Annotated in this window: 106 protein-coding genes, 3 tRNA genes and 1 pseudogene (1 of these 110 running past the window's edge); 50 read left to right on the top strand and 60 right to left on the bottom strand. The window is 66.0% G+C overall.

Features of this window, described 5'->3' with window-relative positions:
* The 4 genes from JCQ34_RS00550 to JCQ34_RS00535 form a co-directional block, all read right to left on the bottom strand.
* A protein-coding gene (locus tag JCQ34_RS00550) for a beta-galactosidase (protein WP_286400794.1) crosses the window boundary here: on the bottom strand, positions 1-1,845 show its 5' portion. It extends 495 nt beyond the left edge of the window; only the first 1,845 of its 2,340 coding nucleotides appear in the window; the start codon lies at positions 1,843-1,845; its stop codon lies off the left edge, out of view.
* 13 nt (positions 1,846-1,858) lie between these two features.
* Positions 1,859-3,178, bottom strand: a complete 1,320-nt coding sequence (locus JCQ34_RS00545; RefSeq protein ID WP_286400792.1) for a cellulase-like family protein — start codon at positions 3,176-3,178, stop codon at positions 1,859-1,861.
* On the bottom strand, positions 3,175-6,492 hold the full coding sequence (locus tag JCQ34_RS00540) for a DUF5107 domain-containing protein (RefSeq protein WP_286400790.1): 3,318 nt from the start codon (positions 6,490-6,492) through the stop codon (positions 3,175-3,177). Before JCQ34_RS00540 ends, JCQ34_RS00545 begins: the two co-directional genes overlap by 4 nt.
* Positions 6,493-6,581: 89 nt before the next feature.
* Positions 6,582-6,983, bottom strand: coding sequence for a CBU_0592 family membrane protein (locus JCQ34_RS00535; RefSeq protein ID WP_286400788.1), 402 nt, complete (start codon positions 6,981-6,983; stop codon positions 6,582-6,584).
* Positions 6,984-7,206: 223 nt separating this feature from the next.
* On the opposite strand from JCQ34_RS00535, the gene JCQ34_RS00530 reads away from it, so the two are divergent.
* The 3 genes from JCQ34_RS00530 to JCQ34_RS00520 all read left to right on the top strand — a co-directional run bounded on the left by JCQ34_RS00530 (position 7,207) and on the right by JCQ34_RS00520 (position 10,555).
* Complete coding sequence (locus JCQ34_RS00530) at positions 7,207-7,656, top strand: helix-turn-helix transcriptional regulator (RefSeq protein WP_286400786.1); 450 nt, start codon at positions 7,207-7,209, stop codon at positions 7,654-7,656.
* Positions 7,653-8,072: a VOC family protein gene (locus tag JCQ34_RS00525; RefSeq protein WP_224024085.1), complete on the top strand. Its 420-nt coding sequence runs from the start codon at positions 7,653-7,655 to the stop codon at positions 8,070-8,072. The genes JCQ34_RS00530 and JCQ34_RS00525 overlap by 4 nt, the downstream gene beginning before the upstream one ends.
* A gap of 95 nt (positions 8,073-8,167) precedes the next feature.
* Positions 8,168-10,555, top strand: a complete 2,388-nt coding sequence (locus JCQ34_RS00520) for an excinuclease ABC subunit UvrA (protein ID WP_286400781.1) — start codon at positions 8,168-8,170, stop codon at positions 10,553-10,555.
* On the opposite strand, the gene JCQ34_RS00515 is transcribed toward JCQ34_RS00520, so the two are convergent.
* Positions 10,552-11,514, bottom strand: a complete 963-nt coding sequence (locus JCQ34_RS00515) for an alpha/beta hydrolase (RefSeq protein WP_286400779.1) — start codon at positions 11,512-11,514, stop codon at positions 10,552-10,554. The two genes, JCQ34_RS00520 and JCQ34_RS00515, sit on opposite strands and share 4 nt — an antisense overlap.
* Before the next feature lie 61 nt (positions 11,515-11,575).
* Here JCQ34_RS00515 and JCQ34_RS00510 point away from each other — a divergent pair, with 61 nt between their 5' ends.
* On the top strand, positions 11,576-12,148 hold the full coding sequence (locus JCQ34_RS00510; protein WP_286400777.1) for an MOSC domain-containing protein: 573 nt from the start codon (positions 11,576-11,578) through the stop codon (positions 12,146-12,148).
* A 141-nt stretch (positions 12,149-12,289) separates the two neighbouring features.
* Positions 12,290-13,273 carry a trypsin-like serine peptidase gene (locus JCQ34_RS00505; RefSeq protein ID WP_286400775.1) on the top strand — a complete coding sequence of 328 codons (984 nt, stop codon included), beginning with the start codon at positions 12,290-12,292 and terminating at the stop codon, positions 13,271-13,273.
* 91 nt (positions 13,274-13,364) lie between these two features.
* Here JCQ34_RS00505 and JCQ34_RS00500 read toward each other — a convergent pair whose 3' ends face one another.
* The 18 genes from JCQ34_RS00500 to JCQ34_RS00415 all read right to left on the bottom strand — a co-directional run bounded on the left by JCQ34_RS00500 (position 13,365) and on the right by JCQ34_RS00415 (position 31,542).
* Positions 13,365-14,882, bottom strand: a complete 1,518-nt coding sequence (locus JCQ34_RS00500; RefSeq protein ID WP_286400773.1) for an aldehyde dehydrogenase family protein — start codon at positions 14,880-14,882, stop codon at positions 13,365-13,367.
* Positions 14,879-15,649: an HD domain-containing protein gene (locus tag JCQ34_RS00495; protein ID WP_286400771.1), complete on the bottom strand. Its 771-nt coding sequence runs from the start codon at positions 15,647-15,649 to the stop codon at positions 14,879-14,881. Before JCQ34_RS00495 ends, JCQ34_RS00500 begins: the two co-directional genes overlap by 4 nt.
* Positions 15,650-15,679: 30 nt before the next feature.
* Positions 15,680-16,981, bottom strand: a complete 1,302-nt coding sequence (locus JCQ34_RS00490) for an NAD(P)/FAD-dependent oxidoreductase (RefSeq protein WP_286400769.1) — start codon at positions 16,979-16,981, stop codon at positions 15,680-15,682.
* A gap of 2 nt (positions 16,982-16,983) precedes the next feature.
* Positions 16,984-17,304 carry a 2Fe-2S iron-sulfur cluster-binding protein gene (locus tag JCQ34_RS00485; protein WP_286400767.1) on the bottom strand — a complete coding sequence of 107 codons (321 nt, stop codon included), beginning with the start codon at positions 17,302-17,304 and terminating at the stop codon, positions 16,984-16,986.
* A 50-nt stretch (positions 17,305-17,354) separates the two neighbouring features.
* On the bottom strand, positions 17,355-18,104 hold the full coding sequence (locus JCQ34_RS00480) for an SDR family NAD(P)-dependent oxidoreductase (protein WP_286400765.1): 750 nt from the start codon (positions 18,102-18,104) through the stop codon (positions 17,355-17,357).
* Between the two features lie 37 nt (positions 18,105-18,141).
* The gene (locus JCQ34_RS00475; RefSeq protein WP_286400763.1) at positions 18,142-20,010 is read right to left on the bottom strand and encodes a PEP-utilizing enzyme; all 1,869 of its coding nucleotides are present in this window, start codon (positions 20,008-20,010) and stop codon (positions 18,142-18,144) included.
* Positions 20,011-20,071: 61 nt separating this feature from the next.
* Complete coding sequence (locus JCQ34_RS00470) at positions 20,072-21,145, bottom strand: PEP/pyruvate-binding domain-containing protein (protein ID WP_286400761.1); 1,074 nt, start codon at positions 21,143-21,145, stop codon at positions 20,072-20,074.
* A gap of 5 nt (positions 21,146-21,150) precedes the next feature.
* Positions 21,151-22,428 carry a cytochrome P450 gene (locus tag JCQ34_RS00465; protein WP_286400759.1) on the bottom strand — a complete coding sequence of 426 codons (1,278 nt, stop codon included), beginning with the start codon at positions 22,426-22,428 and terminating at the stop codon, positions 21,151-21,153.
* 125 nt (positions 22,429-22,553) lie between these two features.
* Positions 22,554-23,348 (bottom strand): IclR family transcriptional regulator, encoded by a 795-nt coding sequence (locus JCQ34_RS00460; protein WP_286400758.1) that lies wholly within the window; start codon positions 23,346-23,348, stop codon positions 22,554-22,556.
* A 96-nt stretch (positions 23,349-23,444) separates the two neighbouring features.
* Entirely contained in the window at positions 23,445-24,134 is a 690-nt protein-coding gene (locus JCQ34_RS00455) for an HD domain-containing protein (protein WP_286400756.1), read from the bottom strand.
* A gap of 191 nt (positions 24,135-24,325) precedes the next feature.
* Entirely contained in the window at positions 24,326-25,306 is a 981-nt protein-coding gene (locus JCQ34_RS00450; protein WP_286400755.1) for a cyclase family protein, read from the bottom strand.
* Positions 25,303-25,560: a hypothetical protein gene (locus tag JCQ34_RS00445; protein ID WP_286400753.1), complete on the bottom strand. Its 258-nt coding sequence runs from the start codon at positions 25,558-25,560 to the stop codon at positions 25,303-25,305. Before JCQ34_RS00445 ends, JCQ34_RS00450 begins: the two co-directional genes overlap by 4 nt.
* Before the next feature lie 9 nt (positions 25,561-25,569).
* Entirely contained in the window at positions 25,570-26,907 is a 1,338-nt protein-coding gene (locus tag JCQ34_RS00440; RefSeq protein ID WP_286400751.1) for a TRAP transporter large permease subunit, read from the bottom strand.
* 79 nt (positions 26,908-26,986) lie between these two features.
* Positions 26,987-27,766 carry a DUF1932 domain-containing protein gene (locus JCQ34_RS00435; RefSeq protein WP_286400749.1) on the bottom strand — a complete coding sequence of 260 codons (780 nt, stop codon included), beginning with the start codon at positions 27,764-27,766 and terminating at the stop codon, positions 26,987-26,989.
* A gap of 37 nt (positions 27,767-27,803) precedes the next feature.
* On the bottom strand, positions 27,804-28,433 hold the full coding sequence (locus JCQ34_RS00430; protein WP_286400747.1) for a methyltransferase: 630 nt from the start codon (positions 28,431-28,433) through the stop codon (positions 27,804-27,806).
* Between the two features lie 31 nt (positions 28,434-28,464).
* Positions 28,465-29,472, bottom strand: coding sequence for a tripartite tricarboxylate transporter substrate binding protein (locus tag JCQ34_RS00425; protein WP_286400746.1), 1,008 nt, complete (start codon positions 29,470-29,472; stop codon positions 28,465-28,467).
* Between the two features lie 61 nt (positions 29,473-29,533).
* Positions 29,534-31,036, bottom strand: coding sequence for a tripartite tricarboxylate transporter permease (locus tag JCQ34_RS00420; RefSeq protein ID WP_286400744.1), 1,503 nt, complete (start codon positions 31,034-31,036; stop codon positions 29,534-29,536).
* Positions 31,037-31,038: 2 nt separating this feature from the next.
* Entirely contained in the window at positions 31,039-31,542 is a 504-nt protein-coding gene (locus JCQ34_RS00415; RefSeq protein WP_286400743.1) for a tripartite tricarboxylate transporter TctB family protein, read from the bottom strand.
* Positions 31,543-31,662: 120 nt separating this feature from the next.
* Between JCQ34_RS00415 and JCQ34_RS00410 the strand changes: the two genes are divergently transcribed.
* Entirely contained in the window at positions 31,663-32,463 is an 801-nt protein-coding gene (locus JCQ34_RS00410) for an IclR family transcriptional regulator (protein WP_286400741.1), read from the top strand.
* A gap of 130 nt (positions 32,464-32,593) precedes the next feature.
* Here JCQ34_RS00410 and JCQ34_RS00405 read toward each other — a convergent pair whose 3' ends face one another.
* Positions 32,594-33,466 carry an NAD(P)-dependent oxidoreductase gene (locus JCQ34_RS00405; RefSeq protein WP_286400739.1) on the bottom strand — a complete coding sequence of 291 codons (873 nt, stop codon included), beginning with the start codon at positions 33,464-33,466 and terminating at the stop codon, positions 32,594-32,596.
* Positions 33,467-33,585: 119 nt separating this feature from the next.
* Here JCQ34_RS00405 and JCQ34_RS00400 point away from each other — a divergent pair, with 119 nt between their 5' ends.
* Entirely contained in the window at positions 33,586-33,837 is a 252-nt protein-coding gene (locus JCQ34_RS00400) for a DUF3072 domain-containing protein (protein ID WP_286400736.1), read from the top strand.
* A 126-nt stretch (positions 33,838-33,963) separates the two neighbouring features.
* On the opposite strand, the gene JCQ34_RS00395 is transcribed toward JCQ34_RS00400, so the two are convergent.
* Positions 33,964-34,167: a hypothetical protein gene (locus tag JCQ34_RS00395; protein ID WP_286400735.1), complete on the bottom strand. Its 204-nt coding sequence runs from the start codon at positions 34,165-34,167 to the stop codon at positions 33,964-33,966.
* A gap of 301 nt (positions 34,168-34,468) precedes the next feature.
* Between JCQ34_RS00395 and JCQ34_RS00390 the strand changes: the two genes are divergently transcribed.
* Together JCQ34_RS00390 and JCQ34_RS00385 are read left to right on the top strand one after the other, a co-directional pair.
* A complete protein-coding gene (locus JCQ34_RS00390; RefSeq protein ID WP_434738920.1) occupies positions 34,469-35,812 on the top strand; it encodes a glycosyltransferase family 87 protein in 1,344 nt (447 codons plus the stop codon).
* Between the two features lie 28 nt (positions 35,813-35,840).
* Positions 35,841-37,097: a glycosyltransferase 87 family protein gene (locus tag JCQ34_RS00385; protein ID WP_286400734.1), complete on the top strand. Its 1,257-nt coding sequence runs from the start codon at positions 35,841-35,843 to the stop codon at positions 37,095-37,097.
* Here the strand turns inward: JCQ34_RS00385 and mptB are convergent.
* On the bottom strand, positions 37,094-38,725 hold the full coding sequence (gene mptB / locus JCQ34_RS00380; RefSeq protein WP_286400732.1) for a polyprenol phosphomannose-dependent alpha 1,6 mannosyltransferase MptB: 1,632 nt from the start codon (positions 38,723-38,725) through the stop codon (positions 37,094-37,096). The two genes, JCQ34_RS00385 and mptB, sit on opposite strands and share 4 nt — an antisense overlap.
* Positions 38,726-38,875: 150 nt before the next feature.
* Positions 38,876-39,277 (bottom strand): MerR family transcriptional regulator, encoded by a 402-nt coding sequence (locus tag JCQ34_RS00375; protein WP_286404704.1) that lies wholly within the window; start codon positions 39,275-39,277, stop codon positions 38,876-38,878.
* A 185-nt stretch (positions 39,278-39,462) separates the two neighbouring features.
* Here JCQ34_RS00375 and JCQ34_RS00370 point away from each other — a divergent pair, with 185 nt between their 5' ends.
* Complete coding sequence (locus JCQ34_RS00370) at positions 39,463-40,962, top strand: SulP family inorganic anion transporter (RefSeq protein ID WP_286400731.1); 1,500 nt, start codon at positions 39,463-39,465, stop codon at positions 40,960-40,962.
* A 63-nt stretch (positions 40,963-41,025) separates the two neighbouring features.
* Here the strand turns inward: JCQ34_RS00370 and JCQ34_RS00365 are convergent, their stop codons facing one another.
* The 5 genes from JCQ34_RS00365 to JCQ34_RS00345 all read right to left on the bottom strand — a co-directional run bounded on the left by JCQ34_RS00365 (position 41,026) and on the right by JCQ34_RS00345 (position 45,800).
* Entirely contained in the window at positions 41,026-42,147 is a 1,122-nt protein-coding gene (locus JCQ34_RS00365) for an NAD(P)/FAD-dependent oxidoreductase (RefSeq protein WP_286400730.1), read from the bottom strand.
* 73 nt (positions 42,148-42,220) lie between these two features.
* Complete coding sequence (locus tag JCQ34_RS00360; protein WP_286400728.1) at positions 42,221-43,264, bottom strand: Gfo/Idh/MocA family protein; 1,044 nt, start codon at positions 43,262-43,264, stop codon at positions 42,221-42,223.
* Complete coding sequence (locus tag JCQ34_RS00355) at positions 43,264-44,043, bottom strand: amino acid ABC transporter ATP-binding protein (protein ID WP_286400726.1); 780 nt, start codon at positions 44,041-44,043, stop codon at positions 43,264-43,266. The genes JCQ34_RS00360 and JCQ34_RS00355 overlap by 1 nt, the downstream gene beginning before the upstream one ends.
* Positions 44,040-44,828 (bottom strand): amino acid ABC transporter permease, encoded by a 789-nt coding sequence (locus JCQ34_RS00350; protein ID WP_286400725.1) that lies wholly within the window; start codon positions 44,826-44,828, stop codon positions 44,040-44,042. The genes JCQ34_RS00355 and JCQ34_RS00350 overlap by 4 nt, the downstream gene beginning before the upstream one ends.
* 102 nt (positions 44,829-44,930) lie before the next feature.
* A complete protein-coding gene (locus JCQ34_RS00345) occupies positions 44,931-45,800 on the bottom strand; it encodes an ABC transporter substrate-binding protein (protein ID WP_286400723.1) in 870 nt (289 codons plus the stop codon).
* Positions 45,801-45,973: 173 nt separating this feature from the next.
* Between JCQ34_RS00345 and JCQ34_RS00340 the strand changes: the two genes are divergently transcribed.
* Positions 45,974-47,080 (top strand): LacI family DNA-binding transcriptional regulator, encoded by a 1,107-nt coding sequence (locus JCQ34_RS00340; RefSeq protein ID WP_286400721.1) that lies wholly within the window; start codon positions 45,974-45,976, stop codon positions 47,078-47,080.
* Here the strand turns inward: JCQ34_RS00340 and JCQ34_RS00335 are convergent.
* Both JCQ34_RS00335 and JCQ34_RS00330 read right to left on the bottom strand, forming a co-directional pair.
* Positions 47,073-48,260: a mandelate racemase/muconate lactonizing enzyme family protein gene (locus JCQ34_RS00335; protein ID WP_286400719.1), complete on the bottom strand. Its 1,188-nt coding sequence runs from the start codon at positions 48,258-48,260 to the stop codon at positions 47,073-47,075. The two genes, JCQ34_RS00340 and JCQ34_RS00335, sit on opposite strands and share 8 nt — an antisense overlap.
* Before the next feature lie 52 nt (positions 48,261-48,312).
* Positions 48,313-49,356, bottom strand: a complete 1,044-nt coding sequence (locus JCQ34_RS00330; protein ID WP_286400717.1) for a LacI family DNA-binding transcriptional regulator — start codon at positions 49,354-49,356, stop codon at positions 48,313-48,315.
* 237 nt (positions 49,357-49,593) lie between these two features.
* Between JCQ34_RS00330 and JCQ34_RS00325 the strand changes: the two genes are divergently transcribed.
* From JCQ34_RS00325 to JCQ34_RS00295, 7 genes are read left to right on the top strand one after another with little or no spacing between them, the layout of a single operon-like run.
* Positions 49,594-50,922, top strand: a complete 1,329-nt coding sequence (locus tag JCQ34_RS00325; protein ID WP_286400715.1) for an extracellular solute-binding protein — start codon at positions 49,594-49,596, stop codon at positions 50,920-50,922.
* Positions 50,919-51,854, top strand: coding sequence for a carbohydrate ABC transporter permease (locus JCQ34_RS00320; protein ID WP_286400713.1), 936 nt, complete (start codon positions 50,919-50,921; stop codon positions 51,852-51,854). Before JCQ34_RS00325 ends, JCQ34_RS00320 begins: the two co-directional genes overlap by 4 nt.
* A 1-nt stretch (position 51,855) precedes the next feature.
* The gene (locus JCQ34_RS00315; RefSeq protein WP_286400711.1) at positions 51,856-52,761 is read left to right on the top strand and encodes a carbohydrate ABC transporter permease; all 906 of its coding nucleotides are present in this window, start codon (positions 51,856-51,858) and stop codon (positions 52,759-52,761) included.
* A 29-nt stretch (positions 52,762-52,790) separates the two neighbouring features.
* Entirely contained in the window at positions 52,791-53,981 is a 1,191-nt protein-coding gene (locus tag JCQ34_RS00310) for a Gfo/Idh/MocA family protein (protein ID WP_286400709.1), read from the top strand.
* A 34-nt stretch (positions 53,982-54,015) separates the two neighbouring features.
* Entirely contained in the window at positions 54,016-55,020 is a 1,005-nt protein-coding gene (locus JCQ34_RS00305) for a sugar phosphate isomerase/epimerase family protein (protein WP_286400707.1), read from the top strand.
* Positions 55,021-55,068: 48 nt separating this feature from the next.
* Positions 55,069-55,767, top strand: coding sequence for a ThuA domain-containing protein (locus JCQ34_RS00300; RefSeq protein ID WP_286400705.1), 699 nt, complete (start codon positions 55,069-55,071; stop codon positions 55,765-55,767).
* Positions 55,752-56,867, top strand: coding sequence for a Gfo/Idh/MocA family protein (locus tag JCQ34_RS00295; RefSeq protein ID WP_286400703.1), 1,116 nt, complete (start codon positions 55,752-55,754; stop codon positions 56,865-56,867). The genes JCQ34_RS00300 and JCQ34_RS00295 overlap by 16 nt, the downstream gene beginning before the upstream one ends.
* Before the next feature lie 39 nt (positions 56,868-56,906).
* Here JCQ34_RS00295 and JCQ34_RS00290 read toward each other — a convergent pair whose 3' ends face one another.
* Positions 56,907-58,058: a GGDEF domain-containing protein gene (locus JCQ34_RS00290; RefSeq protein ID WP_286400701.1), complete on the bottom strand. Its 1,152-nt coding sequence runs from the start codon at positions 58,056-58,058 to the stop codon at positions 56,907-56,909.
* Positions 58,059-58,204: 146 nt separating this feature from the next.
* On the opposite strand from JCQ34_RS00290, the gene JCQ34_RS00285 reads away from it, so the two are divergent.
* The 12 genes from JCQ34_RS00285 to JCQ34_RS00230 all read left to right on the top strand — a co-directional run bounded on the left by JCQ34_RS00285 (position 58,205) and on the right by JCQ34_RS00230 (position 70,336).
* Positions 58,205-58,441: a zinc-ribbon domain-containing protein gene (locus JCQ34_RS00285; protein ID WP_286400699.1), complete on the top strand. Its 237-nt coding sequence runs from the start codon at positions 58,205-58,207 to the stop codon at positions 58,439-58,441.
* A gap of 127 nt (positions 58,442-58,568) precedes the next feature.
* Entirely contained in the window at positions 58,569-59,930 is a 1,362-nt protein-coding gene (locus JCQ34_RS00280; RefSeq protein WP_286400696.1) for a hemolysin family protein, read from the top strand.
* A complete protein-coding gene (locus tag JCQ34_RS00275) occupies positions 59,923-60,963 on the top strand; it encodes a hemolysin family protein (RefSeq protein WP_286400694.1) in 1,041 nt (346 codons plus the stop codon). The genes JCQ34_RS00280 and JCQ34_RS00275 overlap by 8 nt, the downstream gene beginning before the upstream one ends.
* Positions 60,964-61,267: 304 nt before the next feature.
* The gene (gene rsgA / locus JCQ34_RS00270) at positions 61,268-62,428 is read left to right on the top strand and encodes a ribosome small subunit-dependent GTPase A (RefSeq protein ID WP_434738919.1); all 1,161 of its coding nucleotides are present in this window, start codon (positions 61,268-61,270) and stop codon (positions 62,426-62,428) included.
* Positions 62,429-62,472: 44 nt separating this feature from the next.
* Positions 62,473-63,189: an alpha/beta fold hydrolase gene (locus JCQ34_RS00265; RefSeq protein WP_286400692.1), complete on the top strand. Its 717-nt coding sequence runs from the start codon at positions 62,473-62,475 to the stop codon at positions 63,187-63,189.
* 42 nt (positions 63,190-63,231) lie between these two features.
* A complete protein-coding gene (locus JCQ34_RS00260; RefSeq protein WP_286400691.1) occupies positions 63,232-64,335 on the top strand; it encodes an agmatine deiminase family protein in 1,104 nt (367 codons plus the stop codon).
* Positions 64,332-66,098, top strand: coding sequence for an amidase (locus JCQ34_RS00255; RefSeq protein ID WP_286400689.1), 1,767 nt, complete (start codon positions 64,332-64,334; stop codon positions 66,096-66,098). The genes JCQ34_RS00260 and JCQ34_RS00255 overlap by 4 nt, the downstream gene beginning before the upstream one ends.
* A 32-nt stretch (positions 66,099-66,130) precedes the next feature.
* Entirely contained in the window at positions 66,131-67,036 is a 906-nt protein-coding gene (locus JCQ34_RS00250) for a pentapeptide repeat-containing protein (RefSeq protein WP_286400687.1), read from the top strand.
* Between the two features lie 43 nt (positions 67,037-67,079).
* On the top strand, positions 67,080-68,330 hold the full coding sequence (locus JCQ34_RS00245; RefSeq protein WP_286404699.1) for a D-arabinono-1,4-lactone oxidase: 1,251 nt from the start codon (positions 67,080-67,082) through the stop codon (positions 68,328-68,330).
* A gap of 33 nt (positions 68,331-68,363) precedes the next feature.
* Positions 68,364-68,705, top strand: coding sequence for a hypothetical protein (locus JCQ34_RS00240; RefSeq protein WP_286400685.1), 342 nt, complete (start codon positions 68,364-68,366; stop codon positions 68,703-68,705).
* Between the two features lie 161 nt (positions 68,706-68,866).
* Positions 68,867-70,003 carry a Vms1/Ankzf1 family peptidyl-tRNA hydrolase gene (locus JCQ34_RS00235; RefSeq protein ID WP_286400683.1) on the top strand — a complete coding sequence of 379 codons (1,137 nt, stop codon included), beginning with the start codon at positions 68,867-68,869 and terminating at the stop codon, positions 70,001-70,003.
* Between the two features lie 45 nt (positions 70,004-70,048).
* A complete protein-coding gene (locus JCQ34_RS00230; protein WP_286400682.1) occupies positions 70,049-70,336 on the top strand; it encodes a hypothetical protein in 288 nt (95 codons plus the stop codon).
* Positions 70,337-70,404: 68 nt separating this feature from the next.
* Here the strand turns inward: JCQ34_RS00230 and JCQ34_RS00225 are convergent, their stop codons facing one another.
* On the bottom strand, positions 70,405-70,938 hold the full coding sequence (locus JCQ34_RS00225; protein ID WP_286400680.1) for a MarR family winged helix-turn-helix transcriptional regulator: 534 nt from the start codon (positions 70,936-70,938) through the stop codon (positions 70,405-70,407).
* 275 nt (positions 70,939-71,213) lie between these two features.
* Between JCQ34_RS00225 and JCQ34_RS00220 the strand changes: the two genes are divergently transcribed.
* From JCQ34_RS00220 to JCQ34_RS00210, 3 genes are read left to right on the top strand one after another with little or no spacing between them, the layout of a single operon-like run.
* On the top strand, positions 71,214-72,107 hold the full coding sequence (locus tag JCQ34_RS00220; RefSeq protein ID WP_286400678.1) for a hypothetical protein: 894 nt from the start codon (positions 71,214-71,216) through the stop codon (positions 72,105-72,107).
* Positions 72,107-72,538: a phage holin family protein gene (locus tag JCQ34_RS00215; protein ID WP_286400676.1), complete on the top strand. Its 432-nt coding sequence runs from the start codon at positions 72,107-72,109 to the stop codon at positions 72,536-72,538. Before JCQ34_RS00220 ends, JCQ34_RS00215 begins: the two co-directional genes overlap by 1 nt.
* Positions 72,535-73,197 (top strand): DUF3618 domain-containing protein, encoded by a 663-nt coding sequence (locus JCQ34_RS00210; protein ID WP_286400674.1) that lies wholly within the window; start codon positions 72,535-72,537, stop codon positions 73,195-73,197. Before JCQ34_RS00215 ends, JCQ34_RS00210 begins: the two co-directional genes overlap by 4 nt.
* 98 nt (positions 73,198-73,295) lie before the next feature.
* On the opposite strand, the gene JCQ34_RS00205 is transcribed toward JCQ34_RS00210, so the two are convergent.
* The gene (locus tag JCQ34_RS00205) at positions 73,296-74,081 is read right to left on the bottom strand and encodes a LysR family substrate-binding domain-containing protein (protein ID WP_434738955.1); all 786 of its coding nucleotides are present in this window, start codon (positions 74,079-74,081) and stop codon (positions 73,296-73,298) included.
* On the opposite strand from JCQ34_RS00205, the gene JCQ34_RS00200 reads away from it, so the two are divergent.
* On the top strand, positions 74,080-74,484 hold the full coding sequence (locus JCQ34_RS00200; protein WP_286400672.1) for a DUF5997 family protein: 405 nt from the start codon (positions 74,080-74,082) through the stop codon (positions 74,482-74,484). The two genes, JCQ34_RS00205 and JCQ34_RS00200, sit on opposite strands and share 2 nt — an antisense overlap.
* A gap of 87 nt (positions 74,485-74,571) precedes the next feature.
* Here the strand turns inward: JCQ34_RS00200 and JCQ34_RS00195 are convergent, their stop codons facing one another.
* On the bottom strand, positions 74,572-74,952 hold the full coding sequence (locus tag JCQ34_RS00195) for a VOC family protein (protein WP_286400671.1): 381 nt from the start codon (positions 74,950-74,952) through the stop codon (positions 74,572-74,574).
* Between the two features lie 161 nt (positions 74,953-75,113).
* On the opposite strand from JCQ34_RS00195, the gene JCQ34_RS00190 reads away from it, so the two are divergent.
* Positions 75,114-75,743, top strand: a complete 630-nt coding sequence (locus JCQ34_RS00190; RefSeq protein ID WP_286400669.1) for a hypothetical protein — start codon at positions 75,114-75,116, stop codon at positions 75,741-75,743.
* 54 nt (positions 75,744-75,797) lie between these two features.
* A complete protein-coding gene (locus JCQ34_RS00185) occupies positions 75,798-76,406 on the top strand; it encodes a DUF6919 domain-containing protein (protein WP_286400667.1) in 609 nt (202 codons plus the stop codon).
* A 26-nt stretch (positions 76,407-76,432) separates the two neighbouring features.
* Here the strand turns inward: JCQ34_RS00185 and JCQ34_RS00180 are convergent, their stop codons facing one another.
* A complete protein-coding gene (locus JCQ34_RS00180; RefSeq protein WP_286400666.1) occupies positions 76,433-76,915 on the bottom strand; it encodes a pyridoxamine 5'-phosphate oxidase family protein in 483 nt (160 codons plus the stop codon).
* A 66-nt stretch (positions 76,916-76,981) separates the two neighbouring features.
* The gene (locus JCQ34_RS00175) at positions 76,982-78,427 is read right to left on the bottom strand and encodes a flavin monoamine oxidase family protein (protein WP_286400664.1); all 1,446 of its coding nucleotides are present in this window, start codon (positions 78,425-78,427) and stop codon (positions 76,982-76,984) included.
* An 81-nt stretch (positions 78,428-78,508) separates the two neighbouring features.
* Here JCQ34_RS00175 and JCQ34_RS00170 point away from each other — a divergent pair, with 81 nt between their 5' ends.
* Positions 78,509-79,243, top strand: a complete 735-nt coding sequence (locus JCQ34_RS00170) for a TetR/AcrR family transcriptional regulator (protein ID WP_286400662.1) — start codon at positions 78,509-78,511, stop codon at positions 79,241-79,243.
* Between the two features lie 4 nt (positions 79,244-79,247).
* Here JCQ34_RS00170 and rlmN read toward each other — a convergent pair whose 3' ends face one another.
* Positions 79,248-80,483, bottom strand: coding sequence for a 23S rRNA (adenine(2503)-C(2))-methyltransferase RlmN (gene rlmN / locus JCQ34_RS00165; RefSeq protein ID WP_286400660.1), 1,236 nt, complete (start codon positions 80,481-80,483; stop codon positions 79,248-79,250).
* 149 nt (positions 80,484-80,632) lie between these two features.
* On the opposite strand from rlmN, the gene JCQ34_RS00160 reads away from it, so the two are divergent.
* Both JCQ34_RS00160 and JCQ34_RS00155 read left to right on the top strand, forming a co-directional pair.
* On the top strand, positions 80,633-81,760 hold the full coding sequence (locus JCQ34_RS00160; protein ID WP_286400659.1) for an L-talarate/galactarate dehydratase: 1,128 nt from the start codon (positions 80,633-80,635) through the stop codon (positions 81,758-81,760).
* A 23-nt stretch (positions 81,761-81,783) separates the two neighbouring features.
* Positions 81,784-82,488, top strand: a complete 705-nt coding sequence (locus JCQ34_RS00155) for a FadR/GntR family transcriptional regulator (protein WP_286400657.1) — start codon at positions 81,784-81,786, stop codon at positions 82,486-82,488.
* A 176-nt stretch (positions 82,489-82,664) separates the two neighbouring features.
* Here the strand turns inward: JCQ34_RS00155 and JCQ34_RS00150 are convergent.
* Positions 82,665-82,747, bottom strand: a tRNA-Leu gene (locus tag JCQ34_RS00150).
* A gap of 395 nt (positions 82,748-83,142) precedes the next feature.
* Between JCQ34_RS00150 and JCQ34_RS00145 the strand changes: the two genes are divergently transcribed.
* Genes JCQ34_RS00145 through pknB form a run of 7 tightly spaced genes read left to right on the top strand, consistent with a single transcriptional unit; the run spans position 83,143 to position 92,728 of the window.
* Complete coding sequence (locus JCQ34_RS00145; protein WP_286400655.1) at positions 83,143-83,883, top strand: FhaA domain-containing protein; 741 nt, start codon at positions 83,143-83,145, stop codon at positions 83,881-83,883.
* The gene (locus JCQ34_RS00140; protein WP_286400654.1) at positions 83,880-84,362 is read left to right on the top strand and encodes an FHA domain-containing protein FhaB/FipA; all 483 of its coding nucleotides are present in this window, start codon (positions 83,880-83,882) and stop codon (positions 84,360-84,362) included. The genes JCQ34_RS00145 and JCQ34_RS00140 overlap by 4 nt, the downstream gene beginning before the upstream one ends.
* Positions 84,363-84,364: 2 nt before the next feature.
* Complete coding sequence (locus tag JCQ34_RS00135; RefSeq protein ID WP_376978307.1) at positions 84,365-86,131, top strand: protein phosphatase 2C domain-containing protein; 1,767 nt, start codon at positions 84,365-84,367, stop codon at positions 86,129-86,131.
* Entirely contained in the window at positions 86,128-87,525 is a 1,398-nt protein-coding gene (locus tag JCQ34_RS00130; RefSeq protein WP_286400652.1) for an FtsW/RodA/SpoVE family cell cycle protein, read from the top strand. Before JCQ34_RS00135 ends, JCQ34_RS00130 begins: the two co-directional genes overlap by 4 nt.
* The gene (locus JCQ34_RS00125) at positions 87,522-88,982 is read left to right on the top strand and encodes a peptidoglycan D,D-transpeptidase FtsI family protein (RefSeq protein ID WP_286400651.1); all 1,461 of its coding nucleotides are present in this window, start codon (positions 87,522-87,524) and stop codon (positions 88,980-88,982) included. Before JCQ34_RS00130 ends, JCQ34_RS00125 begins: the two co-directional genes overlap by 4 nt.
* A complete protein-coding gene (locus JCQ34_RS00120) occupies positions 88,979-90,724 on the top strand; it encodes a protein kinase domain-containing protein (protein WP_286400649.1) in 1,746 nt (581 codons plus the stop codon). Before JCQ34_RS00125 ends, JCQ34_RS00120 begins: the two co-directional genes overlap by 4 nt.
* Before the next feature lie 15 nt (positions 90,725-90,739).
* Positions 90,740-92,728, top strand: coding sequence for a Stk1 family PASTA domain-containing Ser/Thr kinase (gene pknB / locus JCQ34_RS00115; RefSeq protein ID WP_286400648.1), 1,989 nt, complete (start codon positions 90,740-90,742; stop codon positions 92,726-92,728).
* A gap of 26 nt (positions 92,729-92,754) precedes the next feature.
* On the opposite strand, the gene JCQ34_RS00110 is transcribed toward pknB, so the two are convergent.
* The 3 genes from JCQ34_RS00110 to JCQ34_RS00100 are packed head-to-tail and all read right to left on the bottom strand — an operon-like array spanning position 92,755 to position 94,360.
* Complete coding sequence (locus tag JCQ34_RS00110) at positions 92,755-93,396, bottom strand: aminodeoxychorismate/anthranilate synthase component II (protein ID WP_286400647.1); 642 nt, start codon at positions 93,394-93,396, stop codon at positions 92,755-92,757.
* Positions 93,393-93,563, bottom strand: a complete 171-nt coding sequence (locus JCQ34_RS00105; protein WP_286400646.1) for a hypothetical protein — start codon at positions 93,561-93,563, stop codon at positions 93,393-93,395. The genes JCQ34_RS00110 and JCQ34_RS00105 overlap by 4 nt, the downstream gene beginning before the upstream one ends.
* 2 nt (positions 93,564-93,565) lie before the next feature.
* The gene (locus JCQ34_RS00100; protein WP_286400645.1) at positions 93,566-94,360 is read right to left on the bottom strand and encodes a class E sortase; all 795 of its coding nucleotides are present in this window, start codon (positions 94,358-94,360) and stop codon (positions 93,566-93,568) included.
* Between the two features lie 192 nt (positions 94,361-94,552).
* On the opposite strand from JCQ34_RS00100, the gene JCQ34_RS00095 reads away from it, so the two are divergent.
* On the top strand, positions 94,553-94,804 hold the full coding sequence (locus tag JCQ34_RS00095; protein ID WP_236800400.1) for a cell division protein CrgA: 252 nt from the start codon (positions 94,553-94,555) through the stop codon (positions 94,802-94,804).
* A gap of 31 nt (positions 94,805-94,835) precedes the next feature.
* Positions 94,836-95,441, top strand: a complete 606-nt coding sequence (locus JCQ34_RS00090) for a DNA-3-methyladenine glycosylase I (RefSeq protein WP_286404691.1) — start codon at positions 94,836-94,838, stop codon at positions 95,439-95,441.
* Between the two features lie 209 nt (positions 95,442-95,650).
* Here the strand turns inward: JCQ34_RS00090 and JCQ34_RS00085 are convergent, their stop codons facing one another.
* The 3 genes from JCQ34_RS00085 to JCQ34_RS00075 all read right to left on the bottom strand — a co-directional run bounded on the left by JCQ34_RS00085 (position 95,651) and on the right by JCQ34_RS00075 (position 98,093).
* Positions 95,651-96,118 carry a carboxymuconolactone decarboxylase family protein gene (locus tag JCQ34_RS00085; protein ID WP_286400642.1) on the bottom strand — a complete coding sequence of 156 codons (468 nt, stop codon included), beginning with the start codon at positions 96,116-96,118 and terminating at the stop codon, positions 95,651-95,653.
* 541 nt (positions 96,119-96,659) lie between these two features.
* Positions 96,660-97,538 (bottom strand): rhomboid family intramembrane serine protease, encoded by an 879-nt coding sequence (locus tag JCQ34_RS00080; RefSeq protein WP_286400640.1) that lies wholly within the window; start codon positions 97,536-97,538, stop codon positions 96,660-96,662.
* A gap of 9 nt (positions 97,539-97,547) precedes the next feature.
* Entirely contained in the window at positions 97,548-98,093 is a 546-nt protein-coding gene (locus tag JCQ34_RS00075; RefSeq protein WP_255173843.1) for a peptidylprolyl isomerase, read from the bottom strand.
* A gap of 155 nt (positions 98,094-98,248) precedes the next feature.
* Here JCQ34_RS00075 and JCQ34_RS00070 point away from each other — a divergent pair, with 155 nt between their 5' ends.
* Positions 98,249-99,190, top strand: coding sequence for a hypothetical protein (locus JCQ34_RS00070; RefSeq protein WP_286400637.1), 942 nt, complete (start codon positions 98,249-98,251; stop codon positions 99,188-99,190).
* Between the two features lie 138 nt (positions 99,191-99,328).
* Positions 99,329-100,204, top strand: a complete 876-nt coding sequence (locus JCQ34_RS00065; RefSeq protein WP_286400635.1) for a glycosyltransferase — start codon at positions 99,329-99,331, stop codon at positions 100,202-100,204.
* 5 nt (positions 100,205-100,209) lie between these two features.
* Here JCQ34_RS00065 and JCQ34_RS00060 read toward each other — a convergent pair whose 3' ends face one another.
* The 12 genes and pseudogenes from JCQ34_RS00060 to dnaA all read right to left on the bottom strand — a co-directional run bounded on the left by JCQ34_RS00060 (position 100,210) and on the right by dnaA (position 113,533).
* Positions 100,210-101,148: a DMT family transporter gene (locus JCQ34_RS00060; RefSeq protein ID WP_286400634.1), complete on the bottom strand. Its 939-nt coding sequence runs from the start codon at positions 101,146-101,148 to the stop codon at positions 100,210-100,212.
* An 83-nt stretch (positions 101,149-101,231) separates the two neighbouring features.
* A tRNA-Ala gene (locus JCQ34_RS00055) sits at positions 101,232-101,307 on the bottom strand.
* Positions 101,308-101,378: 71 nt separating this feature from the next.
* Positions 101,379-101,495: a DLW-39 family protein gene (locus JCQ34_RS00050; protein ID WP_229748488.1), complete on the bottom strand. Its 117-nt coding sequence runs from the start codon at positions 101,493-101,495 to the stop codon at positions 101,379-101,381.
* A gap of 70 nt (positions 101,496-101,565) precedes the next feature.
* Positions 101,566-101,639: transfer RNA gene (locus JCQ34_RS00045), tRNA-Ile, on the bottom strand.
* Positions 101,640-101,736: 97 nt separating this feature from the next.
* Positions 101,737-102,408 (bottom strand): DUF3566 domain-containing protein, encoded by a 672-nt coding sequence (locus JCQ34_RS00040; protein ID WP_286400631.1) that lies wholly within the window; start codon positions 102,406-102,408, stop codon positions 101,737-101,739.
* Entirely contained in the window at positions 102,401-105,079 is a 2,679-nt protein-coding gene (gene gyrA / locus JCQ34_RS00035) for a DNA gyrase subunit A (protein WP_286400629.1), read from the bottom strand. The genes JCQ34_RS00040 and gyrA overlap by 8 nt, the downstream gene beginning before the upstream one ends.
* 55 nt (positions 105,080-105,134) lie before the next feature.
* Entirely contained in the window at positions 105,135-107,222 is a 2,088-nt protein-coding gene (gene gyrB, locus JCQ34_RS00030; RefSeq protein WP_286400627.1) for a DNA topoisomerase (ATP-hydrolyzing) subunit B, read from the bottom strand.
* 379 nt (positions 107,223-107,601) lie between these two features.
* Complete coding sequence (locus JCQ34_RS00025; RefSeq protein WP_286400626.1) at positions 107,602-108,156, bottom strand: DUF721 domain-containing protein; 555 nt, start codon at positions 108,154-108,156, stop codon at positions 107,602-107,604.
* Positions 108,146-109,351 (bottom strand): DNA replication/repair protein RecF, encoded by a 1,206-nt coding sequence (gene recF / locus JCQ34_RS00020; protein ID WP_286400624.1) that lies wholly within the window; start codon positions 109,349-109,351, stop codon positions 108,146-108,148. Before recF ends, JCQ34_RS00025 begins: the two co-directional genes overlap by 11 nt.
* 45 nt (positions 109,352-109,396) lie before the next feature.
* Positions 109,397-110,287: pseudogene (gene gnd, locus JCQ34_RS00015) on the bottom strand (phosphogluconate dehydrogenase (NAD(+)-dependent, decarboxylating)); the annotation flags it as partial.
* Positions 110,288-110,448: 161 nt separating this feature from the next.
* On the bottom strand, positions 110,449-111,573 hold the full coding sequence (gene dnaN, locus JCQ34_RS00010) for a DNA polymerase III subunit beta (protein ID WP_142131986.1): 1,125 nt from the start codon (positions 111,571-111,573) through the stop codon (positions 110,449-110,451).
* 538 nt (positions 111,574-112,111) lie between these two features.
* A complete protein-coding gene (dnaA, locus tag JCQ34_RS00005) occupies positions 112,112-113,533 on the bottom strand; it encodes a chromosomal replication initiator protein DnaA (RefSeq protein WP_018769876.1) in 1,422 nt (473 codons plus the stop codon).
* Positions 113,534-113,633: the final 100 nt, after the last annotated feature.

Here is a 113,633-nt window from a genome sequence, read left to right as displayed (position 1 = left end):
AAAGCGGCAGTCCCCTGCCGAGTACCGCCGGACGCAAGGCGTTCCCGGCGACCTCCCAGCCAGCCGCCCCTCAGCGTCCACCCAGACCGGGTCCGCGGACAGCACCAGTTCCCGGCCCCGCCCCGAATCCAGGACCCAGGCCTCATCCGCCACGGCTGCGGGCAGTATCAGGACCTTGAGGACGCCCTGGCCCGAGGTCGCCGTCAACGCCGCCGGCGCGGAGGCATCAAGGGTGTAGGCACCTCCGCCCAGCGCAGTGGCTGGCCCCTCCAGCACGGTCCCGTCCGGAAAGCACAGGTTCGGCTCGATCCCTGCCTCGGCTGCCAGGACCAGGGTGGGCGCACCGGCGGTATTGAGCACCGTCAGCGGGGTGGCGGTGGCCCAGGCCAGCCGCACGCCCCCGACCTCAAGGCTCACCGGCCACGCGGCGATGGTCCCAGGGGGAATGTCCACGGGGTTTGGGGGGAACGTTGTTGCTCCAGCCTCGAGGCCCAGCCGGAACTGGGCACCGGAGTATACCTGAAGGGGAATATGTGGCTGGTGCCAGGTGATGAAGACGAACCCGGAGTGCCCGTCCGAGCGCAGCGCCCACCGCAACGCCCCGGAATCCTCAACTCCTGACGGCACCCGGTCCGGTAGCGTGGACGGCATGCGCGCCAACCGCTCCCCGAACGCTCCCAGGAACGCATGCTGCCGGCGCAGCAGCCCGAAACCTGGCGCCAGCCTGCCGGACGCACCTATCGGGGCATGGAAGTCGTAGTCGAACACCGGCAGGTCGTTCGGATAACCCGTGGCTTGGGACTCCTGCAGGCCTGCTGCGGGGTTGGCCCCGCCGGCAAACATGTAGTACCCCTGCCAGGCGGAGCCGCTGCCAATCTTGTTGTTCGCCACCGCAGCCACATCCCTGCCCGCAGGCCAGGGTCGGCGCTGGTAGGCCGTGGCCATGCCGCCGGTCAGCTCGCAGGTGGCCGGCGGGTAGAGGTCGGAAACAGATCGTGGCGCCGAAACCCCGCCGCCGGACAAATGCTCGCGCAAGTCGGCGCCGATGCCGGGATCGTCCCACTGGTGGCTGAAGAAATAGTGCTGCCGGAAGGTGGGGTCCCAGGGCGCGTCCGCGTCCACCCAGAAGCCATCGCCGTAGCCGCCGAAAACCGGCAGCACGTCTTCCAGGGGCAATTCGGCTCCGCCCCACGCCGTGGCCGTCCAGATCGGAGCACTGAGCCCCGCCGAACGCGCCAATTTCTTCAGCTCGCTGAGGTGCCGGGGCTGGTCGTAGAGTTCGTTCTCCAGCTGGATGCCGATGACGTTGCTCCCCGGCCCGGTGAGGCCGGCAAGCTGCGCACCTACCAGGTTGTACCAGCGCTCCACCAGCGCCAGGTAGCCGGGATCGTTGGTGCGGTGTTCGACGGCGGCCGCCTGGACCCAGTCCGGATACCCGCCGTTGCGGACCTCCCCGTGGGCCCAGGGTCCGATGCGCAGGACCACGTCCAGGCCGACGGATGCGCACAACCGAACGAAGGCAGCCACATCCAGGTTGCCGTCAAAGCGCGGCTTCCCCTGGACGGGCTCGTGATGGATCCAGAAGACGTAGCAGGCCACCACCGTGATCCCGCCTGCCTTCATCAGCCGGAGCCGGTCCTCCCAGCGGTTGCGCGGAAGCCTGCTGAAGTGGATCTCACCGGACACCGGGATCACCGGACGGCGGTCGTGTTCCAGGTAGTGGCTGGTGAGCCGCCACCGGCGGTGCACGTCTTCTGTGTTGCTCATTGCCGGCAGCCGCAGCTCCGAGGCAAATGGCCGGTGGACGGCGGTCAGCAGCTCAAGGGCTGTTTCTGGGGCACGCATTGGCGGAAGTCCTTCAGTTCGCAGGGGCGGTAAGTATCAGGGTGTTGATGCGGCGCTGCCACTCTTCGTCGGCCCACAACGGGTGGTGGGGCGCGGCGTTGGAGCAGGGCACCATGCCCCAGACGCCATGTTCAAGCGCCGTTCTGATGCCGTGCCCGGCCAGGTCCCGCCCCACCGGGCCCCCCTCGAACGTGCCGAGAAGCGGGGTGTACCCGATCCAGCCCTCGCCTACCACGGCGGGAACGTTCTTCCAGCGGGCCCATGCGGCGATGGAAATGACGCGGGACTCGATCTCGCGCCGCATCACCTCGCGGTACTGCCCGTACTCGTCGTGCAGCCACGTATCCCAGGCGCCGGGGTCGATCCAGTCATAGCCATAGAACATCTGGTCCGTGACCACAGTGGCCCGGTATTTCCACGGGGCCAGTCGTCCGTAGTCGGGGAAGGACGGCGCGTCCTTCCGGAGCAGCGCACGCAGGGCCGGGTTGGGGAAGCCTGCCGTTCCCTCGGACCTGATGTCGATCTGCCGCTGCAGCGCATCCAGCACGCCGTAGCTGTACACGTGGAACTGCGCCGCGCCCAGGCCGTCGGGAACTGTATGCATGGCAAGGTGCGGGGGTTTGCCGTAGCTGGCCGTTATCAACAGGTCGGGGTGCAGCCGCCGCAGCCGCCGCACCTGCTCAATGCCGCCGTCGGCCAGTGCCGGGAGGATGGAGAAGTCCACCTCGTTGTGCAGCTCCACCAGGGCGATGCGGTCCCGGTGTCCTGCGTCGGTGACCGTGCGGATCAGCCGGTCCCACGCAGCGGCAAGGACGCGGTAACGGTCGGCCAGCGGGACGGCATCGATGGCCTCGAACCACTGCGGGGACGCGGCAAACACAGGTGACTGCTGGTACTCCCAGCTGGCCAGGACCACCACCAGGCCGTGCCGTTCGGCGGCGCCGAACAGTTCCAGCAGCCGTTGCCGCAGATTCAGCCGGTAGCCGCCGGGGGCGTCGTACCAGCGCGTGCCGCGGCCGTAGATTCCGCCGTCGGGTGCAGTCCCCAGCCCCTCAATCTCCAGGTCCTCCGCGAGCGCGTCCAGGCCCAGGCCGCCGAACAGCAGCAGCGGTGCGGCGCAGATGCGGATGGCGTTGTAGCCGAGCTCCGCCGCCTTGGCGCAGGCCCCATCGAGGTCCGCGTAGGGACCGCCGTCCTCGGCCCGGGTGTACCAGGAGAAGTCCCAGAGAGTGATGGCCAGGCGGGCGGGAAGGTGCGACGGCGGCGGGCCGGTCAGGCCGCGCGCGGCACCTTCCAGGGTCCCGGACCCGAGGTAACGCGGTTCTTCAGTCACAGGGAGACCTCTTCCTTCGTCTGCAGGCGCCGGCCCAGTAGCCGGCCGTGGCTGGCCAGTTGCCGGAGGGAGGCCGCCGCAGCGCCCCGCGACTCAGCGCTGTCAGTGTCGAACAGCAAGAGCTCCGGCAGCGACGTGGCGAAGTAGTCAGGAGCAGCGGGCGCTGCCTCCAGATCGGCGGCGCCGTCCTCCAGGCTGCCCCAGATCCGGTCCGCTTCCCGCCGGTCGCCCAGGCGCATGCAGGCCACGCCCCGCCAATAGTCGGCAGGCCCAACCGGCTTTGAATCCACCGCCAGCGCATTCCCGCGCCCGCGGGCCGCTGCCCACGCCTCACGGGCAGCAACCCCGTCACCCGCCCGTTCCAGCGCATCGCCCAGCGCCACCAGCCGCTCGGCCATGCTGTCCGCGGGATGCCGCCCTTCGCCCAGGTTGGCCGGCGCTTCGGTACCTTCACGCAACAGGGCGGCTGCCGCCGTCGGCTCCTGCTCCATCAACGTCCGAGCCTGCTGGACGGCGGCGCGGTCATAGGCGGCGAGCACCAGCCCCTCACCGCCCTCGAAGGGCTGGAAGGTGCGCGACGCCAACAGGACCAGGGCGTCGAGGGGCCGTCCGACGTCGGTCAGCAGGTTTGCGTACAGGACGGCAAGATCATCGCGGGCCAGGGCGGCAGGGCCGGCCTGCTCGATGTCCGCGATCCGCTGCTCCGCCGGAAGGCTGCGCAATCCTGCCAGCACGGCCCGTTCAAAAACGAGCCGTGCGTCCCCCGGGCTCAGCTCCAGGGCCCGTGCAATGTAATCGTCGGCAGCAGCAGGATCTCCCCCGGTATTGACCACAGCCAACGCGGCATTCCGCCACACCACCGGGTTGTCACGGCCGTGGGTAAGGGACTTCTCGAGGTGGGTCAGCGCGTCCATGGTCCGTCCGGCGTCCAACAGCCAGCAACCCAGGAGCCCGTGGGCCACGTGGTCGCGGGGATCGGCCTCGAGGGCGCGGAGCAGCGCGTCGTAGTCGTCCAATCCATAAGGAAACGCGTAGGTGGTGTCCGCGCGCCGCGCCTTGGCGCGCTCGGCAGCAGCGGCCGCCGGTTCCAGGAGCTCCTCCAGCCAGCCGGCGCGCAGGTAATGCCGAAGCGGCCCCGGATTGCCGAACGCCGGGTACGCCTCCGACGCTGCTTCAGTTTCGGTCAGTTCCAGGGCGCGCTGCCACTGTCCCGCGCGGGCAAGCCAGCACGCCACGGTCAGCGCGGTTTTGGGATCCACTGCGTCCAGGGTCCCGGCGAGCGCCAGGGCCGCGGGGTCCAGCGGGTCGGAGGCCAGGATGTCCTGGAGCAGTTTGTCGCTCTGGTCACTGTCTCCCAGCCACTCCAGCGCCAGGTACCGGAGGTGCCGCGCTTCGGGGCTGGTGCTCTCCAGCGACTGTGCGGCGTCGGCGTGCTGCAGGGCCAGGGCTGGGTCCTTGGATCGGAGGGCCAGCCGCGCCAGTGCCAGCCGCGCCGGATGCGCCCAGGCCCTGTCCCAGGCAGCCTTCCCAAACCGTTCCCCCGCTTCCGCGGTGAGGCCGAGCCGCTCCAGGACCAGGCCCAGCCGGTAGTGGGCTTCCCCGCTTGGCGGGTTCAGGTTCCGCCGGCTCAGGCGCGCCACGGCATTTTCGAGCAGTTCCCGTGCCCGGCCATAGCGGCCTTCCCGGTATTTGGCCGCGCCGAGGGCAATGCAGGCACGCGAGTCCTGCGGATCCCGGCGGAGCATTTCCTCAAGGTACTGCACGGCTGACCTGCTGGGGTGCCGGTTCTGGGCCAGGTGGGTTGCGGTGACAAACAGCTCGTCCTGGCTTTCCATATTCCGCGGCTGCGCCGGTTCGGTGGCCACCCAGGGCCCGGGTGCGTTGTCCACGGGTTGCCGCGGCGTCCAGGAAATAAGTTCCCGGCCGCTGTCGAGGACCTGGAGCGTAAGGTCTTCTGCCTTTGCCGGTACGTGCAGCTCAACCGTGCCGGTGAACGGGTCGGCGGGTGAGAGGAGGACGTTCCAGGCCCGGACCGTGCCGCCCCGGTGTTTCAGGACAATGGCGGCGTTCTTCCTTCGGCTGGTGCCGGTGACGCCAACGGTGACGGCCCTGCCCGGCTCGTCGAGGGACAGCGCGACGGCGGCGTCCAGGTTCGCCTGGTGGGCCGGGCCCATCTGCCGGATGGGGTACCAGTACTGGCTGAACGTGCGCGTCTCACCCGGGGCAAGGTAGCTGAAGTCTGGCTGGTTGTCCGTGAAGACGCCTGCCATCAGCTCGACGTAAGGACCGTCGTCGTCCGTTAAATGCCCGTCCCAAGCCCGGCCTACGGGGCCGTTACCCCACGTCCATTGCTTCTTGCCCGGCGCGATGGTTCGGTCCGCCCAGTGGACAAACCCGGCCTGGGCGTCATGGTCATAGCCGCCAAAGAAGCTGTCCGCCGTGTCCGTGACCATGTAGGAGGTCGGGACGGGGATATTTGCATAGAAATCGAGCCGGTCCGCGCCGGGGCGCCCGCCGCCCGCAGCCACTGCCGGATAGTCCACTCCGTAATAGGGCCGGTCGGCGCGCGGGAACGACGTGATGGCCCTGCGCGCATGGTCAGCTACAAACCGGACGTCAGTGGGAAAGAACGACTGGTAGTTCTCATGCGAGCGGGCAGCCACATTGGCCCACCACAGAAACGTCTGCGGCTCATCCGTCCGGTTGTGAAGCCGGACATCGACCTCGATCAATGAACTGCCCGGCCTAAGCCGCACGCCATGGGTTCCGCGCATCCGCTGCAGCGGATCCAGGTCAGTGTGCCAGACGGTCACGTCGCCGGTGCCGGAACGTTCGACGGCGGATTCCACCGGCAGGAAGGTGGCGGGCCGGTGGTGCTGCGGCCAGTTGAACTCCACGCCGCCGGAGATCCATGGTCCGGCCAGGCCCACCAAGCCGGGCTTGATCACGTTGTTGCGGTAGAAGAAGTCGTACCCGGCGGTCTTGTCGTAGCCAACGTGGATCCGGCCCGCGATCTCCGGGAGCAGCATCAGGCGGACGTACTCATTCTCCAGGTGGATGGCCTGCCACAGCCTGGGCTGCTTCACCGACTCAATGCTGTCAATGAACGGCATGGGATAGACCTTGCCGCTGGAGCCCTGGTAAACGCGCCGGTCCAGGAAGAGCGGGTACTTGTCCGGTTTGCCAGGGGCGTAGGTGTCGATCCATACCGGTTCGCTCCAGCAGGCCACGCCGCCTGCCGCAAGAATGTCCCGCTGGTCAGCCGGGGCCTCGGGCAGGACGATCCTGCTGGGGTCTTTGGGTTCGCTGGTCACTCCTCAAGGCTAGGGAGTGTGCAAGCGCGTTCCCATGGCACAAACGATCACTTATATGGACGATCGTGCACTCAGGCGCGCCAGCCGGGCTACAGCGCCAGGCGCGGCCCGTCCGCCACAGCCGGCGCGGAACCAACAGCTGAAGAGACCACCGGCAGCGCCTCGGTTAAGGCCTCGACGACGGCCATCTGGCCCGTGGAGTCCGGGACGCCCGGGTACTGGACATGGGCAGCCTCGACCGGCTCGGCGGCCGCCTCCTCCGCACGCATGCGGACCAGCGCCACGGCCGAGATCAGGAACCAGGCCACGTTGGTGACAACGGAGGGCCAGGCGCTGTGCAGGGTGCCGTTGATGATGAAGGCCACGGAACCGAAGAGGTTGGCGGTCTGGAAGCCCTTCCCCGCCTTCAGCCAACCCATGGAAACGGCAAGGTACGCACTGAGAATCGCAACAGCGCCAGCCCATCCGGCGAGTTCCCACAGCAGATTCATGGCGTCCTTTCAAGGGTCCCCGAGCAGTATTCGGGCAAGGTTCAGGAGGGGGTGTAACGGGTTGGTTTTGCCGGATGCCGGGTTACTCGAGCCCTGTTCGGGCGAGGACCTCATGCTGGTCAGCGGCATAATCATATCCCGCGCCCGGACACCGCTTTTACCGGCGAAACGTGATACTCGCCACGTCTGGACAAGGCCCGCCCGCCGTAGCACGATCGAAGCTGTGACCAGCAGCCCTCCTTCCGATCCCTACCTCCGCGAACTCACCCAGCTGAGGCGGGTCAAGGACCGGATGGACCGCGAGTACGCCAAGCCGCTGGACGTCGAATCGCTGGCGAAGGACGTGCACATGTCCGCCGGCCATTTCAGCCGCCGCTTCAAGCTGGCCTACGGCGAATCGCCCTACAGCTACCTCATGACAAGGCGCATCGAGCGGGCCATGGCGCTGCTGCGCAAAGGCGACCTCAGTGTCACGGATGTCTGCTTCGCCGTGGGCTGTTCCTCGCTGGGAACGTTCAGCACCCGCTTCAGCGAGCTGGTGGGCATGCCGCCGAGTGTCTACAAGCAGGAGGCGGAACGCGCAACGGCGGGCATTCCTGCATGCGTCGAAAAGCAGGTCAGCAGACCGGTCAGGAATCGAGAAGCGCCGGCTGTTGGGGCGTTACTAGCATGACTGGCATGGACATCAACATTTCCTCAACCTTCCTCCCCGCCACCGATCCCGACGCCTCACTGGCCTTCTACCGCGACGCGCTCGGCTTCGAAATCCGGAACGACGTGGGCCGCGGCACCATGCGCTGGATCACCGTGGGCCCCGCCGGCCAGAAGGACGTCTCCATCGTCCTGCACCCGCCGGCAGTGGACCCGGGCATCACCGAGGACGAGCGCCGCACCATCACCGAAATGATGGCCAAGGGCACCTATGCCACCATCGTCCTCTCCTCCCCCGACGTGGACGCCGCTTTCGCCAAAGTGGAGGCAACCGGCGCGGACGTTGTGCAGGAACCCATTGACCAGCCGTACGGCATCCGGGACTGCGCCTTCCGCGATCCCGCCGGCAACACGGTCCGTATCAACCAGCAGCCTTAGGCATATAAACAGACACGTATACAACGGACGACGCCGGACAGGCGGCTGCCAGCGCAGCCTCCGCCCGGCGCCGCTCCAGGAAGAGGGGGAACACCTTGAGCACGGAAGCCGACATCGAAACCAGGCAGGCGCTGCACATCGCCGACAGCCACGACCTGATCCGGGTGCAGGGCGCACGGGAAAACAACCTGAAGGACGTCAGCCTTGACCTGCCAAAGCGCCGGCTGACCGCGTTCACGGGTGTTTCCGGTTCCGGCAAGAGCTCGCTGGTGTTCGCCACCATCGCCGCCGAATCACAGCGGATGATCAACGAAACCTACAGCGCCTTTGTCCAGGGGTTCATGCCCAGCCTGGCCCGCCCGGACGTGGACCGGCTGGAAGGGCTGACCACGGCCATCATCGTGGACCAGGAGCGGATGGGTGCCAACCCCCGCTCCACCGTGGGCACCGCCACCGATGCCAACGCCATGCTGCGGATCCTGTTCAGCCGCCTTGGCAAGCCCTACGTGGGCCCGCCCACCGCGTTCTCCTTCAACGTTCCCACCCGCAAGGCCAGCGGCATCATGAGCACCGAAAAGGGCGGCCGGGTGGAAAAGAACGTGGTCCGCCAGGTGACCTATCTGGGCGGCATGTGCCCGCGCTGCGAGGGTATGGGCAACATCAGCGACATCGACCGCGCGGCACTGTACGACGACTCGAAGTCCCTGAATGAAGGCGCCCTCACCGTCCCCGGCTACTCCATGGACGGCTGGTACGGCCGCCTGTTCGAGGGCATGGGCCTGCCCATGGACAAACCGATCGCCAAGTTCACGGCCAAGGAACTGGACACGATGCTGTACGCCGAACCCACCAAGATCAAGGTGGAAGGCGTCAACCTCACGTTCGAGGGTGTCATCCCCAAGATCCAGAAGTCCATGCTCTCCAAGGACGTGGAGGCCATGCAGCCGCACGTGAAGCGGTTCGTGGAGCGGGCCGTCACCTTCGCCACCTGCCCGGACTGCGGCGGGACCCGGCTCACCCCGGAAGTCCTCAACTCGAGGATCAACGGCAAGAACATCGCGGACCTGTGCACCATGCAGATCAGCGACCTGGCGCAGTGGATCCGCGAACTGGATGAGCCCTCGGTCCGGCCGCTGCTCGCCGGGCTGCGGGACCTGCTGGACTCCTTCGCCGAGATCGGCCTTGGCTACCTCTCCCTGGACCGCCCGGCAGGCACCCTCTCCGGCGGCGAGGCGCAGCGGACCAAGATGATCCGCCACCTGGGCTCCTCGCTCACCGACGTCACCTACGTTTTCGATGAGCCGAGCATCGGCCTGCACCCGCACGACATCGAGCGGATGAACACGCTCCTGCTGCAGCTGCGGGACAAAGGCAACACCGTCCTGGTGGTGGAGCACAAACCGGAGATGTTCACCATCGCCGATCACGTCGTCGACCTCGGCCCCAAGGCCGGCACCGGCGGCGGCGAGATCGTCTACGAAGGCGACGTGGACGGTCTGCGTTCCAGCGACACCATCACCGGCCGGCACCTGGACGACCGCGCCCGCCTCAAGGAGTCCTTCCGGAACGCCACGGGCGCCCTGGAGGTCCGTGGCGCGTCCACCAACAACCTGCAGGATGTGGACGTCGATGTGCCGCTCGGCGTGCTGTGCGTGGTAACCGGCGTGGCCGGGTCCGGGAAGAGCTCGCTGATCCACGGCTCGCTGGCCAAGCGGGAGGGCGTGGTGGTGATCGACCAAGGCGCCATCAAAGGCTCCCGGCGCAGCAACCCGGCCACCTACACCGGGCTGCTGGAGCCCATCCGCAAGGCCTTCGCCAAGGCCAACGGAGTGAAGCCTGCCTTGTTCAGCTCCAACTCCGAGGGTGCATGCCCCACCTGCAACGGCGGCGGCGTGATCTTCACCGAGCTCGGCGTCATGGCCACGGTGGAGTCCACCTGCGAGGACTGCGAGGGCCGCCGCTTCCAGCCCGCGGTCCTGGAATACACCCTGGCTGGGCAAAACATCGCCGACGTGCTGGACATGTCCGTGGACGCGGCGCTGGCGTATTTTGCCGATGGCGAGGCGAAGACGCCCGCCGCGCACAAGGTCCTTGACCGGCTGGCGGATGTGGGGCTGGGCTACATCACTCTTGGCCAGCCGCTGACCACCCTGTCCGGCGGCGAGCGCCAGCGGCTCAAGCTGGCCACGCAGATGGCTGAGGCCGGGGACGTCTACATCCTGGACGAACCCACCGTGGGCCTGCACCTGGCCGACGTGGAACAGCTGCTGGGCCTCCTGGACCGGCTGGTGGATTCCGGGAAGTCGGTGATCGTCATCGAGCACCATCAGGCGGTGATGGCGCACGGGGACTGGATCATCGACATCGGACCGGGAGCAGGGCACGACGGCGGCAGGATCGTCTTCGAGGGCACCCCGGCTGACCTGGTGGCCGCCCGGGCCACGCTCACCGGCCAGCACCTGGCAGCGTACGTGGGCGCCTAGAGCCGCCCGAGGAATGACACGGTGGCCGCGGCGATCTGCTGCTGGGCGGATACCCGGCTTACGGCGGGCTCACCATCGCCCGGCTGGTTGCCGTAGTCGCCGAAGAAGGCATGCACTCCGCCCCGGACAGCGGCAAATTCGGTGTCAGCGGGCAGCAGCTGGCGGGAGGCATCGATCTTTGCAGGGGTGCTCAGCCCATCGCTGCTCCCGGAGACGGACAGGACTGACAGACCGGTCCGGCCGTGCAGCGACTCCACCGGGTAGGAGGCGTACAAGACCAGGCCCTTGATTTCAGCATTGTGGAGGGCGAACGAGGATGCAGAGACACCGCCGAGCGAGTGGCCGCCCACGGCCCACGTGGTGATGTCCGGGTTGTCCTGGATGGCACTGCGGGCCTGGTTGCCGTCCAGCAGGCTGAGCCCGAGCGGCTCCTTCAGGATGACCACCCGGTACCCGGCCCCCACCACGGGGGCCAGGATGTCCTGGTAGGCCCGGGCGTCCACGCGTGCGCCGGGGTAGAAGACCAATCCTTTGGTGGTTGTGCTTCCCTCGGGTGACATGGTGATGGCGGTGGCGGTTTCGGTGACAGTGAGGTCCGACGCGGGGCCTGCCTCCGCCGTCGCTCCCGTCTGGTACGGGAAGGGGTTGAGCCAGGCCAGGCCGGCAGCGAGCGCCAGAACGGCAAGCCTGGCCGCCCACGCACCGACGGCGCGGACACGGGAGCGGGGCCGTGGGACATCGCGGCGGAGCCACAGCAGCACCGCCCACGCCAATCCCCCCGCAAGGGCAACGAGCAGGATTCCCGGCAGCAACGGGTGGCCGCCCAGAACGGCAGGATTGCCGGCCAACATCCACAGGGCAACGCCCACCAGTGCTGCGGCACAGACCGCTGATACCCAGAAAATGGCCGTCCGTCTTCGGGGCGGCGCGCTGGTCCGGTTGCTGGGTGAGGTGTCCATGGTTCCTGATCCTTCCATCCGGCGGCAGGATTGCAATGCCGGCCTGGCTTACGCTGGCCGTATGCCCGAAAACTTCCGGTACGACGTCGAGATCCTGCACCTGCTGGTCTCACCCGCGCATGCCTACTTCGGCCGTGCCCGCGACGGAGCCGCCGACGTCCCCACCACTGATGCGGACCAGGCCGAGGTGGTGGCCGGCAAGGGCATCGTGGGCGACCGGTTCTTCGGCAAGGCCGCACACATGGATGCCGCGGTGACCCTGTTCGCCGTCGAATCCCTCGAAGCCATCGCCGCCGAACTGGGCGCGGCGCCGTTCAATCCCCTGTTGACCCGCCGGAACGTGGTGTTGCGAGGAGCCCAGCTCGCCCCGCTGCTGGGGCAGGACTTCGTGCTGGAATCCGGCGGCTCCTCGGTATCCCTGCACGGTGGGCGGCACGCCCAGCCCTGCGCGTGGATGAACGAAATGCTGGCACCAGGGGCGCACCCCGCCATGCGAGGCCGCGGCGGCATCCGCTGCCGCGCCGTCTCAAGCGGATTCCTGCACCGCGGCCCCGCCGTGCTGGTCAGCCCGGTGCCGCTGGACTCCAGCCTGGCCGGCGAGCCAAGCCTGCTCCGGCCGTCACGGCTGCCCTAGTCCTGGTGCGAAAGATTACAGATCCGTTTAGTCATTAACTGATTGAAGAATATTATTTACAAGCTTGTCATACCGGTGATAGGTTCATCCCCAGCGAACCACAACTCAGGTCCGCTTCACCCGAACCTACCGAGGACAGCTATGACATCAACCAGGACTCTGGCCACAAGCCTCATGAGCCTCACTTCAGCAGCACTGTTCGCCCTCTGCTCAGCGGGTCAGGCAACGGCGGCTCCCGCACCGTCGGACACGAAGGACGTTGCCGGCGTCAGCAGCGCGGCCGTCACCGACACCACCGGCGCCGACTACTGGACACCCGAACGCATGCGCTCGGCCATCCCCGCTGACGTTCTGGCGAAGAAGGCTGTGGACCGGCAGAAGTCCAGCCCGGCAGTGCTCCCGGAACAGGCCAAGGGCCAGGAAACCAGGATCCAGGGCTCCGCACCCCAGATCCAGACCAAGGCCAACGCCAGCGAGAGCCCCGTGCCCCACATCGGCAAGGTGTTCTTCACCCTCGGCGGCACGAACTATGTCTGCTCGGCAAACTCGGTGGCGTCCACCAACAGGAACACAGTCTCCACCGCCGGCCACTGCCTCAACGAAGGTCCGGGAGCCTTTGCCACCAAGTTCACATTCGTTCCCGCGTACCTGAATGGCTCCGCGCCCTACGGAAAGTGGACCGCCAAGGCACTTTACGCCCCCACCCAGTGGAGCTCGTCCGGCAGCATGGAGTACGACACGGGCTTTGCCGTGATGAGCCAGCTCAACGGCCGCAACCTGGCCGACGTTGTCGGAGCCTCCGGCGTCAGCTTCAACGCCGCCCGTGGTCTCGCCTACAAGGCATTCGGCTACCCGGCAGCCTCACCGTTCAACGGCGAATCCCTGAAGAGCTGCTCCGGCACCGCCACCAACGATCCCTACAATCCCCAGTTCAACAGCCAGGGAATTCCGTGCAACATGACGGGCGGTTCCTCGGGTGGACCCTGGTTCATCGGCACCAGCTCCAGCGGTTACCAAAACTCGGTCAACAGCTACGGCTACGGCAGCAACTCCACCAAAATGTATGGCCCGTACTGGGGCTCAGTGATCCAGCAGGCATACAACTCCGCATCCTCCGCTCTTTAACGCGGACGCCTTGGAGCGGACCGCGGCGTGACGCTGAGGGTCCGGCCGGTGGCTGACACCGGCCGGACCTTTTGTGTGGAAGTTGTACTGCCTACGCCTTCCGGTGGATGGATTTGTAGCTCAGGTAGGCGTTGAGGCCTTCGATCCCGTACTCGGTGCCCAGCCCGGAGTCGTGCCGGCCGCCGAACGGGGCGGAGTGGTTGGAGGCGAAGAAGTTCAGTCCCACTGACCCCGTGTCCATGCGGTCCGCCACGGCGAGCGCGGCGTCCTCGTCCCGGCCGAACACCAGGCCGCCCAGGCCGAACTCGGTGTTGTTCGCCAGTGCCACTGCCTCTTCGACGCTGCCACCGGCGTCGTTGTATTTGAGGATGGTGATCACCGGCCCGAAGATCTCCTCGCGGGCGATCCGCATGTCAGGGGTGACGCCGGCGAACACCGTGGGTTCAATGAAGTAGCCGTTCTCCAGCCCTCCGGTCAGCGACGCAGGGCGCCCTCCGGTGGTGGCGCGGGCGCCTTCAGCCAGCCCGGACTCGACGTACTCCATGACCGTCCGGTACTGCGCTTCGGTGGCGCAGGGGCCAAACACCGTGTCCGGATCCAGGGGGTCGCCCTGCTTCCCGGCGGCGATGGTGGCCGTGACCATGTCCACCACCTCGTCGTAACGGCTGGCCGGGGCCAGGATGCGGGTGGAGATGTAGCAGGTCTGCCCGGTGTTGCGCATGGAGGACTTGATCAGCACCCGGGACATGGCGTCCAGGTCCGCGTCCGGCAGCACGATGGCGCTGGACTTGCCGCCCAGCTCCAGCGTGACCGGGCGCAGCAGCTCACCGCAGGCCGCGGCGATCTTCCGGCCCACCGGCGTCGATCCAGTGAACGCCACCTTGGCCACACCGGGGTGCTTGACCAGTACGTCGCCCAGGCGGCCGGAGCCGGTGACCAGGTTGACCACGCCGGCCGGGACGCCTGCAGCGGCGATGGCATCGATGATCACCCGGATGGAGAGCGGGGTTGGCGACGCCGGTTTGATCACCACGGTGTTTCCGGCGAGCAGCGCGGGCGCCAGCTTGATCATCACCAGGTTGATGGGAAAGTTCCACGGGGCGATCAGGGCGCAGACGCCCAGGGGATCGCGCCGCACCACGGATTCGCCGCCGCCGCGGGGGAAGGGACGGACGTCCTCCTCTTCCAGGTACCCGGCCAGGGTGGCGAAGTAGCGCAGGATGCCGGCGGCGTTGGCCGCGGCGCCGGAGGATTCGGCCACCGGGGATCCGTTCTCCCGGGAGTTGGTCAGGGAGAGATCGTCGGCGCGTTTCTCCACTTCATCGGCGATCCGGAGCAGGTAGGCGGCCCGTTCGGAGGGTGCCAGCCTTGGCCACCCGCCGCCGAACGCCTTGCGGGCGGAGCCGACGGCGGCGTCCACGTCCTCCGGCGTGCCGTCCGGGACCGAGCCCCAGACTTCGCCGGTGGCGGGGTCGGTGACCGGATTCCTGCCGGTGCCCCGGGAGGGCTGCCAGGCGCCGTCGACGTAGATGGTATCCACGTGGGTGTGCGGCAGGGCCAGGCCGGACCGCGCGGCCAGGGCCGGTGCGTCATGCGTAGCGGAGGTCATCGGATCACCGCCGTCTTCAGCAGCGCGTTGGACCGGCCGAGGTCCGCGGTGGCCATCTCGAAGGCGGCCTCGGTGATGAGTTCGGGGATGATATCGGCGGCCAGCCGGTCCGTGTAGGTGGCGGGATCCATCCCGAACCAGGATGAGGCCAGGGCGATGCCGGCGTGGTCGAACCGCCACAGCCTGTCCGCGTCACGCATCAGCGCGTCCTCCAGGGAGCGGGCCACGGGCCGGGTGTCGTGGCCGTCGATGATTGCGCAGACCTTGTCCACGAACCCGGGAGTGTAGCCCAGACCGGGAAGGACCCGGCGTGCCACGTCGCAGCCCTGCTTCTCATGCTCATAGCGGATGGCGGCCTTGCGCCAGTCCCCCGCGAACCCTTCCGAAAGGATCCGGGACTCATCCACGTGGGCCCAGCCGGTGTCGTGCAGCAGCGTGGCGACCCGCACCAGTTCGGCGTCCGCGTCCGGGTAGGCCCGGCACAGCCGTTCGGCGAAGGCCAGAGAGATGGGCAGGTGGATGTCGTTGCCGCGGGCCCTGGTTTCGTGGACCACTGCCTTCCAGAGCGCATCGAGCGAATCCACGGCCGCGGGGGTGCCGGCAATGGGGGTGGTGTCCACGGGACCCGCGGCGGGGATGGGGCGGACGCTGTAGGCGGCGGCGAAGGCATCGGCCAGGGCGTCGCCCGTGTCCGGTGCGGTGCCGGGGGCGCTCCCGGCGGCAGTGCCGGGCTCCGCCGGGGCAAACTGCGTCTTGGGGGTGCTCATAATGCTCCTTCGGGTTTGCCGGCCTCGCGGCTAGCTGTCCGTGGTGATGGTCTTGAGTTGGGTGCCGGGGTCTGCGGCGGCTTCGGCGGGAATGTTGAGGCCCTTGGCGAGCGCGTTCTTGACGGCCATGAAGTCCAGCGGCGCGTTCACGCAGTCCGCGGCGATGATGCGGCCCTGCCGGTAGTAGAGGACGCTGAATTTTCCGCGTTCCTGGTCGTTCCGGACCACGGTCTGGTCGTAGCCGCTGCACAGCCCGGCGATCTGCAGCTTGAGGTCGGCCTGGTTGGACCAGAACCAGGGGATGCCGGCGTATTCCTCCCGCCGTCCGGTCAGCGAATACGCGGCCACTTTGGCGTGCTCGATGGCGTTGTTGACGCTTTCCAGCCGGATCCGTTCCCCGGGCTCGGAGCCGGGAACGGGGTTGGGCATGTTGGCGACGTCCCCCACAGCCACCGTGGTGCCGTCGGAGGCCAGCGCGAACCGGTCCACCACCACGCCGTTGTCCACGGCCAGGCCCAGCTGTTCCGCCAGCTGGGTGTTGGGAATGACGCCGATGCCGATCAGGACGATCTGTGCCGGCAGGACCGTCCCGTCCTGGAGTTCGACGGCGGCAACGCGCGTGCCGCCGTCGTCTGCGGTGAAGCGCGCCGCACTGGTGTTGAGGCGGATGTCCAGTCCGCGGGACCGGTGGGCCTGCAGGAAGTATTCGGCGGTCTCCTCCCCCACGGCCCGACCCACCAGGCGGGGGCCGAACTCGAGCACGGTGACATTCTTTCCCATCTTCTGCAGGCTGGACGCGGCCTCGAGGCCGATGAATCCGCCGCCGATCACCACCACATCCGTGGCGTCGCCCACCTTGGCCTTCAGCGCCAGGGCGTCGTCGGCGTTGCGGAGGTAGAGCACGCCGTCCAGGCCGCTGCCCTCGATTTCCAGGTTCCGGGCGCGGGCTCCCACGGTGAGGGCCAGCCGCTTGAACGGAAACTCCCGGCCGGAGGAGGCGTGCGCCACTCCGGAGCCGTCCGGTTCCTTGTCGATCCGGACGATATATTCGCCTTTGACCAGGTCCACGTTGTGCTCGGCCCAGTAGTCATTGGACCGGAAGATGAGGGATTCGCTTTCCACGGTGCCCTGCAGGAACTCCTTGGACAGGGCCGGCCGCTGGTACGGGCGGTGGTCCTCGTCCCCCAGGAGGGTGATGTGTTCGTCGAATCCCAGCGCCCGGAGCGATACCGCCAGTTGCACGCCGGACTGGCTGGCGCCGATGATCAGGAGCCCGGTCCGGGTAGGAACCGTGGCCGTTTCGGTTTCCTGCTCCACTGCCTGCGTTCCCATGGCTACACCTGGGTTTCGGGGGTGGTGACGAAGAGTTCGAGCTCTTCCGTCAGGCGGAGCTGGCAGGACAGCCGGGAGTTGTCCTCGCGGTCCACGGCGGTGCCGTAGAGCATCTCGTCCTCCATGTCCTCCATAGGGGGCAACTGCGAGGCACAGTCCTCGCGGACGAAGACGTGGCAGGTGGCGCAGGACAGCGAGCCGCCGCATTCGGCCACGATGCCGGGGACGCCGTTGCGCACCGCGGTTTCCATGACCGAATCGCCTGCGTTGCCTTCGACGTCCCGGACGGTGCCTTCTGCGTCGGTGAAGTGAACCGTTGGCATTGTGGTCCTCCTTGGTTGAAGTTGGTTTCGATGGTGGCGGGGGTGGCCGGTCAGATGAACTGCCGGCCGCCGTCCACCACCATGGTCTGGCCGGTGTAGTAGGAGCTGTCCGGCCCGGCGAGGAACAGGGCGGCGCCCACGATGTCCTCGGGCTGGCTGGCGCGTTTGATGGCCCCGCGGTCCACGCCGTAGTTCTCGGCGTTTTCCATGAGCCCGTAGCTGGCTTCGGTGAGAGTGAACCCCGGGGCGATGGCGTTCACCGTGATCCCACGCCGGCCCAGTTCCTTGGCCATGACCCGGGTGAGGGCCACCACGCCGCCCTTGGAGGCGACGTAGTGCGCCCATTGTTCGGAGCCGCTGAAGATCGTGGCGCTGGAGAGGTTGATGACGCGCCCGCCCTCGGCCAGGTAGGGGCTGGCGGCGCGGGTCACCAGCCAGGGGCCTTTGAGGTTGACGTTCATCACCAGGTCCCATTCGGCCGGATCGATGTCCTCGAAGCGGCTGCGGGTCACCCCCGCGTAGACGGCGGCGTTGTTGAGGACGACGTCGATACGGCCGTTCCCGAACTCCGCGCAGCTTTTCGCGAGCTGCTCCGTGGAGTCCACATCGGTCACGTCGGCGGCGAAGGCTGCGGCGCCGGCGCCGGCGCCGGCCTCGCGGACCAGCTTGGCGGTCTGTTCGGCACCTTCGAGGTTGATGTCGGCCACCGCCACCCGGTATCCGCGGCCGGCAAAGCCGAGCGCGAACGCCCTTCCCAGCCCACCGGCGGCTCCCGTGATGAGGACCGTTCTTTCATTCATGCCCTCAGTGGAATATTCTCCCGAGGGCATGTCCAGATCAGACATGGCTGTGACTGTGGGCGCCGGGGCCGGCAACCACAAGGTCGTCCTCGGCGTCCAGGATCCGGACCGTGCCCTTGGTGCCGTCCACACGCAGCCGCTGCCCGGTCTTGATGGTGGTTGACCCGGAGCCCGTTCCGGTGACGGCCGGCAGGCCGTATTCGCGGCACACGATCGCGGCGTGGCTCATCATGCCGCCGATGTCCGTGACCGTTGCGCTGATCTTGCCGAAGATGGGTCCCCAGGAGGGTGCCGTCACCGTGGCCACCAGGATCTCGCCCTGCTGGACTTCGGAGAGCTGGTCGGCGTCGGTGACCACGCGGGCCAGGCCTTCCACCACGCCGGGTGAGGCGGCCATGCCGCGGAGTCCGCCGCCTTCCACTTCTTCACCGGCTCCCAGCCACTGCTGGACCTGTTCGGTGGTGATGCCCCAGAGCATCCGGGTGAAGGGTTCGGTGATGGAGGCCGGCGGGGTGTTCAGGGCGGGCGCGGGGCGGGCGGTCTTGAGGGCGTCCACGATGCCGCGGCGGCGTTCGATCTCCTCGGGCCAGTAGTCGGGGCCGATGGGCTTGGCCCCGACGCCCCAGCCGGTGACGAGGTCGAAGAGGGCATCGCGGACCTCGTTGCGGCCCAAGTAGAGCAGATCGTCCGGTTGGGTCCAGAAACCTTCGGCGTGCATCATGCGGGAGAGTTCGCGGATCTTGCGCCAGAAGACGCCCATGGTCCAGTGCTCGATGTAGAAGTTGTGGTTCTCCACGTAGGGGTAGGCGGTGGCGGCGAGGCCGCGCTTGGCGTCGAAGACTGCCTGGTTGTCGCCTTCGAGGAGGTCACGGTATTCCTCGATGATGCGGTCGCGTTCGGTGATCAGGGCGTCGACGGGACGCATGATTTCCTGGCCTTCGTCCACGCGCCGGATGTAGTCGGCGATGTAGCCCAGCGGGATTTCCTGGTTCACGTTCCAGTACTTGTCGTGGCCGTAGAAGCCGTTGCCCACGGTGAAGTTGAACCACGGGTGCTTGGCACCTTCGTACTGGGCCAGCCAGCGGTCCCCGCCCGGGGCGGCGGCGATGGCACCCAAAGTAGCTTCGACGTCGTCCGTGTTTCCAAAGTGCGGTTGGAGGCCCAGTTCGACGGCGAGCTTGGCGAGCTGCTTGAGCTCGTCATCGGGGCGGAACAGTTCCATGTCCACGCCCTGGACCATGCTGGCGATGGACTGGTCCGGGATGTTGGGGAAGACCTGCTTGCAGAAGTTGAAGAAGTCCAGGTAGGCGATGTAGCCCAGGTTCAGGAACTCGAAGTGGTATTGCCAGTTCTGGTAGGCCAGCTGGATGAGGCGGTCGTAGCTTTCCAGGAGCTTCTCGGAGCCGTCCTTGCCCTTGCCGGAGGTGATGTCCTCCATGGGGACCATGTCCGGAAGCCTGGGGAAGGAGATGGTTTCCATCTCGTCGATGGTGCCCTTGACCTTGACGTGCCAGTCCTTGAGGAGCTGCTCCCAGTTCTGGAAGTAGTGGCCGACGCGCTGCTCGAACAGTGGCACGCGGGCGGCGATCTGGTCCTCCGGGACGGGAATGGGGGACATGTAGAGGTAGCCCAGGTGGATGCGGAACTCGATGCCGTTGGCGTTGGGGATCATCAGGTGCCGGGCGTTGTACTGGCCCAGGCACTTGACCGCGAATTCGCCGCCGATGGTCTCGAAGGGCTTGAACACGGTGGGCCAGTGCTGGCTGTCGCAGAACCAGAACTTGGCGTCCTCCTGCTCCTTGAGCTTGTCCTGGAAGACCAGGTAGTAGGGGTAGATCTTTTCCCAGCCTTCGGCCCCGGCGGGAACCGGCAGCTCGGAGGGCTTGGGGAACGACTTCATGGACATGGCGGTCCTTTCGGGAGGGCTCGGCGGTGAGCCTTGGTGGGGTGAAGCCTTGGGTTTCGGGTCAGGCGGTCGGCTTGAGCGCGGGGGTGCTCAGTCCGCTGAAGTAGCCGCCGGTGACGACGGGCTGCGGCGCGGTCACCAGCTTGGAGGAGTGGACCGTTTCCGGCCGGGACTGGAGGAGCAGCAGGTTTTCACCGTCGGGGAGGTCGGCGTCGAGGGCCCATTCGATGTCCTGGGGGCACTTGTAGTGCTTCTCGGCCCGCTTGGCCATCTGGGCGACGGCGGTGAGTTCCGCATCGGTGAGGCTGCGGCGGCCCCGGCGTTCGTCGTCGACCTCGCGTTCCACCAGGCGCCTGGCACCGGAGTCGGGGACCAGTTCGGCGTGCTTGTCGCCCAGGTGTTCGGTGACGACGGCGAGGGTCACCTTGTCCAGCACGATGTTGTCCGGGGTGACTTGGCCGGACACCACCATTTCGCCCACGCCGTAGGAGGAATCAATGGTGATCTTGGACCGGTCGCCGTTGGTGGGATCCATGGTGATGGCCACGCCGGAGACCTTGGAGTTGACCATCTTCTGCACCACCACTGCCATGGACAGGCCTTCGTTGGGGATGCTGTTCTTGAGCCGGTAGATGATGGCGCGGGACGTGTAGAGCGAAGCCCAGCACTGGCGGATGTGCTCGGTGACGGCCTTGACGCCGTCCAGCCAGAGGTAGGTGTCCTGCTGCCCGGCGAACGACGCATCCGGCAGGTCCTCCGCGGTGGCGCTGGACCGGACGGCCACCGGAACAGGCGCGTCGAAGCGTCCCATCAGGGATCCGTAGGCCTCGATGGTCAGGCTGCGCAGCTTTTCAGGCACCGGCCGGGAGCAGATGTCCTCGCGGATGGCTGCGGACACCTGGTCCACCTGCCGGGTGTCCTCAGGGTCCAGCCCAGCGAGCAGTTCGTGGATCTTCGCCGTGATGCCGGCTTCGTCCATGAAGGCATCGAACTGCGCGGTGGTGACGACGAAGCCGGGCGGAACGGGCATGCCGGCTGAGGTCATGGTGACCAGGGACGCGCCCTTGCCGCCGAGGTTTTCAAGCTTTGGCTCGATGCCGCCGTCGAAGAACTGAACGTATTTGTTGTTTTGCATGGTGCTTAGGCCTTCCAAGTGACAGGAACGGTCTCGGGAACACGGAAGGACAGGTTTTCGCGGAAGGCGATGTCCTCCGGGGCGTCGAGCTGCAGGCCGGGGGCGAGCCGGGCCACTTCCTCGAGAGCGATTTTTGCCTGCAGCTTGGCGAGCATGTTGCCCAGGCAGTAGTGGATGCCGAACCCGAAGGAGAGGTGCTCGCGGGCGTTGGGCCGGGTGATGTCGAAGTCCTCCCCGGCCTCGAACTTGGTTTCGTCGCGGTTGGCCGAGCCCATCAGGAGCAGCAGCTGCGAGCCTTGCTCGATGGGAACCCCGCCCACCTCGGTGTCCTTCAGGGCCTTGCGGCGCCAGCCGACGATGGAGCCGGCGTAGCGGAGGACCTCGTCGATGGCGGCGGGAATTTTCTTGGGATCGTCCACCAGCTGCTGCCACTGCTCCGGGCGGGCCAGGAGCTCGCGCAGGGCGTTGCAGATGAGGGTGGTGGTGGTCTCGTGTCCGGCAAAGAGCAGGCTGTAGAGGACCGAGGCGATTTCATGGTCCGAGATCTCGGCGCCGTCCTGCTGGGCCTTGACCAGGTCCGCCGTGAGGTTGTCGCCGCCCTCTTCGTGGGCCACCCGGACCAGGCGCAGGCATTCCTGCCAGTACTCCACCAGGTTGTGGGCGTGCGGGATCTGCTGCTCGTCGCTCAGATCGCCCCAGGTCATGGCGGCCCGGGAGTCGGACCAGCGCTTGAACGTGTCCACCTGGGAAACGTCCGCCCCGATCAGGGTGAGGATGGTGATGGTGGGAACGTCGTAGGCCAGGTCCTTGACCAGGTCCCCGCGGCGCTCTTCGCGGGACAGCATCTTTTCGAGCAGGTCCACCACGTTCTGCCGGATGAACGGTTCCAGCGCCTTGTAGCGGCGGGGCGTGAAGGCCTTCTGCACTACGGCGCGGATGCGGGTGTGCTCCGGCGGGCGGCGCGCGGACAGGCCGGAGTAGGCGGTGAAGCCGCCCTCTTCCATGATCTTTTTCGCGGCGGGTCCGCGTTCCCGGACCGGGGCCTGGGCGTTTTCGCTGGAGAACGTTCCCCAGTCCTCGAAGACGGCTTTGATGTCGTCGTACCGGGAGACGACGTACAGGCCGGTGCGCTCATCGAACATCACGGGCTGCTCGGCCCGGAGCTCTGCGTAGGCGGTGAAGGGATCCTTCATCTGGAAGGGTTCGTAGCCGTGGTGCCCGGCGGGGGCTTCGGCGCCGTACCCGAAAGGACAGCGGCCAGCCGTTTCTGTCGACGATGACATGTTGACTCCTGGTGACTTGGCTCCGCCCGGCACCTTGGGGGCGGCGGGGGTTTCTTAGTGACCAGTGTGGTCCACATCACCGGGCGGGAACAGCACCGGGTTCCACTGGACGGAAGCGATCGGGGTCAGCCGCGGGGTGCTTTGTGGACGCCGATCAGCGTCTCCAAGGGGATCCGCGCGGTGGCCTTTTCGATTTGGGCCGAGATGCCCTTGAGGACGGGAAGGTACCGGGTCATGGTGGATGCCTGGGCGGTGGGCAGCACCAGGCCGATGGCGGCGCCGATCCGGCCGGTATGGAACACCGGGACAGCAATGGAGCAGGAGCCAAGCCGCACTTCCTCGAGGGTGGTGGCGTAGCCCTGCGCACGGATGTCCACCAGCTCGGCGGTGAATTTCTGCGGGTCGATGTGGGTGTGGGCGGTGGCGCGCTCCAGGTCCCGGTGCAGGTAGGCGTCGCGCACCCAGTCGTCTTCGAACGCCAGGATGACTTTTCCGACGGCGGTGGCGTGCATGGGCAGGCGGCCGCCCACCCGGGATGCGCGGGGCACGCGCTTGGAGCCGTAGACCCGGTCGATGTACAGGACTTCGTTGCCGGCCCGGATGGCCAGGTGTGCCGTTTCGCCGGTGAGCGAGAACAGGTCCTGGATGTAGGGGTGGGCGGCGTCGCGCAGCTGGCGGCCGGTGTTCTGCGCCAGCTCCCACAGCCGGATCCCCAGCTGGTAGCGGCCGTTCGGTTCCCGCGACAGGAATCCCCAGTCGGTCAGTTCGTTCACCAGGCGGTGCGCGGTGCTGAGCGGCAGCCCGGATTTGTCCGCAATGTCGGTCAGGCTGAGGGCGCCGCGGGAGGTTTCGAATGCTTCCAGGATGGACAGCACTTTGGACGTCACGGTGCGTCCGGGGTCGCGGCTGCCGCCGGCCATGGGGGCCTCCTCGCTCCTGGCGCTGGGCCAAGGTGCCTGCAGCGTCCGGAAAGAGTCTAAGCGCGGGAACGGGTCTTGGCCGCGCCGCTTTCCCGGTCAGCCAAGCAGGCGTTGCCGCTGGGGCCAGAGGGTGACCGATTCCAGGGCTGACAGCGCCCGCGCCATGGCCTGCGCCTCGGCGGTGAACAGGTGGCCGTGCACGCGCTGGGAGCACAGCCGCAGGGCCTGCCCGCGGTCCAGCCCGAACCAGTCCATGACAGTGTCGATGCCGTGCGGGCTGAGGCGCCACGTCTTGTCCGCGTCCTTGACGATGGCGTCCTCGATGGAGAGGGCTTCCCGCCGGGAATCGTGGCCGTCGATGATGTCCAGGATGGCGGGGATCCTGGTGTGGTCGTAACGGCACTCCGCGAGGATGTCCGCGGCCAGGCGCGCCCCCTCCTTTTCGTGCAGCAGCACCAGTTCCGGCCTGCCGCCGCCCGGTGCAATGGCGGCCAGGACGTCACCGGGCGGAACCTGTGACCAGCCGATGTCGTGCAGCATGATGGCGGGAAGGACCACGGCGGCGTCGGCTTCCGGGTGGGCGTCCAGCAGGGCGCGGGCCAGGCCGAAGGCGTACAGCGTGTGGGCGTCGTTGTCCCGGACCTTCAGGTATGGCGCGGCGAGTTCCCAGATCCCTGCGAGCACCGGGTCCAGCGCAATGACCCCTGCCGGATCCGGTTCGATTCCGGAGGCAACAGCGGCGGCGTCGAGGCCCGAGTGGTTGGCGGCGTGCTGCAGCTTCGTCATCCATCCAGCCTGCCCAGAGCACTTGTCCGCAGCAACCCGTGCTTCCGGCCAGCGGAATCGTTCGGGCGGACGACGGCGGCACTCACGGCACGCTTTCGGCCCGCCTGGGGCGGGGAAACCCCGGAAACCCGGGGACCCGCCTCGTCCGCCGACTGAAAACCTGCCCGGCGTGACGCAACCCCGCCTTCAGCTCACACGATGGCGGTGGCGTTGGCCGGGGAGCCGGTGCCGCCGGTGATGTTCAGCGGTTTGATGCTGGTGAACGCGTCCCACCTGCCGGTGCTGCGCATGTGCCGGGCCAGCGGGCCGAGCCGCCACAGCTCGCCCAGGGGCAGGCCGAGCTTGGCCAGGAGCTGCTGGTGCATCATGCCGTGGTCGTTGAACGCGGACTCCCGGTAGGGGCTGTCCGGGACGGCGGGGAGGCATTCGAAGGCAAAGTTGTCTGCGGCGATCACGGCAAACCGGCTGTCCCATGCCCAGGCCACGAACTCCTGCGACTGCGCCACGCCCGTTGCCTTCCGGCTCTCACGAAGCCGCTGCTTCTCCTCCGGCTCCAGCGCGAGGAACCATTCGCACCACCCGGTGTGGAGCAGAAGGATGTCGCCGGGACGCGTCGCCAGGGACTGGGACTCCAAGGCCGCGTGGACCAGGTCCAGGCCCAGGGGTTCCCCGGCTGCGTGGTCGATAGGCTCCCCCATGCCGTTCCGGAACCCGTCGAGGTCCACCAGAATGCCCCGGCCGGCGATGGGGTGTTCGGCCCATTCCTGGATCCCCAGCTCTGGGGTGCCCTCGGCGACCCGGTGGTCCGGGACGCCGTTGTAGAACCCAACGTCGTCGGCGCGGCGGTGCCGGAGCCCGTCAATCTGCGTCGACCCCTGCAGGAAGTACCCGTCCAGATAGTCGTCCCGGTGGGCGGGATGGGAGGAGTAGATGGTGTGCCGGGGTGCCCCGCGTTTGAGCGACATGCCCGGATCAAAGGCATCCGCGGGATAGTCCAGGCCGAACACGGCGCCGGTCCGGATGCAGTCCGTTGCCTCCAGGACGGCACCAGAGGTGATGAAGGACGGCGTGCCCCGCTCCGGTTCCGGGAAGAGGCCCCAGGATGTACCCGTCAGGTTGCCCTCCCTCGCCAGGAGTTCAGCGAAGGTGGGAAATGTTCCGTGTGCAGTCATCGGCTGGTTGCTTCCTGTTTCTGCCCGGCCTCTTTCCGGGGCCGCCTGTAGCTGAGCAGGAAGCCGGCCACCGCGCACACCGATGCGGCAATGCAGATGGGCGGCTTGATGACGTTGTTGAAGAACTCGAGCCAGGCGTTTTGCCCGGCCACAAGGCCCACGGCCTGCCCTGCAACGAACAGGACGCCACCAATGAGCAGGACTGCGAGGGTGAAGGTGAAGACGGCTCCGGTGATCCTGCGGGGTGTGTTCATGGTGGTTCCTTAGATCGGCAGGACGCCGAGGATGATCAGCACGCCGATGACCAGCAGGGGCAGCGCGTAGTGGGTGAGCAGGCGGGCGAAGGTCTTGATGGGGTTGACGTCCGCGATGCCGCAGGCGACATAGAGCGGTGCGCCACCGGGCGGGACCGCCGCTTCGCAGGAGGAGAAGACCAGGACGGCGACGGCGGCCGTGGTGGCCGGAACGCCGGCTGCGACGAGTGCTGCGACGCCGACCGTACCGACGGCGGCCATGGTGGCCGTTGCGGACAGCGGGGCCGCCACGGCGATGACGATCAGCCCGATCAGGATGGCGAGCAGCCAGAGGGGGAGGTTCATGCCGTTCAGCAGTGCCGTCATCTGTTTGGGAAGGCCGGTGGCGGCGAGCGCGTTGGCGCCGGCGAAGGCGAAGAGCACCGTGACGCCGACGATTCCGAAGCGCGGTGCGGAGCCTTGCAGCAGTTCGGCCCAGGCGCGGCCGGTGCGCGGCAGTTGTTTCCGGCCCAGCAGGGCACCCGTGATGAGCAGGACCACAGGGATCCAGACGATCACGCTGACGGACTTGCTGACGTCACCGCCGGTCCAGTCCGAGAGCGCCGACGTAAGGAACCCCGAGGTGATGACCAGCGGGATGGCGACGACGACGAACAGCAGGAGGGTGGCCCAGCCCTGGCCGAGAGCGGCCCTGACGGACATTCGGTGGGCTGCATCAAGGGGTGCCATGCCGCTTTTGCGGATCAGCAGCCAGGTGACGATGAGCCGGTGCAGGAAGCACCACAGGCCGCCGAAAAGCAGGGGAAGGACCAGTGCGTTGATGTTCAGCAGGGGCCCTACCGTGGCAGAGCCGACCAGGACGAACATGGAGGCGCTGAACGGGAAGGTGATGCCCATCCCGGCGTTGCCTGCCACAAGGGTGGCCGCCGCGGGCTTGTCCAGGCGGGACTTCTCCATCCAGGGGATGGTGACCGACCCCACCGTCGCGGCGATCGCAGCCTGGTTGTGGACCACGCCACCCAGGCCTGCGGACGCCACCGTTGAGACCCAGGCGGGACCGCCCTTCACGCCTCCGATCAGGGAGTTGAGCAGGTCGATCAGCCGGTCCAGGACGCCGCCTTTGTCCAGCAGGTAGCCCATGAATACGAAGGCCATGGTGGCGTAGACGATTTCATCTGTCGCAGCCGAGTACAGCGCCGACCAGCCAATTTGCGCCGCGGCCGCGCCGGTGAACGGGAGGATCACCAGGAACCCCATGATCATCGCCTCCCCCACGCTGCGCTTGATCAAAGTGGTCCAAAGCAGGATGACGGCCAGATAGGCGCCGAGTGCCCAGATGCCGATCATCCTGCTGCTCCTGACGTCGGAATGCCGGTTGTTGTGGAAATCATGTGTTGCCTGTTCCTGATTGTGCCCGACCGGGCGGTCAGCGCAAGGCCGGTTCCGTTACCTGCCCGATGCGGGCCAAGGCATTGGCGGAAGCGGTTGTCATCTCTGCAGGGACGCCAAGGTCCGAGAGGTAGCTGGCGGTGTCCTGCATCTCCCTGGACCGGCGCACGGCATGTTTGGCGGTGCCGGTGAGGAACCTGTCGATAACGGCCTGGCCGTCGCCGGCAAGCTGCCCGGCAATCTGGGCGCGGATCCAGTCCTCGAGCCCTGCCGCCTTGCCGGCCGTGACGGCCTCGACCACCACGGAGGCCAGGCCCTTCATCAGGACGCTGCGCAGCAGCTTGTGCGCCATGGCCGCACCAGCGCCGCCGTCGGCGATTTCCACCTGGACGCCCAGGGGTTCCAGCAGGGCGGCGACGGCCTGGGCGCCGGGACCACTGACCATCAGGGGCGTCTTCTCCCCCAGCGCGGAGACCGGGCCAAGGATGGCGACGTCGGCGAAGGCGGCCTGGGTGGGCAGCTGCCCGAGTTCCTGCATGACGCCGGGCGATGAGGAGGTGAAGTCCGCATAGACGCTGCCGGCGGCCAGGACCGGCAGGCACTCCTGGGCAACACTGCGGGCAGCTGCGGCTCCGGTCATCACCAGGACGATATCCGCCCCTTCACAGGCTGCTGCAGCGGTGGCGGCGCGGGTGACGCCGGCGGGGGTGGACGGTGCCACGGGGTCGAACCCGGTGACCGCGTGGCCGGCAGCGGTAAGTGCTGCGGCGTAGGTGGCGCCGGCTTCGCCGAGGCCAATGACGGTGCATGCTGTCATGGAATTGGTGTCTTTCTTGCTTGGAAAGGTGCGGCGGCTAAGAGCGTGCCGCAATGATCGTTTGCCGGCGATTGGTTTCGTCCGCGAAGACGGCCTCCGCTGCTTCGGCGACGGCGGTTGCCTGTTCGCGGGGAACCACCACCACGCCGTCGGAGTCGCCGACGATGATGTCGCCTGGCAGGACAGGAACACCGCCGAAGGCAATGGCGGTGCCCATCCGGAACGGACCGTCCTTGTAGGGACCTGCCGGCGAAGTAGCCCGGGCAAAGACCGGCATGCCGATCTCACCCAGCGCCTCGGCGTCGCGCGCTGCTCCGTCCAGCGCAAAGCCGGCGACGCCGAGGTTGATGGCACGCTCCCCTATCAGCTCGCCCAGCAGGGCGCGGGACTCATCGCCGCCGCCGGCGACCACAATGACGTCCCCGGGCCGCACCTGCTGGAGGGCTGCGTGAATTCCCTTGTTGTCGCCGGGCCTTGTCCACACCGGGAAGGCCGGACCGGCGAGTTTTGCACCGGGCCAGACGGCCTGGATGGCCGAGTCGGCCACGCCGAGCCGGTCCATGGCGTCGCCGATGTTGGCGGCGGGCAGCTTGGCGAGGCGGTCCACCACGTCCCGGTCCGGCCGGGCGAAGTCAGCGTCAACAGTGTCAAGGGATGGGGTTGTCATAGGAGTTCTTTCGGTGGGTGGGGCGGGTGGATCAGTCTTTTTTCTGGACCAGCGGGAGGACCTTCTTGAAGTCGCCTTCCTGGCCTGCCCACATCTGTTCGTAGTCCTTGGCTGTGAGGTAGCTGGTCTGCAGGCCGAGGTCCTTCATCTTCTGCACCACGGCGGGGTCTTCGATGGCCTTCTCGAGGGCGGCTTCGAGCTTCTTGGCAACGTCATCGGGGAGTCCGGCCGGTGCGGAGTAGCCACGGGCGGTGCCCGCTTCGACGTCGTATCCGGATTCCTTGAAGGTGGGCACGTCAGGCAGCGCCGGAGAGCGTTCAGCGCTCATGACACCCAGGACCCGTGCCTTGCCCTGCTTGTTCAGGTCGTTCACGTCGCTGACGTTGGCCACCAGGACGTCCACGTGCTTGCCGAGGAACGCGGTGGTTGCCTGCGATGCCCCTTCGGAGAAGTGGACGGGGGCAAACTCGGAGCCAGTGACCTGCTGGATCTGGGCCAGGGCGAAGTGCTCGCCCGTCTGGATGCCGGTGGTGCTGGCGGTCATGGACTTGGGGTTGGCCTTCTCGGCGTCCAGGAGTTCCTTCAGCGTCTTGTAGGGGCTGTCCGGCTGCACGGCGATGACTGCGGGGTCAAAGACCTGCCGGCCCAACGGCTTGAAGCTGTCCCGGGTGTACTTTGCGCCGCGGGCCGGATCGAGCGGCGAGACGACGACGGACGGTGAGCCGGTGGCCCCGATGGTGTAGCCGTCCGGCTTGGCGCTGGTCAGCGCGGTGTAGCCGATCTGGCCGCCGGCACCGGGCTTGTTGACCACCTCTACGTTGGTACCGAGTTCCTTCTCCAGCACGGGCTGGATCAGCCGGGCGGCCGTGTCCACGGCCCCGCCGGAGGAGAACGCGACAATCAGGTCGATGGACTTGCCCTTCTTGGGAAAGTCGTTGGCACCGGCGGCCGAGTTGGAGGCTCCGGCGTTGGCGCCGCAGCCGGTAAGGGCGATCAGCGACGCCGCTGCGAGGGCAGCAATGATTTTCTTGCGTGACATGGGTCTTCTCCTTTGAAGTGATGCGGATGGAGCGGGGATGGGTGGTGCTTGTTGGGGAGTCTTAGGCCTCGGGGTCCTCGGTGAGGGCCTTGGGCTTGCGGAATTTCAGCAGCGGGCTGCACAGGATCAGCACCCCGATACCGATGAGTACGGCGGAAATGGGCCGGCTGGTGAAGACGGTGAAGTCGCCCTGGGAGATCTCCAGCGATTCGCGCAGCGAGCGCTCCATCAGGGGACCGAGCACCAGGGTGAGGACCATCGGGGCCAGCGGAATGTCGAGATTCCGCAGGGCCAGGCCCAGGAGTCCGAAGCCGATCATGACGTAGACGTCGAAGACGCTGAAGTTGATGGTGTAGGCGCCGATCACCATGAACAGCAGGATCACGGCGGTCAGGATTGGGGTGGGAACGCGCAGGATGGAGGTCCACAGTCCCACCAGCGGAACATTTAGCAGCAGCAGGATGACGTTTCCGATGAAGAGGCTTGCGATGATCGCCCAGGCAATGTCCGAGTGCTCGGTAAAGAGGCTGGGTCCCGGCGTCAGGCCCTGCTGGAGGAACGCCCCCATCAGCACGGCGATGGTGGGTGATGCCGGGATGCCCAGGGTGAACAGCGGAATGAGTGCTGCGTTGGCGTGGGCGTTGTTGGCGGTTTCCGGGCCGGCAACACCTTCCACCGCGCCCTTGCCGAGTTCGTGGCGGAAGCGGGAGAACTTCTTTTCGGCCGCGTAGGACAGCAGGGAGGACACCGATCCGGTCATGCCGGGGATCAGGCCAAGGCCGAAACCGACGCCGGTGCCCCGCGCCATCGATGGTGCGCTCCGCCGCCACTCCGTCCGTGAGGGGAACAGTTGCCGGAATCCGGGGGCGTGGACCACCGGGGTGGGCTCGTTCCGCCGGAAGGAGAGGATCTCTGAGAGCCCGAAGACACCCACGATGACGGCTACGAAGCTCACGCCGTCCAGGAGGTTGTCGATGCCAAAGGTGAACCGGGGAGCGCCAGCCACGGGGTCGATGCCCACCATGGAGATCAGCAGGCCCAGCGCGCCGGAGATCACGGCCTTGACCAGGGATTTTCCCGCCAGGGCCACCAGCAGCGAGATGCCCACCACCATGAGCGCGAAGAACTCGGGCGGACCGACCAGAAGCCCCATCTCCCCGAGCGGCTTGGCCGCTGCCACCAGGCCTATGGTGGCGATGGTGCCGCCGATGAAGGACCCGACGGCGGCCAGCGTCAGCGCTGCCCCCGCCCGGCCGATCTTGGTCATGGCGTAGCCGTCGATGGTGGTGATCGCGGACGACGCTTCACCGGGCGTGTTCAGCAGGACGCTGGTGATGGTGCCGCCGTACTGGGTGCCGTAGAAAATGGCACAGAGCATGATGATCGACCCCGCGGGGTCCAGGTTGAGCGTGATCGGGATCAGGAGGGCCACGCCGGCTACCGGTCCTACCCCGGGCAGGACACCGATGATGGTGCCCAGCAGGCAGCCGAGGAAGGCGAAAATCAGGTTCTGCCAGGTCATGGCGGTGGCGAAACCGCCCAAGAGTTCGTTAATCGTTTCCATGGCTAGAGTCCGATCATGTTCAGCGGGGCGAGCGACGAAACCGGCAGCGCGACGTTCAGTCCGTTATTGAAGGCGTAGAAGGCGCCGACGCTTCCCGCCAGGGCGATGATCAGTGAGGGCACCCATGCCCGGCGTCCCCGGATTTTCAGGTGGTAGAGCAGGAACGCGAACATGCTCAGCTGGAAGCCCAGCAGGTCCATCACGGATGCCAGGATGACCAGGCTGGCCACGACGGAGATGACTACTCCTTTGTCCACACCTTCGCCTTTGGCGCTCGGCCGGCGGAGTTCCTGGAGGAGCCAGACTGCCGACATGGCAACCAGCAGCGCCCCCATCGCGAAGGGGAACAGTCCGGCGCCCGGGCCGAGGGATGTCCAAAGCCCCAGGCTGACCGAACTGACCAGGACATAGATGCCGATGGCGGCGAAGGCGCCAATGCCCGCCAGCACACCGGGAGTCACCCGGGTAGGGCTCCCTGCTTTCGTCGTGACTGACTCCGTTGTCATGAGTTTCCTTTTCACAGCGCGTCATTGCGTTTCATAGGATGAAACTATATTGCGTACTGAGAAATAGTGACAGGAGACACATGGACTGTCAAGCGCAAGGGAATTACATAGAATGAAAGAATGGCAACGACGACTTCCACCACGGCCGGCACGGCAGAAGAGGGACCCAAACCCTCGAACATGCGCTCCCTCTCGCGGGCCATGGAGGTCTTCGCCGAGTTGCAGCGGGCGGAGCGGCCGCAGCGGCTCAGTGACCTGGCGCGGAACTGCGGCATGAGCCTGCCCACCACGCTGAGGATCCTCCGGGTGCTGCAGGATTTCGGAATGGTCAGCCAAAAGGACAAGTCCTACCGGATCGGTCCGGCCGTCCTCCCCGCCGCTAAGAGTTTCCTGGAAAACGACCCCCTGGCGGTTGCGGGGCGACCGGTTCTGCAGCAGCTGGCGACGCAGACGGGAATGTCTGTTTCGCTGCATACCAGGCTGGGGTTTGAGCGCATCCTGGTGGCGCGCGTCCAGGGCGAAGCGCCTATGCAATATGACCTGCCGCTCGGTAAACGCCTGCCGCTGACGCGCGGTGCTGCTGGAAAAATCCTGATCGCCGGTGCCACTGACGCTGAACTCGAACAGGTGGTAGCTGCAGCAATCGCCGCCGGTCACGAGGAGCAGGGATTCACGGTCAAGGAACTCCGGTCACGGTTACCCGAGCCCGGCTGTGACTACGCCTATTCCGCGAATGAGCGCGTGATTGGCGTGCTCTCCGTCGGGGTGGCCCTAACGAACCGGGAGGGCCGCGCCAACGAATCAATGGCCTTGAACTGCCCGGCGGAGGCAACAACCGAAGAAAAGATCAAGGCCAACGTTCCCGAGCTCCGCCGCGCCGCCAGCCGCCTTTCCGAACTGCTCGAGGGTTCGGTCTACTAACAGGACCCTAGGTGTCAGAGGTACGACGGCGCCACACACCGCACGCTTTCGGCCCGCCCGGGGCGGGGAAGCCCCGGAAACCCGGGATGCCGCCGTCGTACGCGGACTGAAAGCGTGCTTCGCGCCACGGTTACCGGCTGGCGTAATACGCGGCGGCCATGTCCTGCTTGGCACGGCCCTGCTCCGATACCCGGTCCAGCCGGGCGGCGAAAGCTTCGGCACCGTCAAGCTTCACGCCCTGCTCCGTTGCCGCATCGACGATGAGGTGGGCATCCTTGCGTGCGGTGTCCACGGCGAAGGAGGCAGGCTCCAGCCCGTCGTCAGTGATGAGGCCCATCTTGGTCCGCAGGTAGGGAAGGTCCAGGCCGCCGCCTTCGATCACGCCAAGGAACTGCTGCGGATCGACGCCCAGGGCTTCGGCGAGCGCAACCACTTCCCCGGCGGCGTTGGAGGCGGCGATGACCCAGCTGTTGACCACGAGCTTAAGGCGGGCCGCCGATCCCTGCGAGGAATCTTCACCGGTCCAGATGGTGCGTGCGCCGATGGCGTCAAGGACCGGTGCCACGCGCTGGCGCACCGCTTCAGGGCCGGCGGCGAGCACCAGCAGCTGGCCGGCTTCGGCAGGAGCCCGTGTACCGGAGACGGGGGCCTCCACCAGGTCCAGGCCAAGCTCGGCAGCCAGGCCAGCCAAGACGGGGACATCGCGCATGCCCACCGTGGTGGACTGGACCCAGGCGGTACCGGGCTTAAGGCCCCGTGCCGCGGAGCGCATGACCTGCTCCACGGCGGCGGCGTCATACAGCATGGTCAGGACCACATCGGCGTCGGCCACTGCTTCAGCGGGGTTGGCGGCCCGCTTTGCGCCGTCCGCAGCCAGCGGTTCGGTTTTCGCCGCATCCCGGTTCCACACTGAGACCTCATGACCGGCACCCAGGAGGTTCCGGGCCATGGCCGCCCCCATGATTCCGGTCCCCAGCACAGCCACTTTCAGTTTCGTATCCATTGAGTCATCCTCCTGGTCCAGGTTTGGCGTTCCCTACCAACTCAACGTCTCCAGTATTCAGGGACTTATGCAACAGGGGTTCCTGTGGATTGTCGGTGCCCACACCTAGACTCGTACCCATGAGCAACCAGGAAACAATCGGCAGCCCGGAACCGGAACCCAATGCAGGCCTCAACAGGGACCCGGAAGACTGGGTGACCGGGGACGAACCCATGACGGCGGCACAGCGCAGCTACCTCGACACGCTGGCACGCGAGGCCGGGGAGGAACTGCCCGCGGACCTGAGCAAAGCTGAGGCGTCAAAGCACATCGACCGGCTGCAGCAGCACAGCAACCGCGTGGCCGGCGACGGGGACGGCGCAGGCAGCTAGGCGCGGGCGGTCAAAAGCGGACGACGGCGGCACAGCCGGCGTCCGTCCAAGGCACGGCGGGGGGTAACTACCACGCCCAGGGCCAGCTGGCGGGAATCCTCGCCAGCGGCGCTTGCCGCGCGGGCCTTACCAGGCCTGGTGCTCGCGGGTGAGTCCGAAGGGAACGGCGTCGCTGAGGTCCACTGTGAACCTGTCCACGCCGTGGCGGGTCACCAGGATGCCGTGGCGCTTGCCGTTCAGCGCGTGGGCCTTTGCGGCTGCGACGGCGGCGTCGAGTTCGCGGTCCATGCTTTGGCGGTCGGACACGGTAAGGGTCAGGGGGAAGTTCATGGTGTTGCCTTATGTCTTTCGGGGCCGGGGGCAGGCGCCGCCCAGCGCTCCCCCTGGCTGCATAGGCGGTGGGCACTTTCGTACCTCGCACTATGGTGCCCGAGCAGATAAGGGCCAGCAACTTTAGATAAATGACGCAGGTCAGCAGCCTGCGCGTCTTGCTTTGTCCTGACAATTACTGGCCGCAGGGCACCGTCAATTAGAGTTGGACAGGAGTGGGAACTGCTTTTCGCGGCTTCCATCTGCCTCCTGACACCCCGCCCCGCGGCCTGACCCGAGCCATTTTGCGCGACCGCTGACTGTGCAACGACCTGACAAGGATTCCGCCATTTCCACCGACGCTCTCTTCGGCAATCTGACCAGGATCCGCAACGTCATCCTCCCCACCCCGGCACGGAGCTGGCTGAATACCGGGCGCGGCCTGCTGGTCGGCTTCATCGTGGTGCACCTGGTCTTCCTGGTCTTCGCCGCCTCGCTCTCCCTGCGCGGCGAGGCGTTCAGCGACACCTTCATCTACCGCGACTGGGCCATGGCTGGCTTCAATGACGCCAACCTCCGCGGCGGCCCCAGCCCCTGGGTCTACCCCATCCTTGCGCTGATCCCCATGGCCATCGCGGGCATGGCGGGACCGGCACCCTTCTTCTTCCTGTGGGTCCTCATGACCACCATCCTCAACGGCTTGGCGTTGCTGAAACTCACCGCCCGTGGCCGCAACACCGGCGCCATCCCCGCGGGCTGGTGGTGGCTCGCCTTCACGTTCCTGATGGGCTGGCTCGGATTCGCCCGGGTGGACGGCCTCACCGCCCCACTGGTCCTGGTGGCCTTGGCCTACGGCGTCAACCGCCCGTTCATCGCCTCGATCCTTCTGGCCATAGGCACCTGGGTGAAGGTCTGGCCGGCGGCCATCATGCTGGCCCTCTTCGCCGTCGTGAAGAACCGCCTGCTGGTGGTGCTGGCAGGGATCTCGGTGACGGCCGGCGTCGTGGCGCTGGCCGCTGTGCTGGGCAGCGTTCCCAAGCTGCTGAACTTCCTCACGCAGCAGGGCGACCGCGGAATGCAGCTCGAGGCCACCTTCACCACCCCCTGGCTCTGGCTTTCCGTCCTGAACGTGGGCGGCTCCCGCATGTACATGAACACGGACATCAACTCGATGCAGGTGGACGGCCCGGGCACCGCCATCATGTCGGTCCTGATGCAGCCACTCCTGGTCCTGGCCGCCGTGCTGGTGGCCGGGCTGACCTTCTGGGCCCTGCACAACGGCAAGCAGCATAAGGTGGCCGGCGGTGTGGACCGCACCGAACTGCTCCTGGCCGGCGCGCTCACCCTGGCCACCGCCTTCGTGGTGTTCAACAAGGTGGGCTCGCCCCAGTTCATGGTGTGGCTGGGCCCCGCCGTTGCCGTCGGCCTTGCGCACAGCTGGCGGGAGTGGCGCGTCCCGGCCCTGATGCTGATCGCCATTGCTGTGGCCACGTATTTCATCTACCCCCTCTTCTACGACGCCCTCAGCCACAACAACCCCTGGATGGCGCTGGTGCTGACCATCCGCAACGTCCTGTTGGTGGTCCTGTTCCTGTGGAGCGTCCGTCGCCTGTACTCGCTCGGCAAGAAGACCGCCGTGCCCTCCCCTGCGCTCAAGGAGACCTAAGATTTCCACGAGGTTCTTTGACCGCCTGGTGACCGTCCGCACCAAACTGCTCCCGGCAAAAGTGGTGGAATGGTTCGCCCGTCCGTCCAGCGTCTGGTGGGGCTTCGCCGTCGTCCATTTCTACTTCCTGGGCTGGATGGCGTCCTTCTTCCTGAACGGCGATACCTTCAGCGACACCGAGCAGTACCGCCAGTGGGCCACCGCCGGGTACAACCCGGCGGACCTGACCGGCAAGATCAGCCCCTGGGTCTACCCGGTGCTGGCGCAGATCCCCATCTTCCTGGCCAACATCGCGGGACCCAGCCTCTACCTGTTGGTCTGGTTCCTGATCATCACAGCGCTCAACGCCGTCGGCCTGCTCTACCTCACCCGCGGGCCCCGGAAGGTGACGGGCATCGCGCCGGCGTGGTGGTGGCTGTTCTTCACGGTCTTCATGGGCTACCTGAGCTTCGCCCGGGTGGAAGGCATCACCGCGCCGATCGTGCTGATCGCCCTGCTCTACGCGGCCGAACGGCCCGTGGTGGCAGGCGTGCTACTCAGCATTGCCACGTGGATCAAAGTGTGGCCGGCAGCCGTGCTGGTGCCCATCGTCATCGCCAGCCACAAGCGCGTCCAGGTGGTGCTGGCAGGTGCTGCCGTCACCGCCGTCGTGGGCCTGGGCACCTGGCTGACCGGCGGCCTGCCGCACATCATGGACTTCCTCCTGAACCAGGGCGAGCGCGGCATGCAGCTCGAAGCAACGTTCTCCACACCCTGGGTCTGGCTGAGCGTGTTCCACATCGCCGGCTCCAGGATGGCGGACAACACGGCCATCAACTCCACCGAGGTCTACGGCCCGGGCGCCAGTACCGCCGCATTCCTGATGCAGCCGCTGCTGATCCTCGCGGCCGTCATCGCAGCCATCCTGCTGGTGCGCGCCATGAGCCGCGGCGCCGAACGTGAGGAACTGTTCCTCGAAGGCTCGCTCATGATGGTCACCGCGTTCATCGTGTTCAACAAGGTGGGCTCGCCGCAGTTCATCATCTGGCTGGCCCCGGTGATCATCGCCGGGCTCACGCACGACTGGGAGCGCTGGAAAGTCCCCGCGGCCCTGCTCATGGGCATCGCCATCACCACGTTCGTGATCTACCCGCTGTTCTACACACCGCTCATCCACGCCCACCCGGTCATGGCGGCCATCCTCACCACCCGCAACGTGCTCCTGGTGGTGCTGCTGTGGTGGTCCGTGAAGCGCACGGCAGAGCTGGGCCGGAAGGCTGCAGCAACGGTTCCGGCGGGGGCCTAAGGGGTTTCGCGGCGTTCGACGGCGGCAGGGGCCTTGGCGTCCGCCGCGGCAGCCTGGCGTGCTGCCCGGCGTTCCAATGCCCACTCCCAGCCGCGCCGGGCCAGGTCCAGCGGCCTGCCTTCGATGAGCAGCTTGCGCGTGTGGACGTCCAGGACCAGCAGGTAGAACGTGAAGGCCAGGGCCGTGAAGAACGCCAGGGATGACGCGCCGATGGGCAGTTCCACGAAGGACCAGACCGAAAGCTGATCCTGGGCGCCGAACACCACGAAGAACGTCACGCCCACGTACAGCGACCGGATCTGCCAGTCGTCCCGGATCCCTGTGACGGCCAGGAACGGCAGGAACCACAGGATGTACCAGGGCTGGATGATGGGCGAGAGCATGACGACGGCGGTGAACGCCAACGCCATCCGGCGCACCGCCCGCGAGTAGTCGCCACGGAACATGAGCAGCAGGACCAGCGCGATGGCCGCCCACTTCATGGCGGTCCGCAGCCAGGTGGCCAGGGTTCCGCCGGGCAGTCCCAGCGCGTTGGCGAGCATCTCCACCTGTTGGCCCAGGAAGCCCGACGGCGAGTAGCCGGTGTAGCCGGGGGTGGGATCCATGATGGCCCAGGTCCACCCGATGCCCAGATTGAACGGGATACCGCTGAGGACCAGGACGCCGAAGCTGATGCCCGCCGTCGCAGCCCACATCAGGAATTTGCGCGGCCAGGTGGCGGACGGGCCCGCCCACATGAGGCCAATGAACGGCAGCAGCAGCACGGTGATCGGCTTGATTCCGATGGAAGCTGTGACGAGCAGGATGCCCAGCAGGTAGCGTCGGGTGGCGGCGAAATACACGCCCGCGACGGCTAGGCCCACCATCAGGGCGTCATTGTGGGCGCTGGCAATGAAACTGATCAGGAACAGCGGGTTGGCCACGGAGATCCAGAGGGCGCGCGCACCGTTAATGCCGTGCAGTTCGGCCAGTTTGGGAACGTAGATGACGCACAGCAGCACGCCGACGCCGGCCAGCAGGCGGAAGAGCAGGACGGACGCGTCAGGCTGGGCTCCGGTCAGTCCCACCACCGCCCGCGCCAGCCACAGGAAGTAGGGGCCGTAGGGGGTCCGGTTTTCTGCCCAGGCGGGATCGGCGCCCAGGGCGAACCAGTTGTTGAGCGTGGAAATGCCCACCTCGTACGGGTTCTGGCCTTCCATCACCAGCCGGCCTTGCCCGGTGTATGCATAGACGTCGCGGGAAAAGACCGGAACGCAGAACAGCAGGGGAAGGGACCAGGCGGAGATGGCAGCCACCACGGAGCGCAGGGACGACTGCCCCCAGTCCCCCAGCCGCTGGCCCAGGCGCAGCCACGAGCGCATCAGCAGCATGGCCCCGGCCGTCAGCAGCACCGTGGACACCGCCACGCCCCAGCCTTCGGTGCGGAGCGCGATCACCACGGGCTGGCGGATCATGGGGGAACCATTGGCGATCCAGCCCGTTCCGATGGAGCCGACGAACATCATGAGGGCGCCGATGAAACCTTCGAGGGTTGCCAGGTAGGCACGGCCTTTGGCAGGCACGGAGGCGCCGGCCGATGTGCCCGGCCTGCTTTCCGATGTCCGGAGGTGCGACCCGCCTGCCGTCATGATTGTGTGGTCCCCTACCTTGTTACGGCACTGCTCGCCCCAGCTTCACAAGGCCGCCCTGCAACCCGGTTATTTTATCAGCCGTACTTACTGCTGCACCGGGCCGCGGCCGGCGGGAACGCCACAGTTTGGCAACGGCTGGCGGGAAACCTAGCGGGCGCGCAGCAGTGCCAGGAATTCATCGGCCATGCCCAGTTGCTCCTCCAGTTTCGCCCGGCGCCGCGCCGCCTCTTCGATAAAGCCGTTCAGCTCCTCCCGGATGCCCGCAACATCCTGGCCTGGTTTGGCGGCCTCCAAGGCGTCGATAACCCTAAGAAGTCCTGCCATGGCTTCGAGCGTGAACCCGAGCGGTTTCATCCTGCGGATCAGCATCAGCCGCGTGAAGTCGCGTTCGGTGTAAAGGCGGAATCCGCCTTCGGTGCGGCCGGAGGGTTTGAGCAGGCCCACCTCGTCGTAATGGCGGATGGTCCGGAGGGACATCTGCGAGCGGTCCGCCAGTTCGCCAATGTGCATTGTCGCCACCACTTCTTCGGCGGTCATTTCTTTCACCATCACGTCACCAATCCGCCCCAACCCTCACGTTAGGGTAGTGTTGCATACGCAGCCGGCAGTCACCGGCGCATACTTTCTCCACCCCCATTGTCTTTCATGGCCGGGCTGGACCCGTGCGCACCGTGGCGCGCAGAACGTTTCATACCGCTCTCCCAAGAGGGAGCCAAGTCTCCTGGAGCCGCTCCTTGGCCGTCGCTGACCGCACCCGCCCCCTTCGGCAACCGATCACCGTCCTCACCGCCCTGCGCTCCCCCCGGCAGCTCAGCCGCGAGGTCTTGGCCGGAATGGTCACCACCCTCGCACTCGTACCGGAAGTCATCTCTTTCTCGATCGTGGCCGGCGTCGATCCCATGGTGAGCCTTGTCGCTTCCATCGTGCTGGCCCTGGCCATGTCGATCGTGGGCGGACGCCCCGGCGTGGTGACTGCCGCGGCCGGTTCCGTGGCCCTGGTGATCGCCCCGCTGGTCCATCAGCACGGCGTCGAATACGTCCTGCCCACGGTGCTCCTTGCCGGCGTGATCCAGGTGGTCTTTGGCCTGGCGGGGCTGGCACGACTGATGCGGTTCATTCCGCGGTCGGTGATGATCGGGTTCGTCAACGCGCTGGGCGTGCTGATCTTCATGGCGCAGGTGCCCCATGTCCTCAACGTTCCCTGGCTCGCCTACGTCCTGTTGGCCCTGACGTTTGCGATCATCTTCATCCTGCCGCGGTTCACCAAGGTGGTACCGTCACCGCTGGTGGCCATCGTCGTCGTCACCGCCATCGCCATCATCGCCGGACTCACCGTTCCCAACGTCGCGGACGAAGGACCGCTCGCGGGCAAGCTGCCCGGAATCACCCCCTTCCTGTTCCCCGTGAACGTTGAGACTTTCCAGTTGGTGCTGCCCACGGCACTGAGCGTTGCGTTCGTGGGCCTCATGGAAACCCTCCTCACCGCAAAGCTGGTGGATGACATCACGGACTCCCCCTCGCACAAGGGCCGCGAATCCTGGGCCCTGGGCGTCTCGAATATCCTTGCCGGCTTCTATGGGGGCATCGCCGGCTGCGCCATGATCGGCCAGACCGTCCTAAACGTGAAGACCGGCCAGGCCCGCACCAGGATTTCGACATTCGTGGCCGGGCTGTTCCTGCTGGCACTGGTGACGGGGCTCAGCTCGATCATGGGCCAGATCCCCATGGTGGCCCTCGCCGCGGTAATGATGGTGGTTGCCGTGACCACCGTCGACTGGCACAGCGTCAAGCCGTCCACCCTGAAGCGGATGCCCGTACCGGAAACGCTGGTCATGGCAGCCACCGTCGCCGTCGTGGTCCTCACCGGGAACTTGGCCTTCGGCGTGCTGGTGGGCGTCATCCTGGCGATGGTGCTGTTCGCGCGCCGGGTGGCCCACGTCATCACCGTTGAGCGGCACCTTGCGGAGGACGGCGAAACCGTCCGCTACGACGTGGTGGGGCCACTGTTTTTCGGAAGCAGCAATGACCTGGTGGAGCAGTTCGCCTACGCGGACGATCCGGCCTCGGTGACCATTGACCTCACCCGCGCCCAGATCTGGGACGCCTCAACCGTCGCGGCGCTCGATTCCATCGAGACGAAGTACGCGGACCACGGCGCAGCGGTGGCAATCGAGGGCCTCGATGAACGCAGCACGGGCTTCCACCGGCGCCTTACGGGGCACTTGGGCTCCTGACTTCCAGCAGACGCAAAGATGCGGGGCTGCAGTATGCAGCCCCGCATCTTCTATCCGCGTGTCCTAGGAGAAGCGCGCCGGCCGGAACGTTGCCAGCATGGGGTGCTTCTTCCCGGTCAGGATCTCCCCGGCAAGGAGCTCGCCGGCAATGAGGCCCAAAGTGGCTCCGGAGTGCGTGAAGGCAACGAAGCAGCCCGGTACCTGGCCCAGTTCGCCCAGCACCGGTTCGCCGTCGCCCGGGATCGGCTTGTAGCCCATCTTCCAGGAGGCCGGTTTGAGTTCCGGATTGCCGGCCACCAGCTTGGAGGCCTCATCGGCCAGTTCCTGCACCACGTCATCGGGGATGGTGAAGGAGCCGTCCGCGTGCTCGGTGATGTGCTCCTCGTACCAGTCGTGGTCCAGGGCGAACGTGCCGCCCGGGTTGGGCCGCAGGGCGGCGCGGGGGGTGTTCATCACGGCGGTGACCTCGTGCTGCACCTGCTTGGTCACCACCAGCATGGACACCGGCGAACCATTGGGGATGTGCGCACCCAGGGGTTCGACGACGGCGGGTGTCGCAGCGCCACAAGCCACCAGGACGGAGTCGGCCGGGTATGTCCCGCCCGCCGCGGTCTCGACGCCGGTGGTCCGGCCGCCCTCCACCATGACGGAGGCCTTGCCGGCGTTCAGGACCAGTTCGCCGCCGCGGGCGTGGAACTCCTCCATCAGGAAGTCGATCAGGTCCGGCAGGCTCACCCAGCCTTCGCCGGGGTTGAAGATGGCATTGTCCGGCACGGCGCCGGAATCGATGCCAGGGGTAGCTGACGCGATCTCTTCCGGGGCAAGCAGCCTGGAATCGTAGCCAATGGACTTCTCGTGGGCGTGCCGCGCCTCCGTGGCCTCCGCCTGGCCGGCTGCGTTCCACATGAGGCCGCCGCCGAACTGGAGCCACTCCCGCTTGGGGTCCGAGGCGAAGAGGGTGCGGTAGCGGTCCACGCCGGCAACCCGCAGCTGGTGGTACGGGGTGGACCGTTCGCCCGCGGAGTTGAGCCAGGACAGCGAGCGGCCGCTGGCTTCGCTGGCCAGGCCCCGCTCGGTCAGCAGGATTACGGAGGCGCCTTCGCGGAGCAGGTGCACGGCGGTGGAAACGCCCAGGATGCCGCCGCCGAGGATCGCGACACGCTTGGAAGCTGGAGCAGAGGACATTGATGTCCCTTTCTGTGGAATTCGTGGTTATGAGGGACGCGGACGGTGCGTCAACGGAAAAGAGTGCGGGCAGTCAGGCCAGGGCGTGGATGCCCTCAATGACTTTCAGTACTTCGAGCGGGCCGGCGGGATCGACGGGCAGACGGCCGTTCCCGCGGAGAGCCGCGGCCAACTGCACGTAGAACTCCGGGTAGCTGCCGCGTTCGGCAGGCACGGGAGATGTTGCTCCGTCGACCCCCAGGAGCCCCCATGACTCCTGGGGGTCGAGGCCATAGGCGGGGTCCGACGGCGGCATCCCGGCCGCGAGGGCGGGTTCCTGGCCGTCCAGTCCCCACTTGGTGTAGCCGGCTTTTGAACCGAGGATGTGGAAGCGGGCGCCGGCCTGGGCAGCCATGCCGTTCATCCACAGCCGTGAGCGGACGCCGGAGGCATGCAGCAGTGACACGAAGGCCTCGGTGTCTGCCGCGTCCGGATGGAGTCCGCGGTTGGCCGTCTCGCCATAGCTCCGTTCCACGGGGCCGAACAACTGGATGGCCTGATCGATCAGGTGGGCACCCAGGTCATGCAGGATCCCGCCGCCTTCGGCGAGGGACACCGTGTCCCGCCAGTTCCCGAACCCTTCGGGCCGCCACCATTCGAACCGTGACTCGAAGCTGCTGACCTGGCCCAAGGCACCCGACGCCAGGACCTTCCGGAGGGTCAGGAAGTCGGCATCCCACCGGCGGTTCTGGAACACCGTAAGCCGCACCCCGCCGTCGTCCGCCCTGCTGACCAGCTCCGCACCCAGGGCGGACGTGGGCACGAAAGGCTTGTCCACCACCACGTGCAGGCCGTGGGCGATCGCCGTCGCTGCCAGCTCAAAGTGGGTGTGCGGCGGGGTGCCCAGGATGACAAGGTCCAGATCGGCCGCGTTGGCGAACAGCTCCTCCGGCGTGGCCATGATCCGTGCCTGGCGGTACAGGCGCGCCGCCTCGGCCGCACGTTCCGGGTGGGCCGTGACGATCACGTCGAGCGAGTAATCCGGGTTGGCCGCAATCAGCGGGGTGTGGAACACCTTGCCGGAGATCCCAAACCCGACGACGGCGGTGCGGATGGGTGCCGCTGCAACAATACCCATCAGAGCACCTCGGAGAGGAAGCGTTGGAGGCGTTCGCTGCGCGGGTTATCGAAGAGTTGGGTGGGGGTTCCTGCTTCGACGACTTCGCCTTCGTCCATGAAGACCACCTGGTCGGCGACTTTGCGGGCGAAGCCCATTTCGTGGGTGACCACGAGCATGGTCATGCCGCGCCTGCCCAGGCCTGCCATGAGGTTCAGGACGCCTTTGACGAGTTCGGGGTCCAGGGCGCTGGTGGCTTCGTCGAAGAGCATGACTTCGGGTTCCATGGCCAGGGCGCGGGCGATGGCGACGCGCTGCTGCTGGCCGCCGGAGAGGTCGCGGGGGCGGTGGTCGGCGCGTTCGGCGAGGCCCACCTCGGCCAGGCGTTGGCGGGCCTTGGCCATGGCCTGGGCTTTGGGCATGCCCTTGACGGCCCAGAGTGCCAGGGCGACGTTTTCCTCCGCGGTGTGGTCCGGGAAGAGGTTGAAGTGCTGGAAGACCATGCCAATGCGGGTGCGCAGGGTGTCCGGGTTGGTCCCCAGGATGCTGTCCCCGGCCAGGAGCACGTCCCCGGTTTTGGGTTCGTGCAGCCGGTTGATGCCGCGCAGCAGGGTTGACTTGCCGGAGCCTGAAGGCCCAATGATGCAGGTGGTGGTGCCCGGGGCCACGGTCAGGCTGACGTTGCGCAGGACCTCAATCTCGCCGTAGGCCATGGTCAGGTTGCGCAGTTCCAGGGACGAGCCGTGGAACGCCGGGGCTTCCTGTCCGGTGGTGTTTTTGGTGGGGGTGGGGGTGTTCATGTGTTGCTCCCGGTGGTCAGCGGCGAGGCCGAGGCGAGTTCCTTGACTTCCTTCAGCCCGCTGGTGGGTGCGGCGGGGCGGCGGCGGCCGGTGCGGAATTTGTTGTCGAAGTGGTTGACCAGGTGCGTCAGCGGGACGGTGATCACCAGGTAGAACACGCCCGCGGCGACCAGGGGTGAGAGGTTGCCGGAGAGCACGGCGGCGTCCTGGCCCACGCGGAAGAGTTCGCGTTCGGAAACCAGCAGGCCCAGGAAGTAGACCAGCGAGGAGTCTTTGACGATCGCGATGAACTGGTTCACCAGGGCCGGCAGGACCCTGCGGACGCCCTGCGGGATCACCACCAGGGCCATGGACCTGGCGTAGCTCATGCCCAGGGCCCGGCAGGCCTCGCCCTGGCCCTTGTCGACGCTGAGGATCCCGGCGCGGAAGATTTCCCCGATGTAGGCGCTGGCGATCAGGCTCAGCGCGATGATGCCCAGCGGGTAGGGGGACGGGCCGAAGATCGACTGGCTGAGGCGGGCGAAACCTTGGCCGATCAGCAGGATGGTCAGGATGGCCGGCAGGCCGCGGAACAGGTCCGTGTAGGTCCGGGCCGGGACCCGGAGCCACTTGGACGGTGAGATGCCCATGACGGCCACCACCATTCCCAGGACCGTGCCAAGGACGGTGGCCGAGATGGAAATGATCAGCGTGTTCAGCAGGCCGACCGCCAGCAGTTGGGGCAGGACCTCGGCCATAGCGCCGAAGTCGAAGAATGTACGGATGATGGTGTTGAACCAGTCCATGATTGCTCTCAGACGTTGATTGGGTGAAGGTGCCGGGCGGGCTGCGGGTGCAGCCCGCCCGGCGATGCGCCCGAAGCCTTACTGGCTCCGGCGCTTAGGTGCTTACTTGCTCGGCGCCGGCGAGGCGGAGGCGGAGGCGCCCTGTTCGGCCTTGGGCAGGTACTGCTCAGGCATCGGCGAGCCCGGGAACCACTTCTGGTAGAGCTTCTTCCAGGTCCCGTCTTCCATCGCGGCGTGCAGCCCCTTGTTCAGGGCTTCCTTGAACGCCGTCTTGCCCTTGGCCACGGCGAACCCGGCCGGGGCGTCGAAGGACGGGATGTCCGCGGCGCTGACCAGGCCGTGCTGCGCCTCGTAGGCCTTCGCTGCCTCGTAGTCCAGGAAGTGCGCGTCCACGGTGCCGCTGTTCACCGCCGCGATGGCGGTGTTGTTGTCCGGGAACCGCACCAGGCTCGCTGAGGTGAAGTTCTTCACCGCATAGGCCTCCTGCAGCGTTCCCTGCACTACACCCAACCGCTTGCCGGACAGGCCATCCACGCCCGTGATGCCGGAGGTCTTGGTGGTGATCACCGTCAGGTAGCCGGCCAGGTAGCCGTCGGAGAAATCAACGGTTTCCTTGCGCTTGTCCGTGATGCCGATCGCTGCCACGCCGGCGTCGAACTGCCCGTTGGCCACCGCCGCAAGGAGGCCGGAGAAGTCCTGACCGGTGAAGACCACGTTGTCCACACCGGCCCGGTGGGCCACATCCTTGAACAGTTCCACGTCGAAGCCGGTGAAGTTACCGGAGGCGTCGGCGAAGGTGTAGGGCTTGGAGTCGCCCAGGCTGGCCACGCGGATGGTGCCGGGCTGGATCAGGCCGTAGGGGTTGTTCTCCGTGGTGGAGGCGGCGGAGGTGGAGCTGCAGCCGGAGAGCGCCAGCACCGCAGCGAGTGCGGCGGCGGCAATTCCGGCCGGGCGGAGATTCTTTTTCTTCACAGCGTTGTCCAATCGTTGGGAGGGAGGCGGTGCTGTCAGGGCCGCCGAAGAAAGTCGCCGATGCACTTGTTGAGTCCGGTCTCACACCCTAGGATTGAGACCGGACTCACATCGATGGATAGAAATGTAGCCGAAGTCACAAGGGGCGTCAACAACCCTTTCGAAAGGTGAAGATGAACGGCGAAGGAGCACGACGGCGGGACGTAACGGTTGCCGACGTCGCCAAGGCTGCCCAGGTTTCCAAGGCCCAGGCCGCGCGGGCACTGGGCAACTACGGAGCCGTCAGCGACGACGTCCGCGAGCGAGTCCTGGCTGCTGCAGAGGCGCTTTCCTACCGGCCCAATGAGCTTGCCCGCAGCATGAACACGGGGAAGTCACACACCATTGGCGTGGTGGTGGGTGATATCGAAAACCCGCACTTTGGCCTGGCCACGCGGGGAATCACGGACACCGCAAAAAAGGCCGGCTACAACGTCATCCTGGTCAATACCGATGAGGACCGGGCCGCGGAAGTGGACGCAGTCCGGGTCCTGCTGGACAAGCGCGTGGACGGCCTGATTGTTGCTCCTGCCTCATCGGTTGAAACCGGACATCTCCAGGAGGTGCACCGGTCCGGACGGCCCATGGTCTTCATCGACCGCACGGCCGGGGACATGCCGGTGGAAACCATGGCCGTGGACATGGCAAGGATTTCGAGGGAGGCCACGCAGTACCTGCTCGATGCGGGGCACCGGCGGATCGCCTTCATTTCCACGCTGACCACCGATGCTCCCTATACGCCGGGGATGACGCTTGAGTCCTCCCAGATCGCCGACCGTATCGCGGGCATGCGGGAGGCTTTCCTTGAGTCCGGCCTGGATTTTCCGGAGGACCTGGTCCGCCTGAATGCAGGCGACGAGGACTCGATTCGCAGCATTACCCGCGGAGTGCTCCGCGGCCCGGACCGCGCCACTGCAGTAGTAGCCTCCGACGGCCTGATCGCACTCAGCGTGGTGGAGGCCATCCAGGAACTGGGCCTGTCCATCCCGGCGGATGTTTCATTCCTGATGTACGACGATTTCCCGTGGACAAGGCTGACAACCCCTCCCCTGACCGTCATCGCCCAGCCGGTCTACAACATGGGCGTCGCCGCAGCCAAAGCCCTGATCCGGCAGATGGAGGGCTTGCCGCCTGCCGCTCCGGCTCAGTTCACGGCCACCCTGGTGCGGCGGGGGTCGGTGGGGCCATGCCGGGCAGGGGCCGACCCGGCACGTAAAGATCTGGCAGCGAAGCTCAGCTGACTGCGGCTGACTCCAGGTTGAAATAGGACCGGGCGTCCGGCGGCCGGATATCTGCCACCACATCGCTGAAGATCCGCATGGGATGCGGCGTGAAGGGGTGCTCGGCGATGGCGTCCAAGTCCAGTTCGATGCCCAGGCCCACGCCTTCCGGGATCAGGACGTCCCCCTCTTCCGTCAGCCGGAGGCGCTCATTGGAGATCTCGCTGCGCCACGGCACGTCCGTTGCCATGATCTCCAGGTAGCGGAAATTGGGCAGCGCCGCACCGAGCTGCAGAGTCGCGGCGGTGCTGAGGGGTCCGCTCGGATTGTGCGGCGCGAAGGGAACGTAGTGGGCTGCCGCCAGCGTGGAAATGAACGAGAGCTCCAGGAGGCCCCCGGCATGGGTGACGTCAGGCTGGATGAAGTCCACTGCATTGCGCCCAAGGGCGGGAACGAAGGTATTCCGTCCCATCCACCGCTCGCCGGCCGCGATGGGGACGGGCGATTTGCCGCGTACCTCGATGAGCGCGTCGATACCGTCCGGCGGGCAGGGCTCTTCGAAGAACACGGGCTGGAACTGCTCGATTTCCCGCGCCACGCGGATGGCCGTGGGGACGTCAAAGCGCCCATGCCCTTCGATGAACAGCTCAACGTCATCACCCACCGCCTCCCGGACAGCGGCAACGGGTTCGAGCATGCGCCGCAGGTCGCCGGGCGCCAGAAGAAGATCTGCAGCTTCGAAGGGATCCCACTTGAGCCCCCGGAAGCCCTGGGCAACTGTGTGGACGGCGGCCTTGGCGAATTCCTCAGGCGTTTTGGCCCCGGAAAACCAGCCGTTGGCGTACGCGCGGACCCTGTCACGGACCTGCCCGCCCAGCATCCGGTGGACGGGGACGCCCAATGAGCGTGCGGAGACATCCCACATGGCCATTTCCAGGGCGCTCAGGGCGGTTGTCGAGACGGGACCTCCCCGCCAGTAGGCGTCGCGGTTCGCCTCATAGATGGTCTGGGCAATCCGGGTGGGATCCTTGCCGCGCACATAGTCTGCAAGGACCGCTACGGCGCCGCGGACTGCGTGCTCCTGGCCTTCGAGGGTGGCTTCCGCTATTCCGGTAAGGCCTTCATCGGTGCTCAACCGGACAAAGATGAGGTTGGTGCGGTAAAAGTCGACGACGACGGTGTCGAGGTTGGTGATCTTCATGCGGCGGTGTCTTTCGATAGTTGCGCAGGGCCACTGGGGGCGGGCGGCCCGCTCAGGGAGCGGGCGGGGCGGTGGATTCTCGGACGATCACCTGGGTGGCCAACTCCACGCGGTGGGAATCCAGGATCTCGCCTTGGGCCTGGCGCAGGAGTGACCTCAGCGCGGCCCTGCCCATCTCTTCAAGGGGCTGGGCCACCGAACTCAATGAAGGAACTGACTGCTCGCCCTGGTTGGTCCCGTCGAAACCGATGAGGCTGATGTCCTCCGGAACCCTGATCCCGTGATGCCGCGCCTCACTGAGGACGCCCAAGGCAATCGAGTCGCTGCCGGCGAAGATGGCCGTGGGGAGGCGGTCCAGCTTCAGGAGCTCCTGGAATCCCTTGACCCCGCCCTCTGTCCGGAAATGGCCGCCGGACACGATGTACCGGCGATCCACCTCAATGCCTTGCGCCATCAGGGCAGCCATGTATCCGTGCAGCCTGGCCTGGTTGCATTCGGCCCCTTCAATCCCGCCGATGTAGGCGATGCGTCGGTGCCCCAGACTCAGCAGATGTTCGGTGGCCGCTTTGCCGCCTGCCCAGTTGGTCGCGCCAACGCTGACCACGTCCGCGGAGGGCGGGTTGAGCGGGTCGATCACCACAACCGGGATTTGGCGGCGGCGGAACGCATGCAGTTGTGCCTCGCTGAAGGCCGAAGTCACCACGATCATCCCGGCCCTGCCCTCTTCAAGCATGCGCTGGGCGCGGCGTTCCGGGGTCTGCCGGCCAGGCGTGGACTGGCCGGTCACGCTAACCAGGATTTCGACGTCGGCCCCCGCGGCGAACTGGAGGATGCCGTTCAGCACCTGGATGGTGTAGGCAGAGTCGAGCACATCGATGACCACTTCGACGACTGTCGCACTGTCGGCCGCGGCCCTGCGCTGCACGGGCGACTGGTAACCCGCCTGCTCCAGCACCGCAAGGATCCGCGCCCTGGTCTCGGGGGCCACGTCGTCACGGCCGTTCACCACCTTGGAGACAGTCGGTGCCGATACCCCCGCCTGCCTGGCCACGGTTGCGAGCGTTGGCTTCGTCCGCTCGGGCAATTTGGTCGTCATGGGTTCGCAATCTTTCGAAGATGGGAAGTGCATTCATTCTGGAGAAGAGGCCCCTGCGCCGTCAAGGTTTGGTCAAATCCCGCGGATTCCTCAAAAAGATCCTCTACGATCCCTTGACGAGGCGGATGATTGGCGCTTTAGTTTACAGCGTGACTTATATCACCGTTCGAAATGTTTCGAACGATCGTCGGAGCTGACGCCCCGTACCTCGACAGCAAAATTCACAATGGAGAAGCAATGAAGCAACCCCAGACCTCACGGCGCTCTTTCCTCGCCCTCGCTGCCCTTACTCCCTTTGCCGTTGCCGCAACCTCTGCCTGCGGCACGTCAGGTCCGGGTGCCTCCAGCGGCAATGGCGGCGCCAGCATGTGGTTCCTGTCCGGCGAGCCGAACCAGACCAACATGCAGAAGGCTGTCGATGCCTTCAACCAGGCAAACCCGGACAACAAAATCGCGATCACGTTCTTCCAGAACGACGCCTACAAGACCAAGATCAAGACCGCCATCGGCGCCAACCAGGCGCCCACCATCATCTACAACTGGGGCGGCGGCACGCTGAAGACCTACGCCGAGGCAAACCAGGTTGAAGACCTCACCAGCTGGCTGGATTCCGAACCGGACTTGAAGAAGAAGTTCTTCCCGTCCACCTTCAGCGCCGCCACGGTCAACGGCAAGATCTATGCCCTGCCCAATATGTATGTCGGTCCGATCGTCCTGTTCTACAACAAGGAACTCTTCCAGAAGGCCGGCGTCCAGCCGCCCAAGACCTGGGACGACGTCATGTCGCTGGTCAAGACTTTCAACGGCATGGGGGTGGCACCCTTCTCCCTGGGCGGCCAGTCACGCTGGACCTCCATGATGTGGCTCGAATACCTGTTGGACCGCATCGGCGGACCCGACGTGTTCAAGGCAATCTTTGAAGGCAAGCCCAATGCCTGGATGGACCCCGCAGTCATCGAGACCGGCACCAAGATCCAGGAACTGGTTTCCGCTGACGGCTTCATCAAGGGCTTCTCCTCCATCACAGCCGACTCGAACGCAGACCAGGCCCTGCTCTACACCGGCAAGGCTGCCATGATGCTGCACGGTTCCTGGACCTACGGTCCGATGAAGAAAGACGGTAAGAACTTCGTCCAGGACGGCAAGCTGGGCTTCGTCCAGTTCCCCACCCTTCCCGGCGGCAAGGGCGACCCCAAGAACGGCGTCGGCAACCCGGCCAACTACCAGTCCATCTCCGCCAAGGCCAGCGACAAGGAAAAGGAGTCCGCCAAGAAGTTCCTCAAGGACGGCATCATGACCGATACCATGATCGACGCCTACATCAACTCCGGCTCCGTCCCCATCGTCAACGGCATCGAAAGCAAGCTGAACACGTCCCCGGACAAGGACTTCCTCAACTTCGTCTACGACCTCGCAAAGAACGCCCCCAGCTTCCAGCAGTCCTGGGACCAGGCACTGAGCCCCACCGCCGCCGAGGCCCTGCTGAACAACATCGACCAGCTGTTCCTGAAGTCGATCACGCCGCAGCAGTTCGCCGAGAACATGAACGGCACCCTCGGGAAATGAGTAACGCCGTCTCCACCGCCCCGGGGCCCAACGTCGGCGTCAGGAATTCCAAGCAGACCGAACAGCGCAAGGCCGCGCTGGCGTGGCTGACCATCCCTGCACTGTTCTTCTTCCTGGTGTTCGCCGTCATCCCGCTGGCGGGTGTACTCATCCTCAGCTTCACCAGCTGGGACGGCATTGGTGCCATCGGGGCGGCGGGACTGGACAACTGGTTCTCCGTGCTGGCAGATCCGGGGCTGTACAACGCCCTGGGCCTGACCTTCCTGATCATGATCGTCTCCTGGCTGGTCCAGACACCCATCAGCCTCCTGCTCGGCGTCTTCACCGCGGGAAGCCAGCGGTACCGGGCAGTCCTGGCGGTGCTGTACTTCCTGCCCCTGCTGCTGTCATCCGCCGCCGTCGCCATCGCCTTCAAGGCCCTGCTGGACCCCAACTTCGGCCTGGCAACCGGCCTGGGCCTGCCGTTCCTTGCCCAGGACTGGCTGGGTGTCCCGCACCTGGCACTCGGCCTGGTCATCTTCGTCATCGCCTGGCAGTTCGTGCCGTTCCACACGCTCATCTACCAAGGCGGCGTGCGGCAGATCCCGAAGTCCCTGTACGAGGCGGCCCAGATCGACGGGGCCGGGACCATCAAGCAGTTCTTCCACATCACCCTTCCGCAGTTGAAGTACACGATCATCACCTCCTCCACCCTGATGGTGGTGGGTTCGCTGACCTACTTCGACCTGATCTTCGTCCTTACCGGCGGTGGACCGGGAAACTCCACCCGGATCCTGGCCCTGGACATGTACCTCCGGGGCTTCCGGGCCAACCTGATGGGCCCTGCCAGCGTCATCGCCGTCATTCTCGTCATCATCGGCCTTGCACTCGCCTTGTTCCTCCAGCGCCTTGGAGGCAAGGACAAGCAGGGCAGCCAATTGGAAGGTTTGTAGGGTGAGTACCGTCCTGAAAAGCAATACCCAGGAGGCCCGCACCGGATCGCTTGGTGGCTCCGCGGCCGCCAACCGGGGACTCGGCACAAGGCTCCGGCGACTGAACATCCCCGGCGGCCTCGGCGGCTGGATCTGGCTGGCCGTCATCATCCTGCCGGTCTACTATGTGGTGGTCACCAGCCTCAAGACCCAGGCCGGCTACTTCGGCCAGAATCCGCTGTCCCTGCCCACCGAGCCCACGTTCGAGAACTACCAGTCTGTCCTTGAGGCGGATTTCGCCCAGTATTTCCTGAACAGCGCGATCGTCACGCTCGGTTCCGTGATTCCCACGGTGCTGATCTCGTTCATGGCATCGTTTGCCATCGTCCGCGGCGCCGGCAGGTTCCTCAAGCTGGTCAACGGCATGTTCCTGATGGGGCTGGCCATCCCGCTGCAGGCCACCATCATCCCCATCTACCTGATGATCATCCGGCTGAACCTCTATGACAGCCTGCTGGCGCTGATGCTGCCGTCCATTGCCTTCGCCATCCCGCTGACGGTGCTGATCCTGTCCAACTTCATCCGCGATGTCCCGAACGAACTGTTCGAGTCGATGCGGCTGGACGGCTGCAGCGAGTGGCAGACCATGTGGCGGCTGGCCCTTCCCCTGACCCGGCCGGCCATCGTGACGGTTGCCATCTACAACGGGCTGCATGTCTGGAACGGGTTCCTGCTTCCGCTGGTCCTCACCCAGAGCCCCAGCCTGCGCGTCCTGCCCCTGGGCCTGTGGACGTTCCAGGGTGAATTCAGCGTCAACATCCCTGCCGTTCTCGCTTCGGTGGTGCTCAGCACCCTGCCCATCCTGGTGCTGTACGTCATCGGCCGGCGCCAGCTGCTGGCAGGCCTGACCGCCGGCTTCAGCAAGTAACGCCCGGGCCTTAAGAAAGGACTTTCGACATGACCACCGCCAAGACCCTGCGGGTCGGCATGGTGGGTTACGCCTTCATGGGTGCAGCCCACTCCCACGCCTGGCGAACCGCACCCCGGTTCTTCGACCTGCCGCTGCAGCCACAGCTCACCGCGGTAGCGGGCAGGAATGCCGACGGCGTCCGTGCCGCGGCGGACAAGCTCGGCTGGGACTCGGTTGAGACTGACTGGCGCCGACTGATCGAGCGCGACGACATCGACCTTATCGACATCTGCACGCCCGGGAACACCCACGCCGAGATTGCCATCGCCGCCCTTGAGGCCGGCAAGCACGTATTGTGCGAGAAGCCGCTGGCCAACTCCGTGGAGGAGGCTGAACGGATGACGCTCGCGGCGGAGACTGCCGCGAAGAACGGCGTCTTCTCCATGTGCGGCTTCAGCTACCGCCGCACCCCGGCGCTGGCACTGGCCAAACGTTTCGTGGAACAGGGCAGGCTCGGCGAGATCCGCCACATCCGGGCCCAGTACCTGCAGGACTGGCTCTCCGACGCCAACGCCCCCATGACCTGGCGCCTGGACAAGAGCAAGTCAGGCTCGGGCTCCCTGGGTGACATCGGAGCCCACAGCATCGACGCCGCCCAGTGGGTCACGGGCCTGAACATCAGCGGGGTATCGGCCATGCTGGAGACCTTCGTCCGGGAACGCCCGCTGGCCGGCGACCTGGTGGGCCTCGGCGGGCACGGCGACCTCAGCAGCGACGCCCCGCGCGGGGCGGTCACCGTCGATGATGCGGCCATTTTCAGTGCAAAGTTCGACGGCGGCACATCCGCAGGTGCCATCGGCGTCTTTGAAGCCACGCGTTACGCGCTGGGCCGGAAGAACGCCATGCGGCTGGAGGTGAACGGCACCAAGGGTTCCCTCGCCTTCGACTTCGAGGAAATGAACGTCCTGTCCTTCTACGACGCGGCAGAATCCCCCGACGCAGGCTTCCGCCGGATCTTCGTCACCGAGCCCGAGCACCCCTATGTGGGGAACTGGTGGCCCACCGGCCACGGCCTGGGATACGAGCACGGCTTCACCCACCAGGTGGTGGACCTCGTCACGTCCATCGGCGAGGGCCGCCAACCGGAACCGTCGTTCGCGGACGCCCTGCAGGTGCAGCGGGTGCTGGCCGCCGTGGAGTCCAGCGCCGCGAATTCCAGCCAGTGGCAAAAAGTCTGAGCACAGTACGGCTTCGATCAATCTAGGAACGCACATGACACGACCAATCACGCTTTTCACCGGCCAGTGGGCCGACCTGCCCTTCGAGGAGGTGGCCCGGCTCGCCGGCGAGTGGGGCTTCGACGGCCTGGAGATCGCCTGTTGGGGCGACCATCTTGACCCACGCCGGGCCGCCGAGGACGACAACTACCTCCAGGGCCGCCTGGACATCCTCGAAAAGAACAACCTCAAGGTGTTCGCCATCGCCAACCACCTGACCGGCCAGGCCGTGTGCGACGACCCCATCGACGAGCGCCACCGGGACATCCTGTCCGCGGAGACCTGGGGCGACGGCGAGCCCGAAGGGGTACGCCGCCGGGCCGCGGAGGCCATGAAGGACACCGCGCGGGCAGCCGCCCGCCTGGGCGTGAAGACCGTAACGGGTTTCACCGGGTCCTCCATCTGGAAGGCGGTGGCCATGTTCCCGCCGGCCTCCCAGACAATGATCGATGCCGGCTACCAGGACTTCGCCGACCGATGGAACCCCATCCTCGATGTCTTCGAGGAGGAGGGCGTCCGGTTCGCCCTGGAAGTCCACCCGTCCGAAATCGCCTACGACTATTGGACCGCCAAGCGCACGCTCGAAGCCATCGGGCACCGCGAGAGCTTCGGCTTGAACTTCGATCCCTCCCACTTCATCTGGCAGGACCTGGACCCCGTGATGTTCCTGCAGGACTTCGCGGACAAGATCTTCCACGTCCACGTCAAGGAATCCGTCCGCCAACTCGACGGCCGCAACGGCCGCCTTGGTTCGCACCTCGCCTGGGCGGACCCCCGGCGCGGCTGGGACTTCGTCACAGCAGGGCACGGGGATGTCCAGTGGAACCGGATCTTCCGGACCCTGAACGCCATCGGCTACGAAGGTCCCACCAGCATCGAATGGGAGGACGCCGGCATGGACCGCCTTATCGGCGCCCCGCAGGCGCTGGCCATGGTCCAGGAACTGGCCCGGATCGCTCCGCCGGCAGCTGCCTTCGACGCCGCCTTCGCCAGCCGCTGACCCCTCGCTTTGCCGGCACACGCCGGCAGCCAAACAAAGGAAACTTCAATGACAGATCGCAAGAATGCGCTGGTCGTCCGCGGCGGCTGGGACGGCCACCAGCCCTACGAGGCCACCGAACTCTTCATTCCCTACCTCAAGGACAACGGCTATGAGGTCCGGGTGGAAGAATCCCCCAAGGTCTACGCCGACGCCGAATACATGGCCGGGGTGGACCTGATCGTGCAGTGCATGACCATGAGCACCATCGAAAAGGACGAATTTGCCGGACTGCGGGCAGCCGTGGAGAACGGCACCGGCCTGGCCGGCTGGCACGGCGGGATCGCCGATTCGTACAGGAACACCTCCGACTACCTGCACCTCATCGGCGGGCAGTTCGCCTGCCACCCCGGCAAGCACCCGGACGAATGCGTCGGCGAACAGTCGGACAACTACGTTCCCTACACCGTCAACATGCTGCCCGCCGCCGCGGAGCACCCCATCACCACGGGCATCAAGGACTTCGAACTGGTCACCGAGCAGTACTGGGTCCTCGCAGATGACTACATCGATGTCCTGGCCACCACCACCCAGAAAGTCCGCGAGTGGGACCCCTGGCACCGCGAAGTGACCTCCCCCGCCATCTGGACCCGCCAGTGGGGCAAGGGCCGGATCTTCGTTGCCACCCCCGGCCACCGCGTGGAAATCCTCCAGGACCAGAACGTACGCACCATCATCGAAAGGGGCCTGCTGTGGGCAAGCCGTTGAACGTCGGAATCATTGGCTGCGGAGCCATTATCGCCCAATACCTCACCAACTTCCGGCGGCTGGACCAAGTCCGGCTGGTAGCCGTGGCGGACCTGGATCCTGCCCGGGCCCAGGCGGTAGCGGATGATTACGACGGCGTCCGCGCCGTCTCCGTGGAGGAACTGCTCGCCGCCGACGACGTCGACCTGGTCCTGAACCTGACCATCCCCGCGGCCCACGCCGACGTCGCACTGAAGGCGATCGAGGCCGGCAAGAGCGTCTACGGCGAAAAGCCGCTGGCGGCCACCACTGAAGAGGCACGCAAGGTGCTGGACACGGCACGCCAGGCAGGCGTCGTCGTCGGCTGTGCCCCTGACACCGTGCTGGGCACCGGAATCCAGACCGCCCGCAAAGCCATCGACGACGGCCTCATCGGCGCCCCCATCTCGGCATCAGCCACCATGGTGACCCCGGGCCACGAACGCTGGCACCCCAACCCGGACTTCTACTACCAGCCGGGCGGCGGTCCCCTCCTGGACATGGGTCCCTACTATGTCACCGCCCTGGTCACGCTGCTGGGCCCCGTGGTGTCGGTGCTCGGCGCGGCCAGCCACACCCGCAACGAGCGGACCATCGGCTCGGGGCCACGGCAGGGTGAAAAGGTGCCGGTTACCATCGATTCCCACGTCACCGGCATCCTGGTCCACGCCTCCGGAGCGCTTTCCACCCTTTTCATGAGCTTCGACGCCGTGAAGTCCAAGTCGCCGAACATCGAGATCCACGGCGAGCGCGGCTCCCTGGTGGTCCCGGACCCCAACCACTTCAACGGCGACGTCCAGCTGTTCTCCCTGGGCGCCGAGGACTGGGAAACCCTCCCCGCCTCGGCAGGATACGTCGATGCCGGGCGCGGGTTCGGCATCGCGGATCTCGCTACCACCCCGCAGGGCAAGGAACCCCGCGCGGGCGGGGCCCTGGCCTACCACGCCCTGGAGGTCATGGAATCTGTCCTCAAGGCAGCGCACAGCGGCATGACGGTCAGCATCCAGAGCACTGTTGAGCGGCCGGAAAGCGTGGCACTGACCGTCCTCGCCGAGCAGGCAGACGCCCTCCAGTCCAAGTAGCCACCCGGAACCGGAACCGCGCCGCCCGCCGCAGTGCAGCTAGTGCAGCTCATCGCTGCGGGCGGCGCGGTTCCTTCCCAATGACTTGGCCCTGTACAGGGCCTCATCAGCTGCGGCGATGAGGCGGTCCACATCGGAGGTCCCGCCGTCGTAGGTTGAAATGCCGTAACTCGCGGTGGGCATCTCCATGCCGTCCGGCGCTGCAGCACCTGCCAGGCGACTGCTGATTTCCTCCGCGATCGTCTCGGCCCGTTCAGCACTTGCCCCGGGGACCAGGATCACGAACTCTTCCCCGCCGTACCTGCCGGCCAGGTCGGTGGAGCGGACCGTGGCAACGCAGGCGTCGGCGAAGGCCTGCAACGCCAGGTCGCCGGCGGCGTGGCCGTGTGTATCGTTGACCACCTTGAAATGGTCAAGGTCGGCAAGGATCAGCGCGCCGGAGCCCCCGGTGATGGTGCGGTCGGCAAGCTGTTCGGCAGCGAGGTCCAGGAAGGCCTTGCGGTTCAGGAGTCCGGTGAGGTCGTCACGGGTTGCAACCACCCGCAGGGCGCGGGTCTGCTGTTCGGTGCTCAACCCGGCCATGCTGAAGGACACCACCACCAACAGCACCATAGTCACCATGGTGGTCACGGCCGATCCAAAAACGGTAACGAAAACCGGACCGTCCGGGCCCTCCACCAGGAACGCCAGCCAGCGGAAGAAATAGTAAGCGGACAGGCCGCCTGCAGCCACCGCCATGGGGATGCGCACCCGCGAATAGCCCGGCTCAAGCCGCCACAGCTCACGCGACGCCAGTCCGACGGTCAGGCTCATCGCGGCGAGGAACACGGGACCGCCGGACCAGGTGTTGGTGGCGGGGTGGTCCAGCAGGGACGCCACCAGGGTGACAAGGGGGATGCCGGTAAAGGCCCACTTGGGTGGCTGCACGGTCCGCAGTGAGCGCGCGCCCGCCCACACAGCAACCCCGCCGTGCACCAGCAGTGTATTACCCAGCGGGTTGGCCCACCACTGCTGTGGCGTGCCGTCCAGCAGGAAGCAGCCGGATCCGGAAAGGAAGAACAGCAAGGCCCCGCACCACCACGCACTGTACGGCGAGCGCGTCGCCCGGTAGGCGGAAAAGTAGAAAAGGACCACCAGCACCAGGGCCATCAGGCCAAAAGCGATGCGCAGGGTCGCCGTATCCAGAACCATGTGCCAGAAGTCCCCCCAAAAGCCCTAATGCTGCCCACGCCAGTATCGCACCACCCACATGGCGCAAAGCATCCCTACCCCGGATGTGGACCAGCCAAACTCGCCTAGGGTGGGAGGTTAACCATTCGGACAACGAAAGGCGCGCAATGCTCCTCCTCTTCGGGTTCAAGACCGTGCTCAAGGCGCTGCCGGGCAAGACGGCAACGTGCCCGCACTGCGGCGCCTTCATCCACCACCTCCTTGAGGAACAAGCCACAAAGTTCACCTTGTTCTTCATCCCGGTGCTCACGGTGTCCCGGAAGTTCCGGATCACCTGCACCAATTGCGGCTACGTTTCGTCCATCAGCGGGCGGCAGAAGCGGGCCTTGGAGCTGCGCCGGTAAGAGGCGCTCCGGAACTTCTCCGCCAGCCGCGGAGTTGAACCGGATATGGACGACCCCCCTTCACACATGCCCTGGCCCCTCTGCCACCTGACCGGAACACCGGCCACCACAGGAGAGGGGCGCCCCAATGTATGAATGGATCATGCTGGGCATCGGCCTGGTCCTGACCGTCGGCACCGGCTTCTTCGTCGCCTCGGAGTTCGCGCTGGTGAACCTGGACCGGCACGATCTCGAAGCACGCCAAGCCCGCGGCGAGAAGCGCCTTGGTCCCACCATCAAAGCCCTTCGGATCACCTCCACCCACCTCTCGGGGGCGCAGCTGGGCATCACCCTGACCACGCTGCTGACCGGCTACACCTTCGAACCGGCCATCAGCCGCATGCTCAGCGGCCCGCTGCAGTCCGCGGGGCTGGCCGAAGCCTTGGTGCCCGCCGTCGGCTCCGTTGCCGGAATCTTCCTGGCCACGGTCTTTTCGATGGTGGTGGGCGAGCTTGTCCCCAAGAACTTCGCCCTGGCCCTGCCGCTGGCTACGGCCAAGGTGGTGGTGCCATTCCAGGCCCTCTTCACGGCCGTGTTCAAGCCCGTGATCCTGCTCTTCAACAACACTGCCAACAGGATCATCCGCGGGTTCGGAATTGAGCCCAAGGAAGAGCTTTCCGGTGCCCGCAGCGCGGAGGAGCTGAGCTCCCTGGTGCGCCGCTCCGCCGTCGAAGGTGTCCTGGACCTGGACCATGCCACCCTGCTGCGCCGCACGCTCCGCTTCTCCGGGTACAGTGCCGCTGATGTCATGACCCCGCGCGTCAGGATGGCGGCCGTAGGCCTGTCCGACACCGCAGAGGACATCGTTTCGCTTGCCACGGCCACCGGCTACTCCCGGTTTCCCGTGATCGGGCGGGACCGGGACGACGTCCTGGGCCTCCTGCACGTCAAGCAGGCGTTCGCCGTGGCTCTGGACCAACGGGCCGGTACTGCCGCGGCGGAGCTCATGATCGAGCCGCTGCGGGTGCCGGAATCCATGGGCGTGGACACCCTCCTGGGCCTGCTGCGGCGTCAGGGGCTCCAGGTGGCCATCGTTTCGGACGAGCATGGCGGCACCGCCGGGATCGTCACCCTGGAGGACCTGGTGGAAGAGATCGTGGGCGAACTGGAGGATGAGCACGACCGGGCGCGCGCCGGCGTTGTCCGCGTAGGCCGGTCCATCACGTTCGACGCCGCACTGCGGCCGGACGAACTGCTGGACCGCACCGGAATCGAGGTCCCCGACGGGGACGAGTACGACACCGTGGGCGGGTTCGTCACTGACCGCCTGGACCGCCTGCCCGAACTGGGCGATGAGGTTAAGGTCGACGGCGGCACCCTCCGCGTGGAGCGCGTGGCAGGCATGCACGTGGAGCGGCTGCGCTTCACGCCCGCCGCGTCCGGCGAGCCTCCGCGAAGCCCGCACGATCGGATCATCGACAACCTGACCCAGGAGCTGACCCATGAGTGAATACCTTCCCGGCATCATCTGGCTGGCGGTGCTCCTGGTGGTCAACGGCTTCTTCGTGGGAGCCGAATTCGCCGTCATCTCCGCCCGCCGCTCCCAGATCGAGCCCAAGGCCGAGGCCGGCAGCAAAGCGGCAAAAACCACGCTCTGGGCCATGGAACACGCCACGCTCATGCTGGCCACCAGCCAGTTGGGCATCACCGTCTGCTCCCTGGTCATCCTGAACGTCTCCGAACCGGCGATCCACCACCTGTTGGAGATCCCGCTGGGCCTGACGTCCCTGTCCTATGAGGCGATCAGCATCATCGCGTTCATCGTGGCGCTCCTGCTGGTGACCTTCCTCCACGTGGTGGTGGGCGAGATGGTGCCCAAGAACATCTCCTTCTCAGTGCCTACCCGTGCGGCCCTCCTGCTTGCGCCGCCGCTGGTCATGGTGGCCAAGGTGTTCAAGCCCGTTATTTGGGCCCTGAACGGGATAGCCAACTCCATCCTGCGGCTCTTCCGGGTGGAGCCCAAGGACGAGGCCACCAGCGCGTACACCCTGGACGAGGTGGCCACGATTGTGGAGCAGTCCACCCGGGACGGCATGCTGACGGACACCACGGGCGCACTGACCAACGCGTTCGAATTCACCGCCAAAACCGTGGCGGACGTCCAGGTGACCATGGCCGACATGGTGCTTCTGCCGGAATCCGCCACGCCGGCAGACATCCAGCAGGCCGTGGCAGGGCACGGCTACTCGCGCTACATCCTGACCAACAGTGCCGGGGAGCCCGATGGCTACCTGCACCTCAAGGACGTCATGGACCTCACTGCGGCGGAGAAATTCCACCAGCCGGTCCCGGCCAAACGGGTCCGACGCCTGGCGTCGGCATTTGCCGGCGCGGACCTTGAGGATGCACTGGCGGCGATGCGGCGGACCGGAGCCCACGTGGCCCGGGTGTTCGACGCCGATGGCAGGACCACCGGGATGCTCTTCCTCGAGGACATCATCGAGGAACTGGTGGGCGAGGTGCAGGACGCCACCAGCGTATAGTCCGGTTTCCAAGGGGGCGGCGGGTCCGGTTCAATCAGCAGCCGGATCCGCTCCCTTTTTGTGCCTGCCCCTAGTGCCCGACGGCGGCGGGTACTAGAGTGGGGCCCGGTTCCCACCTGCCGTCCCGGCAGGAGGACGAAAACTTGCACGAGGGATGGGAGGTGGTTTTGATGACTGCTGTTGCCGCGCGCCTTGAGCGCCCCGCACCGACTCCATCACCCATCCTCCCGGCTGCACACGCCTGACTGACGGCAACTGTCCGCCATAGCGTTCCGGCGCCGGGGACCCTCGCGAGGAAACCACCGTGCACAATTCTTCAGGCAACGCCCCGGACAACACCTCAAGCGCCATCCAACCCACCCGCACCATGACCGCGTACGGCTACACCCCCGCCGTCGCCCGCCACTTCGATCAGCACCCCTGCCCCGGCGCCACGGGACGGGGACGCGTGGTCCGCGTTGACCGCACCCTGCTGCTGGTTGCCGTCGAGGACGCGCTGCTCCACCTGCCGTATCCGCTGTCCGGCGACCCGGCGGTCACCGGCGACTGGGTCTGGACGGGACGCAACCGTGCCGGCGATCGCCAGATCCTGGCAGTCCTCCCCCGGCGTTCCGAGCTGAGCCGCAAGCGCGCGTTCGAGGACTCCTCCGAGGAGCAGGTCCTGGCCGCGAACATGGACACCGTAGGGATCGTGGTTCCCGTGGACCGGCCGCTCACGCACAACAGGCTCGAACGCACCCTCGTTGCCGCCTGGGACTCCGGCGCCACCCCGCTGGTGATCATCACCAAGGCGGACCTGGCACAGGTGGCGGACGACGTCGTCGGGAAAGTCATCCTGCAGGCGGCGGGCGTGGAGGTGGTCACCACGTCCGCCGAAAACGGCGACGGGATCGACGAATTGATGTCCCGCATCCCGCCCGCCGGCACCATCGTGCTCCTGGGCCCGTCCGGCGCCGGCAAGTCCACCCTGATCAACGCGCTGGTGGGCCGTGAAGTCCAGCAGACAGGAGAAGTGCGGTCCGGGGACTTCAAAGGCAAGCACACCACCACCTCCCGGGAACTGGTGCCGCTGGCCAACGGCACCGTGCTGATGGATACGCCGGGGGTGCGCGGCTTCGGATTGTTCGATGCCGGGGAAGGCCTGGGCGGGATGTTCGGCGACGTGGAGGAACTGGCCGCCGGCTGCCGGTTCGCGGACTGCGGCCATGGGAACGAACCGGGCTGTGCGGTCCGGGAGGCGATCGACAGCGGCGTCCTCGCCGAGCGCCGCTGGAACTCCTACCTGAAAATGCAGCGGGAGCTGGCAGCACTGGCACGGCGGTCCGACGTCGCGGCCCAGCGCGCGTACCACCGCGAGTGGCACCAAAAGGTGGTGACGGCGGGGAAGTCGCAGCGCTGGGCGGAGCGCGAGGCCTCTGAACGCGGCAACCGCAACGTAGGGAAGGACCGGAAGCGGAAGCGGTAGGAATGCCCGTACTCCGGGTCGGGGGTGGGGAGTAGGGTTCGGTCATGGACATCATCCTGGTACCCGGATTCTGGTTGGATGCTTCGTCGTGGGAGGCGGTGGTGCCAGCGCTGGAAGCGGCAGGACACCGAACCCATTCCCTCACCCTTCCCGGAAAGGAGGCGGTGGACGCCAGCCGGTCGGGCATCAACCTGCAGGACCACATCGATGCGGTGGTGCAGGTCCTGGACGGCCTGCCCGGCAAGGTGGTCTTGGTGGGGCACTCCGGCGGCGGTGCCATCATCCATGGAGCCGTGGACGCCAGGCCGCAGAAGGTGGAGCGGGCCATCTATGTGGACAGCGGACCCCTGGGTGAAGGCGGCGTGATCAACGACGAGTTGCGGGCTGTCGGGGACGACGTGCCCTTGCCGCGCTGGGAGGATTTCGACGACGCCGACCTGGTTGACCTCGACGACGGCCTTCGCCAGGCATTCCGGGTCCGCGCAGTACCGGAGCCCCGCGGCGTGGCCTACGGCAAGCAGCAGCTGCATGACGAGCGGCGCTACGACGTGCCCGCCACCGTGATCACCTGCGAATTTCCGTCCGCCATGCTCCGGGAGTGGATCGCCGCCGGCCACCCCTTCGTCGCAGAGCTGTCCAGGGTCCGGGACGTAGAGTACATCGACCTGCCTACCGGGCACTGGCCGCAGTTCACCAAGCCAAAGGAACTGGCCAGGGCCATTCTGGCGGCTGTTGACCGTACGGATGTGGACGAAGCCTGAAATACTCTTGCGCGCGGACAACGCCGTCTTCATAATAAATGAATGGCATTCATTTATTCGACCGCAATCAAGGGCAACGCCGCCCCTGACCACGCTTCAATCGGCACCACCACCCACATGCCCGCAGAGTGGGAGGCGCACCAGCGCACCTGGATGGCCTTCCCGCCGCCCAATGACACCTTTGGCGCCGTTGGAAGCTCCACCCTGGACAGGGCACGGGCGGCCTGGACCAAGGTGGCCCGCACCATTGCGCGCTACGAACCCGTCACAGTTGTCGCAGATCCACGGGACGCCACCGCTGCCCGGGAATGGCTCGGCAGCGGCATCGACGTGGTGGAGGTGCCGCTGGACGACGCCTGGCTGCGGGACAGCGGCCCCACGTTCGTCCATGCCGCCGACGGCTCACTGGCCGCGGTCGACTGGGTCTTCAACGGCTGGGGCGCCCAGGACTGGGCCGCCTGGGGAAAGGACCAGACGGTGGCACGCGCAGTAGCGGCAGGAGTGGACGCACCGGTCCGTCCGTCAGCCCTGGTCAATGAGGGCGGCGGCTTCCATGTGGACGGCGAAGGGACAGTGCTGCTGACCGAGACAGTGCAGCTCGATCCGGCCCGCAACCCCGGCGCCACGAAGGAATCAGTCGAGGCGGAAATCCATGCGGCCCTGGGCACCACCAAGGCCATCTGGCTGCCGCGCGGGCTCACCCGGGACTACGACGAATTCGGCACCCGGGGCCACGTGGACATCGTGGCCGCCTTCGCCGGCCCCGGCACCATCCTGCTGCACCGCCAGGATGACCCTGCGCATCCGGACCACGCGGTGTACCTGCAGCTGAAGGCTGTCCTGGCCGGCCAAGTGGACGCCCTGGGCCGGCCGCTGCGCATCATCGACGTCCCCGCCCCAACCACGCCCAAGGACGATGAGGGTTGGGTGGACTGGTCCTACATCAACCACTACGTGGCGAATGACGTTGTGGTGCTCTGCGGTTTCGATGACCCCAATGACACCATCGCTGCCGGCATCCTGGAACGCGCGTATCCCGGGCGCACCGTTGAACTGGTGGACGCACGGGACATCTTCGCCTTTGGCGGCGGCATCCACTGCATCACGCAGCAGCAGCCGGCCCCGCGGGAAGGCGGTGCGGCATGAAAACGGCGGAGCAGACGCGGAAGCCGGAGGCGGCGGCAAAGTTTGATGTGGTGGAAGCCGGTATCAGCCGACTCAGGGCTGTCCTCAATGCGTGTGAGGTAACCAGCGAGGAGCTTGTCCGCCTCTACCTGGAGCGCATCGAGAAGTATGACTCGTCGGGTATATGCCTGAATGCCCTGGTTGTCCTGAACCCGGACGCCATTGCGGAGGCCCAGGCATCGGACCGGCGCCGCGCTGCCGGGTTCACCCTTGGCCCGCTGGACGGCATCCCCTACACCGCAAAAGACAGCTACCAGGCCAAAGGCCTTACCGTTGCTGCCGGCTCGCCGGCCTTCAAGGACCTGGTGGCGCAGCGCGATGCCTTCTCCATCGAGCGCCTGCGGGCCGGTGGTGCCATCCTGATCGGGCTGACCAACATGCCGCCCATGGCCAACGGAGGTATGCAGCGCGGGGTATATGGACGGGCTGAGAGTCCCTACAACGCCAGCTTCCTCACGGCCGCTTTCGCTTCGGGATCGTCCAACGGTTCCGGAACTGCAACCGCGGCCAGCTTCGCTGCCTTTGGCCTGGCCGAGGAAACCTGGTCCTCGGGCCGGGCGCCGGCCTCCAACAATGCCCTCTGCGCCTACACACCCTCGCGCGGTGTCATCTCCGTCCGGGGCAACTGGCCTCTGGTCCCCACCATGGACGTGGTGGTTCCGCACGCGCGGACCATGGCGGACCTGCTGGAAGTCCTGGACGTGGTGGTGGCGGACGACCCCCAGACCCGCGGTGATTTCTGGCGCGTCCAGCCCTGGATCGAGGTGCCCAGGGCATCCGCCGTCCGCCCGCCGTCGTACGTTGACCTCGCCGTCCCGGACGCGACTGCCGCCGCGGCTGTCCTCGCGGGTAAACGGCTGGGCATTCCCCGGATGTACATGAATGCCGACCCTGATGCCGGGACGGCGGAGGCGCCTGGCATCGGTGGCCCCACCGGCCAGCGGATCGAAACGCGCGCGTCCATCCTGGAACTGTGGGCTGCGGCCCGCCGCGACCTGGAAGCCGCCGGCGCCGAAGTGGTGGAGGTGGACTTCCCGGTGGTGTCCAATTACGAAGGTGACCGTCCGGGCGCGCCTACCATCGGCACCCGCGGCCTGGTGTCCCCGGAGTATCTGCGGCACGAGATTGTGGACCTGTCGGCCTGGGCATGGAATGACTTCCTGGCTGCCAACGGCGACCCACAGCTAAACAGCCTCGCCGACGTCGACGGTTCCGCCATCTTCCCCGCTCCCCACGGTGCACTGCCGGACCGCTATGACGGGTTCGATGACGACATCGCGGACTATCCTGCCTGGATCCGGGAGCACGGCATTCCTGTCCTCGCCGACATCCCGCACCTGCCCGAAGGCCTGGCGGGACTCGAGGAAACCCGCCGCGTGGACCTGGAGGAGTGGATGGACCGGCTGGGACTGGACGCCGTGGTGTTCCCGGCGGCCGCCGACGTTGCCCCGGCGGATGCCGACACTAACGAACGCTCGGCGGACATCGCCTGGCGTAACGGCGTGTGGGTGGCCAACGGAAACCTGGTCCCCCGGCACCTTGGCATTCCCACGGTCACCGTGCCCATGGGCCTCGCGGCGGACATCGCGATGCCGGTGGGCCTCACCTTCGCGGGCAAGGCCTACAGCGACGCGGAACTCCTCCGCCTGGCAGCAGCGTTCGAAGCCACGGGCCGCCGACGGGTTCCGCCGCCCCGCACCACGCCTGCACGAAAAGGGGACTGACCCAAACCAGCCGCAGTGGGTAGTCTGGGCGGATGGCACGGCCCCTTGCCAACCAGGCTGCCCTCCGGCCCGACTGCGCACAATGCTTTGCCCTGTGCTGCACGGCGTTCGGCTTCACCCGCTCGGCGGACTTCGCCATCGACAAGCCGCCGGCCACCCCCTGCCCCAACCTGGCCGCGGACTTTTCCTGCACCATCCATGACAGGCTCCGGCCGCGCGGCTTTGCCGGCTGCACGGTGTTCGACTGCTTCGGTGCGGGGCAGGCCGTCAGCCAGCGGCTGTTCCACGGCACCAGCTGGCGGGACAACCCGGGTTCAGCGCCGGACATGTTCGCCGCCTTCAGGGTCCTGCGCCAGCTGCACGAAATGCTGTGGCACCTGGCGCAGGCAGAGGCGGTTGCGTACAGTCCGGACGCCGCCGACGAGGTGCGCCATCTCCAGGCAAAGGTCCGGGAGGTGGCGGAAGGCGACCTTGGGACGGTCCTCACTGCCGACGTCGGAAGCCTTCACCTGCAGGTGGGCGAAGCGCTGCGGTGGGTCAGCGAGGAGGTCCGCGCCGGGTACTTGGCCGACGGCCCACAACGCAACGACCTGGCACCGGGCGCCGACCTGGCCGGAGCGAACCTGCGCGGGTCCGTGCTGTGCGGTGCCGATCTTCGCGGCGCATGCCTGATCGCTGCCGACCTCCGGGGTGCGGACCTGACGGCGGTGGACCTTTTGGGAGCCGACCTGCGTGATGCAAGGCTCGACGACGCCGACCTCGGCCAAGCGCTCTTCCTCACCCAGGCACAAATCGCCGCAGCCCGCGGCAGCCTGTCCACACGCCTCCCCGCCGGGCTCAAACGGCCCGACCATTGGATCCCGTCGCCGCCACCTCCGGCTGCCGCCCTCCCGGTCCCGCCCAGCCAGCGGAAGCGCCTTGACAGCCCGGAATGTTAGCGCTGACAGTGGGAGGAAACCGATGCCAACCGAAAGCCACTCGATGAAGAACTGGGCAGGAAACCTTGAATACTCCTCCGCGGATGTCCGCCGGCCGGAATCCGTAGCGGAGCTGGCCGCCATCGTGGCTGAATCGCCGCGCGTCAAGGCCCTGGGGTCCCGGCACTCGTTCAACCGGGTGGGCGACACGGACGGGGTCCATGTGCTCCTCGATGCGCTGCCACAGCAGGTGGAGCTGGAATCCAACCGTGGCACGGTGCGCGTGAGCGGCGGGGTGAGCTACGGGGCGCTCTGCCGGACCCTCGAGAAGTCCGGCGTTGCCATCCACAACCTCGCCTCGCTGCCGCACATCTCGGTGGCAGGCGCGGTGCAGACAGGAACACACGGCTCCGGGGTGAATAACCCTTCACTGGCCGGCGCCGTGGAGTCCATCGACCTGATCCGCGCCTCCGGTGAGCAGGTCACGCTGACCAGGGCGGACGGGGATGAGTTCCAGGCCAGTGTGGTGGGCATCGGGGCCTTGGGCATTGTCACCGGCCTGGAGCTTGCAGTGCGCCCCAGTTTCCGGATGCGGCAGCGCGTCCTGGAGGACCTGCCCTGGGACAACGCCCTTGCGGACTTCAACGCCATCGTCTCCGCCGCCTACAGCGTGAGCCTGTTCACCGACTACGCCGGTAACACCGTCAACCAGGTCTGGCTCAAGGCGCTGGATGAGGAGCCGGCGCTTCCCAGCCTGTTCGGGGCAACCGCCGCCCTGCGGCCGCGGCATCCCCTGCCGGACATGTCCGCGGAGAACTGCACGGCGCAACTGGACGAACCCGGGCTGTGGCTGGACCGGCTGCCGCACTTCCGGCACGAATTCACTCCCAGCAACGGAGATGAACTCCAAAGCGAATTCATCCTTCCCTTGGAGCACGCCCCCGCCGCCCTCCAGGCAGTCCGAGGGCTGGCTGGACAGCTTTCGCCCTTGCTTTTCGTCTCGGAAGTACGCACCGGCGCCGCCGACGAATTCTGGCTCAGCCCGTTCTACCGGCAGCAAAGCGTGGCGCTGCACTTCACCTGGAAGCCCATGCAGCCAGAGGTTGAGGCGTTCCTTCCGGTCCTGGAGGAAGCCCTGCGGCCCTTTGGGGCCCGGCCGCACTGGGGCAAGCTGTTCACGCCCGGCGGGCACGATTGGGAAAAGCTGTACCCGCGCTTCGCCGACTTCCGTTCCTTCGCGGCAGGGCACGATCCCGAGGGCAAGTTCCGGAACGGGCTGCTGGACAGCATCCTGGGCGTCCCGGCCCGCCGGTAGCCGCCGGCCTGCAGCCCCCCGTACGGTGGAGGCATGACCTTTCGCCACGCCACCACCTCCGCCGCCCTGTCCACCGCGCTGTTGCTGCTGACCGGGTGCGGTGCCGTCGGGGAGGCGGCGGGCAGCGCGGCCAGCGAGGCCGCGTCCAAGGCCGCCTCCAGCGCAGCCCAGGAAGTCAACCGGCAGATTTGCACCCTGGTCGAAGACGGCCTGGTCAGCCCTTCGGACCGGCAGGCCTTGGCTGGCCTGGTGTCGGCAGCGCGGACGGCAGGTGTCCCAACGGAAATAACGACGCCGTTGGACCGGATCGCCGAGGCCGGGGACCAGGTGCCGGAGGACTCCGTGCGGGCCCTGAAGGACGCCTGCCACGCCTGAGCTGGAAGGGGCCGCAGGGCCCTTCAGCAGCCCGCCCGTTGGTGCTACGGTGAAGTGACGAACTAGTAAGCCAGTGATACTAAATCGCTCGCGAAGGAGATCGTCATGGCAGAACGCGGCAATGCCTCTTCCACTCCCCTCACCACAGAGGAGGGGGAACAGTGACCACCAGCCTGCAGAAGTACGCCGACCTGTACCGTCGCCCCGGCCCTTGGTGCACGGCCTATGTGCCTGCCGGAACCGGAACGGTGGACTCCCTGGAAGCCGGCGACGTCAGGCCCGGGAACGCCCAGGCCCAGCTGGAGGCACAGGGGGCAGCAGCAGCTGATATTGCGGCAATGGAGCAGGCACTCCAGCCGGCAGCAGGACTGCCCGCCCCCGTCTCGAGGTTCGTCCTGGTCCACAGCGGGAAAGTCGAGGTCAACGAGGTACTTCCCGGAGACCTCGTCCTTCCCGAACGGGTGGCTATGGAGCCCGTCCCCGACCTGCTGCCCCTGGTCAAGCACCGGCCGGAAGAGCTGCCGTATGTTGTGGCCGAAGTCAGCCGGGAACACGGCGAGATCCGGTTGTACCGGGCGGGTGCCGGCGCCCCCAGCAGCGTGCGGGAAGTGGAAGGCGAATCCGAGAACATCCACAAGTTCCACGGCGGCGGCTGGTCGGAACTGCGGTTCCAGCACCACACCGAGGACGTTTGGCGCCGCAACGCGGATGAAGTGGCAGGCGAAATTGACAGGGTGGCCCGGGCAAGCGGTGCACGGCTCATCGTCCTCGCCGGCGATATCCGGGCCCGCGGCCTGGTCAAGGACAACCTGTCCGAGGCCAGCCAGGCCCTTGTGTCCGAGGTGGATTCCCACACTCATACCGGAGGTGCGGACAGCGCCAACCTGGAGGACCAGGTCAACCAGCACGTTTCCGAGGTGTGGGCTGAGGAACAGCAGAACGTGATGGACAGGCTGGCGGTCCGGGAAGGACAGGCCAACCCGGAAGCCGCCCACGGGGTGGGGGCGGTGGTGCATGCCCTGCAGCAGGCGCAGGTGGACACCCTGATCCTGGATGACGCCGCCCTGTCCGAACGGACCATGCTGGCCTTGGCCGCGGAACCGTGGATCGCCACGGCCAAGGAGGAGGCCCTGGGCGCGGAAATCCTGGGCAAAGTTCCCGCCCCGGCGGCGCTGCTTCGGGCCGCCGCGCTGACTGACGCGCGCGTCCTCCTGGTCCCGGGGCCCGTCCTGCCTGAGGGCGTCCATGTAGCGGCACTGCTGCGCTGGTCCTCGGGTCCGGACGTCCCGTCGTCGTAAATCCCTGCTGATTTTTTCGCCGAACCATCAATTGGAAGGTGCACCATGAGCACTGCAGATGAAAACCCGGATGATGTCCTCGACAGCGTAATGGTCCCGGAGGAGGACGCGCTTCCCACTCCCACCCGTACGGGCCACGGCAAGATGCCGGAAGACGTTGACGATGACGATTACCAGAAGGCCGCGGAACAGGAGCGGGTGGCGGCGGGGCTGGCTGATTATGCCCCCAGCGACGTTCCGCCGGCGACGGATCCATTGCCACCGGAGGCGGCCGATGCCGCAGACCTTGCGCAGCGGGGCCTGCTGGAGGAGGAACCGGAAGACAAAGGTTAAAGAAAAGCAGTGGCCGGCCCGTTGGGGCCGGCCACTGCTTTTCATTCAGTCAAGAACTTCGGGACAGCTCAGTTCTGGCGTGGCTGTTCCCAGCCCCGCATGCCCGCTGCCCGCCCGGTCTGGGGTCGGTGTCCGGACCGGTGTTCCGGTGGGGCAAACGGGACAACCCCGGCGTCCCGGCTGAGCGGCACTGCACGGACAAACTTCGTCAGTTCATCCCGGAGCACCTTCCATTCGATGTCCGGATCATCCGGGTAGGCATTGACCTCGGCCTGCCGCGCCGCTTCAACAGCCGCAACACCGGCCTCCGTCAGCTCAACCTTCAACTGCCGGCGGTCGGAGGCATGACGGGTCCTTGTGATGAGTCCCGTAGCTTCGAGGCGCGTAAGGACCCGCCCCAGCGTCTGGCTCTGCACCCTGATCGCGTCTGCGAGCTGTTCCTGGTTCAGTGGTCCCCCCGTCAAACCTTCCAATGCAATAACTGCCGCACGGGTGAGGCCAAGGGGGGCCAGTGCATCGTCCTGCCGCCGCTGGATCAGCCGGGCCGCCAAAGTGATCAGGCGGTAGCTGCTCCGGGCGTCCGGATCGAGATTGCTGGTCATCGGCCGCGGCCTTCCTGTAGTTGGCGAAGTGCTGGTCACCCTGCGTCGCTACACCCCTACAATAAGCATGCTTAGCAACATATTCGCAAGTAGGCTTACTATCCGGCAACCCGGCAACATCCGCGCCTACCACTCCCCAACACGAAAACGCATGCACTACCCCTTGCAATCGAAATGGGAAGTGTGCTTAGTATCTAATTAGTAACCTTGCTTACTAAGTCGCCAGCACTGCTGGTTCTTGATCGCCAGCTAACCCTTTCTGAAAGAGAGCGAAGATGACAGAGAACCAATGGCCCCAGACCCCCCACACCGGCGCCGACCCGGCCACCACCGATCCGTACGGTGCAACAGAGGTAGCTCCCGGGCAGGCCTCCTATTCTGCAGACTCGGGCGATACCTCAAAGACGCAGGCAGCCAAGGAAGAGGCTTCCAACGTGGCCGGGCACGCCGCATCTGCCGCGCAGGGAGTAGCCGAAACTGCCAAGGGTGAGGCCGCGAACGTGGCACATGAGGCGAAGGCCAACGCGCAGGACCTGCTGCACCAGGCCAAGTCCGGGTTGACCAGCCAGGCCGGCACGCAGCAGCAGAAGGCTGCCGAAGGCATGCGCAACATTTCCAGCCAGCTGCACAGCATGGCCAGCGCCCCGGACCAGCAGGGCGTGGCCAGCGACCTTGTCCGGCAGGCGGCCGAGCGCACCTCCACGGTGGCGTCCTGGCTGGAGAACCGCGAGCCCGGTGACCTCCTGAACGAGGTCTCACGTTTCGCCCGCAACCGCCCCGGCACCTTCCTGCTCCTCGCTGCCGGCGCAGGCGTACTGGCCGGGCGCCTCACCCGCGGCCTTACCGCAGGAGCCCCGGAATCCCAGGGACAGGCCCAGGCAGGCTCGACTCAGGGCAGCGGCCAGCACCGGGCCGTGCAATCGCCGCCGGTAGCGCCGCTGCACCAGGAGACCGTGTACGCCGCCGGCACCGATGACCTCTTCGACGAGCCGGTAGTGGGCGGCGCCCCTGTTTCCACCACCACCTTGCCCTCGGGTACCGCAGAGGAATCCCCTCTTCGGTTCGAGGACGACCCCTACCGGGCCGAAAACGGCGTGTACACCGGTGAAGAAACCTTCGGCGGCGAAGGCACCTCCGGCACCGGCCGCCACGGAACGGGTGGTCTGTGATGAGTAGCCAGATTCCTGAGCCGCCGCCCAGTGCGGCGCATGTGAAAGCGGACAACGCGTCCCTGGGTGAACTGTTTGGTGATGTGACCCGGGACCTGTCCACCCTGATGCGCCAGGAAGTGGAGCTGGCCAAGGCCGAACTCAAACAATCCACCTCCCGGGCCGGGAAGGGCGCAGGCATGCTCGCCGGCGCCGGCGTGGGCGGACACTTCGTCCTGCTCTTCCTCTCCCTGGCCCTGATGTGGGCCCTGGGCGCCGTCATGGCCCTGGGCTGGGCCGCGCTGATCGTCGCCGTGATCTGGGCGATCATCGCCGCGGTCCTGGCCTCGGTAGGCCGCAAGGAACTCAAGCAGATCAAGGGACTGCCCCAGACAGGGGAAACCCTCTCAGAAATTCCCCCAACCCTAAAACCAGGTGAGGTAAACCGATGAGCGAAAACCCCGACGTCATCCGAGCAGACATCGAAGCCACCCGGGCACGCCTGGGCACCAACGTGGACGCCGTGGCCGACAAAGTCACCCCGTCCAACATCGTCCACCGCCAAACCGACAAAGTCCGCGATGCCGTGACCGGGGTGAAGGAGAAAATCATGGGAGCCGCAGACACCGCCACCACCAAAGTCCACGACACAACCTCCACCGGCGCCGAGCACACCACCAACGCCATGCACTCAGCCGGCGACAGCCTCCACCAGGCAGGAGACACGGTCTCGGCCAAACTCTCCGACGCCGGCCACACCGTCAGCGCCGCCCCGGACCAGGTCAAAGCCAAAACCGCCGGCAACCCCCTGGCCGCAGGACTCATCGCCTTCGGCGCCGGGCTGCTGGTCTCCTCCCTGATCCCGGCAAGCCAGAAAGAACGCGAAGCCGCGGACCAACTCAAAACCGCAGCCCAGCCCCTGGCAACCCAGGTCACCGACGCCGCCAAAACCGTCGCCCAAGACCTCAAGGAACCCGCCCAGGAAGCCATGGAAAACGTCAAGGCCACCGCCACCGACGCCGCCCAAAACGTCAAAACCGAAGGCCAACAAGCCGCCACCGACGTCAAAGACCGCGCCACCGACGCCAAAGACAACGTCCAAAACACCTAACCCGCGTGGCTGGGCAGGACAACACAACGAAGCCGGACCGCATCTGCGGGCCGGCTTCGTTGCTGCCCGGCGGCTAAACCGGGCCCGTCAAACCCCGGCTAGCGTTTGCCTTTCTTCCGGGATCCCCGCCCGCGGCCTTTGTCCGGATTGGGCGCATAGCGCTGCGCCACTTTGGGCGCCTTCTTCGCGCCGGTGCCGCGGCGGTCCGGCTTGGGCTCCTTTTTCACCTTGGCCGGCTGGGCAGAGGGCTGCCGCGAACTCTGGGCAGTGCGTCCGCGGACGATGCCGATGAATTCCTCCAGCACTTCGTCCGTGGCCTCGGTAGGCCAGGCGAGTGCAATTTCTGTTCCCTCTGCCCCCGTCAGGCGGCGCGCCACAGTGTCCTTGACGTTGAAATGGCGGGCCACCGCCATGGGGAGGATCACCAGGCCGGCGCCGGCGGCAACCACCTGGAGGGCGGCCTCCGCTCCGCCCAGTGCGGCGGCATCCAGGAACGATTCCTCCGCGAGGTCGGCAAGCGGCACTTCATCGAACACCGAAATCTCATGGCCCTTCGGGGCCACCACCACCGGCTGCTCCTCGTACAGCGGGATCACACTGAGGCCCTCCCGCTCGATGGGAAGGCGGACAAAGCCCATGTCCGCGCTGCCGTCCTGCAGCGGCCCAAGCTGGACACCGCCGTCGACCATAAACGCTTGAAGGGGGATGTGCGGCATCCGCTCTTCCCACCGTCGGATCCATTTGCCCGGCGTTACCCCGGCCACGTAGGCGATGCGCAGCACCCGCGGGGCCGCCTCTTCCGGGGCAGCGGGGGCGTCGGGCGTGGGGGTATCGTCGGCTGGCACGTCTTCACAGTACCCGCCGCCCGGATACCCTTGAAGCATGACCTCTGCAAACTCCCAGTCCATGAAGCCGGCCACTGTTGCCAAGAAACTTGGCATCTACCTCCCGGCCACGCCGCAGGAGTTCCAGGATTCAACCATCACCCGCGACGAGTTCGCCGAACTCCAGGCCAACCCGCCGGAATGGCTGGCCGCATTGCGCCGCAACGGCCCGCACCCCCGCCCCGTGGTGGCCCAGAAGTTGAACGTGTCCATCAGCGGCCTGGCGCGCGGCGGCGTGGAGGAAGCATTGACGACGGCGGAAATCACCGCGCTGCTGCAGGCCCCGCCACAGTGGCTGGTCACCGAACGCGCTACGCACGCTGCCGTCCGCGCCGAAGCCCAGCGGGTCAAGGAAGAGGCCGCCAAAAAGCAGGCGAAGATGGACCGCGCCCAGGCCGAGTAGGCCGCAGTCGCGCCTCAGAAGCTTGTTCGCCCGTCAGGACCTTGAACGTCCGGATGCGCGGACAGGCTTCTGTTGCATCCCGGCCCGTCAGTCCTGGTGGATCTGGACGTAGTTGCCGCAGCCGTCGTCGAACACGGCGCTGGTCCCGAACGGATCGGTGGTGGGCGGGGTCTTGAAGCTGACGCCGGCAGCCATGAGCCGGTCGTACTCCGCCTGCACGTCCGGGACCCCGAACACGATGGCCGGCAGTCCTGCCTCGCGCACGGCGTTCATGTAGTTGGCGCCGATGGGGTTGTCGCTGGGCTCCAGGAGCAGCCCCACGGAACTGTCGTCCGCCCCCGGGTCCTTGATGATGTAGAGGTTGTACTCCGGCATGGCCATGAGCGTGTCGAAGCCCAGCGTCCCGGTGTAGAAGGCGTGGGCGGCCGCGGGGTCCTGGACATGGATGCTGCACATTTTGAGTCGCATGGACCCACGGTACCTGTCAGGCCCTGCCCCTTTGCAGTGCCTGTTTTCCCTTTTCACCTGCCATTGACGCTGCGCGCCGTACACGGTGCAATGGAAGGACCAGCCCGGGCTTTCCGGCCGGGGCCGATCTTATGGGGAATGCCGGGCGCCGGAGGTGCAGGATGTCAGTCGCGGAATCGTTGATGCAGGGACTGTTTCATGGTGCGTGGGCGGTACTGCTGTGTGGTCCGGTGCTGGTTACCGGCGTGGCCGCCACCGTTTTTGTCGTCCGGCGCCGGGCCCTGGCTCCCAGGGAGGGCGCAGCCCAGGGAACTGACCAGCTGTTCTGGGATCTTTTCCTGGGTTCCTGTGTGGCCCTTCCTGCGCTGATCATTCCGGCGCTGGTATCGCCGTGGGCGGGTTTGGTACTGGCAGGGGCGGCCGCCGCATCGGGTGTTGCGGCCTACCGCGGCACTCCGAAGTTCTTGGCGCGGCGTGCAGCACGCAGGGAGGAACGGGAGCGGGTTGCAGCCCACCAGGAAGCCCGGCTGCAGCATGAGGAGATCATGCTGCGGTGGCGGCGCTACGAGCTGGATCCGGCGTGCAGCATCGACTATCCGGCGTTGACCGATGTGCGGCTGCCGGAAACCTCCGCGCTGATCAAGTCCATGCGGGCTGCGGACCAGCTGCGGACGGCCGCGCACAAGGGTTATCCCGATGCCGTGGGAAGCCTGGCCGCGTCCCTGGCAGCGGCGGAGCGGGCCGCGGGCATTCCTGCAGCCCTGCCCGCAGAGCAGCCCGGCCGAGGTTAACTGCTGTGTCGCCGCTGTTGGATCGGCCCCGAGGCCCGGCGATAGCATCCAAAGATGAAGCCTGAGGAACTGCCTGCCCATGACGAGTACGGCCGGCTGCTGGAGGACCGTGGAGTCTGGCGGCAGGCCACCACCCTGGAGGCCGCCGGGGAATTGACCGCCCGATGGCTGGAGGGTGGGAGTTCGTACCAGCCGGGGCATTTCGCCCCCGGTTTCGACCCTGAAACCGTCGCACTGGCCGCAGTGTTGGCGGAGCTGAACCGGAACGGGCTGTTCACCAAGGAGTCCCAGCCGGGCATCCTCGCTGACGGCGCTGCGCAACGGGAGTACGTCACGGGTTTTTGCAGCGCCGGCACCGCTGGCGAACTGCTGGCCCTTTCCACGCGCACCGAACTGGTCACCGTGGCCCACGCGCCTGGCGAAGCAAGCAGCGCCGCCATTCCCGTAACCCTTGCGGGCACGGAGGTCACCACGGTGCTCGGTTCCAGCGAGAATCCTGTAGACGAGGCGCAGATCAGGGATTGGGCTGACGAGACCAACGATGCCCTGGCCCTGCTGCTCGCGGACTCCTGGTATGTGGAGATCCTGGATCCGGTGTGGGGACGCAACGGCGTCCTGCTGCCGGCGGTCCTGCAGGCATTGAAAGGAGCGGGGCAGCCCTAGCCGCCCCGCCCCTTCAAAATCCGGTACTACAGCTCCACGGTGCCGCTTTCGCCAACACTCATCCGGCTGTTGGTGACCTTGGCCTTCACCCACTGGAGCACAGTGGCGGCCGTGCCGCCGGGGCTGGTCCAGTATTCGGCGGAATCCGAGTCGACGCGCAGGAGGCACACCTCGGGGGTGTCCGGACCGTCCGGGAACCAGGCTTCGACCGCCTGGTTCCACAGTTCGTGGATTTTGGCCCGGTCCGTGACCACTTCGCCGGTTCCGGCCACTGAGACCCACTCAGTGTTCTTGCCAAAGGCAACGTTGACCCGCGAGTCAGCCCGGACATGCGCAACCTGGGACGTGCCGAGGCCGGTGAAGAACCACATGTCGCCGTCGTCCTTTACCTCCTGGACGGCCAGCGGCCGGCTGACGAGGGCGCCTTCTTCGTTGATGGTGGTGACCATTCCGATCCTGGAATCGTTGATGATCTCCGTAACCTTGCTGATGCTCTGGGCGTCAGTCATGCCTCACCTCGTTCGTCTGAAGTCGGGGTAGCTCCCCGCCGCCAGCCTATTAGTAAGCATGCTTATTTACCAGCTGGCGGCCACCGGGACCTTCGCCACCTCTGCGATCCGCGCAGCAGTGATGCGGCCCATTCGGATGGCGCCGTCCACGTGCTGGTATCCCTCGGCCGCAAGGTCGGAGGAGGACCAGTAGATCGGGCCGACAGGTGCGTGCTGGTCCTTGCCGTAGCGGTGCAGGCCGCCCAGGTCATAGCTGGAGGCGTAGGCGCCGCGGGTCCATTCCTCCGAGCCCCAGTCGGACTCGTAGTAGACCTCGGGGGTGAGGGCCTCGTCGCCAAGGTAGCCTGCGATGGATTCCAGGATGGCCTTGCGGCGCTCTTCGGGGGACAGCTCGAACATGGCGTCGGCCTTCTCATCCGAGACGAAGCCCACCAGGGTGCCGCGCGGATCGCCATGGTTGGTGTTGTCGTAGACCTCCTGGACCAGCGCATCGGCACCGAAGCAGGTGCCGGAGAGGCCCTTGTCCCGCCAGAAGGGGGTGCTGTACACGGCGTGGACCTTGATGACCAGGCCCAGCGACTGGTGCTGGTGCATCTGGTGCTGGCGGCGCGGCAGCGGCGGGTTGAAGGAGACGCGGGAGTAGAGGTTGGGCGGCACCGCCATGATGACGAAGCGGGCGTTCACGGTGGCGCGGTCCGAGACAACGGTCACGCGGTGCCCGCCGTCCGCGTCCGGCTCCCAGTTGACGGTACGCACCGGAGAACCAAGGACGACGTCGTCACCCAGCTCCTGCGCCTGCAGCAACGACACCTGCTGCATCCCGCCCACCACGCGGCGGTCCAGGATGAAGTCCTCATCCGTCAGGTGGGTGAAGGAGCCGGCCGAGGCCGCCATCAGGACCGCCTGCAGCGCGGAGAAGGCGTGCGCCGGCTTGGTGAGCATGCCGCCGGCGATGAAGAGTCCGATGTTCTTGCAGGCTTCCTCGTTGGCAGAGTTCTGCCGGAGCCAGTGGTGGAAGGAAACGGTATCCAGCTCGCGTGCCTTGGGATGGGCCCACGGTTCGGTGGGGCCGATCTCGGCGGCCAGTCCGTCAAGGAGGGCCACCAGACGGTCCATTTCGACGGCGGTGTCCGGGTCCACCGGGAAGGTGTCGCCCGTGTAACGCACAGGGGCGCCGTCTGCGCCGATGTAGATGGACTCCCCTTCGCGGTAGCGCGGGTAGGTCTCGAGGTTCAGTTCTGCCAGCAGTTCCAGGAGGGCAGTCTGGTCCGGCGAGACCCATTGGCCGCCGATTTCGAGCATGGCGCCGTCCACGGCGTCGGTCCAGGTCCGGCCACCAACGCGGTCGCGGGCCTCGAGCACGGCTACGGTGAGGCCGGCTTTCTTCAGTTCACGGGCGGCGGTGAGTCCGGACGGCCCGGCTCCAACGACCACGACGTCGCGGTTCAGGTTCAGCATGATGTCCTCTCTGCGGCCCTTGGTGACGGGGACCACTAAATGAATGCCATTCATTTATTAGAACTATAGCTGCTGCCTGCTTTGAGCGGAAGTACCGGATGGAATAATGCAGGGGACACCGACGAAAGGGCAGGAATGCCGGCAGTATCAGCCGCACAGGGACGCACCACCAACAACGGCGGTGTGCAGCGGAGGCGGGCCGGTCGACCGTCCGCGGCAGTGCTGGACAAGTCCGGAATCACGGCAGCTGCGCTGGGGCTGGTGAGCCGCAAGGGGTACGACGGGTTGACCATGGCAGCCCTGGCCAAGGAACTCGACGTGGCACCGTCCGCCCTCTACAACCACGTGGCGTCAAAGCAGGATGTCCTGCTCCTGGTGGAGGACCACCTGATGTCGCTCGTCGACGTTTCCGGTTTTGGCGGCGGCAGCTGGGAGGACGCCGTCCGCGCCTGGGCCTGGAGCTATCGGGACGTCTTTGCCGAGCACACTCCGCTTATCCCCGTCATCGCCGTCCTGCCGGTCACCGACGCCCCGCAGACCCTGGCAATGTACGAGACCGTGAGTAAAGGGTTTTCCGACGCCGGTTTTCCACAGGAGCGCATTGTGCCGGCAATCGTGGCGCTTGAGTCCTTTATCTTCGGATCCGCGTACGACGTCACCGCGCCGGAGGACATCTTCGACTCCGGCAGCATGGCTGGATCCACCCCGTATTTCACCGCAGCCGTGCGCAGTTCTTCTGCAGGACCGGATGCACCTGCGAATGCTTCCGGCGGCCAGGGCGGCCCGGAACGCGGCCGCCCGGCGGATACGGCCTTCCAGCTAGGGCTGGACGCCCTGATTGCCGGACTGGGAACCATGCGGAAGGGCTAGCGCCCTAGTCCTCGGCGGCGGCGAGCTGGCCGCAGGCGCCGTCGATTTCCTTGCCGCGGGTGTCCCGAAGGGTGCAGGGCACGCCGGTGGCGCGGAGCCGCTCGATGAATTCCTGTTCCACCGCCTTGTCCGAGGCGGTCCAAATGGAGCCCGGAGTTGGGTTGAGCGGGATCGGGTTAACGTGCACCCAGCCGCGTCCGCGCTGGTTCAGCTTCTTGCCCAGCAGGTCGGCACGCCAGGGGTGGTCGTTCATGTCCTTGATCAGTGCGTACTCGATGCTGACCCGGCGGCCCGTCTTACGGTAGTAGTCGTAAGCGGCGTCGAGCGCCTCGTCCACCTTCCAGCGGTTGTTGACCGGGATCAGTTCGTCGCGGAGCTCGTCATCGGGGGCATGCAATGACAGTGCGAACGTGACGGGAAGGTCCTCGTCCGCCAGCTTCCGGATCGCCGGAACCAGGCCCACGGTGGATACGGTGATGTTCCGGGCGGACATTCCCAAACCCTCGGGCGCCGGATCCACAAAGCGGTGCAGGGCGGCCATGACGCGCTTGTAGTTGGCCAGGGGCTCCCCCATGCCCATGAAGACGATGTTGGTGACCCGCTCGTCGTCGTGCTCCTTCGGGCCCAGCTCGCCGGCAGCGATGGCCCGGTTGGCGGCGACCACCTGGTCAACGATTTCTGCGGTGGACATGTTGCGCGTCAGTCCGGCCTGGCCCGTGGCACAGAAGGGGCAGTTCATGCCGCAGCCGGCCTGTGAGGAGACGCAGAGGGTGATGCGGCCGGGGTAGCGCATCAGGACGGACTCCACCAGGGCACCGTCGAACAGACGCCAGAGGAACTTGATGGTGTCCCCCTTGTCAGTGCGTTGCCGGCGGACCTCCGTGAGCAGCGGCGGGAACATCTGGGAGGCAAGCTCCTCGCGGCCTGCCTTGGGCAGGTCGCTCATCCGCTCCGGGTCCACCGTCCAGTGCTGGAAGTAGTGCGTGGAGAGTTGCTTTGCGCGGAATGCCGGCAGGCCAAGTTCCTTCAGCTTCTCGCCGCGCTCGGCCAGGCTCATGTCCGCCAGGTGCACTGGCGGCTGCTTCACGCGCGGGGACGCAAATTGGAGCAGGGGCCGGCCTTCGACCGTACGTGCCTGCTCCCAGCCCTCGGCGGTGGGGCGGACCTGCGGCCGGGCAGTGCCGGCGGCTGCCTTGGAGGCGCGGACAGGAGTTTCAGGGGAAGGATTGGGGGAAGTCATCCCCTCTATCATCCCACGAGGGCAAAATCCGGGGGGAATCGCCCAAAGGCGCTGAAATTGGATCTGCAAAGACTTTCTTGTAATACAAGTTGCAAACTTATATCCTAGGGGTGTGGGCGAAGGGGCCCACCTGTCTTCCAGGAGAATCAATGAGTTCCGTCGATCTGATCCGGCACGTCAAGCTATCCACTGCCCGTCTTCCCCTCGCCCTTCCCATCAGCGACGCGAAAGTCTTCACCGGCCGGCAGAAGCCCATGACCGAGGTGGTGTTCCTGTTCGCCGAGATCACCACCGAACTGGGGCACTCCGGCGTGGGATTCAGCTATTCAAAGCGTGCCGGCGGCCCTGCCCAATACGCCCATGCCAAGGAAGCCGCCGAAGGCCTCATCGGCGAGGACCCCAACGACATCGCCCGAATTTACACCAAACTCCTGTGGGCAGGGGCCTCCGTGGGGCGGTCCGGCGTCGCCACCCAGGCTCTCGCCGCCGTCGACATCGCTTTATACGACTTGAAAGCCAAGCGTGCCGGGCTGCCGCTGGCGAAGTTCCTGGGCTCCTACCGCGACTCGGTGCGGACGTACAACACCTCCGGCGGCTTCCTGAACGCCAGCCTTGACGAAGTGAAGGCGCGCGCCACCCAGTCCCTCGAGGAGGGCATCGGCGGCATCAAGATCAAGGTGGGCCTGCCGGACAGCAAGGAGGACCTGCGCCGCGTCGCCGGAATCCGCGACCACATCGGCCCGGACGTTCCGCTCATGGTGGACGCCAACCAGCAGTGGGACCGCGCCGCGGCCCTGCGCTTGGGCCGCCGCCTCGAGGAATTCGACCTGGTGTGGATCGAAGAGCCCCTTGATGCCTACGACTTCGAGGGCCATGCCCACCTGGCACAGGTACTGGACACCCCCATCGCCACCGGCGAGATGCTCGCCTCCGTGGCTGAACATAAAGGCCTCATTGCCGCCAACGGCTGCGACATCATCCAGCCCGACGCCCCGCGCGTCGGCGGTATCACCCAGTTCCTTCGCCTGGCCGCCCTGGCCGACGAGCGGGGACTGGACCTTGCCCCGCACTTCGCCATGGAAATCCACCTCCACCTCGCCGCCGCCTACCCCCGCGAACCCTGGGTGGAGCACTTCGACTGGCTGGACCCGCTGTTCAACGAGCGCCTGGAAACCAAGGACGGCCGCATGATCGTCCCGGACCGCCCCGGCCTCGGCATAACCCTGAGCGACCAGGCCCGCGCCTGGACCACCGAAAGCGTGGAGTTCGGCGCGTAACCCCGAAGCCGTAATCTTTAGCCATGACCCGGAACCTCACCGCGGACCTTGCCGCTGACCTCCGCAACCGCATCGTCGACGGCGTGATCCAGCCGGGTGAAAAGCTGCCCAGCGAAAACACGCTGATCAGCGATTTCGGTGTCAGCCGGACCGTGGTCCGCGCCGCCCTTACCCGGCTGCAGGCCGAGGGGCTGGTGGAAACCGAGCGCGGGCGCGGCAGTTTCGCGCTCACTCCCCCGGCGGACAGGCCCTCGGAGGGTGTGGGGATCCGGCCCGTGGCCACTATGGAGGACAGGCTGCACCTGCTGGCCTTCCGCATGGGAGTTGAGACCGAAGCCGCGGCACTGGCAGCCCGGAACCGCACCGACCGGCAGTTACGGGCTCTGGGCACCGCACTGGACACCTTTACGGAGAGTTCCGGGCACCCGGCGCACGCCATGAAGGCTGACTTTGAATTCCACCGTGCGGTTGCCGCCGCCTCGGGCAACCCCTATTACTCCGATTGCCTGGCGGCCCTGGGGCAGACCATGATCGCCATGCCGCGCACCCGCCTGATGACCGGCGCTGAGCACTACGCCCGGGACCACTTCGACCAGGTGGTGCTGGAGCACCGGTCCATCCGGGATGCCATTGCCGATGGTGACGACGCCGCAGCGGCAGCCGCCATGCGCACCCACCTGGCCAACTCACGACGCCGGTTCAAGGCTTCGGCGCGCCCGTCCGCCTAGGCGCCGTCCCGCCGTCGTAATCCGAGCGTCCAGGTGCTCAGGCACCGGCCACCGGACGAAGCACCAGCGAACGCGGGGGTGCGAAGTCCGGACGGTGGTGCAACCCCTGGAACGTCGGTTGCATGATGGGAATGCAAAAGAGCCCCGGTCAAAAGACCGGGGCTCTTTAACCTGCGTGCGCGAGGGGGGATTTGAACCCCCACGCCCTTTCGGACACTGGCACCTGAAGCCAGCGCGTCTGCCGTTCCGCCACTCGCGCGCAACTTCTTCCACGTGACCGAACCGGTTTCCCGTTTCGCGCCTCGTAAAAGCAGCGAGATCAAGCATAACGGACAGTTGCCGCAAATTACCAATTGGCCCCCATCCGCCCTTGTCCAGTCCGCGCCGGCCGGTGGAAAAACAGGCAGGAAACCAGCCAGGGGCGGGTACTGGAAGCCGTGGAAAGACAGTGCCGCGGCGGCCGGCAAGGCCTCGGAAACCGAACTTTCGCCGGCGCCCGGCCGTTGCGGATTAAGGTCATTCACAGGGGTGGCAAGTAGTATCGGATGTAGGAGTGGGCACTGCCGGCGGGTGAACCGCGCTGCGGCTGACTGCCCTGCAGGTGCTGGCCAGCAGCAACTAGTGCCCCGGAGCCGGGGGGAAAGGAGAAGAACCATGGGTCTGCTGGACAAAGTTGAACGTGGCATCGAAAAGGCCGTCCGCGGCGTCTTCTCCACCGGTTCCAAGGCGCAGGTGGAACCCGTGGAGATTGCCAGCAGGCTCCGCCGCGAAGTGGACCACAAAGCCCTTACCGTGGCGGCCGGACGCACGCTGGTCCCCAACGTCTTCGATGTGCAGCTCAGCGACGACGACTTCGCCCGGGCACAGGAATGGGGCACGCCGCTGGCCGAAGAACTCTGCGATGTGGTCATCAACCACGTCCGCAGCCAGGGCTACATCCTCCAGGGCCCCGTGCGGATCTCCTTCCGCCGGGACACCGAGCTCCGTGCCGGTGCTTTCGAAATTGCTTCCAGCACTGAAAAGTCCCAAGGCGCGGGCGCCGCCCAGCCAAGGCCCAGCGTTCCGGCGGCCCCGAACCGGCAGCCGGTCAGGCTTCAGCCGGTCCTGGACATCGACGGCCAACGCTATTCACTGAATGCCCCGTCGATCGTTCTGGGGCGGTCGTCCGAGGCGGACATCCACATTGAAGACACGGGAGTGTCCCGGCGCCACCTTGAAATCCGCACGGCCAACGGCGTGACCAGTGCCGTGGACCTGGGATCCACCAATGGCAGCTATGTCAACGGCCAAAAGGTCTCGGGAAGCACTGAACTCACAGACGGCTCCACCATCACGATGGGACGGACAAAGATCATTTTCCGCCTGCTTTCTGCCAACCCGGGTGGCCGCGCATGAGCGACCTCACCATCACCGCGCTGCGGTTCGGCTTCCTGCTGCTCCTCTGGGTACTCATCTTCAGCATCGTTTCCGCCATGCGGCGCGACCTCATGGTGGGACGCAAGGCTGCAGCCGGTGCGCCCACCGCCCGGCAGGTCCGGCGGAACCCGGAACTGGCAGAGGCGCCGCCCCAGCCGGTGAAGCAGCAGGCGCGGCAGCTGGTGGTCATCGAAGGCCCGCTCAAGGGCCGGACCCTGCCGCTGGCCGCCAGCCCCATACTGCTGGGGCGAGCCCAGGAAGCCACCCTGGTTCTAGAGGACGACTACGCCTCGGGCCGGCATGCCCGGCTCTTCCCACAGGGCAGCCGCTGGTTCATCGAGGACCTGGGTTCCACCAACGGCACCTACCTGGGAGATCAGCAACTTACCCGCGCCCTGCCGGTCGAGCCAGGTGTACCCGTGAGAATCGGCAAGACGGTCATTGAATTGAGGCCGTAACCGTGGCCGTGCCTGAAAATCCCGCAACCGGCTCCAGTCCGGCTCAGCGGCCCCTTATCATGCGCTTCGCGGCGCGGTCCGACGTTGGCCGGATCCGCGCCAAGAACGACGATTCCGCCTATGCCGGCCGCCATCTCGCCGTCGTCGCTGACGGCATGGGCGGGCACGCCGGCGGTGACGTCGCTTCCGCAGCGACCGTCCTGGACATGATCCACCTGGACAGCCCGGACCAGGGTGATGATGCGGGCACCGTCCTTGCCGACGAGATCCAGACCGCCAATTCGCTGCTCTCTGAACTGGTGCACATGAACCCCAAGCTCGCGGGCATGGGCACCACTGTCACCGCGCTCCTGCTGGCTGATAACAAACTGCACTTCGCGCACATCGGTGATTCCCGCGCGTACCGGTTGCGCGACGGTGAATTCAAGCAGGTCAGTGTGGACCATACGTTTGTCCAGCGGCTCATCGACGAAGGCCGGCTCCGCCCGGAGGAAGCGGAAACGCACCCGCACAAGAACGTCCTCATGCGCGTCCTGGGCGATGTCGATGCCAGTCCCGAACTGGATCTGGACACCCTCGACGCCAAACCCGGGGACCGTTGGCTGCTCTGCTCAGACGGGCTGAACTACGTGGCCGGGCACGCCGTGGAGCGGACCGTCCGGGAAACCCACAACCTGCACGAGTGCGCCGAAACCCTGGTTGAGCTGACCCTTGAAGCCGGCTCCCCGGACAACGTCACCGTGGTCATGGTGGACATCGTGGAGGAAACGCCCGACGACGTCAGCACCGCCGCCGTCGACATCGTCCCGCCGGTAGAGGGCAGCAAGCCCGCTGCCGCGGCGGCCGGCATACCCGCCGACATGGCTGCATCCGCCGGTCCCGCCGACGGCACGCAACCCGGTGCCAAAACCGGCCCGGACCGCGAAGACGCCAAGCAAGGTGTTGCACCCGGGAAGGAACCGGCCGACGGCGGTGCCAAGGACGGCAGCGCCGAAGACGGGGATGCCGAAAGTGGGGACACCGACTCCCCGGAGCCCGGCAGCACGGACCCGCACCTCGGTGAACACCTGTCTGCCGAAGTACTGCGCGAAGAACTTGCCTCACGCCCGCACGAACTGGTGGGCGCGGCAGCGGCTGCGGCGGAGTCCGGATCCATCCCCACCATTGCCGGCCGGACCGTGGCCCGGCGGGCTGCCACGCTCCTTACCCACAAGGCAGAACCCGCCGCCGACCCCGAGGACACCCTGGTCCCGCTGCGTCCCCGCCGGTGGGTGGCCTGGTCCGTTGCAGCCGCGGTGCTGCTTGTGGTGGCCGTCGGGCTCTGGCTCGGCTACGCCTGGACCCAGACCCGCTACTACGTGGGTGAGTTCGATTCCCGGGTGGCGATCTACAACGGCGTTTCCCAGAGGCTGGGGCCCATCCAGTTGTCCTCCCTGGAAGCCGTGACCGATATCCGGATGGATTCCCTTCCCCCGTTCTCGCAGCAGCGGGTCCGCCAGACGGTTCCGGCCAACGACCTCTACGACGCGCAGCGGATCGTCAAGAACCTGGAGCTCACGGGAACCACCTCGCCGGAGGAGGAGTGCCCCAAGCCTTCGGGCTCTGCCACTGCCCCCGTTCCATCCGGCAGCCCCGCTCCGCCTTCCAGCGCACCACCCGCCGGCGCGGCAGCTCCGCCGCCCGCACCGGGCGCATCCGCCCCTGCCTCCGGGCCGTCGGCCGCTTCCCCAACACCAACTCCCACCATCACCTGCGAGGCGGCGAAATGAGCCAGGTAAGCAGCATGCCCAAGCCTCGCCGCAACGTTGAACTCGCGTTGCTGCTGCTGGCCCTTGCCGTGGGCATCGGGGCCAACATGCTGGTGGGCGTGGACCAGGAGAAGGCTTTCGACTCGGACTTCTGGTTCCAGTCCAGCCTGCTGGCCGTTGCGGCACTGGTATTCCACGGGGTTCTGCGCTTCCGCGCCAAATATGCCGATCCGGTAATACTTCCCCTGGTGGTTGCCCTCAACGGGCTTGGACTGGCCATGATCCACCGCCTGGATCCGCCGGGTTCCGATACCGGCAACAACCAGCTCCGCTGGACTCTGATTGCCATGGCGGTGGCCATCGCCGTCATCTGGTTCCTGAAAGACCACCGCGTACTGCGCAGGTTCACGTTCATCTCACTGGCAGCCAGTGCCGTCCTCCTGGTTCTTCCCCTGATTCCGGGCATCAGCGCGGGTGAAATCCTCGGTGCCCGCGTGTGGATCCGTTTGGGTCCCATGACCTTCCAGCCCGGTGAAATCGCCAAGATCACACTCGCCATATTCTTCGCAGGCTATTTGTCCTCCAACCGGGACCTGATCCTGCTGGCGGGCCGGAAAATCGGTCCGCTGCAGTTCCCGCGCTTCAAGGACCTCGGACCCATGGTGGCCGCCTGGCTGGTCAGCATCGGAGTGCTGGTCTTCCAAAGCGACCTCGGGTCCTCCGTACTGTTCTTCGGCCTGTTCATCGTCATGATCTACGTGGCCACCAGCCGGATCAGCTGGGTTGTCATCGGCCTGGCCCTCCTCCTGGGCGGCGGCTTTATCGCTTCGCAAGTCTTCTCGCACGTGGGCCTGCGCATCGACGGCTGGCTGAATGCCTTCACCGACGAGGTCTACGGCCGCCAGTACGGCGGCAGCTTCCAGATCGTTGAGGGGCTGTTCGGCATGGCCAACGGCGGGCTGGTCGGAACGGGCCTGGGGCAGGGCCGTCCGGACCTGGTTCCCTTCGCCAACAGCGACATGATCATTGCTTCCCTGGGCGAGGAACTTGGCCTGATTGGCCTCTTCGCCGTGGTCCTGATGTATTTGCTCCTGTTCACCCGCGGGTTCCGCGCCGCCCTGGGCACGCGCGATGCCTTTGGGAAGCTGCTGGCGTGCGGCCTGTCCTTCGCCGTGGCGCTCCAGTGCTTCGTGGTGATCGGCGGCGTCACCAGGCTCATCCCGCTGACCGGCCTCACCACACCGTTCCTGGCCGCCGGCGGTTCATCCCTGCTGGCCAACTGGATCATTGTGGGACTGCTCCTGATGATCTCGCATACCGCGCGCGGCCCAGTGGACACCACACCGCTGCCGCCGTCAGCGGGGGCGGAATCCGTAGGCATTGACACTCCAACCGAGGCGGTGAAGCACGCATGAACCAGGCAATACGGCACTCATGGGTAGCGGCCATCGCCATGTTCGCCCTCATCTTCGGGGCCATCAGCTATGTCCAGGTGATTGGTGCGGACGCCCTGAAGGACAACCCCTGGAACAAGCGCGCCATCCTGCAGACGTACTGCAATGACCGCGGTTCCATCATTGTGGGCGGTACCCCGGTGGCGGAATCGGTGGAGAGCAACTCGGAGACGTGCAAATTCCAGCGCACCTACCCGCAGCCGGAGCTGTATGCCGGCCTGACGGGATACTTCTCCCAGAACTACGGAGCCACAGGACTGGAGCAGTCCATGGGCGCCGAGCTGGCGGGTAACTCGGACCAGCTTTTCCTGGACCGGGTGGGCCAGCTCTTCCTGGGCAACCAGCCCAAGGGTGCCTCCGTGGAACTCACCATCGACCCCCAGATCCAGCAGCTGGCCTACAACCTGATCCCGGATGGCCAGCGCGGCTCGATCGTGGTCACCAACCCCAAGACCGGCGCCATCCTGGCCATGGCTTCCAAACCGTCCTACAACCCGAACCTGGTGGCCACCCAGGATCCAAAGGCTGAAAGCGCCAATATCAATGAGCTGGTCAAGGTCCCTGGCGTCAACCTGAACCAGAACGTCAGCGGCCCCACCGGTGAGCTGCTCGCCCCGGGGTCGGTATTCAAGCTCGTGGATACGGCGGCCGCCCTGGCCTCAGGGAAGTACAACAAGGACAGCGTCCTGCCCAACCCCGCGGAAATGCCCTTCGACGGCATCCAATACAAACTGCCCAACTACGCCGGCGGCAACTGCTACACCAGGGACACCGCCAGCTTCGCCTTCGCACTGCAGCAGTCCTGCAACACGCCGTTCGCCAGCATCGCCCTGGACCTGGGCCGCGACGCCATCGCCGCCCAGGCCAAGAAGTTCGGGTTCGGCGAGGACGTGGGGGATCTGCTGAAGCTGGGCCATGCAACAGGTAACGGATTCCCTGACAACCTGGACAAGCCCGGACTGGCCCAGTCCGCCATCGGCCAGAAGGATGTCCGGGTCACGCCGCTGCAGGTCAACATGATGACCAACGCCATCGCAAACGGCGGCGTCCAGATGGCGCCCAGCCTGGTCAAGACCCTGCGGTCGCCGGACCTGCGCGTCATTGACGAGCCCCAGCCGGCCCAGCTCAGGACGTCCACCACCCCGGAAATCTCCAAACAGATCACCGAGTGGATGACCAGCGTGGTTACTGACGGTATAGCCAAGGGTGCCGCCGTCCCCGGCGTACAGGTCGCGGGCAAGACCGGCACCGCCGAACTCGGAAATGGAACCAACAATTCGTGGTTCACCGGGTTCGCCCCTGCTGACAACCCCAAGGTCAGCGTCACGATCGTCATGGAAGGCGTAGACATCTACGCGGGAGCAAAGCTGACCAGTCCTAACGCGAAGAAGATTTTTGAGGCGGTGTTGAATAAGTGAGGCCTACAACGGGAATCACCCTCGGCGGCAGATTCCAGCTGACCACGCGGATCGCGATTGGCGGCATGGGCGAAGTCTGGAAAGCCAAGGACCTGGTCCTTGGCCGCATCGTCGCCATCAAGGTGCTCAAGGAGGAATACACGGGAGATCCCGGATTCCTGCAGCGGTTCCGTGCCGAGGCCCGCCACACCGCGCTCCTTAACCACGTGGGAATCGCCAACGTCTTCGATTACGGCGAAGAAGAAGGCTCCGCTTACCTGGTCATGGAACTGGTCCCGGGCCAGCCGTTGAGCAGCATCATCGAGCACGAGCAGGTGCTGTCGCCGGACCGTACGCTCTCGATCATTGCGCAGACCGCCCGCGCTTTGGCCGTGGCACACGCCCAGGGCCTGGTCCACCGGGACGTCAAGCCCGGAAACCTCCTGATCACGCCCGACGGACGGGTCAAGGTCACCGACTTCGGCATCGCCCGCCTTGCCGACCAGGTGCCGCTCACCCAGACCGGGCAGGTCATGGGAACGGCACAGTACCTGGCCCCTGAACAGGCAACCGGACAGACCGCCACCGGATCCTCGGACATCTACTCCCTCGGAGTCATCGGGTACGAGTGCCTCAGCGGCCATCGTCCCTTCTCCGGCGAATCGCAGATCGCCATTGCGCTGGCCCAGGTCAACGACGCTCCGCCGCCGCTTTCGGACAGCCTGCCTGCTCCGGTCCGGGCGCTCCTGATGTCCATGCTGGCCAAGGATCCCAAGGACCGGCCTGCCAATGCCATTAAGCTGGCCGAGGCAGCGGAGGCAATCCGCAACGGCGATATCAGCGCGGCGCGCGCCGCCGTGCCCGGCATGCTTCTCTTCGACGCAGACACCGGCCCCATCACGGCACCGGTGGACACCGCCACCGCCCCCACCGGCGTCATTGGCAGCCAGCGGGATTCCCCCACCGCCACCTCCGCCCTCCCGGTGCTGGGCGCCGGCGCGGCGGGCGCCGCCGCTGCAATGGCGGCAGGCGCCCACGGCGCATCCGCCGCTGAGGGCGACGCGCCCCAGGGGCCGCTTGCCCGCGCCAATGCGCTGGCTGCCCAGCGCAACTGGGACCAGCAGGACGAGGATACATACGGCGGGGAAACGTACGACGACGAACCCACTGATGAGCCCCGGCGCAAGGGACGCAGCCCCTGGACTTGGCCTCTGGTCGCCTTGATCCTTCTGCTCCTGTTTGCGCTGGTGGGTTTCCTCCTTAGCCAGATGGGACTCTTCTCGCCGTCCAGCAACCCCAGCTCCAGCGCGACCGCCAGCAGCAGCGCACCGCCGTCGTCCCCTACGCCCACGCGGACCACGCAGTCGGCGACGCCCACGCAGACGCGCAGCACGCCCACCCCAACACCCACCCCGGAGCCCACCCAGGCGACGGTCAACGTTATTCCTGAGGCTTACCTTGGCAAGCCCTACCGGCAAGTGCAGGCAGCCCTCGCCGGACTGGGGCTGCAGGTGACGGTCCTGCCGCAGGAAAGCAGCTCGGCAGCCCCCGGTACCGTCCTGGAACTGAACCCCACGGGTGTCATCCCCAAGGGATCACCCATCACCGTCCTCTACGCAACGGCTCCGGCGCCCGCACCCACCAGTGCGGCCCCGACCCCTACGCCCACAACGTCCTCCCAGGCCGGTCCCACGCCCCTCTCACCGCTTGCAACCTGCGCGGCGGGCCAGACGCCCGGCACACCCCCTACCTGCACGCCCTAAACGTCAGGAACACCAGTGAATGAGTCACCACGCACACCGTTGCACCGGGAGGACAGCCTGCCGGTTGATAACCGGCGTGTCCTGAGCGGCCGCTACGAGCTGGGGAATCTCATTGGCCGTGGCGGCATGGCGGACGTCTACAAGGGAACAGACACCCGGCTGGGCAGGACTGTTGCCGTCAAGCTGCTCAGGCCGGACATGGCCAGGGATCCGCAGTTCCAGGCGCGGTTCAAGCGCGAGGCCCAGGCTGTGGCCGCCCTGAACCACCCGTCCATCGTTGCCATCTTCGATACCGGCGAGCACATGGTGCATGACGGCTCGGCCGAGGACGTGCGGGTGCCCTACATCGTGATGGAGTACGTTGAGGGCAAGACGCTGCGTGAATTGATCCGCGCCAATGACGTCACCATCGACCAGGCCATCGACTACACACTGGGCGTCCTGGGGGCCCTCGAGTACAGCCACAAGGCCGGAATCGTGCACCGGGACATCAAGCCTGCCAACGTGATGTACTGCCCGGGCACCAACTCGGTGAAGGTGATGGACTTTGGCATTGCCCGTGCCATCGCCGATTCCTCGGCCACCATGACCCAGACCCAGGCGGTGGTGGGAACAGCCCAGTACCTTTCTCCGGAGCAGGCCCGGGGTGAGACCGTGGATGCGCGCAGCGACCTTTATTCGGCTGCCTGCCTGCTCTACGAAATGCTTACCTCCCGCCCACCGTTCGTCGGCGACAGCCCGGTGTCCGTTGCCTACCAGCACGTCCGCGAAATTGCGGAGCCGGCCAGCAGCCTCAATTCCCAGGTGTCGCCGGCGCTGGACACGGTCCTGGCCAAGGCCCTGCAGAAGAACCGGGCCGACAGGTTCCAGGATGCCGCCGCTTTCCGCCGCGCCCTGCGGGCTGCCAAGGCCGGGGTCCCCGTCCCGGCCGTGCCGGCGTCGGAGGCGCCCACCGATCCCAACGACCACGTTCCCGAAGCAGCGCCGCCCACGGAGGCATTCGCTGCCGGCGGCGCGGGTTTCGTTGATGACGCGCCCACGGGGCGGCTGGCTGCCACCAACCTGTTCCATGACGACGGCGGCCCGGCGGTCCCGCTGGAACTTGCCGAGGAGCACAAGGCAAACAGGTACGACGGCCGCGGGTACAGTGCGGCCGCTGCCCTCCCGCTCGGCCTCCCTCCGGAACGTGAGCGGAGCACCCGGCAGAACGCCCGCCGTCGTGCGTGGATTGCCACCTTGGTGATTTTCACCCTGCTGGTCCTCGCCGGCGGCGGCCTCTGGCTTTACCAAACGGTCAACCGCCCGGCCCCTGCTCCGGCGAAGGTGCAGATCCCATCGGTGGCGTCCTTGACGGAAACTGCTGCCCTGCAGGAGCTGTACAACGCCGGGCTTCGGCCCAAGATCGCACGGGCGGCAAACGACACGGTGCCGAAGGGGACCGCGGTCGGGACCGATCCTGCGGCCGGCGGTTCACTCGACCCGGGCGCAGAGATCACCCTCAATGTCTCCGACGGGCCCAGCTCGGTGAAGATCCCGGACAGTCTGCCCGGGAAGACTGAGGCCGCTGCACGGGACATCCTGCGCCAGGTGGGGCTGGTCGGCGCCCCCTCCACCACAACCGCCAACAGCGCCACCGTGCCTGCAGGAATCGTGATCACTTCCAACCCCGCGCCAGGACAAAACGTCGGCGTCGGCACCAGCGTGGAGCTCATCGTTTCCACCGGCAAGGTGGTGGTCCCGGAACTTCGAGCCCTTACCCGCGAAGAGGCCGAAGCAGCCCTGAAGCAGCTGGGCCTGGTGCCCTCGGTGATCGAGATGGAAAACTCGCAGGTGGAGCCGGGCAAGGTGACGGACCAGAGCGATCCGGCCAACACCGCCGTCGACCAGGGGAAGACCATTACCATCGTGGTGGCCAAGGCGCCGCCACCGCCGCCGCCGCCAACGGAAACCCCCTCGTCCACGCCCTCGGCGACGCCCACCCCCAAGCCCACCAAAAAGGGCTGAGGCTTCCGGGCTGGGGAAAGTTGCGGTTAGTGCTGGATCAGCGGGCTGAGCTTCGCGGCCCGCGCAGCCGCACCCTTCATGCCCAGCGACTCCAGCCAGTTGCCGAGCATCTGGTACCCGCCCTCGGTGAGTACCGATTCAGGGTGGAACTGCACGCCGCACAGCGGTGCCGTCCGGTGCTGGAGTCCCATGACCACACCTGACGCGGTTTGCGCCGTAACTTCAAGGACGTCCGGAATGGATTCCCGGACCGCTGCCAGCGAGTGGTACCGGGTGGCCGTAACGGGAGAGGGGAGCCCGGCGAAAACGCTGGTGCCGACGTGCTCCACCAGTGACGTCTTGCCGTGCATGAGCTCAGGGGCATGGGTGACTTTGCCGCCGAAGGCCTCCGCCAACGCCTGGTGTCCCAGGCACACGCCAAACATGGGGACGCTGTTCTCACCGCACCACTTGATCAGCTCAATGCAGACTCCAGCCTCGGCGGGGTTGCCGGGACCGGGCGAAATGAGGACGCCGTCACGGGTGCCGGCAAGTTCGATCGCCTCTGCCAGGGTGACATCGTCGTTGCGGACCACTGTGGTCTCGGCGCCGAGTTCCTGGAGGTAGCCCACCAGGGTGTAGACGAAGCTGTCGTAGTTATCCACTACAAGGATTTTGGTTGTGGTCATGGCTGGTCTGTGGAACCAATCGTTGAGTCGGTGAATTGGGTGAAGTGGGACATCCAGGGGAAAAGGAACTGGACCATCAGGACCAGCGCAATAAAGATCAGTGCCAGCGAAATGATGATCCTGACCCAGAGCGGTCCCGGGAGGTGGCGGAAAATCCAGGCGTACACGGTCAGCTCCTTCCCGTGGCTGCCGCAACCTGCGCCGCGATTTCTGCCGGCGGCCCGGCTGACGCCGGGCGCCAACTGTCCAGCAGGGCGTAGGCGATGATGCGTTCTTCCGCGCCGAAGCGGGGGTTGCAGCTGGTCATGGTGAGGTAGCTTTCGGTGGGTGCTGCGCCGGGCTGGGTTGGTACCGGTTCCAGCACGTCCGTGCGGGAGGGCATCACGATCTGGTTGTTCCGGAAGACGTAGACGTAATAGCCGTCCTTGGTCTGGACGTAGATCTTGTCGCCCGGCACCAACGTGTGGATGTTGTCCAGCACGGCCCCATGGGTCTGGCGGTGGCCGGCGACGGCAAAGTTGCCCACGGCCCCGGGCATCGCCGTGTTGCTGTAGTGGCCAAGGCCCAGTGTGTCCAGGACGTCCTGGCTGGTTCCCTGGACGATGGGGCGCGTGTAGGTGGGACCGAACCGCGGGATGTACATGATGCCGATGGTGCCGGCATGGCCGGGAGCGGTTCCCACCACTGGCTTGCCGAAATCTTCCGATGCGGCCGGCGGGGCGGAAGGAGCGGTGGTTGCGGGGGCGGGGGCCGCGGTGCCCAGGTCCTTGGCGAACTCCTTGATGACCTGGGTCTGCTTGGCATCGGACTCCACGTTGGTCCACCACAGCTGCCATGCCACAAAGAGGAGGAGGATGACGCCGGCGGTAATCAGCAGCTCGCCAAGCACCTGGATGGTGCCGCGCAGCAGGGCACGACGGGGGGCGGGCGCAGTGGCGGGCCCCGCCTTCTCCTGCAATACCACGCGTTCCCCTCCGGGCGTTTACCCTGGCAGTGCCCCGGCCAGGCCCGCACGGGCTGCCCATCAACTGCGGCTAGAATTGGCTGCTAGTAAGAATCCAGATTTGACCAAGATCGCGCAGACCGCTGGCAATTTCCTTCTTGCAGGATACCAAGCCTGGACCGCCGAGCTTGCCCAGCCCGTCAAGGAGAGCCAGTGCCCGAGTCAAAGCCTCGCAAGAAGACCGCCAGCACCGCCCAGCCGGCTTCCCCCCAGGCTTACAAGCCCAATCCCGTCTGGTTCAAGCCGGTCATGTTTGGCCTGATGATTATCGGCCTCCTGTGGATCATCACTTTTTACATCAGCGAGGGGCGGTTTCCGGTACAGGCCTGGCAGTCCTGGAACATCGTGGCCGGTTTTGGCATCGCCATCGTGGGGTTCCTGATGACCACCCGCTGGCGTTCCTAGCGGCACGCGGCCTGGATCAGGAGGGACTGCACTGGCTGCCGGGTCCGCCGGGGTGATCGTCGGCGAGGATGGCCTCGCCCGGCCTGCCTGGGCTGCGACAGATCCGCTCATGCGGAATTATTACGACCAGGAATGGGGGCTGCCCGTCACGGACGAGCAGGGCCTCTACGAACGGATCTGCCTTGAGGGCTTTCAGGCAGGGCTTTCCTGGGCCACCATCCTCCGGAAGCGCCCGGCTTTCCGCGCCGCCTTCGCCGGCTTCGATCCCGAGGAAGTGGCCGTGTTCACCGCCGCAGACGTGGAACGGCTGCTGCAGGACCCCGGGATCATCAGGAACCGGTTGAAGATTGTCGCCGCGGTCAAAAATGCCCAGGCCACCCTCGAGCTTCGGAACGACGGCGGACTGGTGGACTTTGTGTGGAGCTTCCGCCCGGCCAGCACGCCCAGGCCACAGGCAATCACCGATATCCCCACCCAGTCGGCAGAGTCCCTTGCCTTGTCCAAGGCGCTCCGCAAGCGTGGCTTCTCCTTTGTAGGACCCACCACCATGTATGCGCTGATGGAGGCCGTGGGAATGGTGGACACCCACCTCCTGGGCAGCCATCGCCGGGGATCCTCGGGCAGCTGGCCTGGGTAAGCACCCTGCAGGTTATCCCCAGCTGTTGGGAAGGTTATCCACAGTGTGGAAAAGCAATGCCGGCATTGCCGGGGAAGGCCGTCGCAGCTACTGGCAGCAGGGATACGGCCTTCTCCGGCACCTCACTTTGCTGTTATTAACAGTGTGGAATACCTGTGGATAAACAGTATCCCGGGCTGCCTGGATGTTATCCCCCATGAGGGCGACTGCTACGAGCGCTCCCGCCTGACTGGATGATGGCTGGTGATGGAGACCCGGTTGAAGGCGTTCATTGTCACGGCAACCCAGCTCACGGCAGAAAATTCTTCAGCCGTAAGGCAGTGCCGCGCGACTGCCTCCGCCTGCTCCCTGGCACGTTCGTCCGGGAGCTCCGTGATACTTTCCACGAGCCCCAGTGCCGCCCGTTCCTTGTCCGTGAACAAGGAGGTTTCGCGCCATGCGGGCAGTACCGCCAGCCGCTGGGAAGTCTCTCCCGCCTCTCCGGCCCTCCGCACGTGCAGGTCCAGGCAGTAGGCGCAGCCGTTGATCTGGGATATGCGGACATTGAGCAGCTCCAGCAGGTTCCGCCCTATTCCCGCCTCTTCTGCCGCTTCCTGCACCTTGAGGCCCAGTCCGCTGATGGCCTTCCAGAGGGCTGGATGCTGTTTGTCCAGGTACAGATGCTCGGTGACGCTCACAGGTGTCCTTTTCGCTGAACGGCTGGCAGGCAACCATCATAGGCAGGATGCGGACCTGCCGCTGTCGTATCGCCGCTTATCCACTTACCAACACCGCAATACCCACAAGTTATCCACAGATGTGGGAAACCTGGTGGAAATCAATGCCACCAGGGGCTTTAGTCCCTACTCCCGCGGGTTGGTCTGGCTCGGGAACTACAGCGCTGTGACTTATTAACACTGTGTATATCGCTGTCGATAACCGTGCGCCGGGATCAGTAGTGGGTGCTTTGAAAGCGGCAGCAGGCCATCTTTTCCACATGAAGGCTGGCAAGTCGCTGCTTATCCACTTACGCACAGCGATATCCCCACAGGTTATCCACAGGTGTGGAGAAACGTGTCCACTCCGAAGCGGGCTTCCCGGTACGGGCCGTCAATGATGGGACGGTCGCTTGAACTACACGCTTGTAAGTTATTAACACTGTGGATAAGGGCTGTGGAAAAGAAAGCGCCCCCGTACCGGCCGGTACGGGGGCGCCATGAACCACAGGGGGCTCGGGGTCTAGAGAGACACCCGCACCCACGTCACGGCGATCAGCAGCGCAAATACGCCGGCAAGGCCCATTGCCTGGATCAGGCCCCGGCGGCGCCCCCGCGGAGCGTAGGCGAGGACGGCGGCACAGAGGCCCCCGGTGATAAGGCCGCCCAGGTGGGCTTGCCAGGCGATGTGGGGGATCAGGAAACCGATGACGCCGTTGATGGCGATCAGCACCCACAGCTGGCGGGTATCTCCGCCGCGCTGCCGCTGGACCAAGAGCATGGCACCGAAAAGGCCGAAGATGGCACCGGATGCGCCCACCAGCCCAACCAGGCCCTGTCCGGGCACCAGCAGGGGATTCAGCAGCAGGTAGCCCACAGAACCGCCGAACGCGGAGATGAGGTACAGCGCCAGGAAGCGCAGTCGGCCCAGGATCGGTTCCAGGGCCTGCCCGAAGATCCAGAGCGTGTACATGTTCAGGAGGATGTGCAGGAGCGAGTCCGGCGAGTGGAGGAAAGCAGACGTGATCATCCGCCAGGGCTCGAAGGCGCCGTACTGCGGGGCGGCAAAGATGTTGTTGTAGGCGAACTGCTTGTACACCCAGTCGCCCGGAATGAGCATCTGCAGTGCGTAGACAACGACGCACGCAGCGATGATCCCAAACGTCACCATTGGCTTGCCGGTGGCAACGGCGCCGCCATAGACGGTCCGTACCTCCGGCGTCGCGCGTTGTGTTTCGTTGACGCAGTCAACGCATTGGAATCCGACGGCGGCCGCCCGCTGGCAGTCGGGGCATGCCGGGCGCCCGCAGCGCTGGCAGCGCACGTAGGACGGCCGGTCCGGGTGCCGGGGGCAGACCGGAACCTGGGCGGACGGCTCAGCCGACGGAATTCCGTAACTCATGGTGGAGCGTTACAGCTGTTCGATGTCGATGCTGTTGATGGTCACGTCTTCCACAGGACGGTCGCCCATGCCGGTGCGCACGCCCTCGATGGCGTCGACGACCTTCTTGGATTCCTCGTCAGCCACTTCACCGAAGATGGTGTGCTTGCCCTGAAGCCAGTCCGTGGGAATGGTGGTGATGAAGAACTGTGAACCGTTGGTGCCCTTGCCCATCTGGATGCCGGCGTTGGCCATGGCGAGCTTGTAGGGCTGGTTGAAGCTCAGTTCCGGGTGGATTTCGTCGTCAAAGCGGTAGCCGGGGCCGCCGGTTCCACGGCCCAGCGGATCGCCGGCCTGGATCATGAAGTCCTTGATGATGCGGTGGAAGATGGTTCCGTTGTACAACGGGGTGCCGGTCTTGTCCTCGCCGGTTTCCGGGTGGGTCCAGGCCTGCTCGCCGGTGGCAAGGCCCACGAAGTTCTTGACCGTCTTGGGCGCGTGGTTGCCGAAGAGGTTAACCACGATGTCGCCGAGGCTGGTGTGGATGGTTGCTTTTGCAGTTGCGATGGCAGTCATAGGCCCTATTCTCCCATGCCGGTTTGGGGCAGCCCCGGCTGCGGAGGCAGTTCCGCGCTGGGTGAAATCCCCCCAAAATCCGCAAAGTGAATAGCCCGTGAAGATCTGGGCACGTAGGCTAGCGACAGAACCGTCACATTAATCGGGAGGTAGTTGTGAAGAAGTCGGATCGTATTGCCCGTGACCTTGAGCAGTCGGTCACCAGCGCGGTGGTGAACGCCAAGGATTGGGCGGCCCCCCGGGTGGAAGCTGCAGTGGACTGGGCTGTTCCCCGCCTCCAGCAGGGCCTGGATACCGCATCTCCCAAGATCCAGGAAGGCCTGAAGTCGGCCGCCCACAACCTGGCAGACGGTGTTGCCACTGTGACGCCCCGGATCCAGGACGGACTGGCCCAGTTGGCCCCCAAGATCAACGACGCTGTCGAGGGCGCGTCACCCAGGCTGCATGAAGCCCTGGACAAGGCCACACCGGTAGTCCTGAATGCGCGTGACCGCGTCGTGGTGGAATACCTGCCCAAGCTCTCGGACCAGATCGGCGTGGCGTCCGGTGCAGTACATCGCACCCTGGAAAACACGCCGGCACGGGTGGACGCCGTGGCACAGAAGCTGGGCGACGTGGGACTCATCCACGCCATCCAGGAGCAGGCCCAGGCAACCGGAACCCAGCTCAAGGCCGCTGCAGCCGGTGCCAGCCGCGCAGTCGATGTCCAGTTGGCCCAGCCGGCGAAGCCGAAGAAGCGTGGCTGGCTGGTCTTCGGCGTAGTGGCCGCAGCCGTGGCCGCCGGCGTTGCAGCCTGGAAGGCATCCAAGCCGGTGGAAGACCCGTGGAAGACTCCCTCACCGGTCACGCCCACTCCCGCCCCCGTTCCTGCCACCACCGTCAGCGACGTCAAGGAGACCACCGCAGATGCCGCCGATAAGGCTGCCGCTGCCACCGGCTCCGCCGCCGAAGCCGCGACGGACAAGGCAGGCGACGCGGCGGACACCGTCAAGGAAAAGTCTGCCGACGCCGCTGACAAGGCCCGGCACGTAGCCGACGACACCGAAGGCGGCGCCAAGACGGTTGCCGATGAGGACAAGGGCAGCAGCCAAGCCTAGTTTTTCCCGCAGCACAAAAGCTGCAACTCAAGAGGAGCTCCGTTTCACCGCGGAGCTCCTTTTTTGTGCCTGCCGGCCGGTTTTCGTGCCTGCCGATCGGTCCCCGGCAGGAAAGGCCCTGATGCTAGATTTGAGGGGATGTCAGCCAATCGATCCTCTGGGGATGCCGTGAACGACGCAGCCATACAGCTCCGCGTGTCCATCGTTATCCCGGCGTACAACGAGGAGAGCGTGATCAGGCAGTGCCTCATCGCCGCCATCTACCAGTCAGTTCCTGCCCACGAGATCATTGTGGTGGACAACCTTTCGAAGGACCGGACCGCTGACATCGTCCGCCACATGCAGCTGGAATATCCGGAAAGCCCCATCATCCTTCTGAGCCAGGACCGGGAGCAGGGGCTTATCCCTACCCGGAACTTCGGGCTCGACTGCGCCACTGGAGACATCCTGGGACGCATTGACGCAGATTCCATCGTGGAACCGGACTGGGTGGAGCAGGTCCAGAAGGCGTTCGGCGATCCGTCTGTACAGGCCGCCACCGGCCCGGTGGTGTATTACGACATGCCAATGCGCCGCTTCGGGCTCAAGGCGGACGACAAAATGCGCCAGCTCATGCTGAAGCTCGCCAAGCACCAATATCATTTCCTCTTCGGCTCCAACATGGCCCTCCGTGCCAGTGCCTGGGAGACCATCCGCGCGGAGGCCTGCCGGGACGAGAAGGACGAAATGCACGAGGACATCGATCTGTCCCTGCACTTGGCCGACCACGAGCTTCCGGTGCGCTATTGGCCGCAGATGGTGTCCGGGATGTCCGCTCGCCGGCTGGAGGACTCACCGCGCGACTACCGCTACTACGTCACCAGGTTTGACCGGACCTACAAGGCCCACAACGTCAAGAAGATGGCGCTGAAGGCTCCCATGGTGGTCTTCTTCTCGGTGTATTTCCCGGCCAAGCTCCTCAGGGCCATCCACACGGTCAACACCGCGCAGCCGATGCGCCGCGGCGGACAGTAGAGAACTTAGTCAGTCCCCAGCTCGGCGAGGCGCTCCGACGGCGGCTCCTCCTGGGGTGCCGCTCCGCGCCTGCCGGCCCTGCCACTCCTTTGTCCCAGGACCACGACGGCGAGTCCCACCAGGATCAGGGCAAGCCCCGCATACGTGCCCGCAGGCAGGGTCTCGTGCAGGAACACGGCCGCCAGCAGGGCTGCTCCGGGGATTTCCAGCAGGATGATCATGGAGACGATCAGCGGGCTCATGGTGGCCAGCAGGTGATTGAAGGCCGTGTGCCCCACCAATTGCGCGCAGACGGTGATGGCAGCGATGCCGAGCCATCCGGCCGGTTCGAAGCCGGCCAGGGGCTGGCCTCCGATCAGGGCCAGCACGGCCACCAGCGCCGCGCACATGCCGTAGCAAAGCGTGGTGTAGGTTCCGGTGGTCATGCTCTGCCGCGCCTTGCCCCCGGCCAGGGTGTAGAGACCTGCCAAGGCACCGCCGGCCATCGCCAACAGGTCTCCCATGAGGGCTTGCTGGGAGGATCCCAGGTCGAAGCCCGTGATGGCCACGACGCCGCCGAAGGCGATGCCAAGTCCCACCAGGACCTGCCAGCGGTGGCGGGTGCCGCGCATCAGCTGAAAGACCGCGATCCACGCCGACTGCAGGCATACCAGGGCGGTGGCCGCTGCCACGGAGGTCAGCTGGAGGGAGGTGATGAAGCAGGCAAAGTGCAGGGCAAGGGCGACTGCGGCCAGCGCTGACCAGCGGAACTCACGGCCGGTGATGCTGCCGAACTGGCGGGGCTGCCGGACCAGGGTGGGCGTGGCCATGACGGCTGCACCGATGGCGTTGCGCCAGAAGGCGATGGCCAGGGCGCTGACGCTGGTGGCACCGAGGGTGGCCGCGATCAAGGGGCCTGACGACGCAACACCCAGGACGCCCAGGGCCGCGAAGAGGAAGTTCACTGCAGCCCCCTGATACTGGTTTCCCGGCGATGATGGAAAGCAAAAGTCCCGGCCTGCGCTTTACGCTGACCGGGACTTTCCTATGGTGGAGGCACGGGGACTCGAACCCCGAACCCCCTGCTTGCAAAGCAGGTGCGCTACCAATTGCGCCATGCCCCCATAAGAAGCAACCCGTCCATCATACCCTAGAACCAGGGAGCGTCTGACCGCTCCCGGCGCGGGTGTCCGGGCTAATCAACCGTATCGGTCGACTTGCTCCAAACTGTTTTCCGGGCTTCGGACTCCTGTGCTTTGCGGTAGACCAGGACGCCTGCGATTGCCGCTGCCAATACAAGCAACTTCTTCACATGCTCCCCGTTCCGGCCAGGTACCGGATGAACCGGACCAAACCTCGATTTGAAACCTGCACAGGTTCCGTGGGCGTACCAGGACTTGAACCTGGGACCTCTTCGTTATCAGCGAAGCGCTCTAACCGCCTGAGCTATACGCCCCGATCCCTCATCGGGCCGAGACATGACTTTACAGCACACCCCGGCCCGATCTCAAATCGGGCCTTTCCGCCGGGCTGGAGCCGGCGGAAATGGCTTCCTAATCGTCTGTGAGGGTTACTCCGATACCGCCCACCAGGGTGGCGGAAATGTTGTAGAGGACGGCGGAAAGCATGGACAGCGCCGTCAGCAGCACAACGTTGACTACGGCGATGATGGTGGCGAATGAGGCCACCTGTCCCAGCGAGGCAACCTTCTTCAGTTCAAAACCGCCGCTTTCAGAGCCGGCGAGCGTGCCGAGGAGGCTGTCCACCTGGTCGAAGATTCCGGTCAGGTCCAAGACCGTCCACAGGACGATGGCGGCCACCACGGTGACGATGCCCAGTGCCACGGACAGCAGGAACGCCATTTTCAGGACGGACCAGGGGTCTACCTTGCTGACCAGCAGGCGCGCACGGCGGACTTTCGCCTTGGGAGCGGGCTTGACCAGGCCGGGCGTCCCCTGCCCGGAGGATCCCTGTGCAGGGCGTTGTCCTGCCGGTGCCGGGCGTTGTCCTTGCTGTCCCTGGAAGGGACGCTGGCCGGGCTGCACGGGGCGGTCGCCCTGCTGCGGGCGCTGGCCGGGGGCGGCGGGCCGCTGGCCTGGCGCGCCGGCAGGGGCTGCCGGGCGTTGCTGCGGACGTACGGGGGCGTTCACGCGGGGTGCCGCTGAAGGCCGGTTCCCGTCGGGAACAGTACTGTTCGGCTTGGGAAATGAGTCGGAATTACTCACTCGTTACCTCCGTGTTGTCTTCGTTCGGCTCAGCGTCGCCCGAGGCGTCCTCTGACTCTACGGCCGGTGATTCTTCTGCCATTGCGGGCGCGGCGGATTCCCCAGCGGTACCGCCATCTTCAGCCAACGTTACGTCATCGCCGCCGGATTCCTCCTCCTCGAGGCCGCGTTCACTGTTGCGTGCCACCTCGATGATCCGGTCATTCTTGTCTGGCTTGGCGAAGATGACGCCCATGGTGTCACGGCCCTTGGCAGGAACACCGGCAACGGAGGACCGGACAACCTTGCCGCCCTCCATGACCACCAGGACTTCATCTTCCTCGTGGACGATGAGTGCACCCACCAGGTGGCCGCGCTCCTCCTGGTACTTGCCTACCTTGATGCCCAGGCCACCGCGCCCCTGCAGGCGGTATTCCTCCACCGCCGTGCGCTTGGCATAGCCGCCCTCCGTCACGATGAACACGAACGAACCGTCGGTGACCACGTCCGCGGCCAGCAGTTCGTCGTCCTCCCGGAACTTCATGCCGGTCACGCCGGATGTGGCGCGTCCCATGGGACGCAGCGCATCGTCGGTTGCCGTGAAGCGGATCGACTGGCCCTTGCGGGACACCAGGAAGAGGTCGTCGGTTTCCGAGACGAGCTGCGCGGAGACCAATTCATCGCCGTCACGCAGGTTGATCGCGATGACCCCGGCCGAACGGTTGGTGTCGTAGTCCTCCAGCCGGGTCTTCTTCACCAGGCCCCTCTTGGTGGCCAGGACCAGGTACGGCGACTGCTGGTAGTCCTTCAAGTCCAGGACCTGGGCGATGTGTTCGTCGGGCTGGAATGCCATCAGGTTGGCAACGTGCTGGCCCTTGGCATCCCTGCCCGCTTCCATCAGCTCGTACGCCTTGGCACGGTAGACGCGGCCCAGGTTGGTGAAGAACAACAGCCAGTGGTGGGTGGTGGTGACGAAGAAGTGTTCCACAACGTCGTCGCCGCGCAGCTGGGCACCCTTGATGCCCTTGCCACCGCGCTGCTGTGACCGGTAGTTGTCACTGCGGGTGCGCTTGACGTAGCCGCCGCGGGTGATCGTAACCACCATCTCCTCTTCGGGGATGAGGTCCTCCATGGACATGTCGCCGTCGTAACCCATGAGGATCTTGGTGCGGCGGTCGTCGCCGTGCTTGTCCACGATTTCGCCCAGCTCGGTGCTGATGATCCCGCGCTGGCGCTCTTCGGAGCCAAGGATTTCCTTGTACTCGGTGATCAGGGCTTCGAGTTCAGCGTGCTTTTCCTGGATCCGCTGGCGTTCCAGAGCTGCCAGGCGGCGCAGCTGCATGTCGAGGATGGCGCGCGCCTGAAGCTCGTCGATGTCCAGCAGTTCCATCAGCCCGTCGCGTGCGGCCTCGGTGGTGCTGGAGGCGCGGATAAGGGCAATGACCTCGTCCAGCATGTCCAGTGCCTTCAGGAGGGCCCGCAGGATGTGGGCTTCTTCCTCCGCCTTGCGCAGCCGGTACCTGGTACGGCGGGCGATGACGTCCATCTGGTGCGTCACCCAGTGGCGGATGAACGCGTCAAGGCTCAGGGTGCGCGGCACGCCGTCCACGATGGCGAGCATGTTGGCCGAGAAGTTGCTCTGCAGCTCGGTGTGCTTGTAGAGGTTGTTCAGCACCACCTTGGGCACGGCGTCGCGCTTGAGCACGATGACCAGCCGCTGGCCGGTGCGGCCGGAGGTTTCATCCCTAAGGTCGGCGATGCCCTGGATCTTGCCGTCCTTGACCAGTTCAGCGATCTTGATGGCCAGGTTGTCCGGGTTGGCCTGGTACGGCAGTTCCGTGACCACCAGGCAGGTGCGTCCCTGCAGCTCCTCCACGGCAACCACGGCGCGCATGGTGACGGAACCGCGGCCGGTCCGGTAGGCGTCCTCGATGCCCTTGTGTCCCAGGATGGTGGCACCGGTGGGGAAATCGGGCCCCTTGACCCGTACCAGCAGCTCCTCGAGGAGCTCCTCGCGGCTGGCCTCAGGGTTGGCAAGGTACCACTGCACACCGTCGGCCACTTCCCGGAGGTTGTGCGGCGGGATGTTGGTGGCCATGCCGACGGCGATGCCTGAGGAACCGTTCACCAGCAGGTTGGGGAACCTGGCCGGCAGGATGGTGGGTTCCTGGTTTTTACCGTCGTAGTTGTCCTGGAAATCGACCGTTTCCTCGTCGATGTCCCGCACCATCTCCATGGCCAGCGGGGCCATCTTGGTTTCGGTGTACCGGGGAGCGGCGGCACCGTCGTTGCCCGGCGAGCCGAAATTGCCCTGCCCCAGCGCCAGCGGGTAGCGCATGGTCCAGTCCTGGATCAGGCGCACCAGGGCGTCGTAGATCGCGGTGTCACCATGGGGGTGGTACTGGCCCATGACCTCGCCCACCACACGGGCACACTTGTTGAAGGAACGGTCGGGGCGGTAGCCGCCGTCGAACATCGCGTAGAGCACGCGGCGGTGCACGGGCTTGAGGCCGTCCCGGACGTCAGGGAGGGCACGGCCCACAATGACTGCCATGGCGTAGTCAAGGTAGGAACGCTGCATTTCCGTCTGCAGGTCCACCTGCTCCACGCGGTCGATCAGCACGTCACCTTCAAGAACGGTGTCCGGAGTTCCGGCCTCGGGGGCGGGATTCTCGGGGGTTTCGTCGCTCATTCTTTATTTTCCGTTTCAGGTATATGTCTGGTTCCGAATACTTTGGAGCGGGTCCTTAGATGTCCAGGAACCTGACGTCCTTGGCGTTCTGCTGGATGAAGTTACGGCGTGATTCCACGTCTTCGCCCATGAGGACGGAGAAGATCTGGTCGGCCGCAAGGGCGTCGTCCATGGTGACCTGCAGCAGGGTGCGGTGATCCGGGTCCATGGTGGTATCCCACAGTTCGGTGTAGTCCATCTCGCCCAGGCCCTTGTAGCGCTGGATGCCGTTGTCCTTGGGGATGCGGCGTCCTGCTGCCTGCCCTGCCACCAGCTTGGCGTCGCGTTCGCGGTCGCTGTAGACGTAGTCGTGCGGGGCGTTGGACCACTTGATCCGGTACAGCGGGGGCTGCGCCAGGTAGACGTAACCGTTCTCGATCAGCGGCCGCATGTAACGGAACAGCAGGGTCATCAGCAGGGTTGTGATGTGCTGGCCATCCACGTCGGCGTCTGCCATGAGGACGATCTTGTGGTACCGCAGTTTGGCGAGGTCGAAGTCCTCGCCGATGCCGGTGCCGAAGGCGGTGATCATGGACTGGACCTCCGCGTTGCCCAGGGCCTTGTCCAGGCGGGCCCGCTCCACGTTCAGGATCTTGCCGCGCAGCGGCAGGATGGCCTGCGTTTCAGGGTTGCGGCCGCGCTTGGCGGAACCGCCGGCGGAGTCACCCTCCACGATGTAGACCTCGCACTTTTCCGGGTCTTTCGAGGAGCAGTCGGAAAGCTTGCCGGGCATGCCGAACGATTCCAGCGGGCTCTTGCGCCGGGCGTTGTCGCGTGCCTTCCGGGCCGCCATTCGAGCCTGTGCGGCGGAAATGGCCTTGCGGATCACATCGCGGGCGGGGCCGGGGTTGCGTTCCAGCCAGTCGCCCAGTCCGTCGGTGACGACGCGCTGGACGAAGCCCTTGACCTCGGAGTTGCCCAACTTGGTCTTGGTCTGGCCCTCGAACTGGGGTTCGGCCAGTTTGACGGAGATGACGGCAGTCAGGCCCTCGCGGATGTCATCGCCCGTGAGGTTGTCGTCCTTCTCCTTGATGATGCCCTTTTCCCGGGCATACCGGTTGATGAGGGACGTCATGGCAGCGCGGAAACCCTCTTCGTGGGTGCCGCCCTCGTGGGTGTTGATGGTGTTGGCGTAGGTGTGCACGCTCTCGGAGTAGGCGTTGGTCCACTGCATGGCCATTTCCAACGCGATGCGGCGTTCCTTGTCCTCGGTTTCGAAGGCGATGACGTCCTCGTGGACCACTTCGACTTTCTTGCCCGAGTTCAGGTGCTTCACATAGTCCAGCAGGCCTTCGTCGTACTGGTACACCACGGTGCGGTGTTCTGCGCTGACCTCGCCCTCGGTGCTGAGGTCGTCGAGGTCCAGGTCGCCGTCAGCATCGCTGGACGGGGCGTCACGCTCGTCCGTAAGCGTGATGCGCAGGCCCTTGTTAAGGAAAGCCATCTGCTGGAAGCGGGCACGGAGCGTTTCGAAATCGAATTCGGTGGTTTCGAAGATCGCCGGATCCGGGTAGAACGTCTGGCTGGTACCGGTGGCATCCGTTTCTTCGCCCTTGACCAGGCTGCCCTGGGGCTTGCCGCCGTCGGCGAAGGACATCCGCCATACGTGCCCCTGGCGCCGCACTTCGGTATCCACCCGGCTGGACAGGGCGTTGACCACGGAGATGCCCACACCGTGGAGGCCGCCGGACACGGCGTACCCGCCGCCGCCGAACTTGCCGCCGGCGTGCAGGATGGTCATGACCACCTCGACGGTGGGCTTGTGCTCAGTCGGGTGCATGTCGACGGGAATGCCGCGGCCGTCGTCGACCACTTTGACGCCGCCATCTGCCTGCAGGACTACCTCGATGTGGCTGCAGTAGCCAGCCAGCGCCTCATCCACGGAGTTGTCCACCACTTCGTAGACCAGGTGATGGAGGCCGCGGGGACCCGTGGAGCCGATGTACATGCCGGGACGCTTGCGAACAGCCTCGAGGCCTTCAAGGACAGTGATGTCACTGGCGCCGTATTCGCGTGGAGTAGCCGCCGCAGGTGGAGTATCAGGGGTGCGGCCATCCTCGACTGCTGTATCTGCTGCCAGAATATCTGTATTGTCGTTAGCCACAGGCGCTGCGACTCCTCTGTTCTCGATGATGGCCGGCCGGTTTCTCTCCCCAGGGGAAAATCCACCCGCCAACAGGCACAAACTTATGGCGCCGGTGACTTGCTGACGTTTGGTAGTCCACGCTCCACACACGGGAAGTGCGCGGAGAACGGACTGAAGTCAACGTCTCATCCGCGCCCAGTTATCTGAGTCAATTCTACCGCGAACAAGGTGATATCCCCGCATTCCAGGGCCTTCGCCGGCAGCGAATATGGCCATGCGAGGCTCTAGGCCCCGCCCAGGGCGGCCCCGCGGTACGCCCTCCGGGTGGCTATACACGCTACAGTCCTGACAGCGCCCTACACGGCCCCGGACGCAGTTTCAAGAGTTGGCGTCCTGACTATCCGTACGTGTCCCGGGGCCCACGGCCGTTGACGCTGCGCCCGCCCTTGCGCCAGCTCGGTGCCGACGGGCCAAGCACCTGGATGCTGGTGACCACGCCGTCGCCCAGTTCGCGGCGGAATTTCTCAAGCAGGCTGCTGCTCAGAAGCCGAAGCTGGGTTGCCCAAGCGGTGGAATCACACCGCACGTGGAGGGTGGTGTCCGTGAAGCTTTCGGGTGTGCAGTGTGCGGAAATTTCCGGCCCGACCAAGGTGGCCCACTCTGCCATGACTGATCCGACGGCCACGGGTGAGGTCCAGCCCCGTTCCGCAACCAGCCGGCCGACCACCTTTCCCAGGCCCATCGGATCGCGGCCGGTGGCATGAAACTGGCTGAAACCCCGAGTGTCGCGGATGCCCCCCTTGGCCTTCGGGGAACCCGGCCGCGCCACTTTCCGCCGGACTTCGCCCCTGGCGGCCGCGGCTTCGCGCATGCGGTTCAGCGCGGCCTGCGGGGCGTCGATGTTGTCAGGTTCGCGGCCGGGCTGGAGCCCGCCGCCCTGGTCACTGCTCATCGATACCTCCCGGGATGACTTTCACCCGCCGCCCGGACAGCTCTTCCGGAATATCGGCGTCGACGGCGGCGGTCACCAGGACCTGTTCCGCGCCGGAGACTATTGCGGCCAGTTTACGCCGACGCTGGACGTCCAGTTCGGCAAAGACATCGTCAAGGATGAGGATGGGGGCGGAACCGCCGGTCCGGGCGTCGTCCAGCATGACGTAGTAGGAGGCAAGCCGGAGGGACAGGCACATGGACCAGGTTTCCCCATGCGAGGCATATCCCTTGGCAGGTGCCTGGCCGAGCATCAGCTCCAGTTCGTCCCGGTGCGGGCCCACCAGGGAGATGCCCCGTTCCAGTTCCTTCTTCCGGGATTCCGCGAACGCCTGGACGTACCGTTCCGTGAGCTGTTCGACGGAGAGGAGCCGCAGGTCGTCCTGTTCACCTGCAGAACCTCCGTCCGCGGTGCGCTGGGCACCGGCGGCCGGGACGCCGTCGTCGTCCATCTGGTTCTGGAGGGTTGAACGGTAGGTGGCGTCAGCGGGCTTGGACGCGTCCGTCAGTTCCGCATAGGCCCGGGCGAGGTGCGGGCGGAGCCGTTCCACCAGTTCCAGCCGTGCATGCAGCAATTCCGCTCCGGCCCGGGCCATGTGCTGGTCCCATACGTCCAGGGTCGACTCATGCGCGGCGGTGAACCGTCCGGCGCGGGCCGATTTGAGCAGGGCGTTGCGCTGTTTCAGGACCCGGTCGTAGTCGCTGCGGGTGGCGGCGTGGTGCGGAACCAGGCTGGCCAGCAGCTCGTCGAGGAACCGCCGCCGGTTGGACGGATCGCCCTTGACCAAGGCCAGGTCCTCCGGGGCAAAGAGGACGGTCTGGCAGATGCCCAGCAGGTCGCGGGCGCGGACGGGGTTGCTGCGGTTGATGCGTCCCCTGTTGGCGCGGCCGGCATTGATTTCCAACTCGAGGACCGTGGTCTGGGTGCCGCGGACCAGCCGGGCGCGCACCAGTGCCCGTTCCGTGCCGAACCTCAGCAGTGGCCCATCGGAACTGACACGGTGGGAGCTGAGCGTGGCCAGATACCCGATGGCTTCCATGAGGTTGGTCTTGCCGATGCCGTTGGATCCCACCAGGACGGTGACGCCGGGGCCCAGGGCAAGGTCAACCTGGGCGTAACTGCGGAAGTCGGTCAGTGAAAGGTGTTCCAGATACACGCGGTTTTTGGCAATTCTGGGAACGCTGCAGGTTCCCGGTGGGTGCTACTTGGCGGGACGGGTTGCATGGCCGCCGAACTGGTGGCGCAGCGCGGAGACCATCTTCATGGCAGGTGAGGTGTCCTCCCGGGATGCGAAGCGGGCGAACAGCGCAGCGGTGATGGCAGGGGCGGGCACGGCGTTGGCAATGGCTTCTTCCACCGTCCACCGGCCTTCGCCGGAGTCCTCAACGTAATCGTCGATTGAGGCCAGGCCCGGGTCCTCGTCAAGGGCCTTGACCATGAGGTCAAGGAGCCAGGAACGGACCACCGTTCCCTTTTGCCAGGCCCGGAACGTGCCGGGCAGGTCGGTAACGATGTCCTTGGCCGCAAGCAGTTCATAGCCTTCGGCGTACGCCTGCATCAGGCCGTATTCGATCCCGTTGTGGACCATCTTGGCGTAATGGCCGGCACCGATGCCGCCAACATGGACAAAACTGTCCGCCCTCTCGCCCTCCGGGCGCAGAGCATCAAAGACCGGAAGGGCGCGTTCAATGTCGGCGGCGTCACCGCCGGCCATCAGGCCGTAGCCATTCTGCAGGCCCCACACTCCGCCGGATACGCCGCAGTCGGCGAAGTGGATCCCCTTGGCGGCGAGCAGTTCGCCGTGCTTTTGGTCTTCGGTGAACCGGGAGTTGCCACCATCGATGACCAGGTCCCCCGGCTGCAGCTTGTCGCTGAGTTCGGTGACCACGGCATCCGTGATGGGTCCAGCCGGGACCATGACCCAGATGATCCTGGGTGCCGGTACGGCAGCGATGAGGTCGTCTACGGTGGCAGCATCGGTGACATCCGGGTTCCGGTCGTAGCCGGTGACCTCCACACCTCCCTTGCGCAGGCGTTCACGCATGTTGAATCCCATTTTGCCGAGGCCGATCAGTCCAATGTGCATGGTGGAACTCTTTTCTGCGCTAAGTGGCGGTGGCTGGGAGTCGACGGGTGGGGCCCCGTTGGCGAGGGGCCCGGCCTGAGCTTGCGAAGGCTGGGAGTCGACGGGGACTAGTTGGGAAGGCTGGGAGTCGACGGGGACTAGTTGCGAAGGCTGGGAGCCGACGGGGACTAGTTGGGAAGGCGGACCGGCATCACCAGGTAGCGGTAGTCATCCTGGTCTTCGCCGTCGGCATCGGCCTGCGCCGTGATCATCGCGGGCTTGGGTGCGGTGGTGAAGGAGAACCGGACGAACTTGGTATCAATGACGCTGAGGCCCTCAGTGAGGTAGTGCGGGTTGAAGGCAACGGTGATGTCGTCACCGGACAGCTGGGCTTCGAGCTCCTCCGATGCCTGGGCGTCCTCACCGGTGCCGGCGTCAAGGTTCAACAGGCCGGCAGTGAAGGCGAGCCGGACCGGGGTGTTGCGCTCGGCCACGAGCGATACACGGCGAACGGCCTCCACCAGTTCCTGGGTCTGGACCGTGGCGTGGATGGGTGTGGACTCGGGGAACAGCGACCGGATCTTCGGGTAATCGCCGTCCACCAGCAGGGACGTGGTGGTGCGCCCACCGCTTTCAAACCCAATGAGCCGGCTGTCGTCATTGGACAGTGCCAGGTTGATGTCTCCGCTGTTGCCAAGGGTCTTGGCCACTTCGTTGAGGGTCTTGGCCTTGACCAGGGCGCTGGTGGAGATGCCCGGCGTGACAGGTTTCCAGGGCACTTCGCGCATGGCCAGCCGGTAGCGGTCGGTGGCAAGAAGGGTGATCAGGTCATCCTCGATCTCCATCCGCACACCGGTGAGGATGGGCAGGGTGTCGTCCTTGCTGGCCGCGATGATGACCTGGGAGACGGCCTGGGCGAAGGCATCGCCCGGGACAGTTCCACTGATGGCGGGCAGGGCAGGCAACGGAGGATATTCGGCTTCCGGCATGGTGGCCAGGTGGAAGCTGCTGCGGCGGCAGGTAAGCGTGACTTTGTTGCCGTCGGTTTCAACGTCCACAGGAGCGGAAGGCAGGCTGCGGCAGATATCGGCGAGAAGCCGGCCGGAGACCAGGATGGTGCCTTCGTCCCTTATGTCTGCGGTGATTTCGAGGCGTGCCGAGGTTTCGTAGTCAAAGCTGGACAGGCTGACGGTTCCTGCTTCGGCCTTCAGGAGCAAGCCGGAAAGGACGGGCACTGGCGGCCGCGGAGACAAAGACCGGGCTGTCCAGGTAACGGCTTCTGCCAGGACGTCCCGATCGACTCTGAACTTCACGGAGGGGTGCCGCCTTTCATTGCTGCTGCCATGTAAACCCGGGAATTTCGCGGGGAAACTCCGGAAGAAGTTGGGCGCACCGCGGCTGGTGCATGGTCCGTGGAGATGGAAACCACACAAAAACCCAGGGATGGGAGCGCTGCTGACAGCTTAGCCGGAAGATCGGGGATTAACCCATCCCCCTGGAGTCCAACCCGGCCCTTCAGGGGCCGGCAGGCCCCCTTGGCGGACCTGCGCATCGATCTTGTTGTTTGAGGGACTTCGATTTTTTGGGATTCGTAGTGTTAATAACTGCTGTGGAAACTGTGGATAACCTGCTCCTGCCCCGCAGTTCCGCAGTTAAGCCCTGTTCATCGAGTGTGCGTTACCTGGGTTTTAAACAGGGTGTGGATGGGGACAACGCAAAAGCGCGTTTTTAACGATCCACAGACGGCTTAAGGGTTTTAAGCCCATTAACCACGCTTGTCCCCTTAAGTATCCACAGGCTTATCCACATGCCCCTGTTAATAAGGTATAGAGTGCGGACCACGGTGTGGATTCAGGAGTCGCGCTGCTGCTGTTTGATGCGGTTGGTCAGCTCGGTGACCTGGTTGTAAATCACACGGCGCTCGGCCATCAGCTCGCGGATCTTGCGGTCTGCGTGGATGACAGTGGTGTGGTCGCGGCCGCCAAGCTCCTGGCCGATCTTGGGAAGCGACATGTCGGTGAGCTCCCGGCAGAGGTACATGGCGATCTGCCGTGCAGTGACCAGGGTCCGGGTGCGGGACTTGCTGCAAAGTTCTTCCATGCTGAGCTTGAAGTAGTCCGCGGTCTGCTGCAGGATCTGGGCGGAGGTTATCTCCTGTGCGCCGTCGTCGGTGATCAGGTCCTTGAGCACCATTTCTGCAAGGGCCACGTCCACCGGTTGGCGGTTCAGGCTGGCGAACGCCGTGACGCGAATCAGTGCGCCCTCGAGTTCGCGGATGTTGCTGGAAATCTTGGAAGCGATGTACTCCAGGGCATCGTCCGGGGCGGAGAGGCCCTCGCTCAAGGCCTTCTTGCGGAGGATGGCGATACGGGTTTCAAGTTCCGGCGGTTGGATGTCGGTGAGCAGGCCCCATTCGAAGCGGGATTTCATGCGGTCTTCGAACCCCGCCAGCAACTTGGGCGGCTGGTCCGAGGTGATAACCACCTGCTTGTTGTTGTTGTGCAGCGAATTGAACGTGTGGAAGAACTCCTCCAGGGTCCGGTCCTTGCCGGCCAGGAACTGGATGTCATCGATCAGCAGCACGTCCACGTTGCGGTAAGTGGTTTTGAAGCTGGCACCCTCATCGTCGCGGATGGAGTTGATGAAGTCGTTGGTGAATTCCTCCGAGTTGACGTAGCGGACACGGATGCCGCTGTACAACCGCCGGGCGTAGTGGCCGATGGCGTGAAGCAGGTGGGTCTTGCCCAGTCCGGAGTCGCCGTAGATGAACAGCGGGTTGTAGGCCTTGGCCGGTGCTTCAGCGACCGCGACGGCGGCGGCGTGGGCAAAGCGGTTGGAGGAACCGATCACGAAGGTATCGAAGACGTACTTGGGGTTCAGCCGGCCGAATTCATGCGACGTGCTGGGCAGCATGGGCTGCGGCTTCTGCTCGATCAGCTGGTCGGGTGCGTAAGCGGGTTCGACGACGGGCTCGGGCTCTTCGTGGATGGGAACCAAGTCTGTGTCGACGTCGATGGCGCAGCGGATGTCTTCGGAGAAGACGTTGTGCAGCGCGTCGTCAAGTGCGTCTTTGACCTGGGTCTGCAGTACTTCACGGGTGAGTTCGTTGGGAACAGCCACCAGGAGGGTGGAACCGATGAGGCCCTGCGCCTGGGCCAGGATGACAAAGCCCCGCTGTCGTGGGGAAACACGGTGGTCCTGTTCCAGCAGGCTGACAACCCGGCGCCAGGAACTTCCGACAGTATTGGCGTGGTTGGCTTCGTCTACTGTCATCAATCGGTTCCCTCAAAACTTGCTATGGATGCATTGTCTGCAGCCCAAGTCCGGAACCAGGGTCCTGGCCCAACTTCATCCACAGGGTTATGCACAACCC

Origin of the sequence: Pseudarthrobacter defluvii, assembly GCF_030323865.1 — a bacterium.
GTDB lineage: Bacteria > Actinomycetota > Actinomycetes > Actinomycetales > Micrococcaceae > Arthrobacter > Arthrobacter sedimenti.
The sequence above is the reverse complement of the archived record's forward strand: the minus strand, read 5'-3'. Positions and strand labels throughout refer to the sequence as shown.

Bases quoted from the DNA above. Each gene is read 5' to 3' on its own strand.
- JCQ34_RS00160 (WP_286400659.1), top strand. From the start codon at position 80,633: ATGAGTTCCGTCGATCTGATCCGGCACGTCAAGCTATCCACTGCCCGT.
- JCQ34_RS00225 (WP_286400680.1), bottom strand. From the start codon at position 70,938: ATGACCAGCAATCTCGATCCGGACGCCCGGAGCAGCTACCGCCTGATC.
- JCQ34_RS00460 (WP_286400758.1), bottom strand. From the start codon at position 23,348: ATGGCCGGCGGCAGCCGCGACCCCGGACGCACCGTGACGTCCAAAGTG.
- JCQ34_RS00440 (WP_286400751.1), bottom strand. From the start codon at position 26,907: ATGATCGGCATCTGGGCACTCGGCGCCTATCTGGCCGTCATCCTGCTT.
- JCQ34_RS00195 (WP_286400671.1), bottom strand. From the start codon at position 74,952: ATGCGACTCAAAATGTGCAGCATCCATGTCCAGGACCCCGCGGCCGCC.
- JCQ34_RS00445 (WP_286400753.1), bottom strand. From the start codon at position 25,560: ATGAACACACCCCGCAGGATCACCGGAGCCGTCTTCACCTTCACCCTC.
- JCQ34_RS00275 (WP_286400694.1), top strand. From the start codon at position 59,923: ATGAGTGAATACCTTCCCGGCATCATCTGGCTGGCGGTGCTCCTGGTG.
- JCQ34_RS00230 (WP_286400682.1), top strand. From the start codon at position 70,049: ATGAGCACTGCAGATGAAAACCCGGATGATGTCCTCGACAGCGTAATG.
- JCQ34_RS00435 (WP_286400749.1), bottom strand. From the start codon at position 27,766: ATGACAGCATGCACCGTCATTGGCCTCGGCGAAGCCGGCGCCACCTAC.
- JCQ34_RS00455 (WP_286400756.1), bottom strand. From the start codon at position 24,134: ATGACGAAGCTGCAGCACGCCGCCAACCACTCGGGCCTCGACGCCGCC.
- JCQ34_RS00075 (WP_255173843.1), bottom strand. From the start codon at position 98,093: ATGACTGCCATCGCAACTGCAAAAGCAACCATCCACACCAGCCTCGGC.
- JCQ34_RS00300 (WP_286400705.1), top strand. From the start codon at position 55,069: ATGACAGATCGCAAGAATGCGCTGGTCGTCCGCGGCGGCTGGGACGGC.
- JCQ34_RS00330 (WP_286400717.1), bottom strand. From the start codon at position 49,356: ATGACGACCAAATTGCCCGAGCGGACGAAGCCAACGCTCGCAACCGTG.
- JCQ34_RS00175 (WP_286400664.1), bottom strand. From the start codon at position 78,427: ATGAATGGCATTCATTTAGTGGTCCCCGTCACCAAGGGCCGCAGAGAG.
- JCQ34_RS00240 (WP_286400685.1), top strand. From the start codon at position 68,364: ATGACCTTTCGCCACGCCACCACCTCCGCCGCCCTGTCCACCGCGCTG.
- JCQ34_RS00130 (WP_286400652.1), top strand. From the start codon at position 86,128: ATGAGCCAGGTAAGCAGCATGCCCAAGCCTCGCCGCAACGTTGAACTC.
- JCQ34_RS00490 (WP_286400769.1), bottom strand. From the start codon at position 16,981: ATGGGAACGCAGGCAGTGGAGCAGGAAACCGAAACGGCCACGGTTCCT.
- mptB (WP_286400732.1), bottom strand. From the start codon at position 38,725: ATGACGGCAGGCGGGTCGCACCTCCGGACATCGGAAAGCAGGCCGGGC.
- JCQ34_RS00495 (WP_286400771.1), bottom strand. From the start codon at position 15,649: ATGAGCACCCCCAAGACGCAGTTTGCCCCGGCGGAGCCCGGCACTGCC.
- JCQ34_RS00365 (WP_286400730.1), bottom strand. From the start codon at position 42,147: ATGTCCTCTGCTCCAGCTTCCAAGCGTGTCGCGATCCTCGGCGGCGGC.
- JCQ34_RS00185 (WP_286400667.1), top strand. From the start codon at position 75,798: ATGAAGCCTGAGGAACTGCCTGCCCATGACGAGTACGGCCGGCTGCTG.
- rlmN (WP_286400660.1), bottom strand. From the start codon at position 80,483: ATGACTTCCCCCAATCCTTCCCCTGAAACTCCTGTCCGCGCCTCCAAG.
- JCQ34_RS00205 (WP_434738955.1), bottom strand. From the start codon at position 74,081: ATGCTTCAAGGGTATCCGGGCGGCGGGTACTGTGAAGACGTGCCAGCC.
- JCQ34_RS00485 (WP_286400767.1), bottom strand. From the start codon at position 17,304: ATGCCAACGGTTCACTTCACCGACGCAGAAGGCACCGTCCGGGACGTC.
- JCQ34_RS00285 (WP_286400699.1), top strand. From the start codon at position 58,205: ATGCTCCTCCTCTTCGGGTTCAAGACCGTGCTCAAGGCGCTGCCGGGC.
- JCQ34_RS00525 (WP_224024085.1), top strand. From the start codon at position 7,653: ATGACTGGCATGGACATCAACATTTCCTCAACCTTCCTCCCCGCCACC.
- JCQ34_RS00405 (WP_286400739.1), bottom strand. From the start codon at position 33,466: ATGGATACGAAACTGAAAGTGGCTGTGCTGGGGACCGGAATCATGGGG.
- JCQ34_RS00415 (WP_286400743.1), bottom strand. From the start codon at position 31,542: ATGACAACGGAGTCAGTCACGACGAAAGCAGGGAGCCCTACCCGGGTG.
- JCQ34_RS00025 (WP_286400626.1), bottom strand. From the start codon at position 108,156: ATGAGCAGTGACCAGGGCGGCGGGCTCCAGCCCGGCCGCGAACCTGAC.
- JCQ34_RS00420 (WP_286400744.1), bottom strand. From the start codon at position 31,036: ATGGAAACGATTAACGAACTCTTGGGCGGTTTCGCCACCGCCATGACC.
- JCQ34_RS00110 (WP_286400647.1), bottom strand. From the start codon at position 93,396: ATGACCACAACCAAAATCCTTGTAGTGGATAACTACGACAGCTTCGTC.
- JCQ34_RS00065 (WP_286400635.1), top strand. From the start codon at position 99,329: ATGTCAGCCAATCGATCCTCTGGGGATGCCGTGAACGACGCAGCCATA.
- JCQ34_RS00080 (WP_286400640.1), bottom strand. From the start codon at position 97,538: ATGAGTTACGGAATTCCGTCGGCTGAGCCGTCCGCCCAGGTTCCGGTC.
- gyrA (WP_286400629.1), bottom strand. From the start codon at position 105,079: ATGAGCGACGAAACCCCCGAGAATCCCGCCCCCGAGGCCGGAACTCCG.
- JCQ34_RS00375 (WP_286404704.1), bottom strand. From the start codon at position 39,277: ATGGTGAAAGAAATGACCGCCGAAGAAGTGGTGGCGACAATGCACATT.
- JCQ34_RS00145 (WP_286400655.1), top strand. From the start codon at position 83,143: ATGGGTCTGCTGGACAAAGTTGAACGTGGCATCGAAAAGGCCGTCCGC.
- JCQ34_RS00170 (WP_286400662.1), top strand. From the start codon at position 78,509: ATGCCGGCAGTATCAGCCGCACAGGGACGCACCACCAACAACGGCGGT.
- JCQ34_RS00320 (WP_286400713.1), top strand. From the start codon at position 50,919: ATGAGTAACGCCGTCTCCACCGCCCCGGGGCCCAACGTCGGCGTCAGG.
- JCQ34_RS00220 (WP_286400678.1), top strand. From the start codon at position 71,214: ATGACAGAGAACCAATGGCCCCAGACCCCCCACACCGGCGCCGACCCG.
- JCQ34_RS00305 (WP_286400707.1), top strand. From the start codon at position 54,016: ATGACACGACCAATCACGCTTTTCACCGGCCAGTGGGCCGACCTGCCC.
- JCQ34_RS00260 (WP_286400691.1), top strand. From the start codon at position 63,232: ATGGCATTCATTTATTCGACCGCAATCAAGGGCAACGCCGCCCCTGAC.
- JCQ34_RS00280 (WP_286400696.1), top strand. From the start codon at position 58,569: ATGTATGAATGGATCATGCTGGGCATCGGCCTGGTCCTGACCGTCGGC.
- JCQ34_RS00515 (WP_286400779.1), bottom strand. From the start codon at position 11,514: ATGGACACCTCACCCAGCAACCGGACCAGCGCGCCGCCCCGAAGACGG.
- JCQ34_RS00180 (WP_286400666.1), bottom strand. From the start codon at position 76,915: ATGACTGACGCCCAGAGCATCAGCAAGGTTACGGAGATCATCAACGAT.
- JCQ34_RS00430 (WP_286400747.1), bottom strand. From the start codon at position 28,433: ATGACAACCCCATCCCTTGACACTGTTGACGCTGACTTCGCCCGGCCG.
- JCQ34_RS00310 (WP_286400709.1), top strand. From the start codon at position 52,791: ATGACCACCGCCAAGACCCTGCGGGTCGGCATGGTGGGTTACGCCTTC.
- JCQ34_RS00535 (WP_286400788.1), bottom strand. From the start codon at position 6,983: ATGAATCTGCTGTGGGAACTCGCCGGATGGGCTGGCGCTGTTGCGATT.
- JCQ34_RS00190 (WP_286400669.1), top strand. From the start codon at position 75,114: ATGTCAGTCGCGGAATCGTTGATGCAGGGACTGTTTCATGGTGCGTGG.
- JCQ34_RS00400 (WP_286400736.1), top strand. From the start codon at position 33,586: ATGAGCAACCAGGAAACAATCGGCAGCCCGGAACCGGAACCCAATGCA.
- JCQ34_RS00340 (WP_286400721.1), top strand. From the start codon at position 45,974: ATGAACGGCGAAGGAGCACGACGGCGGGACGTAACGGTTGCCGACGTC.
- JCQ34_RS00200 (WP_286400672.1), top strand. From the start codon at position 74,080: ATGACCTCTGCAAACTCCCAGTCCATGAAGCCGGCCACTGTTGCCAAG.
- JCQ34_RS00395 (WP_286400735.1), bottom strand. From the start codon at position 34,167: ATGAACTTCCCCCTGACCCTTACCGTGTCCGACCGCCAAAGCATGGAC.
- JCQ34_RS00155 (WP_286400657.1), top strand. From the start codon at position 81,784: ATGACCCGGAACCTCACCGCGGACCTTGCCGCTGACCTCCGCAACCGC.
- JCQ34_RS00265 (WP_286400692.1), top strand. From the start codon at position 62,473: ATGGACATCATCCTGGTACCCGGATTCTGGTTGGATGCTTCGTCGTGG.
- JCQ34_RS00140 (WP_286400654.1), top strand. From the start codon at position 83,880: ATGAGCGACCTCACCATCACCGCGCTGCGGTTCGGCTTCCTGCTGCTC.
- JCQ34_RS00470 (WP_286400761.1), bottom strand. From the start codon at position 21,145: ATGCAAAACAACAAATACGTTCAGTTCTTCGACGGCGGCATCGAGCCA.
- JCQ34_RS00425 (WP_286400746.1), bottom strand. From the start codon at position 29,472: ATGTCACGCAAGAAAATCATTGCTGCCCTCGCAGCGGCGTCGCTGATC.
- JCQ34_RS00475 (WP_286400763.1), bottom strand. From the start codon at position 20,010: ATGTCCATGAAGTCGTTCCCCAAGCCCTCCGAGCTGCCGGTTCCCGCC.
- JCQ34_RS00350 (WP_286400725.1), bottom strand. From the start codon at position 44,828: ATGGACTGGTTCAACACCATCATCCGTACATTCTTCGACTTCGGCGCT.
- JCQ34_RS00500 (WP_286400773.1), bottom strand. From the start codon at position 14,882: ATGACCTCCGCTACGCATGACGCACCGGCCCTGGCCGCGCGGTCCGGC.
- JCQ34_RS00360 (WP_286400728.1), bottom strand. From the start codon at position 43,264: ATGGGTATTGTTGCAGCGGCACCCATCCGCACCGCCGTCGTCGGGTTT.
- dnaA (WP_018769876.1), bottom strand. From the start codon at position 113,533: ATGACAGTAGACGAAGCCAACCACGCCAATACTGTCGGAAGTTCCTGG.
- JCQ34_RS00450 (WP_286400755.1), bottom strand. From the start codon at position 25,306: ATGACTGCACACGGAACATTTCCCACCTTCGCTGAACTCCTGGCGAGG.
- JCQ34_RS00410 (WP_286400741.1), top strand. From the start codon at position 31,663: ATGGCAACGACGACTTCCACCACGGCCGGCACGGCAGAAGAGGGACCC.
- JCQ34_RS00245 (WP_286404699.1), top strand. From the start codon at position 67,080: ATGAAGAACTGGGCAGGAAACCTTGAATACTCCTCCGCGGATGTCCGC.
- JCQ34_RS00355 (WP_286400726.1), bottom strand. From the start codon at position 44,043: ATGAACACCCCCACCCCCACCAAAAACACCACCGGACAGGAAGCCCCG.
- JCQ34_RS00480 (WP_286400765.1), bottom strand. From the start codon at position 18,104: ATGAATGAAAGAACGGTCCTCATCACGGGAGCCGCCGGTGGGCTGGGA.
- JCQ34_RS00215 (WP_286400676.1), top strand. From the start codon at position 72,107: ATGAGTAGCCAGATTCCTGAGCCGCCGCCCAGTGCGGCGCATGTGAAA.
- JCQ34_RS00255 (WP_286400689.1), top strand. From the start codon at position 64,332: ATGAAAACGGCGGAGCAGACGCGGAAGCCGGAGGCGGCGGCAAAGTTT.
- JCQ34_RS00125 (WP_286400651.1), top strand. From the start codon at position 87,522: ATGAACCAGGCAATACGGCACTCATGGGTAGCGGCCATCGCCATGTTC.
- JCQ34_RS00505 (WP_286400775.1), top strand. From the start codon at position 12,290: ATGACATCAACCAGGACTCTGGCCACAAGCCTCATGAGCCTCACTTCA.
- JCQ34_RS00210 (WP_286400674.1), top strand. From the start codon at position 72,535: ATGAGCGAAAACCCCGACGTCATCCGAGCAGACATCGAAGCCACCCGG.
- JCQ34_RS00290 (WP_286400701.1), bottom strand. From the start codon at position 58,058: ATGGTTCTGGATACGGCGACCCTGCGCATCGCTTTTGGCCTGATGGCC.
- JCQ34_RS00465 (WP_286400759.1), bottom strand. From the start codon at position 22,428: ATGTCATCGTCGACAGAAACGGCTGGCCGCTGTCCTTTCGGGTACGGC.
- JCQ34_RS00250 (WP_286400687.1), top strand. From the start codon at position 66,131: ATGGCACGGCCCCTTGCCAACCAGGCTGCCCTCCGGCCCGACTGCGCA.
- JCQ34_RS00335 (WP_286400719.1), bottom strand. From the start codon at position 48,260: ATGAAGATCACCAACCTCGACACCGTCGTCGTCGACTTTTACCGCACC.
- JCQ34_RS00325 (WP_286400715.1), top strand. From the start codon at position 49,594: ATGAAGCAACCCCAGACCTCACGGCGCTCTTTCCTCGCCCTCGCTGCC.
- JCQ34_RS00510 (WP_286400777.1), top strand. From the start codon at position 11,576: ATGCCCGAAAACTTCCGGTACGACGTCGAGATCCTGCACCTGCTGGTC.